This is a genomic window from Streptomyces sp. PA03-5A, from assembly GCF_033792725.1.
In the GTDB taxonomy this organism is placed as follows: Bacteria; Actinomycetota; Actinomycetes; order Streptomycetales; family Streptomycetaceae; genus Actinacidiphila.
In genome coordinates this window covers 396,775-512,117 of sequence record NZ_JARAVL010000001.1, presented here as the reverse complement: position 1 = coordinate 512,117, position 115,343 = coordinate 396,775, and the positions used below count along the sequence as shown (strand labels likewise).

The window sequence follows — 115,343 nt, the reverse complement described above, 5'->3', positions numbered from 1 at the left end:
GGCCTGGGCGGCGTTGTCGCTGGAGCGGATGATCGAGATGACCTCGTCGATGTCGACCAGGGCGACCAGCAGGCCCTCCACCAGGTGGAGGCGGTCCCGGCGCTTGCCGCGGCGGAACTCGCTGCGCCGCCGGACGACCTCGAAGCGGTGGTCGAGGTAGACCTCCAGCAGTTCCTTCAGGCCCAGCGTGAGCGGCTGGCCGTCGACCAGCGCCACGTTGTTGATGCCGAAGGACTCCTCCATGGGGGTCAGCTTGTACAGCTGCTCCAGGACGGCCTCGGGGTGGAAGCCGTTCTTCACCTCGATGACCAGCCGCAGTCCGTGCTCGCGGTCGGTGAGGTCCTTGACGTCCGCGACGCCCTGCAGCTTCTTCGAGCCGACCAGGTCCTTGATCTTGGAGATGACCTTCTCCGGGCCGACCGCGAACGGCAGCTCGGTCACCACCAGGCCCTTGCGGCGGGCCGTCACGTCCTCGACGGCCACCGTGGCGCGGATCTTGAACGTGCCGCGGCCGGTCTCGTACGCGTCCCGGACGCCGTCCAGGCCCACGATCCGGCCGCCGGTCGGCAGGTCCGGGCCGGGGACGTACCGCATCAGCGTCTCGAGGTCCGCGTTCGGGTAGCGGATCAGGTGGCGGGCGGCCGCGATGACCTCGCCCAGGTTGTGCGGCGGCATGTTGGTCGCCATGCCGACCGCGATGCCCGAGGCGCCGTTGACCAGCAGGTTCGGGTAGGCGGCGGGCAGGGCCACCGGCTCCTGCTCCTGGCCGTCGTAGTTCGGCGTGAAGTCGACGGTGTCCTCGTCGATCGACTCGACCATCAGCATCGCGGCGGGCGTCGTGCGGCACTCCGTGTACCGCATCGCGGCCGGCGGGTCGTCGTTGCCGAGCGAGCCGAAGTTGCCGTGGCCGTCGACCAGCGGCACGCGCATCGAGAACGGCTGGGCCATGCGCACCAGCGCGTCGTAGATCGAGGAGTCGCCGTGCGGGTGGAGCTTGCCCATCACCTCGCCGACGACGCGGGCGCACTTCACGAAGCCGCGCTCGGGGCGCAGCCCCATCTCGTTCATCTGGTAGACGATCCGCCGGTGCACCGGCTTGAGCCCGTCGCGGGCGTCCGGGAGGGCGCGCGAGTAGATGACCGAGTAGGCGTACTCGAGGAAGGACCCCTGCATCTCGTCGACGACGTCGATGTCGAGGATGCGCTCCTCGAAATCGTCCGGCGGCGGGGTCTTCGTGGTGCGGCGGGCCATCAGGGCGCTGCTCCTTCGGCTGGACCTCATCGGATAAGGACACGGGACTGTCGCGGACCATTGTGGACCGCCCCACCGACAGCCCGGACCACCCCCCCGCCTCATACGTGGCGGTGACGGGAACTTCGCGGGCCGTTTGTCCGCTGCCTAGAGTGGCAGGTCTCAGCACAAAACAACGAGTACGCGACCGGAAGGACAGCTTGCCCATGGGTCACACGGCCACGCCGGAGGCAGAATCCGGCGGCCTCACCGCGACCGAGCACCGCCTGGCCAACGGCCTGCGCGTCGTGCTCTCCGAGGACCACCTCACCCCGGTCGCCGCGGTCTGCCTCTGGTACGACGTCGGTTCCCGCCACGAGGTGAAGGGCCGTACCGGACTCGCCCACCTCTTCGAGCACTTGATGTTCCAGGGTTCGGCGAACGTCAAGGGCAACGGCCACTTCGAACTGGTCCAGTCCGCCGGCGGCTCCCTCAACGGCACCACCAGCTTCGAGCGCACCAACTACTTCGAGACCATGCCGGCCCACCAGTTGGAGCTCGCGCTCTGGCTCGAGGCCGACCGCATGGGCAGCCTGCTGTCCGCACTGGACCTGCAGAGCCTGGACAACCAGCGTGACGTGGTCAAGAACGAGCGCCGCCAGCGGTACGACAACGTCCCCTACGGCACCGCCTTCGAGCGGCTGACCGCGATGGCGTACCCGGACGGCCACCCGTACCACCACACCCCCATCGGCTCGATGGCGGACCTGGACGCCGCCTCCCTGGAGGACGCGCGCGCCTTCTTCCGGACCTACTACGCTCCGAACAACGCCGTCCTCGCGGTCGTCGGGGACATCGACCCGGAGCAGACGCTGGCCTGGATCGAGAAGTACTTCGGCACCATCCCGTCCCACGACGGCAAGCCGGCGCCCCGTGACGGTTCACTCCCCGGGGTGATCGGCGGGGAGCTCCGCGAGGTCGTCGAGGAGGACGTCCCCTCGCGCGCCCTGATGGCCGCCTACCGGCTGCCGCACGACGGCACCCGCGAGTCCGACGCCGCGGACCTGGCGCTGACCGTCCTCGGCGGCGGTGAGTCCTCCCGGCTGCACAACCGCCTGGTGCGCCGGGACCGCAGCGCCGTCGCGGCCGGGTTCGGCCTGCTGAGGCTGGCCGGGGCGCCGTCGCTCGGCTGGCTCGACGTGAAGACGTCCAGCGGCGTCGAGGTGCCCACCATCGAGGCCGCCGTCGACGAGGAACTGGCCCGCTTCGCCGAGGAGGGCCCGACCCCGGAGGAGATGGAGCGGGCGCAGGCCCAGCTCGAGCGCGAGTGGCTGGACCGGCTCGCCACGGTCGGCGGCCGTGCCGACGAACTGTGCCGGTACGCCGTGCTGTTCGGCGACCCGCAGCTCGCGCTGACCGCCGTCAAGCGCATCCTGGACATCACCGCGGACGAGGTGCGCGCCGTCGCCGCGGCCACCCTGCGGCCCGACAACCGCGCCGTGCTGGTCTACGAGCCCACGGGTTCGCCGGACGCGTCCGGCGAGGACTCCGACGAGGACGAGGAGGGCGCGGACCAGTGACCGACGTCCACACCACCATGACGTTCCACCCGCAGCCACGGCCGGGACAGCCCAAGCCCTGGGACTTCCCGGCCCCCGAGCGGTCCACGCTGCCCAACGGGCTGACGGTGCTGCGCAGCCGGCGCCCCGGCCAGAAGGTCGTCGCCGTCGAGGTGCTGCTCACGGCGCCGCTCGACGCCGAGCCCGAGGGCCTGGACGGCGTCGCCACGATCATGGCCCGGGCCCTGTCCGAGGGCACCGACAAGCACACCGCCGAGGAGTTCGCCGCCGAGCTGGAGCGCTGCGGGGCCACCCTCGACGCGCACGCCGATCACCCCGGCGTGCGGGTCTCCCTGGAGGTCCCCGCCTCCCGTCTCGACAAGGCCCTCGGCCTGCTCGCCGACGCGCTGCGCGCCCCGGCGTTCCCGGACGGCGAGGTCGAGCGGCTGGTGCGCAACCGCCTCGACGAGATCCCGCACGAGCTGGCCAACCCCGCGCGGCGCGCCGCCATGGCGCTGTCCAAGGAGCTGTTCGCCGCCGACCTGCGCTGCTCCCGGCCGCGCCAGGGCACCGAGGAGACGGTCGCGCGCATCGACGCCTCCGCCGTCCGTGCCTTCTACGACACGCACGTACGGCCGTCCACCTCGACGGCCGTCGTGGTCGGCGACTTCACCGGGATCGACCTGGAGGCGCTGCTCGAGAGCACGCTGGGGGAGTGGAGCGGCAAGCCCGCCGAGCGCCGCCCGCTGCCCGCGATCACCGCGGACGACACCGCGCGCGTCGTGATCGTCGACCGGCCCGGGTCCGTCCAGACCCAGGTGCTCATCGGCCGCGCCGGCGCGGACCGCCACGATCCCGTGTGGGCCGCCCAGGTGCTCGGCACGTACTGCCTCGGCGGCACGCTGACCTCGCGCCTGGACCGCGTCCTGCGCGAGGAGAAGGGTTACACCTACGGCGTGCGGGCCTTCGGCCAGGTGCTGCTGTCCACGCCCGAGGGCACCGGCGTCTCCCTGCTCGGCATCAGCGGGTCCGTGGCGACCGACGTCACCGCGCCCGCGCTGGCCGACACCTGGCAGGTGCTGCGCACCCTGGCGGCGGAGGGGCTCACCGACGAGGAGCGCGACGCCGCCGTGCAGAACCTGGTGGGCGTCGCGCCGCTGCGCTACGAGACCGCCTCGGCGGTGGCCGGGACCTTCGCCGACCAGGTCGAGCAGTCCCTGCCGGACGACTTCCAGGCCCGGCTCTACGAGCGGCTGGCCGTCACCGGCACGGTGGAGGCGACGGCCGCGGCCGTCAACGCCTTCCCCCTGGACCGGCTCGTGGTCGTCCTCGTCGGCGACGCCTCCGTCATCGCGGACCCGATCCGCGAGCTGGGCATCGGCCCGGTCGAGGTCGTCACGGGCGGCTGACCGGTAGCTCCGCACCGCGGCCCCGGATGCCCTTGCGGCACCCGGGGCCGCGGTGCGCGGGGCTACCCGTTCAGCGGTCCAGCCGGGCCGCCGCCACGTTGATCCGCATGCCGCACGGAACGCGTCCGCCGGCTCCGCTCAGGCCTGCGGCCCGGTCCAGGAACACGGCGCGCAGCTCCTCGGTCGGCTCCTCGTCCAGGACCTCCATGTCGTAGAACGTCCCGGTGAGGGCGGACCAGACCTCGTGGGGCGTCCCGTCCATGCCGATGACGACCGTCTCCCAGGACAGCGGTGCGAAGCCGAGGGGTGCGAGGAGCCCGTCGAGCCCCTCCCGGCTCCGTGTCCTGCGGTCGCCCAGCCGCGGAAGACGCCGCTGCGCCGCCTTGAAGTACGGCACGGCCAGCGTCAGGAAGAGCTCCACGGCCTCGCCGGGGACGGGCCCGCCGCCGACGGCGACGGCGAACGTGCCGCCCGGTGCGAGCACCCGGGCGGCCTCGGCCACGACCCGGTCGGCGTCCGACATCAGCATGAGCGCCATGTGGGAGACCACGGCGTCGAAGGAGCCGTCGGCGAAGGGCAGCTCCTGCGCACGCCCCTGCCGCAGGTCGGCGCCGGCCAGCGCGGGCCGCCGGCGGGCGAGGGCCAGCTCGCCCTCCGACAGGTCGACGCCGGCGGGAACCTCGGCCCCGCGCCCGGCGAGCAGTTCCAGCAGGGCGCCGTCCGCGCAGCCGAGGTCCAGGACCCGCCGGGCGCCGGCGACACGCTCGGCGAGCACCTCGTAACTCGTCCGCCCGTCGCGGGTGGGGGCGGCCTCGGTCCCCTCCGACTGACGGCCGGGCATCCGGTCGTGGAAGGCGCGCAGGAAGTCCTCGGCGGCGCGGGCGGCGTCGGTGGCCGCCCCTGGTGTCGTGGTCACCCCGTGACCCTACGTACGCGGTGCCGCCACCGGGTCCCGTTCGGCCGGGCCGGACGGTGACGCCGGTCACCGCGGCCCGCGCCACGGCCGTGCGGGGGCTTCCGGGAGGGGTGCGCACCGCCGGGGAGCTGCGGCATCGCGGTATTGCGGACGGTTGCGACCGGTTGGCGGCCGGTGTGGCATCCCGCACATATTGCCGGATTTTTTTGGAACCGGGAGCAACGCCTGGTTAACGTCCTCGGGTTGCCCGGCGGAAGCAGCCGCCTCCCGCGGCACCGGAGCAACGATCGCCGAGTCCCCGTCAGGCGTGAGCCTGGGGAGCCGGGGACCCACCTGAGATGTCCCTGGGGTGAATCGGGCGGCCTGCCGCCGCCCGTAGGAGACCTTCCTGCTCCGAACCCGTCAGCTAACCCGGTAGGCGAGAAGGAAGGAAAGGATCCCCGCCTGCCCATGGCGTCGTTCTCCATACGTTCCACCCTGGCCGGCGCCGCCGCGCTGACCACCGTCACCACCGGCGCGTTCGTCGTGCCCGCCGCGGCTGCCGACGCCAGGGCCGAGGGTTCCGCCTTCGCCCGCTGCGCCGCGGTCGCCGGGGACCTCGCCGCGCACCTCGCCGACCAGGCCTCGGCCCAGCACCGGGCCGCCGTCGTCGCGCAGAAGCGCCACGACGCCCTTGTCGCGCGCGCCAAGCGTGCCGCCAAGGAGGCCGCCGCCAAGGAGGCCGCCGCCAAGGCGGCCAAGGCCAAGGCGGCCCGGGAGAGCGGCACCGCGCACGCCTCCCGGAGCGCCGCCAAGGGCCGCGGCACGCTCGGCGGCTGGATGCTGCCGGTCGCCGGCTCCATCGGCACGCCCTACCACGCGACCAGCAGCCTGTGGTCCTCCGGCTACCACACCGGCGTGGACTTCCAGGCCTCCGTCGGCACCCCGGTGCACGCCGCCGGCGCGGGCACCGTCGTCGAGGCGGGCTGGGGCGGCTCCTACGGCAACAACGTCGTGATCCGCCACGCGGACGGCATGTACACCCAGTACGCCCACCTGTCCTCGCTGGGCGTGTCCGTGGGCCAGACCGTCTCCGCGGGGCAGCAGATCGGCCTGTCGGGCGCCACCGGCAACGTGACGGGGCCGCACCTGCACTTCGAGGCCCGTACGGCACCGTCCTACGGCGCCGACGTGGACCCGCTGGCGTACCTGCGTTCCAAGGGCGTCCGCATCTGAGCCATTCCCCTCCCCCCACACGAAGGCCCCGGTTCCCCCGCCGGGGCCTTCGGCATGCCGGCGCTTCCCGGCCGCGGGGTGTCCAAAAATGCTCCATGAATTCAGGGCAGCCGTCGGAATCGGCGGCGTGCTGGAATAGAGTCGCGGCAGAAACGCCGGCTCCTCCGTTACACGGGGATTAAAGGACGGCCGTCGGCGCGCACCGAAAGGAACCTGCGATGTGGGGTCGTACGTGAAGGGGGCCGGCGGCGCGGGCCGCCCGATTTCGGCCCGGGCGGTGTGCACCGCGATCCGTGACGACATCATCAGCGGGTTCTTCGCGCCGGGGAGCCGGCTGACCGAAGAGCAGTTGGCCAAGCGCTACGGGGTGTCCCGGGTCCCGGTGCGCGAGGCGCTGCGCACCCTGGAGTCCGAGGGCTTCGTGCGGACCCGCCGGCACGCCGGGGCGTCCGTGGCCGAGCCGACCGAGCAGGAGGCCGCCGACCTGCTGGACATCCGTGCCCTGCTGGAGCCGCTGGGCGCCGCGCGGGCGGCGCAGCGGCGCACCGAGGCCCATGTGAAGGTGCTGCGCGGGCTCGTCCGGCTGGGCCAGGAACGTTCCCTCCGGCGCCAGTTGTCCGACCTGCCCGCGCTGGACGGCTGGTTCCACGAGACGCTGGCCCAGGCTTCCGGCAGCCCGACCCTGGTGGCGCTGCTGACCCAGCTGCGGCACAAGATCGCCTGGGTGTACGCGGTGGACACCCCTGGGCGGGCCGTGGAGTCCTGGGAGGAGCACGGGGCGGTCGTGGACGCGGTGGCACGCGGTGACGCGGAGCGGGCCCGGCGGCTGATGGCGGCCCATGTGGAGCGGGCGACGGCGGTGCACCGGCTGCGCCGTCCGGAGAGCACGGGGCGCGGCGCCGCGGCGCGGTGAGGAATCGGAAACACGCCGTACACACTTCGCGCGGCCGGGTTTAACAGAAGTGCCGTATACAACTTGGGGAATTGTGCGCGGGGTATTTCCGTGCCCTATTGTGCTGCGCGCTGCCCGAAAATGACCTCGCAATGGCGAAGGGGCGGGTCCGCGAAATCCGGCCGGATTTCACGCGCAGGCCCGCCCCTTTTGCCGCACCGCGGCTCCGCGCGCTGTCAGACGGTCTCGGGGAGTTCGTCCAGGCCTTCGGAGACGAGCTTGGCGAGGCTGTCCAGAGCGGCGTCCACCCCCTCCGCGTCGGAGGCCAGCACGACCTCCTCGCCGCCGGCCACGCCCAGGCTCAGCACGGCGAGCATCGAGGCGGCGTTGACCGGGGCCCCGTCCGCCTTCGCGATGGTGACGGGGGCGCCCACGGCGGTGGCGGCGCGGACGAAGATCGAAGCGGGACGTGCGTGCAGGCCCTCGGCCCAGCCGATGGTGACGCGGCGCTCAGCCATGGTGTTGCCCTTCGGGTCGTTCCTGGGAGGTCTAGACCAGTCTGCCATGCCTCGGACACCGGTCCGTCCCCACATCGTCGCACCGGTCCCGCGACCGGCAGGTGCCCGTACGCTTGGGCCATGACGACGCCGTCCGCCGCAGAGCGCGACTACCCGGTCCACTGGGAGGCGGACGTGGTCCTGCGCGACGGCGGGATCGCCCACGTCCGGCCCATCGCGCCGGACGACGCGGGACGGCTGGTCAGCTTCTACGAGAAGGTCTCCGACGAGTCCAAGTACTACCGCTTCTTCGCGCCCTACCCCCGGCTCTCCGACCGGGACGTGCACCGCTTCACCCACCACGACTACCGTGACCGCGTCGGCCTGGCGGCCCTGGTCGGCGGCGAGTTCATCGCGACCGTCCGCTACGACCGCACCGACGACGGCGAGGCCGAGGTCGCCTTCCTGGTCCAGGACGCGCACCAGGGCCGCGGGGTGGCCTCCGCCCTGATGGAGCACATCGCGGCGGTGGCCCGCGAGCGCGGCATCCGTCGCTTCATCGCCGAGGTGCTGCCCTCCAACCGCAAGATGATCAAGGTCTTCACCGACGCGGGCTACACCCAGCAGCGCAGCTTCACCGACGGCGTCGTCCGGCTCGAATGCGACCTGGAGCCCACCGAGCAGTCCCTCGCCGTCATGCGCGCCCGCGAGCAGCGCGCCGAGGCCCGCTCCGTCCAGCGACTGCTCGCCCCCGCCTCCGTGGCCGTCATCGGCACCGGCCGCCGGCCGGGCGGCGTCGGCCGCGGAGTGCTCCGGAACATCGTCGCGGGCGGCTACACCGGCCGCGTACACGCCGTGAACCGCTCCTTCCCCGAGGACCTGCGCACCCTCGACCCGGAGGGCGTCCCCGCCCACCGCTCCGTCGCCGAGATCCCCGACACCGTGGACCTCGCCGTGATCGCCGTGCCCGCCGACGACGTCGCCGAGGCCGTCGACGCATGCGGCCGGCACGGCGTCCTGGGCCTGCTGGTGATCTCCTCCGGCTACGCCGAGTCCGGCGCCGAGGGCCGCCGCAGGCAGCGCGCACTGGTGCGGCAGGCCCACTCGTACGGGATGCGCGTCATCGGCCCCAACGCGTTCGGCATCCTCAACTCCGCCGAGGACGTCCGGCTCAACGCCTCGCTGTCGCCGCAGACCCCGGACGCCGGACGGCTCGGCCTGTTCACCCAGTCCGGCGCCATCGGCATCGCCCTGCTGTCCGGGCTGCGCCGGCGCGGCGCCGGACTGTCGTCCTTCGTCTCCGCCGGCAACCGGGCGGACGTCTCGGGCAACGACATCCTGCAGTTCTGGTACGACGACCCGGCCACCGACGTCGCCCTGCTCTACCTCGAAACCCTCGGCAACCCGCGCAAGTTCTACCGCCTCGCCCGGCGCACCGCCGCCGTCAAGCCGGTCGTCGTCGTCAAGGGCGCCCGGCACTCGGCGGCCGCCCCGCCCGGACACGCGGTGCCCCCCGCCCGCATCGCGGACAGCACGGTCTCGGCCCTGCTGCGGCAGGCCGGCGTCATCCGCACCGACACCGTCACCGAGCTCCTCGACACCGGACTGCTGCTGTCCTGCCGCCCGCTGCCCGCGGGCCCCCGCGTCGCGGTCCTCGGCAACTCGGAGTCGCTCGGCCTGCTCACCTACGACGCCTGCCTCACCGCCGGGCTGGAACCGGGCCTCCCGCTCGACCTCACCACGGCCGCCGGCCCCGAGGACTTCCGGGCCGCCCTCTCCGCCGCCCTCGCCGACCCCGCCCACGACGCCGTCGTGGTCACCGCCATCCCGCGCGTGGGCTCCGACCTCGGCGAGGCCCCCGCGAGCAGCGACGACCCCGCGCTGGCCGAAGCCCTCCACGCCGCCGCGGACGAGGCCGGCACCGGCAAGCCCGTCGTGATCGTCCACACCGCCCTGGAGGCCATGGCCACCCGCCTCGCCGCCGTCCGCATCCCCGCGTACGGCGCCGCCGAGCGCGCCGTGAAGGCACTGGCCAGGGCCGCCGCGTACGCCCAGTGGCGCAGGGACGCCCAGGTTCCCGGCAGGGTGCCGGAGTTCGAGGACGTCGACGAGGCGGGCGCCTGCCAGGACGTCACCCGGCTGCTCGACGAGGCGGCGGAGCCCGTCGGGGACACCCACGGCGTCCCCCTCGACGACTCCGCGGCCGCCGCCCTGCTGGCCCGCTACGGCATCACGGTCCGGCCCACGCTGCCCGCCCCCGGGATCGACGCGGCCCTGGAGGCGGCCCGGCGGCTCGGCTACCCGGTCGCCCTCAAGACCACCGCGCCCCACCTGCGGCACCGCGCCGACCTCGGCGGCGTACGCCTGGACATCGCCGGCCCCGACGACCTCAGCCGCGCCTTCGAGGAGCTGACCGCCCGGCTGGGCAAGCCGGAGGAGCTGCACCTGGTCGTGCAAGCCATGGCACCGCGCGGCGTCGACACGGTCGTACGCGCCACCGTCGACCCGGCCGCGGGCGCCGTGCTCTCCTTCGGCATCGCCGGCGCCCCCTCCGAACTCCTCGACGACATGGCGCACCGGCTGGTCCCGGCCACCGACCGGGACGTCGCCGAGCTGGTCCGCTCCATCAAGGCCGCCCCGCTGCTGTTCGGCTGGCGCGGCGCGGAGCCGGTGGACACCGGCGCCCTGGAGGAGCTGCTGCTGCGGGTGTCGCGGCTGGTCGACGACCTGCCCGAGGTGGTCTCCGTCGACCTCGAACCGGTCGTGGTGGCCCCCGCCGGCCTCACCGTGCTCGGCGCCTCCGTGCGCCTCGCGCGGCCGCCGGCCCGCACGGACCTCGGGCCTCGTGCACTGTCGTCCTTCTGAACACGTGCTCCGCACTAGGATGGTCGCCATGGCGAAGACCGGTACGACGACCCAGGGGCTGCGCGCGGCGATCGAGCGCAGCGGCTACTACCCCGCCCTCGTGGCCGAGGCCGTGGAGGCCTCCGTCGGTGGGGAGGCGGTCGCCTCGTACCTGGTCCACCAGGAGACCACCTTCGACGCGAACGAGGTCCGCCGGCACGTCACCGTCCTGGTCCTGACCAGCACCCGCTTCATCGTCAGCCACACCGACGAGCAGAGCGCCGACGACACCTCCCCGAGCCCCTACGCCACCACCTCCACCGAGTCGGTCAAGCTGGAGCGGATCTCGTCGGTCGTGCTGAGCCGGGTCGTCGCCAACCCCGAGTCGTACACCCCGGGCACCTTGCCCCGCGAGGTCGTGCTGACCATCGGCTGGGGCGCGGTCAGCCGCATCGACCTGGAGCCCGCCGCCTGCGGCGACCCCAACTGCGAGGCCGACCACGGCTACACCGGCTCCTCCAGCGCCGACGACCTGAGCCTGCGGGTCAGCGAGGCGGGCGACGGCCCCGAGACCGTCCGCCAGGCCCTCGCCTTCGCACAGGCGCTCTCCGAGGCGACCGCGGGCGCGGCCTCCTGATGGTCCATCCCGCCCCGTCCTACGAACCGCTCGATCCGTACGCCGCACCCGCCCCGCGCTACGGCAGCGCTTCCCTGAGCGACCTGCTGCCCGCGGTCGCCGCCGGGCTCGGCATCACCGGCGCCCCGCGGACGGCGCTCGACCTGGTGCCCGCCGACCGGGTCTGCGTGTTCCTCGTCGACGGCATGGGCTGGGAGCTGATCCGCCGGCATCCCGACGAGGCGCCGTTCCTCACCTCCCTGATCGCCGGCTCGGCCACCGGCAGCGGCCGGCCGATCACCGCGGGCTTCCCCTCCACCACCGCGACCTCGCTCGCCTCCGTCGGCACCGGGCTGCCGCCCGGCGCGCACGGCCTGGCCGGGTACACCGTGCTGAACCCGGACACCGGCGAGCTGATGAACCAGCTGCGATGGCAGCCGTGGACCGACCCGTACGTCTGGCAGCCGTACCCCACGGTCTTCCAGCTCGCCCAGGCCGCCGGCATCGAGACCTGCCAGGTCACCTCGCCGACCTTCCAGCACACCCCGCTGACGAAGATCGCCCTCAGCGGCGGCACCTTCCACGGGCGGCTCAGCGGCGAGGAGCGCATGGACCTCACCGCCGAGCGGCTCGCGGCGACCGACCGGGCGCTGGTCTACACGTACTACAGCGAGCTGGACTCCATGGGCCACCGGCACGGGGTCGACTCCGACGCCTGGCGCGGCCAGCTGATGATGGCCGACCGGCTCGCCCAGCGGCTCGCCGAGCAGCTCCCGCCGCGCAGCGCGCTCTACATCACCGCCGACCACGGCATGATCGACATCCCCTTCGACCCGGAGTCCCGGATCGACTTCGACGAGGACTGGGAGCTGCGCGCCGGCGTCGCCGTCCTCGCCGGCGAGGCCCGGGCCCGTCATGTCTACGCCGTGCCAAGTGCCGCAGCCGACGTGCACGCGGTGTGGAGCGAGGTGCTCGGCGAGCAGATGTGGGTGGCCTCCCGTGAAGAGGCGGTCGCCGCGGGCTGGTTCGGGCCCGTCGTGGAGGACCGGGTGCTCGGCCGCATCGGAGACGTCGTCGCCGTCGCCCGGGACGACGTCGCGATCGTCGCCACCCGCTCCGAGCCGGGGGAGTCCACCATGGTCGGCCTGCACGGCTCGATGACCCCCGTGGAGCAGTTGGTGCCGCTGCTGGAAGTCCGCACCTGACGCACCGCCCTCCCTGCCCACCGCCCACCACCGCCCCGAAAGGCCGCCGCCTCCTCATGCCTGAGCTCGTGTTCTTCTCCGGAACGATGGACTGCGGGAAGAGCACCCTCGCCCTGCAGATCGAGCACAACCGCTCGGCACGCGGCCTGGAGGGCCTGATCTTCACCCGCAACGACCGGGCCGGCGAGGGCGTCCTCTCCTCCCGGCTCGGCCTGGAGACCAAGGCCGTCGAGGCCGCCGACGACTTCGACTTCTACGGCTACCTCGTCACGCACCTGTCCGGCGGCGCCCGCGCCGACTACGTCATCGTCGACGAGGCCCAGTTCTTCACCCCGGACCAGATCGACCAGCTCGCGCGCATCGTCGACGACCTGCGGCTGGACGTCTTCGCCTTCGGGATCACCACCGACTTCCGCACCAAGCTCTTCCCGGGGTCCCGGCGCCTGGTGGAGATGGCCGACCGGATCGAGGTGCTCCAGGTCGAGGCCCTGTGCTGGTGCGGCGCCCGTGCCACCCACAACGCCCGCACGGTGGGCGGGGAGATGGTCGTCGAGGGCGAGCAGGTCGTCGTCGGCGACGTCAACCGCCCCGGCGCGGACATCGGCTACGAGGTGCTCTGCCGCCGCCACCACATCCGGCGGATGACCGCGGCCGCAGCGCGCGCGGCGGCGATCTCGCCGGACGTCCTGCCGGTCGACTAGCTGCCGCCGGCCCCCGGCTGCGGCCGGGACCGGATCACGGTGAAGACGGCGCCCTCGGGGTCCGCCACGGTGGCCAGCCGGCCGTACTCGGAGTCGCGCGGCGTGCGGATGACCGTCCCGCCCAGGTCCGTCACCTGGCGGGCGGCGGCGTCGGTGTCGGCGACCTCGAAGTACGTCATCCAGTGCGCTCCGCGGTCGCGCGGCAGGGCCCGGCCGACGCCGTGGATCCCGCCGACCGGACGGCCGGCGAGGTGGAGCGTGAGGTAGTCGAAGTCGGTGGAGACGACCGCGTCGGTCTCCAGCCCGAAGACCACCGAGTAGAACTTGCCGACCAGCGAGGTCTCCCGGGTGACCAGCTCGTTCCAGACCGGCGCGCCCGGTACCCCGAAGACCTCGGTCCCGCGGTGGTGCCGGGCCTGCCACACCCCGAACACCGCGCCCATCGGGTCCGAGGCGACGGCCAGCCGTCCCGCGTCGTCCGCGTCCAGCGGGCCGACGCCCACCGTGCCGCCGCAGATCCGGATCAGCTCGGCGGTCTTGTCGGCGTCGTCCGTGGCGAAGTAGGTCGTCCAGGCGATCGGCAGGTGCCGGTCCCTGGGCAGCTCGCCGATGCCTGCCACGCTCTTCCCGTCCAGCGTGGCGCGCACGTACAGGCCCAGGGAATGCGGACCGGGGTGGAACTCCCAGCCGAACAGATGGCTGTAGAACTCCTGCGTGGCCTCGACGCTGTGAGCCAGCAGGCTGACCCAGCACGGGGTGCCGTGCGGGTGGCGGTTCCCTACCTCGGTCATCAATTCTCTCCTGGGGAGCAACGCTCGGGCTTGCAGGGGACGTGCCACAGCGATGCTCGCACCACCGGGTGTGCCGCGGACCGGGGCCGCGCCGCAGGTTTCCCGCGCCGGGTGACCACAATGGGCTTATGCATCCTGTCATTACCGTAACCGAATTGGCCGCGCTGCCGAAGGGCGTCCCGGGAGGCGCCGCCCTTCTGGACGTCCGCTGGCAACTGGGCGGGCCGCCCGGCCGTCCCGCGTACGAGGCCGGTCACCTGCCCGGCGCGCACTACGTCGACCTCGACACCGAACTCGCCGGACCGCCCGGGGCGGCGGGCCGCCATCCCCTCCCGGACCTCGCGGTGTTCACCGCCGCCATGCGCCGCGCGGGCGTCGGCCCGGACCGCGACGTCGTGGTCTACGACGGCGGTCCCGGCTGGGGCGCCGCCCGCGCGTGGTGGCTGCTGCGGTGGGCCGGGCACGAGCGGGTCCGCGTCCTGGACGGCGGCCTCGCGGCGTGGACCGCGGCGGGACTGCCCCTCGAGGCGGACGTCCCCGCCGACGAGGAGGGCGAGTTCACCGCGGCGCCGGGCGCGCTCCCCGTGCTCACCGCCGACGACGCGGCGGCACTGGCCCGCCGCGGCGTCCTCCTGGACGCCCGCGCGCCGGAGCGCTACCGGGGCGACACCGAGCCCATCGACCCAGTCGCCGGTCACATCCCCGGCGCGGTCAACGCCCCGACCACGGAGAACGTCGCCGCGGACACCGGAGTCTTCCTCGCCGCCGACGAACTGGCGGCGCGCTTCGGCAAGGCCGGCGCCATGCCCGGCGCCGAGGTCGGCGTCTACTGCGGCTCGGGCGTCTCCGGCGCCCACGAGGTGCTGGCCCTGGCGGTCGCCGGCATCCCCGCGGCGCTCTACGTCGGCTCCTGGAGCGAGTGGTCCACGGCGGGCCGGGACGTCGCGACCGGGCCGCAACCGGGCTGACAGGGCGCCGGCGGCTGGAGGCCGGCCCATACGGAGGACCGCACCGGGGCACCCCCTGAGGGGCGGCGTGCCCCGGTCAGTCCTGCTTCTTGCGCCGGCTCCCGAAGACGATCTCGTCCCAGCTCGGCACCGTCGCCCGCCGCCCCGGACGGACCCCGTCCGCCTCGGCCTGGCGGTCGGTGGAGCCGACCAGCCGGTCGCGGTGGGCGCCGACCGAACGCGGCATCAGGACGTCGGCGTACGCGGAGCCCGCGCCCGCACTCGCGGCGGGGGCCGGCGGCGCCTCCTCCTCCGCCCCGGGCGTGTCGGGACCGTCCTCCGCGACCGTGGCCGCGGCCGGCGTGTCGGGCGTGACGGAGGGCGGCCCCGCCTGGGCCGGCACCACCATGTCGCCGCGGAAGCTGGGGACCGCCTCCAGGAGGCTGGTCAGGGAGTCGCGCTCCTCCTCCGCCCGTTCCTCGGCGGTGCGTTCCGCCCGCTCGGCGCGGTCGGGCCGCTCCAGCGCACGGTCGCGCGGGAGCCGCGCGATCCGCGGCACGAAGGGGTAGCTCGGCTCCTGTGCGGCCTCCTGGGTCGTCTCCCCGATGAGCGCGCGCGCCTCGTCGTCCACGGCCTGGACGAGCCGGCGCGGCGGGTCGTACGTCCAGCTCGCGGAGTGCGGCTCACCGGCCACCCGGTAGACGAGGAGCACCTCCCAGGTGCCGTCGTCACGCCGCCAGGAGTCCCACAGGACGCTGTCCTTCTCGGCGCCGCGCAGCAGCAGCCGCTCCGCGACGGCCTCACCGAGCTGCGGACCGGTGCTCTCGCCCTGACGCCGCACCGCGGTCTTGCGGGCCCGCTCGGCCATGAAGGCGCGCTCCGCCAGCACGGGGCCCTCGAAGCGCCGGACGCGCTCCACCGGGATCCCGGCGAGCTGCGCGACCTCCTCGGCGGTGGCACCGGCTCGTATCCGCGCCTGGATGTCGCGCGGGCGCAGATGGCTCTCGACCTCGATCTCGATCTGGCCCAGCCGCGCCCGGTCGTTGCGGATGGCGGCACGCAGACGTTCGTCGATCGGAAGCGTGTACTCCGTGCTGTCGGCAGCCTTGAGCACCAGCCGTGTGCCGTCGTTGCTGACGGCCACGACACGCAGTTCGGGCACGGTTACCTCCCGGGTGGTGCCTGCCGACGTCACGTGCGTCGCTGCTCCCGATGGACGAGTGTGACCTGCCCGGGTGCAGCCTGCCACAACCTTGCTGAGTTTCCCGGCGTGTCGGGCATGTGCCGTGACTCGCCGTTATGGCACGGTTACCTATTTGCAACGCTGAGTGACCAAACGAACCACCCGGCGTCAAGTGTCTCCGGTTCGATCGACGGCACCCCGGGACGAGTGCGCCGTCTCCCCCCGGAGCCAGGATTTGTCACAGTACTCCATTTGGGCCACGTCGGTGGGGCGCCGCGCCGTCGAACTTCGCGCGCGCCAAGGGAGTTGGGTCGGGATCTTCACAAAAACCACACAAGTGGAACTATTCGCCGAGCACCCGCCGCAGGTAGTCGTTGCGGAACAGCCGGTCCGGGTCCAGCCGGTCGCGCAGGGCGGTGAACTCGGCGAAGCGCGGGTAGGCCTTGGCGAAGTAGTCCGCGTCCCGGGTGTGGATCTTGCCCCAGTGGGGGCGCCCCTGATGGGCGGTCATGATCTGCTCGACCGCCGTGAAGTACTCCTGGTACCGGCTGCCGCGGTACATGTGCACCGCGACGTACGCGGTGTCCCGGCCGGAGGCCGTCGACAGCGCGATGTCGTCCGCCGGGGCGACCCGCACCTCCACGGGGAAGCTGATCCTGAACCGCGAGGACTCGACCATGGACTTCAGTTCGCGCAGCACCTCCACCGCGGCCTCGCGCGGCACCGCGTACTCCATCTCCACGAAACGCACACGACGTGGATGGGTGAACACCTTGTACGGGATGTCGGTGTAGGCGCGGGCCGACAGGGCCCGGCTGGAGACCTGGGCGATGCCCGGGATGAGCGCGGGCGCCGCCCGGCCCACGGCGCAGGCCGCCTGGAAGACCCCGTTGGACAGGAACTCGTCGTCGATCCAGCCGCGCACGCCCGGGACCGGGGCGGCGGGCCCCTGGCTGCGGTTGTTCCGCTTGGTGTTGCAGCCGTCGGTGTGCGGGAACCAGTAGAACTCGAAGTGCTCGTTCTCCTCGACCAGTTGGTCGAACTCGGAGACCACCCGGTCGAAGCGCATGGGCTCCTCGCGCGCGGCGAGCAGGAAGAGCGGTTCGACCGCGAAGGTGAGCGCGCTGACCACGCCGAGCGCGCCCAGTCCGATCCGGGCGGCGGCGAAGACCTCGGCGTTCTCCTCCGCCGAGCAGGTGAGCACCGAACCGTCGGCGAGCACCAGTTCCAGCGCCTTGACCTGGGCGGCTATGGAGCCCGAGTCGCGGCCCGTGCCGTGGGTTCCGGTGCTGGTCGCGCCGGCCACGGTCTGTTCCATGATGTCGCCCATGTTCGTGAGGGACAGGCCCTCGGCGGCGAGCAGCGCGTTGAGGTGCTTGAGCTGGACGCCCGCCTCCACCGTGACCGTGCCGGCCTCGCGGTCGACGCCCCGCACCGCGGTCATCCGCTCGGGCCGGATCAGGACGCCCGAGGTCGCCGCCGTCGAGGTGAAGGAGTGCCCGGTGCCGACCGCCTTGGCCGGGAGCCCGTCCGCCGCCGCCTTGCGGAGCACGGCCGCCAGTTCGTCCACCGAGGCGGGTGACGCGGTCCGCGCGGGCAGGGCCCGCACGTTCCCCGCCCAGTTACGCCATGTGGCCTTCCCGGCGGTCCTGTTCGTCGTAGCCATGCGCACGCGTCCCCTCCAGCTCAGGCGCCGGCTCCAGCCGGCGGTACCCCAGGAAGGCCGCCACCACGGCGAGCGCCGCGGCGGAGGCGGGCACCGCGAACGCGGCCCGGGCCCCCGCCGCGTCGATCACCCACCCGGCCAGAGAGGCGCCGAGCGCCACACCGACCGCGAGCCCCGTGCTCGTCCACGTCATGCCCTCGGTCAGCTTCGCGCGCGGTACCAACTGCTCGACGAGCGCCATGGTGGTGACCATCGTCGGTGCGATGGACAGGCCCGCGACGAACAGCGCCACGGCCAGGAACGTCAAGTTCCCGACCAGTAGTGGCGGGATCATACTCACGGCCATGGCCGCCACGCCCAGGAGGAAGCGGCGGGAAGCCGTTCCCGCCGGCTTCATCAGGCCGAAAAGCACCCCCGCGAGGCAGGAACCCGCCGCGTACACCGCGAGCACCACGCTGGCCGCGGCCTTGTGGCCCTGCTCCTCGGCGAAGGCCACGGTGTTGACGTCCACGGCACCGAAGAGCGCCCCGGTCGCGACGAAGGTCAGCACGAGCACCTGCAGCCCGCGGGAGCGCAGCGCGGAGCCGGGGGTGTGCTGTTCGCGAGGGTGGGGCGGCGGTTCGGTGGCGCGCTGCGCGCTCAGCAGCCACACCCCGGCGGCCAGGAAGAGCACGGCCAGCAGCGGCCCCGCCTCCGGGAACCAGATCGTGCACAGCCCGATCGACAGGATCGGGCCCACGATGAAGCAGACCTCGTCGACGACGGACTCGAAGGAGTAGGCGGTGTGCAGCAGCGCGGGCGACCCCCGGTGGATCATGGCCCACCGTGCCCGCACCATGGCGCCCAGGCTCGGGGTCGTCCCCGCCGGCGCGACGCAGACGAAGAGCGCCCAGTCCGGAGCCCCGGTCCGAACGCACACCAGCAGGCCCGCCACCGCCAGCACCGTCACCCCGGCCGCCGGGCGCAGCACCCTGCGCTGGCCATACCGGTCGACCAGGCGGGAGACCTGCGGACCCAGCGCCGCCCCGGCCAGTGCCAGGGTGGCCGCCAGGGCGCCCGCGATCCCGTAGCGGCCGGTGACCTGGGACATCATTGTCACGATGCCGATGCCGAGCATGGACAGCGGCATCCGGCCGATGAAGCCCGCCGCCGAGAAACCCCTGGTCCCCGGAGTGGAGAAGATCGCGCGATAGGGACTGGGCACAGGGCGCTCCAACGGCTTCGTCGCCGATGTTCGGGGGCTGAGGTAGAGGCCGGAGTAAGGAATGTGACTGCCTCACACAGCTTACAAAGGGAGCGCAAGCGAATTTTCCCGGTTCTTCGGCCGTCACCGCCGGGTGGCAGGATCGGAACATGTCCGATCACACCGAGGCCGGCACCGCCACTCCGTACGACGCACTGCTCCTGCTGTCCTTCGGGGGGCCCGAGGGGCCCGACGACGTCGTCCCCTTCCTGGAGAACGTCACGCGCGGCCGTGGCATCCCCCGCGAGCGCCTGAAGGAGGTGGGGCAGCACTACTTCCTCTTCGGCGGGGTCAGCCCCATCAACGCGCAGAACCGCGAGCTGCTGGAGGCGCTGCGCAAGGACTTCGCCGAGCACGGCCTCGACCTGCCCGTGTACTGGGGCAACCGCAACTGGTCGCCCTACCTCACCGACACGCTGCGCGAGCTGGCCGGGGACGGCCACCGCAGGGTCCTGGTCCTGGCCACCAGCGCGTACGCCTCCTACTCCGGCTGCCGGCAGTACCGCGAGAACCTCGCCGACTCCCTGGCCGCCCTCGAGGCCGAAGGACACCCCGTCCCCCGCGTGGACAAGCTGCGGCACTACTTCAACCACCCCGGCTTCGTCCGGCCCATGACCGACGCGGTGCTGACCGCCCTCGCCACGCTGCCCGAGGACGTCCGGGACGGGGCGCACCTGGCGTTCACCACCCACTCGATCCCCACCGCGGCCGCCGACACCTCGGGCCGGCCCGAGGCGCACACCGAGGACGGAGCCGGCGGCGCCTACGTCGCCCAGCACCTGGACACCGCCCGGGTGATCGCCGACGCCGTCCGCGAGGCCACCGGCACCGACCGCCCGTGGAAGCTGGTCTACCAGTCCCGCAGCGGCGCCCCCCACATCCCGTGGCTGGAGCCCGACATCTGCGACCACCTGGAGGAGCTGCACGCCTCCGGCGCACCCGCCGCCGTCATGGTGCCGATCGGCTTCGTCTCCGACCACATGGAGGTCAAGTACGACCTCGACACCGAGGCGACCGCCAAGGCCGCGGAACTGGGCCTGCCCGTCGCCCGCGCCGCCACCGTGGGCGCGGACCCGCGCTTCGCGGCCGCCGTGCGCGAGCTGGTGCTGGAGCGCGCCGCCACCGAGCGGGGCCTGACCCCCGAGCGGTGCGCGCTGGGCGCGCTCGGGCCCAGCCACGACGTGTGCCCCGTGGGCTGCTGCCCGGCGCGCAGCCCGCGGCCCGCTGCCGCGGGCGCCGAGTGACCGACGTACCCGAACGCACGAGGAGTACCGTGAACGACCACCTCAAGGACGAACTCCTGGCCGTGGCCCTCGAGGCCGCCCGCAGGGCGGGCGAGCTGCTGCGCGACGGCCGCCCGGCCGACCTCGGTGTGGCCGCCACCAAGAGCAGCCCGATCGACGTCGTCACCGAGATGGACATCGCCGCGGAGAAGCTGATCGCCTCCTTCGTCATCGAGCGCCGTCCGGACGACGGGCTCCTGGGCGAGGAGGGCGCCAGCACCCCGGGCACCAGCGGGGTCCGGTGGGTGATCGACCCGCTGGACGGGACCGTGAACTACCTGTACGGCCTGCCGTCGTGGGCCGTGAGCATCGCGGCCGAGCGGGACGGCGAGACGCTCGTCGGGGTCGTCGAGGCCCCGATGCGCGGCGAGAGCTACCGCGCGGTGCTGGGCCGGGGCGCGTGGGTGGGTGACCGGCCGGCGGCCGTGCGCCCGGCGCCGCCGATGGACCAGGCGCTGATCGGCACCGGCTTCGGCTACCTGCAGGAGCGGCGCGAGGGCCAGGCGAGGGTGCTGCGCGAGCTGGTGCCGCAGGTGCGGGACATACGCCGCGGCGGATCCGCCGCCATCGACCTGTGCGACGTGGGCTGCGGCCGCCTCAACGGCTACTACGAGCGCGGGCTGAACCCGTGGGACTACACGGCGGGTGCGCTGTTCGCCCGCGAGGCCGGTGCCCTGACCGGCGGCCGCCCCGGGGTGCCGGAGTCCACGGAGCTGACCGTAGCGGCCCCGCCGGGACTGTTCGAGCCCCTGCAGCGCCGGCTCGACGAACTCGGCGCCTGGCACGACTGAGGGCCGCTGACGCCCCCCGTGACGGCCGGCCGCGCCGTGCGGAACCGGCGGCGGGCACGCGAACGCCCCGGCACCTGTCCAGGTGTCCGGGGCGCGGCGTTCGGCTGTGCCGCCCTGGGCGATCTCAGGCGATCTTGGGCAGCACCTGGACGCCGTGCTCAGCGGCGAGGCGGCGCAGGTCGGCCAGTTCGGCCTCCTCGACCTCGGCCAGGAACTCGTCCCCGTCCTCGCGGGCGCGCAGAAGGTCCGATTCGGTGCTGTGTATGCGCTGCAGGATTCCAGTGGTGAATGCGTCCATCAGGTGGCGCCCCCTCGTCGTCGTGGGTTGACACAGGGATATTCGGGGTCGTGCGATGTGCGGGGTCGTTCGTTCACAGGTCTTGTCCGGGGACCCCTCGGATCACACAGCGGCTACTGCCACGGGAGTTGCGGACGCCCTGGGGGCGTGATCGGGGGTGTGCAGTCGTCCTCCCCAGGCCCGCCGGAGGGGAAACCTCCGGGACGCGAAGAATTGGGCGCCAACTGCTCTTACCCCTGTTTTACGGCCTCCCGGTGCAGGATGGAGGGGCGTTCAGCCTGCGCACGCGGGCTGTGCACGGCTCTTTGAGAAGTGCCTAGGGAAGGAACAGCGCCTTGCGCGTACTGGTCGTCGAGGACGAGCAACTGCTCGCCGATGCGGTAGCCACCGGACTACGCCGTGAGGCCATGGCCGTCGACGTCGTCTACGACGGCGGCGCCGCCCTGGAGCGGATCGGGGTCAACGACTACGACGTCGTCGTCCTCGACCGCGACCTGCCGGTCGTCCACGGGGACGACGTGTGCCGCAAGCTCGTGGAGCTGGGCCTGCCGACCCGCGTCCTGATGCTGACCGCCGCGGGCGACGTCAGCGACCGCGTGGAGGGGCTGGAGCTGGGCGCGGACGACTACCTCCCCAAGCCCTTCGCCTTCACCGAGCTGACCGCCCGCGTGCGGGCCCTCGGGCGCCGTACGACGGCGCCGCTGCCGCCGGTGCTGGAGCGTTCCGGGATCAAGCTCGACCCCAACCGCCGCGAGGTGACCCGGGAGGGCCGGCAGGTCCACCTGGCCCCCAAGGAGTTCGCGGTGCTGGAGGTGCTGCTGCGCAGCGAGGGGGCCGTGGTCTCCGCGGAGCAGTTGCTGGAGAAGGCCTGGGACGAGAACACCGACCCCTTCACCAACGTCGTGCGCGTCACCGTCATGACGCTGCGCCGCAAGCTCGGGGAGCCCGCGGTGATCGTCACCGTGCCCGGCTCCGGTTACCGGATCTGATCCGCCGTGCCCGCGCCCTCGTCCTCGCCGACGACCCCGCCCGCGTCGCAGGCCATCCCGCCCAAGCCCACCTGGGACCCGAAGCCGGCCGCCCGCCCCATGCCGCTGCTGCGCCCCACGATCCGGATAAGGCTCACCCTGCTCTACGGCGGCATGTTCCTGATCGCCGGGGTGATACTGCTGTGGATCATCTACCTGCTGGCGGCCCAGGCCATCCGCCAGGGCACCGAGGCGCAGTTCCACGTCGAGGCCGGCCGGCTGTCGCTCACCGGGCTGTGTCCCGAGCTGCCCACCGGCCCGACCAACCCCGACGCCTTCAACAAGGCCTACGTCCACTGCCTGGCGGTGCAGCGCGAGACCGCCCTGAACGTCCTGCTCAAGCGCTCGCTGTTCGCGCTCGTCGGTCTCGCCGTGCTCGCCTTCGCCTTCGGCTACCTGCTGGCCGGCCGTGTGCTGGCGCCGCTCGGCCGGATCACCCGCACCGCGCGCGGCGTGGTGAGCTCCGACCTGACCCAGCGGATCCACCTGACCGGCCCGGACGACGAGCTCAAGGAGCTGGCGGACACCTTCGACGACATGCTGGAGCGCCTGGAGCGGTCCTTCGACGCCCAGCGGCGCTTCGTCGCCAACGCCTCCCACGAGCTGAGAACGCCGCTGGCGATCACCCGCACGCTGCTGGAGGTCCAGCTCGCCGACCCCAACGCTTCCCCGGACATGGCACAGCTGGGGAAGAACCTGCTCGTCACCAACACGCGCAGCGAGCAGCTGGTGGAGGGCCTGCTGCTGCTCGCCCGCAGCGACAACGAGATCGTCGACCGCAAACCGGTGGACCTCGCCGAGGCGGCCACCCAGGCGCTGGAGCAGACCCGCAGCGAGGCCGACGCCAAGGGCGTGGAGCTGCGTGCCGCGCTGGGCGAGGCGGTCGTCCAGGGCAACGGGGTCCTGCTGGAGCGCATCGCGCTGAACCTGGTGCAGAACGCCGTCCGGTACAACGTCGCGGACGAGGGCTGGGTGGAGGTCACCACGGGCGTCGAGGCGGGCTCCGCGGTCCTGGCGGTCGTCAACACCGGGCCCGTCGTCCCCGCGTACGAGATCGACAACCTGTTCGAACCCTTCCGCCGGCTGGGCAACGAGCGCACGGGCAGTGACAAGGGCGTCGGTCTCGGGCTCTCCATCGCCAAGTCCGTCGCCCGGGCCCACGGCGGCACGATCAGCGCGGTCCCGCGCGAGGGAGGCGGCCTGGTCATGCGGGTTGTCATCCCCGTGTGACCCGTCACACGACACCCCCGGAGACGTGTTCGCTTTGCGCTGAATTTTGCGGTCTGCGCGCCTCGGGGGCATGCTGTGAGCGATCACACATACGATTCCGGTCGCGGGTACTCTCCGTGATGGCGACCTCCGGGAAAAGACCGGAAAAATCCATGTTTCCGCAGGTCATGATCACGGGAAGTACACGTGGAGGCGCGAGCAAGGTGCGACAAGCGGGCCGTTTCCGGTCATGACCGGCAGCGGATGCGATCACCTCTTCGGGGGTGCGTTTGGGTGTCGATTGAGTAACGGCACTTGATGTAAGGCAAAATCTCCGCTTCGGGCCGGGCACAAGACCGGCCTCCCGTGCGTTACGTGCGCTGGAGACACCGCAGACACCCAGAGGGGGAGAGCGATACATGGCTACTGATTACGACACCCCACGCAAGACCGACGATGACGTCAACGAGGACAGCATCGAGGAACTCAAGGCCAGGCGGAACGACAAGTCGACCTCGACGGTCGACGTCGACGAGTTCGACCAGGCCGAGTCCCTCGAGCTGCCCGGAGCCGACCTCTCCAATGAGGAGCTGTCGGTCCGGGTGCTGCCCCGGCAGGCGGACGAGTTCACCTGCATGAGCTGCTTCCTCGTGCACCACCGCAGCCAGCTGGCGACGGAGAAGAACGGCAACCCGATCTGCCGCGACTGCGCGGCCTGACGGAGAGCCGGACCGTGGCGAGCGACGACGAGCGGGGCCATGAGGCCTCGCTCGCGGGCGCAACGGAGGGGCCGGCGGGCGATCTCGTCCCGTTCCGTCCCCCCGGCCGTGCTGCACGGGCACGGGCACGCGCCAAGGCGGCGCTGAACACCTTCGTCGACGGGCTCGTCGAGACGGCCCCGAGGGTCCCCGTCAGGGACCTGGAGACGCTTCGCCGCCAGTTCCCCGGGCTCGGGCCCGAGGAACTGGCCGACAAGCTGGTGAACGCCGCCACGATGGGCACCGCGACGGTCGGCGCCGGCATCGGCGCCGCCGCCATGCTGCCCACCCCGCCGGCCATGCCGGCGGAGCTGGCCTCGGAGACCCTCGGCGTCGCCCTGGTCGAGTACAAGCTCATCGCCGAGCTGCACGAGGTCTACGGGCTGCGCGCCCCGGGCACGCTGCGTCAGCGGTCGACGATGTACCTCGCCGAGTGGACCGAGCGGCGCGGGATCGACTTCTCCAAGCCGTCCACGCTGAACATCGCCCTCGGCGGCAGGATGAAGCGCGAGCTGCGCCAGCAGCTGATGAAGCGCACCATGCGCAACCTGCCGACACTGACCCCGTTCATGGTCGGCGCGGCCGTCGGTGCCGTGATGAACCGGCGCGACACCAAGAAGCTCGCGGAGCAGATCCGCAAGGACCTGCGCGTCCGCCAGGTGCCCTGGGGCCTGCTGTCCGCCGAGGAGGAGCCCCCGCCCGCGCTCGGGCCCGGTGGCTGAGCCACCCGGCACCGGGCACCCCGTGCCGGGGCGCCCGTCCGCTCAGACGCGCACGTCCCGCAGGGCCGCGGCCAGGCGCTCGGGCGAGCGGGTCGACAGGTACAGGTAGGGCGTCGGGTCGTCCGGGTCGGTGACCTCGACCTTGAGCGCGGTCGGCACGTACGCGCGCAGCAGCATGAAGGCGCGCGGATCGGCCTTGTACGACCGCCAGGCCACGGCCTCGTCCCGGTCCAGCACCGTGGCCTCGCCGAGCGCCGTCACGGGGATCTTCGCGTCCCCGGCCACCAGCGAACCGGCGACCACCCGCAGCCGCGGCGAGCCGTACGCGCTGACCAGGGCCGCTCCGGCGGCCGTACCGCCCACCAGCCCGCCGAGCAGCGCCAGGGGGCCGAAGGGCAGCAGGATCAGCGCCAGTGAGACGCCCGCGCCGACGGCGAGGCCCCACCAGGAACGCGGCGCGGTCAGCCGCTCCTCATAGCTCATGACGGTCATGACACCAAGCTTGTCATGCCGTGTCCTCAGCGCCCGCCCCGGGACCGCAGCCTCGTCAGCGCGTGCGCCGCGCGCGGGGGACGCCGCAGTCCCGTGGCGACCTGCTTGGCCCAGTCGGTCGCGGCGGTCGGCAGGGCGGCGTCCAGGACGGCGGAGGACCGGGCGTCGGTGCCCACCAGGTAGCGGGGGAGCGGCCGCGGTGCCGTGAGCGCCCTCAGCACCGTGCGCGCCACCGGGCGCGGCGAGGGCAGCTCCCGCTTGATCATCTCCTCCGCGGCCTCGTACTGGTGCCGGTAGGCGGAGTTGCGGCGCTGCGGGAGCCGGCTCGCGCCGCGCTGCCAGATGTCCGTGCCGTACGAGCCGGGCTCCACCAGTACGACCTTGACCCCGAACGGGGCGGCCTCCATCCGCAGCGCGTCCGTCACCGCCTCCAGGCCCTGCTTGCTGGCGCAGTACCAGCCGAGCAGCGGCATCGAGACCCGCCCGGAGATCGACGAGATGTTGACGATCCGCCCCGCGCGCCGGGCCCGCATCGTGGGCAGCACCAGGCGGGCGATGCGCGCCGGGGCCACCAGGTTCGTCTCCAGTTGCTGCCGGACCTGCTCGTCGTCGACGTCCTCGATCGCGCCGGGCTGGGCGATCCCGGCGTTGTTCACCACCGCCCACGGGCCGCCGTCCGTCATCGTGGCGATCTCGGTGAACGCCCGGACGGAGGACGTGGCGTCCGTGACGTCCAGCAGCACGGTGCGCACCGACGCGCCGGTGCGCTCCACCGCCTCCCGCAGCGCCTCCGCCTTCTCCTCGCTCCGTACCGTCCCGATGACGTCGAAACCGGCGTGGGCGAGTTCCAGGGTGGTGGCGAGGCCGATCCCGCACCCGGCTCCTGTGACGACGACGGACCTGGGGGTCATGTGGTGCTCCAAGGGAGGGTGCTCCGGTGATGGGCGGGCCGCGGGGCCGCAAGGACAACGGCCGGGCGGCGGGAATGGATCCCGCAGGAGGGTAGGGTCTCCCGCGTGAGTGGAGCTACGACCGACGCCGGCCCGGACCGCCCGGGCCTGACACCGCCGAGCGACGCCGTCGCGCCCGAGCGGCACCCCGACGCCCCCGCTCCCGGCGAACCGCTGGGCGCGCACTACGACCACTGCTTCGGCTGTGGCGGGGCGCAGCCGCACGGCCTGCACCTGGAGGCCACGGCCGGTGAGGGCGTCAGCGTGACCGCGGAGTTCAGGGTCCAGCCCGCCCACCAGGGCGCCCCGGGCCTGGCGCACGGCGGTGTGCTGGCCACGGCGCTCGACGAGACGCTCGGCTCGCTGGCCTGGCTGCTGCGGACCATCGCCGTGACAGGCCGCCTGGAGACCGACTTCGTGCAGCCCGTGCCGGTCGGCGCCACCCTCCACCTGGAGGCCCGCTGCACCGCCGTGGCCGGGCGCAAGATCTACTCCACCGCGGTCGGCCGCATCGGCGGCCCCGACGGCCCGGTCGCCGTCCGTGCGGACGCGCTGTTCATCGAGGTCAAGCTGGAGCACTTCACGGACAACGGCCGCCCCGAGGAGATCCGGGCCGCGATGTCCGACCCCGACCAGGTCAAGGTCGCGCGCGCCTTCGAGGTGAACCCGTGACCGGCGGCGGTCGCCCCCCGGTCGACGTCCTCATCCACCGTTTGCACGAGGACGTCCCGATTCCTTCGTACGGGCACCCGGGCGACGCCGGGGCCGACCTCGTCACCACCGAGGCGGCCGAACTGGCCCCCGGTGAGCGTGCCGTGCTGCCCACGGGCGTGTCGATCGCGCTGCCGTACGGCTACGCCGCCTTCGTGCACCCGCGCTCGGGCCTGGCCGCGAGGTGCGGAGTGGCGCTCGTGAATGCCCCGGGAACGGTTGATGCCGGGTACCGTGGGGAGATCAAGGTGATCGTGGTCAACCTGGACCCGCGCGAGAGCGTACGGTTCGCAGCAGGGGACCGGATCGCCCAACTGGTCGTCCAGCAGGTCGAGCGGGTCCGCTTCCACGAGGTGGCGGAGCTGCCCGGCTCGGAACGGGCGGCAGGGGGCTTCGGCTCCACGGGGGGTCATGCTGCGGTGGATGGCTCGCCGGTCGGTCCGTCCGGCAATGGATACGCATCGGTCATCGCTGACCGGGAAGGACAGTGACGTGTTCCGTCGTCGTCGCAAGGAGCGCGGAGACGCCCTCGACGAGCTCGAGGCCGAGGGCCCTGACGAGCTGGCCGAAGACGCCGAGGAGTCGGACGACTCCATGGAGTCCCGTCGGTACAACCTTCCGCCCGCCCCCAGGCCGGACGGCCCGTGGGACGTGAGCGAGGTCAGGGACCCGGCCGAGGGCCGGGTCGACCTGGGCGGGCTGTTCGTGCCCGGTGTGCAGGGCATGGAGCTGCGCGTCGAGGTGGCCGGGGAGTCCATCGTCGCCGCGACCGTGGTGCTCCGGGAGAGCGCCGTCCAGCTGCAGGGCTTCGCCGCCCCCAAGTCGGAGGGCATCTGGGGCGAGGTCCGCGACGAGATCGCGTCCGGCATCACCAAGCAGGGCGGCATCGTCGACGAGGTCGAGGGTCCGCTGGGCTGGGAGCTGCGCGCCCAGGTCCCGGTGCAGCTGCCCAACGGCGCCAACGGCGTCCAGGTCGTGCGCTTCGTCGGCTGTGACGGCCCGCGCTGGTTCCTGCGGGGCGTCATCTCCGGGCAGGGCGCCGTCCAGCCCGAGACCGCCGGCCTGCTGGAGCAGATCTTCCGCGACACGGTCGTCGTCCGCGGCGAGTCGCCGATGGCGCCGCGCGACCCGATCGTGCTGAAGCTGCCCAACGACGCCCAGATGGTGCCCGAGGGCATCGCCCAGGAGGAGGCCGGTCGCTTCTCCGACGGCATCGACCCGATGCGTCGCGGACCGGAGATCACCGAGGTGCACTGAACCCCGGGGCCCAGTGCCCCGGCCACGCCGAACGCCCGTGGGCCGACCTGTGAGAACAGGTCGGCCCACGGGCGTTTTCGCAGGTCACCGGGGTGAACGTCAAAGGTCCGTCAAGGCGCCGTGAGGGCCCGTATGGAAGCCGTCAACGAGGCCCGCGTACGGCGGGGACGGAGGTTTCCTGGCCTGGTAAACGTTCGATCCGAAGCTAGGAGCACACGATGGCCGACCTGGCCTTCGTGGTCACCACGATCGCGGTCTTCGCGCTGGTGGCCCTCATCGCCAAGGGGGTGGCGAAGCTGTGAGCGCCGAGAACGTCGTCGGACTCGTCGTCGCCGTCGCCCTGCTGGGCTACCTGATCCTGGCGCTCGTCCGACCCGAGAGGTTCTGAGTTCCGGACATGGGCCCCATCACCGCTGACGTGCTCCAGGTCACCGCCCTCATCGTGGCGCTGGCCCTGGTGTACCGCCCCTTCGGCGACTACATGGCCGCCGTCTACACCTCCGACCGTCACCTGCGGGTCGAGCGGCTGATCTACCGCTGCTTCGGCGCCGACCCGGACGCCGAGATGCGCTGGCCCGCCTACCTCAGGGCGGTGCTGGCCTTCTCCTTCGTGGGCGTGCTGTTCCTGTACCTGTTCCTGCGGCTCCAAGACCACCTCCCGCTGTCGCTCGGCTTCGCCGCCATCACGCCCGACCAGGCGTTCAACACCGCGGCCTCGTTCGTGACCAACACGAACTGGCAGTCGTACATGGGTGAGAACGCCATGGGCCACGCCGCCCAGACCGCGGGGCTGGCCGTGCAGAACTTCGTCTCGGCGGCGGTCGGCATGGCCGTGGCCGTGGCGCTGGTCCGCGGCTTCGTGCGCTCGCGCACCGGTGAGCTCGGCAACTTCTGGGCCGACATGGTCCGCGGCACCGTCCGCATCCTGCTGCCCGTGGCGTTCGTCGCCGCGATCGTGCTGGTGGGCTTCGGGGCGATCCAGAACTTCGCCGGCTGGCACGAGATCACCACCCTCGCCGGCGGCCACCAGACGCTGACCGGAGGCGCGGTGGCCTCCCAGGAGGCCATCAAGGAGCTCGGCACCAACGGCGGCGGCTTCTACAACGTCAACTCCGCCCACCCCTTCGAGAACCCGGACGCGTTCACCAACCTCTTCGAGATCTTCCTGATGCTGGTGATCCCGCTCTCGCTGACCCGCACCTTCGGGAAGCTGGTCGGCAACATCAGGCAGGGCTACGCGATCCTCGCGGCGATGGGCCTGATCTGGATCGGCTTCGTCACGCTGATGACCTGGGTCGAGTTCGCGCACCCCGGCTCGGCGAACCAGATCGCGGGCGCCGCCATGGAGGGCAAGGAACAGCGCTTCGGCGTCGGCGCCTCGTCGCTGTTCGCGGTGAGCACCACCTTGACGTCGACCGGCGCGGTGGACTCCTTCCACTCCTCCTTCACCGGCCTCGGCGGAGGCATCACCCTGCTCGGGATGATGCTGGGCGAGATCGCCCCGGGCGGTGTCGGCTCCGGCCTCTACGGCATCCTGATCATGGCGATCATCGCGGTGTTCATCGCCGGCCTGATGGTCGGCCGCACCCCGGAGTACCTGGGCAAGAAGATCGGCACCCGCGAGATCAAGCTCGCCGCCCTCTACATCCTGGTCACCCCGACCGTCGTGCTGGTCTTCACCGCCCTGGCGATGGCCCTGCCGACCCCGCCGCACTCCATGCTCAACAGCGGGCCGCACGGCTTCTCCGAGGTCCTGTACGCCTACACCTCCGCCGGCAACAACAACGGCTCCGCCTTCGCCGGCCTGAGCGCCAACACGCAGTGGTACAACACCACGCTCGGCCTCGCGATGCTCCTCGGGCGCTTCGTGCCGATGGTCTTCGTCCTGGCCCTGGCCGGTTCGCTCGCCCGGCAGAAGCCGGTGCCTGCCACCGCGGGCACCCTGCGCACCGAGAAGCCGCTCTTCGCGAGCCTGCTCGTCGGCGCGATCCTGATCATCACCGCACTGACCTACTTCCCGGCGCTCGCCCTCGGCCCGCTCGCGGAAGGCCTGTCATGAGCCGTGCGACCACCCCCACCCCCGTAGAGGAAACCATGTCCACCGACACGCCCGTACGCGCGCCCGAGGGAGGACTGGCACCGCACGCCCCGGACGCGGGCCACGGCGCCCGTGTCTCGGGCGGGCTCTTCGACCCGGCCCAGCTGCTGCGGTCCCTCCCGGACGCCCTGCGCAAGCTCGACCCCCGGGTGATGGTCAAGTCGCCCGTCATGTTCGTGGTCCTGATCGGCTCGGTGCTCACCACGGTGCTGGCGCTGCTCTCCCCGGCCGACTGGTTCGGCTGGGCGATCACCGCATGGCTCTGGCTCACCGTGATCTTCGCCAACCTCGCGGAGGCCGTCGCCGAGGGCCGCGGCAAGGCCCAGGCCGACACGCTGCGCCGGGCCAAGACCGACACCGTCGCCCGCCGTCTCATGGACGGCGCCGAGGAGCGCGTGCCGGGGACGGAACTGCGCGTCGGCGACCTGGTGGTCTGCGAGGCGGGCGACGTGATCCCGGGTGACGGTGACGTCGTGGAGGGCGTCGCGTCGGTCGACGAGTCGGCGATCACCGGTGAGTCGGCGCCGGTCATCCGGGAGTCCGGTGGTGACCGCAGCGCGGTCACGGGCGGCACGAAGGTGCTGTCGGACCGGATCGTCGTCCGCATCACGACCAAGCCCGGTGAGACCTTCATCGACCGGATGATCGCCCTCGTGGAGGGCGCGGCCCGGCAGAAGACGCCCAACGAGATCGCGCTGAACATTCTGCTGGCCTCGCTGACCATCGTCTTCCTGCTCGCGGTCGTCACCCTGCAGCCGTTCGCGATCTACGCGGGCGCCGAGCAGTCGATGATCGTCCTGGTCGCGCTGCTGGTCTGCCTCATCCCGACGACGATCGGCGCCCTGCTGTCGGCGATCGGCATCGCCGGCATGGACCGCCTGGTGCAGCGCAATGTGCTCGCCATGTCCGGCCGGGCCGTCGAGGCCGCCGGCGACGTGTCCACCCTGCTGCTCGACAAGACCGGGACCATCACCCTCGGCAACCGCCAGGCCGCGGAGTTCGTGCCCGTGGCGGGCGCGGACGAGGCCGGGCTCGCCGACGCCGCGCAGTTGTCTTCGCTGGCCGACGAGACGCCCGAGGGCCGTTCCGTCGTCGTCCTGGCGAAGGAGAAGTACGGCCTCCGCGAGCGAAACGAGGGCGAGCTCGGGCACGCCGCGTTCGTGCCCTTCACCGCGCAGACCCGTATGTCCGGCGTCGACGTCGACGGCCGCCAGATCCGCAAGGGCGCGGCCGGCGCGATCGCCGCCTGGGTCAGCGGGAACGGCGGCACCGTCGCCCCCGACGCGCAGCGCACCGTCGACACCATCTCCGCCGCCGGCGGCACCCCGTTGCTGGTCGCGGTCAAGGAGGACGGCGCGGCCCGCGTGCTGGGTGTCATCCACCTGAAGGACGTGGTCAAGGAGGGCATGCGGGAGCGATTCGACGAGCTGCGGCGGATGGGCATCCGCACGGTGATGATCACCGGTGACAACCCGCTGACGGCCAAGGCGATCGCGGACGAGGCGGGGGTCGACGACTTCCTGGCCGAGGCGACGCCCGAGGACAAGATGGCGCTGATCAAGCGGGAGCAGGCGGGCGGCAAGCTCGTCGCGATGACCGGTGACGGCACCAACGACGCCCCGGCGCTGGCCCAGGCGGACGTGGGCGTGGCCATGAACACCGGCACCTCGGCCGCCAAGGAGGCCGGGAACATGGTGGACCTGGACTCCAACCCCACCAAGCTGATCGAGATCGTGGAGATCGGCAAGCAGCTGCTCATCACCCGCGGCGCGCTGACCACCTTCTCCATCGCCAACGACGTGGCGAAGTACTTCGCGATCATCCCCGCGATGTTCGCGATCGTCTACCCGGGCCTGGACAAGCTCAACATCATGCAGCTGTCCTCGCCGCAGTCCGCGATCCTGTCCGCGGTCATCTTCAACGCGCTGATCATCATCGCCCTGGTGCCGCTCGCCCTGCGCGGCGTGCGCTACCGGCCCACCAGCGCCGACCGGATGCTCCGCCGGAACCTCGGGATCTACGGACTCGGCGGCCTGGTCGCCCCGTTCATCGGCATCAAGCTGATCGACATGCTCATCTCCCTGATCCCCGGAATCCACTGACGCGAGGCGTGCAGAGAACCATGAACACTTCCGTACGCAACTCCGCCCGGCTGCTCTGGAGCGCCCTGCGCGCGCTGCTGGTGCTGACCGTCGTCCTCGGCGTCGTCTACCCCGTCGCGGTGTGGGGGGTGGGCCAGGCGGCCTTCCACGACCAGGCCAACGGCTCCGAGGCGAAGGCGGGCGGCAAGGTCGTCGGCTCCACGCTGATCGGCCAGAACTTCACCACGGGCAAGGACTTCGCCCCGGACCCCAAGTGGTTCCAGCCGCGCCCCTCGGCGGCCGACGCGGGCGCCGGCGCCGGGCCGTACGACCCGACCTACACCAGCGCGTCCAACCTCGCGGTCACCAGCAAGACCCTCACCGACCTGGTGAAGGAGCGCAAGCAGGAGGTCGCCGCCTTCAACGGCGTCCCGCAGTCCAAGGTCCCCGCGGACGCGGTCCAGGCGTCCGGCTCCGGCCTCGACCCGGACATCTCCCCGGCGTACGCGGACATCCAGACCGCGCGCGTGGCCAAGGCCAACGGGCTGAGCACCACCGAGGTCGCCCGGCTGGTCAAGGAGCACACGGACGGACGGCAGTTCGGCATCCTCGGCCAGCCGACCGTCAACGTCCTGGAGCTCAACATCGCGCTGGAGAAGCTGGCCGGCTGACCCACCGCCGCCCCCACCCACCCGGCATCACGCCCGCCGGGTGGGCTTCGGCGCGCGCGGAGGACGCCCCGCGGCGCCGCCTGGTCGCCCGGCCCGTGGTGGCGGTTCCCGGCCGCCACGGCCGGCTTCCTGGCGCCGACCGTCACGACGGTCGCCGTCCTCGGCCCCCCGCGTGAAGCACCGCCGCGCCCGGCCGTGCGCGCCCGCCGTCGTGGGGCCGGGGGGCGGGTCGCGTCAGGAAGGCGTCAAGCGCCGGGGGTCCGCCGTCAGGGGGCCGACAACGCAGGGTCCGGGACGGGGCCGGCGGGGAGACAGTGGAAGCACGGAGGGGAGGCCGGCGGAGGCCGCTCGGCGGTGCGGAGGGGGCTGCGGAATGGCGCACACCGTTACCGCTGAGGAGCGGCGGCAGGTGCCACCTGGTCCGGATCCGGACGGCGGTGGGGATTCCGGGTCAGGGAGACGGCACCGTGTTCCGCGCAGGCCTCCCCTCGGTGGGGGGTCGCCGGGCCGGCCGCGTCGCACGTTGACGGCGTCGCTGCGCGGCCGCCCCGGCACCGTACCCGCGCGGTTACGGCTGTTGCGGACGACGGCCCTCGCCGTGTGCGCCGCCCTGGCGGCGGTGCTCCTGGCGGGCGGTGCGTCGGCGGACGACTCCTGGTCGGCGATCCGCACGCACTCCGCGCCCCAGGTCACCAGCGCCGCGGGCCTGTACTTCGCGCTCAGCGACATGGACGCCCAGGTCGCCAACCAGCTCCTGACCCCCGGCGGCGGCGACGCCGCGAGGATCTACGGGCAGCGCCGCTCCGAAGCCGCCGGATACCTCCGCGACCTCGCGGAGGCCGCAGCGGGCGACCCCGCCGCCGAGCGGGAGGTCGCCGCCGCCATCCGCGACGTCGGCCGCTACGAGGAACGGGCCGCCAGGGCGCTGCTGCTCGGCGAGCGCTCCGACCGGGCCGCCGTCGATGCCTACCGCTCCGCGTCCGCCCTGATGCGCACCCGGCTGCTCCCCGAGGCCGACGCCCTGGTGACGGTCAACGACGCCTCCTTCGAGCGCGCCTACGGCCATGCGTACGACAGGGCCGGCGCCGTGCGCACGGCTGTCGTGTGCACCGGCCTCCTCCTGCTCGCGGTCCTCGTGGTGCTGCAGCTCTTCCTCGCTCGCCGCTTTCGGCGCGTGGTCAGCCCCGCGCTCGCCGCCGCCACGCTGATCGCGCTCGCCGCGACCGCCGCCGGCACGGTGGGCCTGGGCGCCCAGCGGGACGACCTGACGGTGGCCCGCAGGGACGCCTTCGACTCCGTCCTCGCGCTCACCCGCGCCCGCTCGGTCGCCTACGACGCGAACGCCGACGAGTCGCGCTACCTCCTGGACCGGGCGCACGCCGCCGGGCACGAGGCGGACTTCCTCGACAAGAGCCAGAGGCTGGCGCGGCTGCCGGGCGTCGCCTCCGTCGACGACTACGACCCCGCCCTCGCCCGGGCCCTCGACGCCTACCGCGCGGATCCGGCGGACCTGCGCTTCACCGGCTTCCTCGGTGACGAGTTCCGCAACATCACCTTCCCCGGTGAGCGCCCCGCCGCCGAGCGGGCCCTGCTCCGCTACCAGGCGTACGAGCGGGACGACCGCACGATCCGGGCCCTGGCCGGGACCGGCCGGCTTCCCGCTGCCGTCGCGTACGGCACCGGCTACGGACCCGGGGAGTCGAACCACGACTTCGCGGCGTTCGACCGGGCGCTCGGCGAGGTCATCGCCATCAACTCCGCCGCCTACGAGCGGGCCGCCGCGGACGGCGCGGACCGGGCGCTGTCCGTCCCCCTGGGCCTCGCCGGGGCGCTGGTGGCCGCCGCGGCCCTGGTCGTCCTCGGCCTGAGGCCGCGGCTCGCGGAGTTCCGCTGACCGGGGGCGGCGGCACGAGGAGGGCGTCAAGGACGCGTCAACGTGCTCCCCGCAGGAACATCACGCCCGATTTGTCCGCTGCTGGGACCATAGGATTCCTAACGTCGGACGCGCCCGGAAGGGGCACGCCACGAGGCGGAACGTGGAGCCATGGCACGCGGGACTTTGCGGATATACCTGGGGGCGGCCCCGGGAGTGGGCAAGACCTACGCCATGCTCTCCGAGGCCCACCGGCGCCTGGAGCGCGGCACCGACGTCGTCGTCGCCTTCGTCGAGCACCACGACCGTGCCCGCACGGAGGTCATGCTGCACGGCCTGGAGGTCGTGCGGCGCAAGGAGATCGAGTACCGGGACACCGTCTTCACCGAGATGGACGTCGACGCGGTGCTCGCGCGCCGGCCCGAGGTCGCCCTCGTCGACGAGATGGCGCACACCAACATCCCGGGCAGCCGCAACGAGAAGCGCTGGCAGGACATCGAGGAACTGCTCCAGGCCGGCATCAACGTCATATCGACGGTGAACATCCAGCACCTGGAGTCGCTCGGCGACGTCGTCGAGTCGATCACCGGGGTACGTCAGCGCGAGACCGTGCCCGACGAGGTGGTCCGCCGCGCCGACCAGATCGAGCTGGTCGACATGTCGCCACAGGCGCTGCGCCGCCGCATGGCGCACGGCAACATCTACGCCTCCGACAAGGTCGACGCCGCCCTGTCCAACTACTTCCGGCCCGGCAACCTCACCGCGCTGCGCGAGCTGGCCCTGCTGTGGGTGGCCGACCGGGTCGACGAATACCTGCGGCAGTACCGCACCGACCACCGGATCTCCGCCACCTGGCAGGCCCGTGAGCGCATCGTGGTCGGCCTCACCGGCGGCCCCGAGGGGCGGACGCTGATCCGGCGCGCCGCCCGGATGGCCGCCAAGGGCTCCGGCGGGGAGATCCTCGCCGTCCACATCGCGCGCAGCGACGGCCTGACGGCCGGCTCGCCCAAGGAGCTCGCCGTCCAGCGCACCCTCGTCGAGGACCTCGGCGGTTCCTTCCACCACGTCGTCGGCGACGACGTCCCCGGCGCCCTGCTGGACTTCGCCCGCGGGGTCAACGCCACCCAGGTCGTGCTCGGCACCAGCCGCCGGCCCGCGTGGCAGTACGTCTTCGGGCCGGGCGTCGGCGCGACCGTGGCCCGCGAGTCCGGGCCGGACCTCGACGTCCACATCGTCACCCACGAGCACGCCGCCAAGGGCCGGGGCCTGCCCGTGGCCCGCGGCGCCCAGCTCGGCCGCTCCCGGGTGATCGCCGGCTGGCTGACCGGTGTGCTCGGCCCCGCGCTGCTCTGCCTGGTGCTCACCCAGCTGCACCCCGCCCTGGGCATCGCCACCGACATGCTGCTGTTCATGACCCTGACGGTCGCGGCGGCCCTCGTCGGCGGCCTCTACCCGGCGCTGGTCTCGGCGGTCGGCGGCTCACTGCTGCTGAACTACTTCTTCGCCCCGCCCCTGCACACCTTCACCATCGCCCAGCCCGAGAACCTGATCGCCATCGTGATCTTCGTGCTGGTCGGTATCGCGGTGGCCTCCGTGGTGGACCTGGCGGCGCGCCGCACCCACCAGGCCGCCAGACTCCAGTCCGAGGCCGAGATCCTGTCGTACCTGGCCGGCAGCGTGCTGCGCGGCGAGCACTCCCTGGACGCCCTGCTGGAACGGGTCCGGGAGACCTTCGGCATGGAGGCCGTGTCGCTGCTGGAGCGGGCCAGCGAGCACGACGTGTGGACCTGCGCCGCCGGCGTCGGCAGCCGGCAGTGCCTGCGCCCCGAGGACGCGGACGTGGAGGTGCCGGTCAGCGACAACCTCTCGCTGGCCCTGGTCGGCCGGGTGCTGCCCGCCTCCGACCGCCGGGTGCTCTCCGCCTTCGCGGCCCAGGCCGCCGGCGTCCTGGACCGGCAGCGGCTGGAGGACGAGGCCGCCAGGGCCCACAAGCTCGCCGAGGGCAACCGCATCCGCACCGCCCTGCTCGCCGCCGTCTCGCACGACCTGCGCACCCCGCTCGCCGCCATCAAGGCGGCCGTCAGCTCGCTGCGCTCCGACGACGTCGCCTGGTCCGAGGAGGACGAGGCCGAGCTCCTGGAGGCCATCGAGGAGGGCGCGGACCGGCTCGACAACCTGGTCGGCAACCTCCTCGACATGTCGCGCCTGCAGACCGGCACGGTCACCCCGCTGATCCGCGAGGTGGACCTCGACGAGGTCGTTCCCAAGGCCCTGCGCGGAGTCCCCGACGGCAGCGTCACCCTGGACGTCCCCGAGACCCTCCCGATGGTCTCCGTAGACCCGGGGCTCCTCGAGCGCAGCGTCGCCAACATCGTCGAGAACGCCGTCAAGTACAGCCCCGCCGGCACCCGGGTGCTGGTCGCCGCCAGCGCCCTGGGCGGCCACGTCGACCTGCGCGTCGTCGACCGCGGGCCCGGTGTCCCCGACGTCGCCAAGGAACGGATCTTCGAGCCGTTCCAGCGGTACGGCGACGCCCCCCGCGGCAACGGAGTGGGCCTCGGCCTCGCGGTGGCCCGCGGCTTCGCCGACGCCATGGGCGCCACCCTCCAGCCCGAGGACACCCCGGGAGGCGGCCTGACGATGGTGCTCACCCTCCCGGCCGCGCCCGGCAGCGCCCCCGCCGCCCCGGACCTCCCGGCCGAGGCGACGACCTGACCGTGCCCGCACCGCACCCCCGCTCCACCCCCCTCACCGAGAAGGAAAGGCAGGCTCCATGAACCGGGTGCTCGTGGTCGACGACGAGCCGCAGATCGTGCGCGCTCTCGTGATCAACCTGCGGGCCCGCAAGTACGAGGTCGACGCCGCCCACGACGGCGCGACCGCGCTGCAGCTCGCCGCCGCCCGCCACCCCGACGTCATCGTGCTCGACCTCGGCCTGCCCGACATGGACGGCGTCGAGGTGATCCGCGGACTGCGCGGCTGGACCCGCGTGCCGATCATCGTGCTCTCCGCCCGCCAGGCCTCCGACGAGAAGGTCGAGGCCCTCGATGCGGGCGCCGACGACTACGTCACCAAGCCCTTCGGCATGGACGAGCTGCTGGCCCGGCTGCGCGCCGCCGTCCGCCGCGCCACGCCCGGTGGCCCCGAGGACGGCGCCGCGACCGTGGAGACCGAGTCCTTCACCGTCGACCTCGCCGCCAAGAAGGTCACCCGCGACGGCGCCGACGTCCGGCTCACGCCCACCGAGTGGCATCTGCTGGAGGTCCTGGTCCGCAACACCGGCCGTCTGGTCAGCCAGAAGCAGCTGCTCCAGGAGGTCTGGGGCCCGTCCTACGGCACTGAGAGCAACTACCTGCGGGTCTACATGGCGCAGTTGCGGCGCAAGCTGGAGGCCGACCCCGCGCACCCGCGGCACTTCATCACCGAGCCGGGCATGGGCTACCGCTTCGAGAAGTGATCGGTGATCCGTTCACCCGGGCCCGGTACCCTTCCAGGTATGAGTGGTACCACCCGTTCGGACCGGCCTGCCGGCCGCTTCCGCAGGATGCTCGACCGACTGTCCAGCTCCCAGGAGGAGCTGCACTCCGACGAGCTGCGGCAGGACACCGCGGACGTCGGGTGCACCCGGATCTGCGACTGCTCCGATCGCGACATAGTGACCGTGACCGGTACACTACGCGCTGTCACTCTGCGGCCGCGGGCCGGCGTGCCCGCCCTGGAGGCCGAGCTGTTCGACGGTTCCGCACCGCTGGACGTGGTGTGGCTGGGCCGGCGCAGCATCGTCGGCATCGAGCCGGGCCGCAGGATCATCGCGTCGGGGCGGATCGCCATGAACCGCGGCCGTCCGGTGCTGTTCAATCCCAAGTACGAGTTGCGTCCGGTCGGACAGGAGTAGCCGGTGGCGTCGATCGACAAGCGGACCGGGGCACAGCCCACGACCGGGACCGAGCACGGGCCGGAGCAGGACGCGGCCGCCTCGAAGGCGGCCGCCGACCATGCGCTCCTGGAGGCCTTCGGCGGCGTCTGGGGCATGATCGACACGACGGTGCCCGGCCTCGTCTTCGTCCTGATCTACACGATCAACCGGGACATCCACATCGCGGCCATCGCCGCCCTGGGCCTGTCGCTGGTGCTGGCACTGGCCCGCCTGGTGCGCCGGCAGACCCTCAAGCACGCCTTCAGCGGCGTCTTCGGCGTCGCCTTCGGCGCGGTGTTCGCGATGATGTCCGGCGACGCGAAGAACTTCTACCTGCCCGGCATGCTCTACACCCTCGGGCTCGCGGTCGCCTACGTGGTCTCCGCGCTGGTGAAGTACCCGCTGATCGGACTGCTGCTCGGCCCGATCCTCAAGGAGAACCTGTCCTGGCGGACGCGGAACCCGGGCCGGCTCGTCGCGTACACCAAGGCCACCTGGGCCTGGGGCGTCATCCTGCTGGTCAAGTCGGCGATCCTCTTCCCGCTCTACTTCTGGGGGAACGCCACCCAGCTCGGCTGGGTCAAGGTCGCCCTCGGCATCCCGCCGTTCCTGCTCTGCGTCTACCTGACCTGGATCTTCCTGGCCAAGGCGCCGCCGCCGATCGACGTGATCGCGGAGATGGAGGAGGCCGAGCGGGCCGAGAAGGCCGAGCGCGCCGCCGAGGAGGCCGCCAACCGCTGACCTGGCGCCCCGCGCCGACGGCAACGCACGAGGGGCGGCCGGAACCCACGGGTTCCGGCCGCCCCTCGTCGTACGGCCTGGACGTCCTACGCCCTACGCACCGGCCTCGGCGCTGCGCACCGAGAGCAGGTCCTCCAGTTGCTCCTCGCGGTGCGGGGCCGCGACGAACAGCAGCTCGTCGCCCGCCTCGAGCGCGTCGTCCTTGGAGGGGGTGAGCACGCGGTGGCCGCGGATGATCGTGACCAGCGAGGTGTCCTCCGGCCAGGCGACCTCCCCGACCCGGGTGCCCACCAGCGCGGCCTCCTCGGGGAGCGTCAGCTCGACCAGGTTCGCGTCGCCCTGGCTGAAGCGCATCAGCCGGACGAGGTCGCCGACGCTCACCGCCTCCTCCACCAGCGCCGACATCAGGCGCGGGGTGGAGACGGCCACGTCCACGCCCCAGGCCTCGTTGAACAGCCACTCGTTCTTGGGGTTGTTCACCCGTGCGACGACGCGCGGGACGCCGTACTCGGTCTTGGCGAGCAGCGAGACGACCAGATTGACCTTGTCGTCGCCCGTGGCGGCGATCACCACGTTGCATCGCTGCAGCGCGGCCTCGTCCAGCGACGTGATCTCGCAGGCGTCGGCCAGCAGCCACTCGGCCTGGGGCACCCGCTCCACCGAGATCGAGGTCGGGTTCTTGTCGATCAGCAGGACCTCGTGGCCGTTCTCCAGCAGCTCACCCGCGATCGAGCGGCCCACGGCCCCGGCCCCGGCAATGGCGACCCTCATCGGTGCGCCTCCTCAGGGCCCTTTGCGAACGCCGCTTCGACCTGTTCGACCTCGCCCGTGCGCATCATCACATGCACCAGGTCGCCTTCCTGCAGGACCGTCTCCGACGTGGGGAGCATCGCCTCGCCCAGCCGGGTGAGGAACGCCACGCGCACTCCGGTCTCCTCCTGGAGCCTGCTGATCTTGTGGCCGACCCAGGCGGTGTCCGTGTGCACCTCGGCGAGCTGCACACCCCCGCTCGGGTCGCGCCACAGCGGCTCCGCGCCGGACGGCAACAGGCGGCGCAGCATCTGGTCGGCCGTCCAGCGGACGGTGGCGACGGTGGGGATGCCCAGGCGCTGGTACACCTCCGCCCGCCGGGGGTCGTAGATCCGGGCGGCGACGTTCTCGATCCCGAACATCTCCCGGGCCACCCGGGCTGCGATGATGTTGGAATTGTCACCGCTGCTGACGGCCGCGAAGGCGCCCGCCTCCTCGATGCCGGCCTCGCGCAGCGTGTCCTGGTCGAATCCGACCCCGGTCACGCGGCGCCCGCTGAACCCGGAGCCCAGGCGGCGGAACGCCGTCGGGTCCTGGTCGATCACGGCCACTGTATGACCTTGCTGCTCAAGGGAGTGCGCGAGAGTGGAACCCACTCGCCCACACCCCATAATCACGACGTGCACGACCGTCCTTCCGGCTGTCAACAATTCCGGCCGATCCCCCTCAGGGTCTCAGACCGCGCCCAAAGCTACACACGCACGTAAGCCCTTGATAGGTGGGCGGGGGATCGGAAATCTTGACGATCCTCTAACATCGCGGGGTGTCCAAACTGACCGACCTTCCGAAACGGATCCTGATCGGGCGGGCGCTCCGCAGCGACAGGCTCGGAGAGACGCTCCTCCCGAAGAGGCTGGCGCTCCCCGTCTTCGCCTCCGACCCGCTGTCCTCCGTGGCGTACGCGCCCGGAGAGGTGCTCCTGGTCCTGTCGATCGCGGGAGTGTCGGCCTACCACTTCAGCCCCTGGATCGCGGTCGCGGTCGTCGTGCTGATGTTCACCGTCGTCGCCTCGTACCGGCAGAACGTGCACGCCTACCCCTCCGGCGGTGGCGACTACGAGGTCGCGACGACCAACCTCGGCCCGCGCGCCGGGCTCACCGTGGCCAGCGCGCTGCTGGTCGACTACGTCCTCACCGTGGCCGTGTCGGTCGCCTCCGGCGTGGAGAACCTCGGCTCCGCCGTGCCGTTCTTCGTCGAGCACAAGGTGCTGGGCGCCATCGGCATGATCGTCCTGCTCATGCTGATGAACCTGCGCGGCGTGCGTGAATCGGGCACGATCTTCGCCATCCCCACCTACGCCTTCGTCTTCGGCGTCTTCTGCATGCTGGCCTGGGGGATCTTCCGGATCGCGATCGGCGAGGAGATGCACGCGCCGACCGCCGGCTACACGATCAAGGCCGAGCACACCGGACTCGCGAGCTTCGCGCTCGTCTTCCTCCTGCTGCGGGCCTTCTCCTCCGGCTGTGCCGCGCTCACCGGCGTCGAGGCGATCAGCAACGGCGTGCCCGCCTTCCGCAAGCCGAAGTCCAAGAACGCCGCGACGACCTTGGCGCTGATGGGCGTCCTCGCCGTGACCATGTTCTGCGGCATCATCGCGCTCGCCCTCAACACCAACGTCCGCATGGCCGAGAACCCGGCCGCCGACCTGCTGGTGAACGGCAAGCCGGTCGGCCCCGGCTACACCCAGGACCCGGTGATCGCCCAGGTCGCCTCCGCCGTCTTCGGCGACGGGTCGATCCCCTTCATCTTCCTGGCCGGGGCCACGGCGCTGGTGCTCTTCCTGGCCGCCAACACCGCGTACAACGGCTTCCCCGTGCTCGGCTCGATCCTCGCCCAGGACCGCTACCTGCCGCGCCAGCTGCACACCCGCGGCGACCGGCTCGCCTTCAGCAACGGCATCGTGCTGCTCGCCGCCTTCGCGTGCGTACTGGTCTACATCTACGGGGCCGACTCGACGCGGCTGATCCAGCTGTACATCGTCGGCGTCTTCGTCTCCTTCACGCTCAGCCAGATCGGCATGGTCCGGCACTGGAACCGGCACCTGGCGACCGAGACCGACCCCGCCGTGCGCCGCCACATGGTCCGCTCCCGGGCGATCAACACCTTCGGCGCCTTCTTCACCGGGCTCGTCCTCGTCGTCGTGCTGCTGACCAAGTTCACGCACGGCGCCTGGGTCGCCGTCCTGGGCATGGTCCTCTTCTACGGCATGATGACGGCCATCCGGCGCCACTACGACCGGGTCTCCAGCGAACTCGCGGCCGCCGAGGAGCGCAGCGAGGAGGAGGTCAAGCCCTCCCGCGTGCACTCCATCGTCCTGGTCTCCAAGGTGCACAAGCCCACCCTGCGGGCCCTGTCGTACGCCAAGCTCTTCCGGTCGGACACGCTGGAGGCGCTCAGCATCAACGTGGACCCGGCGGACACCAAGGCGCTGCAGGCCGAGTGGCACCGCCGCGGCATCGAGGTGCCGCTGAAGGTGCTGGACTCGCCGTACCGCGAGATCACCCGGCCGATCATCGACTACGTCAAGAGCCTGCGCCGCAGCAGCCCGCGCGACGTCGTGTCGATCTTCATCCCGGAGTACGTGGTCGGCCACTGGTACGAGCACCTGCTGCACAACCAGAGCGCGCTGCGGCTCAAGGGCCGGCTGCTGTTCACCCCCGGCGTCATGGTCACCTCCGTGCCCTGGCAGCTGGAGTCCTCCGAGCGCGCCAAGCAGCGGGCCCGCAAGGGCGCCGAGTGGAACGCGCCTGGCTCCGTGCGCCGCGGCGAGGCAGGGCCGTCCAAGCGGCACCGGGAGCCCAGCGGGCGGGCGTGAACCCGGGGCGGCGGCGGGCCGTAGACTGGTGAGCTGCCGTCCTTCCCCGCCCCCTGCCCCCAGGAGCCTGTTCCGTCATGCAGCACCGTACGAAGGCCCCTGAGGCCGACGCCCTCGTCGGCGAGCGCTACGAGGTCGAGGTCGGCCCGGTGGCGCACGGCGGCCACTGCATCGCGAGGACGGTCCTGCCGGGCCACGACCGGCCGCAGGTGATCTTCGTCCGGCACACGCTCCCCGGCGAGCGGGTCATCGCCGAGATCACCGAGGGCGGCCCGGACTCGCGCTTCCTGCGCGCCGACGCCGTGGAGGTCCTGCAGGCCTCCCCGGACCGCGTGGAGGCGCCCTGCCCGTTCTCCGGCCCCGGCAAGTGCGGCGGCTGCGACTGGCAGCACGCCGCACCCGGCGCGCAGCGGCGGCTCAAGGTGCAGGTGATCACCGAGCAGCTCCAGCGGCTCGCCCACCTCACCCCCGAGGAGGCCGGCTGGGACGGCACCGTCGAACCCGCCCCCGGCGACAAGGTCGCCAAGGGCGAGGTCCCGGCCTGGCGCACCCGCGTCCAGTACGCCGTGGACGCCGACGGCCACGCGGGCCTGCGCCGCCACCGCTCGCACGAGGTCGAGCGCGTCGACCGCTGCCTGATCGCCGCCCCCGGCGTCCGCGAGCTGGGCGTGGAGTCCCGCGACTGGTCGGGCATCGCCTCGGTCGAGGCCATCGCCGCCACCGGCTCCTCCGACCGCCAGGTGATCCTCACCCCCCGCCCCGGCGGCCGCCTCCCCCTGGTCGAGCTGGACCGTCCCGTCTCCGTCCTGCGCGTCGACGAGCAGGACGGCGTCCACCGCGTGCACGGCCGCGGCTTCGTGCGCGAGCGCGCGATCGACCGCACCTGGCGCGTCGGCTCCGGCGGCTTCTGGCAGGTCCACCCCCAGGCCCCCGGGCTCCTGGTCGAGGCCGTCATGCAGGGCCTCATGCCGCGCAAGGGCGAGACCGCCCTGGACCTCTACTGCGGCGTGGGCCTGTTCGCGGGCGCCCTCGCCGAGCGGGTCGGCGAGACCGGCGCGGTGCTCGGCATCGAGTCCGGCAAGCGCGCCGTGGAGGACGCCCGGCACAACCTGGCCGACTTCGACCGCGTCCGCATCGAGCAGGGCAAGGTCGAGTCCGTACTGCCGCGCACCGGGATCACCGAGGCCGACCTCGTCGTCCTCGACCCGCCCCGCACCGGCGCCGGCCGCGCCACCGTGGAGCACGTCGCCTCCCTCGGCCCCCGCCGCATCGCCTACGTCGCCTGCGACCCCGCCGCCCTCGCCCGCGACCTCGGCTACTTCGCGGCGGCCGGGTACGCCCCGCGGCGGATGCGTGCGTTCGACCTCTTCCCGATGACGCACCACGTGGAGTGCGTGGCGATCCTGGAGCCGGTGCGAGAGGCCGTCTGAGCGGACGACGTTGGCCCCGGCCCACGTCGGGGCCGGCAGGAGGGTGACGCCACCCCCCGGAGTTCGCCAAATGTTGACGCGCGGACGCTCCGACGGCGGTGTGCCGCGACCGCGTTGTTGGTTAGGGTGGGCCGCACGGGCCGGTGGCTCCCGCGAGGGCCACGCCGGATACGACGGGGGGTCGTTGGTGGGGAGTTGGCGCCGGCAGGAGCCGAAGGCCGCAGCGGGCCCGGACGTCGGCCCGGCTCCGTTCACGCTCGACGTGCTGGTCATCGTGCCCGGTCGAGCCGTGCGCAGCCCGTGCGACTGACGATCCCGGCCATGCCGGCGGGCGGTGGCGAGGTGCGTGGCATCCGCCGGATGGTCTGCGACGGTGTGCGGGGTGTCCGGTTCGACCGCCGCCACGGAGGGGCCCGCGGCGCGGGTCCGGACCACCCGGTGGGCGGGTGAACCGCCGGCCGGGGCCCGCGGCGCTGCCTCCGTCGCTGCGTGGGTGGCTCGGGCCGATCGCGGCCCTCGCGGCGCTGATGGTCCTCGTGCTCGGGGTCCGGTACGCGGGCGACAGCGAGCCCAGCGCGGTGGACACGCGGATCATGGCGGCAGTGGACGGTGCGCGGGCGCCGTGGCACAACGTCGCTCTGGCCACGGACTTCCTGGGGGAGCCCGGGGGAGCGGTGATGCTGCTCGTGGCCACCGTGACGGGCTGCCTGCTGCTTCGGCGTCCTCGCGCGGCGGTGCTCGTCGTCGCCGGCGCGGGCCTGACCGTGGGGACGACGACGCTGCTCAAGTCCGTGGTGGGACGCACCATCCACGGCGCGAACCTGTCCTACCCGAGCGGGCACACCGCCTTCGCCACCGCGCTCGCCCTGGTGGTGGCGCTGCTCGCCGCCGACCGGCTCGGCCTCCGCAGGACAGCCGGCACGTCACTCGTGCTCGCCGCGGCGCTGGTCGCCGGTGCCGCCATGGGCTGGGCGCAGGTCGCCCTGGGCGCGCACTACCCGACCGACGCCCTCGGCGGTGGGTGCACCGCGCTGGCCGTGGTACCGGCGACCGCCTGGCTGGTCGACCGGATGGCCGACCGGCTGGCCGACGGGACGGCCGGCGCCGGTCGGCTGGAGCGTCGCTGACGCCCTGTCAGGCCCGGCGGCGGAACACGGGTTTCACCGGTCGTCCGGTCAGCCAGGGGGTGGGGTCGGCGGCGTCCAGTGCCTTCCTGTACACCGCGCATGCCCCGGCCACCACGTCGACGGTGTGATCGATGTCGGCGTCGCTGAGCGCGCTGCTCACCACGAACGACGGGGCCAGCACCCCGCCGGCGAGGAGCCGGTGCAGGAACAGGGTGCGGTACTCCTGCGAGGGCCGCAGGTTCTCGTCGAGGGTGGCGAAGACCAGGTTGCTGGGCCGGCCCCGGACGACGATGTGGTCGCCGACGCCCATGGCGGCCGCGGCGTCGCGGACACCGGCGGCCAACCGCTCGCCCAGGGTGTGCAGCCGCGCGGTGACGCCCTCTTCGACGTAGGTGGTGAGCACGGCCATCGCGGCCGCCAGGGAGTGCGTCTCCGCACCGTGCGTGGTGGACAGCAGGAACACCCGGTCGCCGGGGTGCCGCAGCCCGCCCCGCTCCATCAGGTCGCGGCGCCCGGCCAGCGCGGAGACGGCGAATCCGTTGCCCAGCGCCTTGCCGAACGTGGAGAGGTCGGGGACGACGCCGTACAGGCCCTGGGCGCCCGCCTCGGACCAGCGGAAGCCGGTGATCATCTCATCGAAGATCAGTACGCAGCCGTGCCGGTCGGCCAGCTCGCGCAGGCCGGCGAGGTACCCCGGCGGCGGCTCGGTGTGGGTGGCGGGTTCGAGGATCAGGCAGGCGACCTCGCCCTGGTACCGGGTGAGCAGCTCCTCCGTGGCGGCCAGGTCCCCGTAGGGGAACGCCACGGTGAGCTCGTTGGTCGCCGCCGGAATGCCGGCGGACATCGGCGTGGTGCCGATGAACCAGTCGTCGACGGAGAAGAACGGATGGTCGGCGCAGAGGGCCACCCGCGGGCGCCCGGTGGCGGCGCGGGCGAGGCGCACCGCGGCGGTGGTGGCGTCCGAGCCGTTCTTGGCGAACTTCACCATCTCGGCGGTCGGCACCGTGGCCAGGAAGCGTTCCGCGGCTTCGACCTCCACGATGGACGGCCGGACGAAGTTGCTGCCGCGGTCGAGTTCCCGCCGCACCGCCTCGATCACGCGTGGGTGGGCGTGGCCGAGGCTGACCGACCGCAGGCCGGAGCCGTACTCGACGTAGCGGTTGCCGTCGACGTCCCACACGTGGGCACCGTGGCCGTGGCTGATGACCGGAGCCAGGTTCTCGGGGTACTGGTCGTCGCCCTTGGCGTAGGTGTGCGCGCCCCCGGGGATCATGGCGTGCAGCCGCTCGTTCGCCATCCGCGACCGGGGCAGGAGGAACTCTCCGGTGTCTTCGGTGTACACGCCGACCTCAACTTTCCAGGTGCTTGAGGACCTCGGCGAGGCTCGGCGCCTCCCGGTCCCGCTGGGACATCGATGTGACCGGCAGCGGCCAGGCAATGGCGAGCTCCGGGTCGTCGAAGGCGATCGTCACGTCCTCGGCCGGATCGTGCGGGCGGTCGATCCGGTACGAGGTGTCGGCGGTGTCGGTCAGCGCCTGGAAGCCGTGTGCGCACCCCGCCGGGATGTACAGGGACACCTGCGTCTCGCCGGACAGCTCGAAGGTGGCCCGGTTGCGGTACGTCGGCGAGTCCGGCCGCAGGTCCACGACGACGTCGAAGATCCTCCCGTACGAGCACCGCACCAACTTGGCCTCGCCGGCGCCGGAGCGCAGGTGCAGGCCGCGCAGCACGCCCCGGACCGAGCGGGACAGGCTGTCCTGGACGAAGGCGTCCGGGTCGAGGCCCACCGAGCGGACCACGTCGGTGTCGAAGGTGCGGCAGAAGAAGCCGCGTTCGTCGGCGTACGGCGTCGGTTCGAAGAGGTACGCGCCGGTGATCTCCGGGACTTGGGTCGCCTTCATGGGGCCTTCCGCGAGGTGTGGGGGTGGCCGGCCGCAGGGAACAGGGCCGCGGTCAAGGAGTGGAACTGGTGCTGGAGCCGCAGGGCGGCGGCCAGGTTCCGCTCGGTCAGGGTCCGCCGCAGCTCGGCCGAACGCTTCTCCAGGGCACGGAACTGTTCGAGCAGCCGGTCGGCGTCGACCTCGCGCGCCGGGTGGCAGTACGCGCCGAGGCCCATCTCCGCCATGAGCGCGTCGCTCTTCGCCGCGTAGCTGAGGGCGAGCACCGGCGTACCGGTCTTCAGCGCGCAGATCAGGTTGTGGTAGCGGGCCGCCACCACGGTGTCGGCAGCCGCCATCTCCTTCATCAGGTCGGCCAGTGAGGACGGCTCGGCGGCGGTGACCAGCGGCGAGTCCACCGCGTCGAGGATCGCGGCGACCACCGACGTGTCGCACTGGTCACCGGTGAGCAGCCGGACGGCCCGGTCCTCCTCGACGAGCGTGCGGACGAACCGGATCGTCCCGTCGAGGTAGCGCCGGTGTATCTCGTCGGCCCGGGCACGATCGTCGTTGCCGCCGTGGAAGTCCATGACGCCGACGCAGACCGGGCCCTGAGGCGCCGACGGGTCCGAGAGCTTGCCGGGTCCGCCCGACCCTGGCGTCGGCAGGGCGAAGGCGAGGTCCGGGTAGACCTCGTCGCGCGCGGTGTCCACGCCCATCGCCCGCATCGCCTCGCGGGACTGCGCGTCCCGGTACGACCGGTAGGCGGCCAGCCGCGCCGACCAGCGCACCAGGGCCCGGGTCGGCCGGTCGCCGATCGTCGCGGCGCCGACGCTGACCAGCGCCACCCGGGTGCGCAGCAGCCGGCCACTGGCGCAGAGCAGGAACAGCGAGTACGGGAAGCCCCACGGCCGCAGCGGCAGCGTGGCCTCCAGGACGCCCATGCCCGGGACGATCACCACGTCGTGCCGGCGCACCCAGGCGGCGGTGCGGAAGACGTCGACGAGTTTGCCCAGGCCCTTCCCCGCGACCGCGCCCGCACGCGAGGCGGTCCGGTACTCCCCGCGGTACCAGTGCAGCCGCGTCGCGGGGATCCCGAACCGGGTCGTCACGGTCTCGGGTCCGCCGCACAGCGCGTCCACGACCGCGTCCGGGTGTTCGGCGCGGAGGTACCCGAGGACGGCTTCGAGCGAACCGTCGTTGCCGAGGTTGCCCGAGCCGAGCAGGCCGAACACCCCGACGCGCACCGGGGCCCCGGCCGTGGCCGTCACGTGCGCCTCCCCTCACGGCCGGCGACGAGGGCGTCGACGGAGACGGTGAGCAGACCCGGGTCGACCGGGGCGCGGTCCTCGACCCGTTCGCCGGCGCCCGGCCGGACCCGGCTGGTCATCCAGGCGGCCAGGTGGCGGTAGCACGCACGCCGGTCGGCCGGGGACAACGGCGCGCGCCGGATCGCCGAGGCGAAGCCCCAGACGTACTCTGCGAGCAGCCGGGGCGTCGGGTGCAGCAGGCCTGCCCGGCGCGGGTCCAGGTTGACGCACCGGGAGCGCTTGGAAGGGTTCGCCCGCTCGGCGCGGGTGGGGTGGTCGCGGCGGAAGTACAGCAGCTCCGGCACCTGGTGGAAGGGCCCGTGCAGGCCGATCTCGCTGACGAACGTGCGGTCCGCGTGGTGGTAGCTGTCGTGCGGCTTCACCCGGCGCAGCACGTCGGCACGCATCACCCCGTAGAAGTCGTCGCCGCCGGGCTCGAACAGCATGCTGCGGAATCGCTCCGGCGCGTGCGGCGAGCCGGTGGCGAGCGTGTACTCGTACGGGACCTTCACCTTGCCCTCGGCGTCGATGACCGCCTGGTCGGCGTGCGCCAGGATCACGTCCGGCCGTTCGTCGAGCGCCTCCACGCAGCGCCGCAGCAGGTCCCGGGCGTACAGGTCGTCGTGCGAGGCCCACTTGAACAGCTCGCCGCGGCATTCGGTGAACACGTGGTTGTGGTTCGGCGCGGCGCCGATGTTCCGGGTCAGGCGGAGGTACCGGATGCGCGAGTCCCGCGCGGCGTACTTGCGGCAGATCTCCTGGGTTCCGTCGGTGGAGGCGTTGTCGGAGATGACCAGCTCGAAGTCCTCGTAGGTCTGGCCGAGCAGGGCGTCGAGCGACTCGGCCAGGTACTCCTCGCCGTTGTACACGGGCAGGCCGATGCTCAGCCTGGGTTGGGCGGTCATGAGGTCCTCACTTCGGGGATGGGATCGCGGTGGTGCTCGCGCAGGGCGGACCGCAGTTGCAGCCACCACACGGCCGAGCTGCCGACGGTCGCGGCGGCGACGCCCCAGGCCGAGCCGACCGTGCCGGCGGCGGCGGCCCCGCCGAGCCCGCCGCTGACGTAGCAGGCGGAGGCGAACAGCTGGCAGCGCAGGCTGCGCCGGGCCGCGCCGAGCGCGCGCAGCCCGGCCGCCGCGCCGGTGCCCAGGCCCGCGCCCGCGACGCCGAGGGTGACCGGCACGATGAGTTGCGAGGCGGAGTGCCAGACTCCGCCGAGCAACAGCTCGCCGAGACGGCCGGGGACCAGCAGCAGCGCCGAGCCCCAGAGCAGAGCGGCGGCGGCCTGCCCCCCGCCCAGCAGGAGGCAGAACGTGCCGAGCCGGTGCGGGGCCCGCCGTAGCACCCGGGCCGCCTCCGGGACGGTGACGAGCGAGAGCCCCATGAGCACCGCCAGGAACGGGCCGAGCAGGAGCTCTGCGCCCCGCACCGCACCCACCGCGCTCACCCCGACGATCGCGCCGAGCCCGTACGCCCGCAGCTGGCTCGCACCGCTGAGGCTGACGTTCTCGACCAGGTACCGGTAGCCGAGGTCGCGCTGCTCGCGGAGCCACCCGCGCGCCTCGGTCAGCCGCGGCCGGATGCCGGACTGGAGGTAGCCGTACCCGGCCGCCACCGTGGCGGACGCGCCCCAGGCGAGCACGAAGGCCGCCACGCTGCCCGCACGGGCCGCCACCACCATGGCCGGGACGAGGGCGACTCCCCACACGACGTCGTTGACGAACGCCTTCCGCCCGGTGCCGGCGGCGAAGAACGAGAACCGCCAGGCGTCCTGGAGCAGCAGCCCCGGCAACACGACACCAAGGGCGGCGAACGCGGGCCCCACCCGGCCGCCGAGGCCGAGCCCGGCCACCAGGCACGCCGCGCCGATGGCCGCACCGACGCCGAGTGCGGTACCCGTCGACCGGGCCACCGCCCCGCGCCAGGACGCGTCCGGCACCCCGCTGAAGCGCACCACGAGCGGATCGGTGGCCAGCCCGCGGGAGACGTTGAGCACCACGCCGTACGTCACCCAGGCGAGGCTGAACACGCCGAACGCGGTCACCCCCAGCGAGCGGGCCACGTAGACGCCCACCACGAAGTTGCTCACGCTGGAGGCCGCCTGGTCGGCCAGTCCCCAGGACAGCCGGCCGACCAGGGCCCGCCTGGCGGACCGGGCCGCTGGCGCCGTCGTCCGCGGATTCTCCCCCTCGGTGGTCATCGGTGTCATGCCTTGATCAGCCCGGCGTCGTGCAGGGCGCCGGCCGCGGCGGCGACGGTGTCGAACGGCAGCCCGGACCGTTCGGCGACGTCCAGCAGACTGCGCTCGCCGTCGGAGAGGCTGAGCACCCAGAGCATGGCCATCTGGGCCTGCTGCGCGTCGCTGCGGCCGCCGAGCGAGTCGTACAACCCGCGCCGGCCCAGCTGTGGCTCGCCGTAGGGGCTGAGGTTGACGTACCGCCGGTTGCGGTCGAGCACGGCGAACGCCTCGCGGCAGACCGCGAGGGTGTCCGCCATCGCCTGCGGGGAGACGAAGTCCGGGTTGTCCGCCGAGGTGTGGTATTCGGGGTAGCCGGCGTACGGGGTCCGGCTGAGCGATCCCACGCCGAGGTCGAACCCGGGCGAGCAGTACTGCCGCTCGTCGTAGCCGTACGGGGTGAACTCCTTGACGTGGTGCGGCCGTTCGGAGGTGGTCAGGACATGTCGCATCACCCGGTCGATCTCCGCGTCACCGCGTCTGCTCTGCTTGTACGTCAGCCGGCCCGGGTCCCCGGCGCAGGCCAGTACGAGCCCGTGCTTGACCCGGTCCACCCGCTCCGCGTTGCGGGCCAGCCAGGTGATCGCCCCGATGGTGCCGGGCGCGTAGATGAACCGGTAGGTGTAGTACGGCGTCTCCTGTGCCAGCGCGCGGGCCAGGAACGTCGCCACCGCGATGCCGGCCAGGTTGTCGTTGGCCAGCGACGGGTGGCAGACGTGGCAGGAGACGATCACCTCGTCGGGGACCTGCCCGGGGACCACGTGCTCGGCGTAGGTGAGGTGACCGTCCGCGAGCGTGGAGTCGATACGGACCTCGTACTCGCCGTCTGGCAGCGCGTCCAGGGTCTCCTGCGCCAGGCAGAATCCCCATTCCGGCTTGTAGTAGCTGGTGCGGTACGGCACCCAGGCCGGGTGCTCCGGCAGGGTGTGCAGATGCGACCGCAGCTCGGCCAGCGGCATGGTCGCCGACACCGGCACGCTGTAGCCGAGCACGTGCAGGCTCGACGCGGCGAAGTCGACGACCCGGTTGCCGCCGGCGTCGGCGACGTACGCGTCACGGATGTTCCACTCCTGCGGCACCGTCCAGTCGAGCACCTGCGTGCCGGTCGGCACCTCGTGCACCTGCAGCGGGACGTACTCGCCGACGATCTCCAGGGTGGCGCGCACACCGTCGCCGGTGATGCTCCGGCACAGCGGGTACAGCCGCTCCACCAGCGCGTGCATCTCCTCGCCGACTGCGGTCATCGGCGCCACCGCAGGGTGTCGTCGACCTCGCCGGCGTCGGACGCCGCGCGCAGCACGGCGAGCCGGGTGAAGCGCTGCTCGAAGTCCTCCCGGGTCAGGTCGAACTTCCGGTAGGCGTCGGCGAGTTCGAGCGCGCCCTGCTTGACCGTCCACTCGCAGTCGAATCCGGGGATCGCGGCGCGGAACCGGGAGAAGTCCACCCGGTACGACCGCGGATCGGCACCGGTCTCGCCCGTGATCACCACCTTCGCGCCGGACACCGCCTCGGCGACCTGCCCGGCGATCTCGGCGACCGTGACGTTGTTGACCTCGCTGCCGATGTTGAACGCGCGGTCGTGCACCGCCTCGCGCGACGCGGTCAGCGCGGCCGTGAAGGCCCGTGCGATGTCGGCGGCGTGCACCAGCGGGCGCCAGGGGGTGCCGTCGGAGAGCACGAGGACCTCGCCGGACAGGAGCGCGTGGCCCACCAGGTTGTTCAGCACGATGTCGGCGCGCAGCCGGGGCGAGTAGCCGAAGGCGGTGGCGTTGCGCATGAACACCGGGGTGAAGTCGCCGTCGGCCAGCTCGTGCAGGTCGTCCTCCACGCGCACCTTGGACTCCGCGTACGGCGTCACCGGGCGCAGCGGGGCGTCCTCGGTCACCAGGTCGCCGCCGCCGGCGGCGCCGTAGACGGAGCAGGTCGACGCGTACAGGAAGCGCCGCACCCCGGCGTCGCGGGCCAGCCGGGCCAGGTGCACGGAGGCCTGGTGGTTGATGTCGTAGGTGAGTTCCGGCGCCAGCGACCCCAGCGGGTCGTTGGAGAGCGCGGCCAGGTGGATCACGGCGTCCACCCCGGCCACGTGATCGGCCGTGACGTCGCGCAGGTCCACCCGGTGCCCCGGCGGGTCCGCGGGCGCCGGGCCCAGCACGCAGTCGGCGAACAGGCCGGCGTCCAGACCGACGACCTCGTGCCCGGCGGCCGCCAGGACCGGGGCCATCACGGTGCCCAGGTAGCCCTGGTGTCCGGTCAGCAGTACGCGCAAGGTTCATTCCCCCAGGTCGAGAGTGAGTTTGGTGACGGCGAACGCCTCGGCGTAGCGCGCGTGGCATTCGATGCCGCGGATCCGCGCAAGGCCGAGGAAGGCCTCCCGGTCGTACCAGGGCCGGTGCCGCTGCGAGGGGTAGTGCTCCTGCAGCAGCCGCACCTTCTGCTCGGCGGTCTCCGGCGACAGCGGCTGGTACGCCGACGGTCGGCCGAGGTCGCCGTCCCACTTGACGATCTCGTAGCCGAGCACGAGGTGGTCGCGGAACGCGGTGGGCAGCAACTGTGCCAGGCCGCGGTGGTCCTGGTGCGCGTCATCGGTACGCGGCGCGAGGATCAGGTCCGGCTCGGTCCGCTCGCGCAGCTCCTCGACCGCGGCCTTGGCCTCCTCCCAGTGCGCGGGCAGCCGGCCGTCCGGCAGCTTGAGCACGGTCAGCCGCACGTCGGCACCGGGGCAGAAGGCGGCGAGCGCGGCCTGCTCCTCCTGCTCCCGCTCGCTGCCGCCGCCGGAGAGCACCAGCGCGTCGACGCGGACGCCCGGCCGCGCGCGGCACAGGGTCAGCAGCGTGCCGCCGGCGCCGATGGCGATGTCGTCGCAGTGCGCACCCACCGCGACGATCCGGTCCGGGCGCCCCGCGCTGAGCCGGATCATGCGGTCCTCGTTCCGGCGCCCTGTTCCCACACGGCCCAGGGACGGTCGCCCCTGGCGTAGGCGTCGTCGAGCGCGGCCCGCTCCTTCACGGTGTCCGTCGGCTTCCAGAAGCCGCGGTGCCGGTGTGCCACCAGCCGGCCGCGCTTGGCCAGTTGGGCGCATCCGTCGGCGACCAGGTCCCCGTTCTCCGGTATGTGGTCGAAGACCTCCTGGCGGAGCACGAAGTAGCCGCCGTTCTCCCACATCGGCAGGTCGCTCACCGCGGTGATGCCCCCCACCAGACCGTCCTCGCCCAACTCCACGCAGTGGAACGAGGACTGGGGTGGCACCACCATCATCGACGCCCCTGCGTCACGCCCGGCGAACCGGTCGATCATCTCCGGCAGAGGGGCGTCGGTGAGCACGTCGGCGTAGTTGGCCAGGAACATCTCGTCACCGTCCAGGTGGTGCCGCACCCGGCGCAGCCGCTCACCGATCGGGGACTCGATGCCGGTCTGCGCGAACGTGATCGTCCAGTCGGCGATGTCGGTGGACAGCAGCTCGGTCTTGCCGCCCCGCAGCACGAAGTCGTTGGACGTCGTCTCCTCGTAATTGAGGAAGAAGTTCTTGATGTGGTGCGCCCCGTACCCGAGGCACAGGATGAACTCCTTGTGCCCGAAGTGCGCGTAGTAGCGCATGACGTGCCAGATCAGCGGACGCGGGCCGACCATCGCCATCGGCTTGGGCACGTCGTCGGAGACGCCGTTGCGCATCCGCATCCCGTAACCGCCGCAGAACAGGACGACCTTCATGACTCGACCTCGACAATGCTCAGTTCCGGGATGGGAAAGACAAGGCGGCCGCCCCAGTCGTGCACGAAGGACAGCTGTTCGACCAGCTCGGCCCGCAGGTTCCACGGGAGGACGAGGACGTAGTCGGGTTCGTCGGCGGCTATCTGCTCGGGCGGCAGGATCGGGATGCGGGTGCCCGGGGTGAACCTGCCGTGCTTGTAGGGGTTGCGGTCGACCGTGTACGCGAGCAGGTCGGGCCGGATGCCGCAGTGGTTGAGCAGGGTGTTGCCCTTGCCCGGGGCGCCGTAGCCGACGACCGTCTCGCCGCGTTCGGCCGCCTCGATGAGGAACCGCAGGAGGTCCCGGCGCACCTTGGCCACCCGAGCGGAGAACTCGGTGTACCCCGACAGCTCCTGCAGCCCGGCGGCCTTCTCCCGGGCCAGTACGTCGGCCACCTGCTGCGCCGGCTCGCCGGCCACCTCGGACGGCCGGGCCCACAGCCGGATCGAGCCGCCGTGCGTGGGCAGCAGCTCGACGTCCACGAGCGTGAGCCCGCCGCTGGCCAGCGCCCGGATCGCGGACGCGACCGTGTAGTACTGGAAGTGCTCGTGGTAGATCGTGTCGTACTGGTTCTCCTCGATCAGGGTCAGCAGGTGCTGCACCTCGATGGAGACCCAGCCGTCGTCGGCGACCAGGGCGCGCAGCCCCTGGGTGAACCCGACGACGTCGGGGATGTGGGCGTACACGTTGTTGGCCACGACCAGGTCCGCCGGGCCGTGCTCCGCGCGGACGGCCGCGCCGGTCTCCGGGCTCAGGAACTCCGTGAGCGTGGGCACACCCGCGTCCCGCGCCGCGCCGCCGACGTTCACCGACGGCTCGATGCCGAGGCAGCGGATCCCCCGGTCCACCACGTGCTTCAGCAGGTACCCGTCGTTGCTCGCGACCTCGACCACGAAGGCTTCGGGGCCGAGACCCAGCCGCTGCACGGCACCGGCGACGAACGTGCGCGCGTGCTCCACCCAGGAGGTGGAGTAGGAGGAGAAGTACGCGTACTCCTTGAACGTCTCCTCCGGCGTGATCAGCGGCGGGATCTGCGCGAGCCAGCAGTCGGTGCAGACCCGCAGGTGCAGCGGGTACGCCGGTTCCGGTCCGTCGAGTTGGTCCGCGGCGAGGAAGCTCTCGCACGGCGGGGTCGCCCCCAGGTCGACGACGCTCGCCAGCGCCGTCGAGCCGCAGAGTCGGCATCGTGTCATCTACTGCCCCCATCCCTGCCCGCGCGGGTGTCCCCTCCGCGAGCCAGCGTTTCCGTTCCTACCGGCGGCACGTCGTCCCCGCCGCCGGACCGACCCGCGATCGCGGCTCGGTACCCCTCCACCAGACGCTCCAGCCCGACGGCCGGACTGAAACCCTGCTCGTAACGGCGCCGGGCCGCCCGGCCCATCTCCCGGTTGCCGGCCGGATCGGCCGTGATCCGGCGCAGGCACGACGCGAGCGCGGCGGCCTCGCCCGGCTGGTGCAGCAGACCGGTCACCCCGTCCTCGACGAGTTCGACGAAGGCGCCGTGACGGGCCGCGACGGTCGGGACCCCCGCCGCCATGGCTTCCGCGACCACCAGGCCGAACGTCTCCAGGGCCATCGAGGGAGCCACCACGGCGACCGACCGCGCGACGGCCTGCCGGCACTCTGCCGGGTCGAGCAGGCCGACGTACCGCACGTCGTCCCGGCCCGCCGCCCAGGCGGTCACGTCTCGCTCCAGCGGCCCCGCGCCGGCGATCATGAGCGGTACGCCCACACCGCCGCTCGCTGCGATCTCGTCCCACGCGGCCATGAGCAGGGGCACGCCCTTGCTCTCCGCAAGCCGGCCGAGGAAGAGCAGTTGCTCGCCGACGCCGGCTCGGCAGGCGCCCGGGTCGGGCACGAAGTTGTGCTTCACCGCCAGCCGCTCGGGCGGCATGCCGGACCGCACCAGGACGTCGCGCTGGGCCGCGGAGATGCAGAAGAACCGGTCCACGCCGGACCACCACCGCCGCCGGTTGACCGACAGGCTGACCGCGAGCGGCACCGTCGCCAGCCGGGAGTTCCGGTAGCAGCCGTGCCGGACGGCGGGCAGCGGCGCCGCCGACCCGACGCACTCGGTGCACAGCCGGCCGTCCCGCTGCAGCGTGCCGGGCGGGCAGACCTGGGTGTAGTTGTGCAACGTGGCGACGGTGGGCACGCCGGCGTCGGCGCAGGCGGCCAGCACCGCGGGCGACAGGAGCGGGAAGACGTTGTGGACGTGCACCACGTCCGGCCGCTCGGTGCGGAGCCGGCCGGCGAGCTCCGCGCGGGCCGCCGGATTCCACGGCACCAGCAGCGGCACCGCGGCCTTGCGCAGCAGGGACCAGGCGGCGATGTCGTCGCTGCGGCGCTCGAACACTTCGACCCGGTGGCCGGCTTCGCGCAGCAGCCCCACCTCCTCATCGACGACCCTGTTCTCCCCGCTCGGCTGCGCCGAGGAGTAGCGGTTGTGCACCACGAGGACGTGCATGGTCAGGTCACCTCCCGATCCCGCGCCCAGCGCGGGATACGTCGCCGGGGGACAGCGGGCGTCGTCAGGGGCGTGGCCGCGGCAGGTGCCGCCAGCAGCGAGGCGGCCAGGGCCAGATGCAGCAGGTACGGCGAGGCGTCGCCCAGCCCGGCCTCGGTGTACGACGAGATCGCGACGTAGCTGATCAGGAAGATCGCGCAGGCCCTCGGCAGCGACGGTGGCCGCAGCAACGCGACACCGCCCAGCACGAGGATGAAGGCCGCCACGAGGGTGACGCCGATCAGACCCTGCTCGTTGTAAACGGCCAGCCAGCTGTTGTCGATCGGCAGCCCGCCGAACGACTTGTCGCCCAGACCCGTGCCGAACAACTTCTCCGCGGTCGTCCGGGGCGCTGCCAGCAGGGCGTCCCAGACCTTGGCCCGACCGGTGAGACTGGTGAAGTTCTCCTGGCTCTGTCCACGCAGGAACCACGCCCGTAGCGCGGAGGCGAACCCCACCGCGGCCACCGTGACGCACAGCACCGCCCAGGCGAAGAACCGGCGGGCGGCGGCGCTGGTCAGGACGAGCGAGCCGATCGCCAACGCCAACCCGAGGAGCAGGCCGGCCGTGGCCGTCCGCGTATGGGTCAACGCGAGCAGGACGAGTGACGGCACGATGATCACCGCCGCGCCTGCCCTGTCGGTCCGGCGGCCGATCAGGAGCAGCACGGTGAGCCCGATGATCACCGCGGCGTACTGCCCGATCTGCGGCGGCGTGAGCGGCCACAACGCGCCGACCAGTCGCCCGCCGTAGAGCTCGGGCATGGCCGCACCCGGGGAGATGACCAGGCCGGCCATCACCAACGCGAGCACCGCGAAGTACATCCGGATGTGGTACCGGACGAACGTCAGGCTGCCGTCCCACCAGCGGCTGAGCAGCCACAGTGTGCCGACGAAGAGAGCGAGCCGGGCGCAGCGGAACAGCGCGCCGAACCCTGACTCCAGGTCCGCGCTGGAGATCACGCTCGGCACCAGCAGCAGGGTGAGCAGGAGCACGAAGGCGCTGGGCCGGATGCGCAGCCGGAGATTGAGCGTGAGCGCCAGCGCGAACGCGGCGACCAGCGCACCCATGGTGGCCATCTGGATGAGGGAGCGGGGCAGCGGGACGATGGTCTTCGCCCCGGCGGAGCCGAGCGTGTTGAGGACCAGCAGCCCCCAGACCACCCCGACGGTCTTCGGCGTGCCGGAAGGGTGCGGTTCGGCGCCGGGCCGCGTGCCCGCCGCGGCCGGTCCGCCCGGCGGCCGACCGGGCGTCATGTCCCCGCCCATCTCAACCACCGGCCCGTGGGCGGAAGGTACTGCCCGTGTCCTGCCGGTACGGCGTGCCCTGCCACTGCAGGACGTCGAGCGTCCGGCTCGGGTCGTGGACGACGAAGCTCCACGGCCCGACGTAGACGTTGTCGTGCCAGCGGTTGTGCTGCTTGTTGGTGATCGCCTCGGCCACCCGATCGCCGTGGTACGGCGACCAGTCCGGATAGGTGCCGTAGTTGGACAGCACCGCCATGCGGCCGCACTGCACCGTGCACCCGACGACGGACGCGTCCAGCATGAAGCGGTTGTCGTGGATGTCCACCCGCTGGGTCTTCCACCGGCAGTCGTCGTAGAGCGGTGCGGTGGCGATCGCCGGACGCGCGCAGCGGTCGATGTCCGGCACCAGCAAGGTGCATTCACCGGCCGAGGTGTTGGCCGGGCTGTTGCAGAACCGGTCGGCGTTCTCCCACAGGGTGATCCCGGACCAGTTGTCCGTCAGGACGTTCCGATAGATTTCGATCTTGTCCGTGCGGGCCCGGATCCGTGGCTCGCCGCCGGACTCGGACAGGTAGATGGTCGCGAACGGGAAGCTGTCGCCGGCCTCAGCGGACGTGCGGCCCTCGACCCAGTTGTTCCGCCGGATCGTATTGTTCCGGATGACCGCGTTGTAGCTGGTCTCGTAGATCAGCGCGGCACCGTCGTTGGCCTCGAGCAGGTTGTTCTCGATGCGGAAGTCGTTGTTGTTGTTGTCCGCCCACAACCCGGCGCCGCGGTTGTCGTGCACCCAGTTGCCGCGGACTTCGGCGCCGTTGACGGCCCAGAACTTGATGCCACCGGTGCAGCCGCAGCCGGGCCGCTGCTTCTCCCAGTCGTCGGTGTTGTTGCCCACGATCTCGTTGCCCTCGACCACCAGGTCGCGGATGGTGTCCCCGGTCTTGTACGCGTTCATTCCGTATTGCCCGTTGTCGCGCAGGCAATTGGCCCGGACCTGTTGGCGGGCACCGGCCATCAGCCCGGCGCCGGAGTTGTTCTGGATCGTCGCGTGCTCGATCACCCAACCGTCGGCCATGTCGTGGTTGACCACGCCTTCGTCGTGCGGCGCGACGAAACGCTGCACGGTCAGATGGCTGATGGTGACGTCGGGGGCAGTGCCGCTGAACGCGTAGTTGTTGGTCTTCCGGCCGTCGAGCACCGCGCCCGGCGCGCCGAGGTAGCGGTTCCCCTTCTTGGCGATGACCTGGGCGTAGCGGCCCTTGTCGAGCGTGTGTGTGCCCGGTCGAAGCCAGAATGTGGTGCCCGGAGGGCTGTTCTCGGTCTTCTCGGCCAGGTCGCCGACCACCCCGGGGTCGACCGTCACCGCGCCCGCCGGCGCTTTCGCCGGCCCGGCCGCGGGCTTGGCGCACACCCGGGCCACGGACGTGGAGGGCGCTCCGGACGTGGAGGGCGCACGCGTCGGCTCCGCCCGGGCGTCGTCCGGCGTGCTCGTACAGGCGGTCGCCGCCAGCAGGGCCAGTGCCAGCGGTGCCGCCGGCCACGCCCTGTGCCTCCACTTGAATCCCACGCGTCCCCCTAGCCGCGGAACGTGAGTACGGTGGTGAACTCCCCGGACAGCTCCGTGCCGTCCGCGGAGCCGGTGCTGTCCGCGGAGCCGGTGCCGACCAGCGTCGTGGCGGGTTCCTTGCGCCCGAAGCCGGCGGAGTACCAGCCCAGGGGCGGGTCGCTCTCCCCGCGATGTGCCCGCCAGCGCAGTTGCCCGGGCAGGTCGAGCACCGCGGAGCGGTCCTCGCCGTCCCGGGTCCAGGTGAGCACCGCCCGGTTCCCCACCAGGTCCGCGGCGATCGCCGGGCCGAGGTGGAACGCCAACTGCACGACCCGGCGCGGGCCGCGCACCTCGTCGACCACCCGCAGCTCCCGGCTCGCGGCGGTCAGCTCCACCCGGCGGCGGTGCACGGAGCGCTGGTAACCGTCGTGCTCCGCGCACCAGCGGACCGTCCCCCCTTCCGAGGCGCCCGACGTGTCCGCGACCAGGACGCGGCTGCGGGCGTGCCGGGTCCACAGGAACGGGCCCCCGGAGACGGACTGGTCGCCGCCGTCCAGCTGCAGGGTGTTGTGGCCGAGGGTCGAGCGGAAGTACCGCCGCCACTCGGGCTGCCCGTGGTAGCAGAACGTCCCGGGGTCGGCGAGCACGTCGACCCCGTCGTGCCGGACCTCGACGGACAGCGCGTCCGCGTGGGCGTGCGCGGCGATGGACAGGAAGCCGTGCGGACCACCGTCGCAGCGGCACCAGATCTCCCCCGGACCGCGCAGGATCGTGAGCCCCGCGTCGGCGAGGTGGTCCGGTCGGCTTGCCGGGCGGGTCGCGGCCGGTGCGCCGGGCCGGATGAGCGCGGCCAGCAGCGGGGTGCGTACGTCGGCGCCGGTCACCGCAGGCCACCAGGCCAGCCGGCCGAACACGGCCTCCCCGGTCGCCAGCAGCGAGGCCCAGCGGTCGGTGCCCGCGCCGTCCACGACCAGACCGTGGCCGTCGTCCGCGTCCCCCTGACGCGGCGGCCGCAGCCGGCTGTCCACGACGGCCGCGAGCGCGTCGGTCATCCGCAGCAATACCAGCCGGATCGACGCGGGGACCGGCACGCCGGCGGCGTCCGCCTCGGCCACCGCGGCCAGGCCGAGCTCCAGCACGAGTCCGTGGTACTCGGTGGCCAGCTCGCGGTTGAGGCCGGACTCGAAGGTGTTGTTCCGCAGGTGCCGTTCCAGCGACCGCACCGCGCCGGCCCGCCAGCGCGCCGAGGCGGGGAACCACCCGAACGCGCAGGCCGCGGCGAGCTGCCCGGCGGCCTCGGCGATGACGTGGTTGTTCGCAGAGGACCCCCGGCTGGGGAAGGCGGCCAGCCAGCGCTGGTGGTGCCAGATCTGCCGGAGCGCCACAGGGTTGTCCTCGAACAGCCCGGCCGCGCCCGGCCAGCCGTCGAGCAGCCGGCGGATCCACACCCAGGACAGCAGCCGGATGCCCAGCTCGATGCCGCTGATCCAGTGCACCGAGCGCAGCGGCGGGTTGGCCGCCCACCACGACCGCAGGTGCTCGGCCACCCGCTCGGCGTACCGGTCGTTCCCGGTGATCGCGTAGGCGACGGCGAGCACGGTCAGGTACTGGTGCCGGGAAGGCTCCCAGATCTGCTTGATGTCCCCGACCGCGTCCTCGTTCCGGTACGGCACGTCGAAGGCGTAACCCGCCGGGGCCCGGAGCCCGGTCTTCGGGTCGTACCACCAGTCCGGGTCGGCGAGGTCGTCGCGTTCCACCCCGAAGAACTCGGCGTGCCCGTCCATCAGCCGGTCCGCCTGGGCGATGAGCCGCTTCGCCGCGTCCGGTGGCACCGCGGCGATCGTCCCGGCGGGCAGGACCGCGGTGAACCGGGCGCCGGTCACGCCCGGGCCGTCGGGCAGCGCCGACCGCCACCGCCGTCTGCGCACCGCGTCGCCCACCCGGCCGCCGACCTCACGCGGTCCCATCCGGGACAGCCGCCGCAGGTACCAGCCCGCGGTCATGGTCATCGCGCCCTCGCCAACGTCACCGGCGCGCCGCCGGCCAGGCCGGCCTGCACGGCGAGGGTGGCCGCCGTGGTGGCGACCAGCGACTCCAGCGGCACCGGCATCGGTCCGCCGGTCCGCACGGCCTTGACGAACGCGGCAAGCTCGGCGGACTGGCCCTTGTCCCGGGCCTTGGGCAGCCGCGAACTGACCCACCGCTTGCGGCCGTAGACCGAGGCACGGACGAAGTCGTCGAGCCGCAGCACCCTGCCGTCCGCGACGAGGTCCAGCGTCTCCTTGGGGAAGCCGGGCGCACCGGTGGTGACGTAGCTGATGGTGGCGGTGGACCCGTCCGGGTAGTGCAGCATGACCTGCAGGTCCTCGTTGCCGGAGGTGGCGACCGCGTACACCGACACCGGGTCGGCGTCGAGCAGCCAGCTCGCCGTGTCGATGAAGTGCCCGCCCTCGCCGGCGAAGCGCGAGCCCTCGGTGCCCTGCTGGAGGTACCAGCTCCCGTGCTGCAGCCGGCCCGCGTTGACCAGGTAGCGCAGGCTCGCCGGACCGGTCCGGGCGCCGAACCGCTTCTTGGCGTCCTGCAGCAGCGGCGCGAACCGGCGGTTGAAGCCCACCTGCAGCCGGTCGTTGCCGGATTCCTCGACCGCCGCGAGCACGCCCGCCAGCTCGTCCTCGGTGAGTGCCAACGGCTTCTCCACGAACACCGTCTTGCCGGCCAGCAGCGCCCTCCGGGTCAGTTCGGCGTGCGAGCTGTGCCGGGTGACGACGAACACCGCGTCGATGGACGTGTCGCCGAGGACGGCGTCGAGATCGGTGGTGGCCTGCGCGAAGCCGAACTTCCGCTGCGCGTTGGCCGCGGACAGCGCCGTCGTGGTGACGACCGTGGACAGCTCGACGCCGTCGCGCTGTGCCAGGTGCGGCAGCAGCATCGACGTCGCGTAGTTCCCCGCACCGACGAACGCGAGCCGCACCGGCGTCGTGGCGGACCGGGCCGGGGTGGGGACTCCTGCCTCGCGTCGCACCGCGGGCACGGCCACCTCCGGGGCCTGCGCCTCTCCCGCGTGTTCTGGGTAGCGGAACAGCACGGCCACGGCCTTCAGGTCGCCGTCCTTCAGGCTCCGGTACGTCTCGACGGCGTCATCGAAGTCGGCGACGTGGGAGACCAGGGGCTCCACGTCGACGGCGCCGCGGGCGAGGAGATCGAGGAAGCAGGCCAGGTTGCGGCGCTCGGTCCAGCGCACGTAGCCGATCGGGTAGTCCCGCCCCTCGAGCTCGTACTCCGGGTCGTAGCGCCCGGGACCGTAGGAGCGGGAGAACCGGACGTCGAGCTCCTTCTCGTAGTACGCGTTCCACGGCAGGTCCAGACGGCACTTGCCGATGTCGACGACCCGGCCGCGGTCCCGGCTCAGCCGCGCGGCCAGCTCGACGGGCTGGTTGCTGCCGCCGCCGGCGGCCAGGTACACCTGGTCCACCCCGTGACCGCCGGTGAGTTCGGCGACGGCGGCTTCCACGGCCGCGGACGAGGGATCGCCGCAGGCCGCGGCGCCCAGGCGCTCGGCGAGATCGCAGCGCACCGGGTCGGGGTCGACCCCGACGACGCGCACCCCCGAGGCGGTCAGGAGCTGCACCACCAGCTGCCCGATCAGCCCGAGGCCGATGACCAGCGCCACCTCGCCGAGCTGCGGCTCGCCTTGGCGGACGCCCTGCATCGCGATCGACCCGACGGTGCCGAAGGCCGCGTGCCGCGGCGCGAGGCCGTCCGGCACCGGGCTGTAGAGGTTCCTGGGAACCCAGTTCAGCTCGGCGTGCAGCGCGTGCTCGTTACCGGCGCAGGCCACGAGGTCGCCGACCTTCACGTCGTCGATCCCGCTGCCGACCTGCTCGACCACCCCGCACAGCGAGTAGCCCAGCGGGGTGTAGGAGTCCAGCTTGCCCATCACCTTGCGGTAGGTGGCGGGCACCCCGTTGGTGGCCACGCTCTGCATGACCTTGGCCACCTGGTCCGGTCGCGAGCGGGCCTTGCCCAGCATCGACATGCCCGCCTCGGACACCTTCATGAGCTCGGTCCCGGTGGAGATCAGCGAGTAGGCGGTCCTGACCAGCACACCGCCCGGCTTGCACCCCGGCTCCGGCACGTCGAGCACCGCCAGCTCGCCGCTCTTGTAGTTCTGCACAACCTGCTTCACCCGAAGTCCCCTTGTTTCTACGCCGTCTTCTACGCCGCCGAGCGAGCGTCCTGGCCGGACCCGGAGGTCGCGTCGCGGTACCAGTACTCGAGGGTCAGTACATGCCACAGATGCTTGGAGAAGTCCCGCTGTCCGGCGGCGTCCTCGGCGACCATGCGGGCCAGCGCGTCGCGGCGCAGGAACCCGGAACTGACGAGCACGCCGTCGTTCACCACCTCGCGCACCAGCGGTGCCAGGTCCCGGCTCATCCACGCGCGCAGCGGGGCGCTGAACAGGCCCTTGGGCCGGTACACGATCTCCCGGGGCAGGATCGAGGTGGCCGCCTCCTTGAGGACGGCCTTGCCCTGCCGTCCGACGATCTTGCGGTCGCCGGGCACGGCGAACGCCGCCCTGACCACCTCGACGTCCACGTACGGCACCCGCACCTCGGTCGAGGCGGCCATGCTCGACCGGTCCGTGTAGGTGAGGTTCAGGCCCGGCAGGAACATCCGGGCGTCGCCCAGGCACATGCGGTTGACGAAGTCGTCCAGGTCGTTGTCCTGGTAGACGTCCGCGTGCTCGGTCAGCACGTCCTCGACCGCCCCGGCCAGGTCCGGATCGACCAGGGCGAGCAGCTCTTCCTGGTCGTACATGGTGTAGCTGCGCCGGAACGCGGTCTCCTCCGGCAGATCGGCGAAGGACAGGAACCGCTTCGCGAAGCGCACCGACCGGTACCCCCGGCGGGCCGTTGCGACCGGCAGCCGGTCCACGGCCCTGGACAGACCGCGCCGCACGGACCGCGGGACGCGCTGGTAGCGCAGCGCGATCACGTTGGCCAGGTGCTTGCGGTAACCGGCGAACAGCTCGTCGGCGCCCATCCCCGAGAGCATCACCTTGACCCCGGCCTCCCGGGCGGCCGAGCAGATCAGGAACGTGTTGATCGCGGCGGGGTCGCCGATCGGCTCGTCCAGGTGGTGGGTCATCCGCGGCAGCAGGTCGAGCACGTTCGGAGCGATCTCGATCTCGTGCAGGTCGACGCCGAACCGCTCGGCCACCTGCCGGGCGTAGCGCAGGTCGTCCGGCATCGCCTCGAACCTGGCGTCCTCGGCGCGGAACCCGATCGTGTAAGCGGAGATCCCGGGGCGGTCGCGGGCGGCCAGCGCGGTCAGGTAGCTCGAGTCCAGCCCGCCGGACAGGAAGGTCGCCACGGGTACGTCGGAGAGCAGGTGGCGCCGGGTCGACTCCTCGACGACGGCGGCGATGTCCGGCTGCTCGCCGCTCAGGGCCCGCTCCCGTCCCTCGGCGGCGACGTCCTTCAGGTTCCAGAACCGGCCGCGCTCCACGCGGCCGTCGGGCCGGCACCGCAGCCAGGTCCCCGGCGGCAGCTTCTCCGCTTCGCGGAACGCGCACCGCGAGTCCGGCACCCAGTAGTACAGCAGCGAGGCCACCAGCGCCGCAGGGTCCACCTGCAGCGACCCGCCGGTCACGGCGGCGAGCGCCTTGAGCTCGGAGGCGAACACCAGACCCTCGCCGCGCCGGAGCAGGAACAGCGGCTTGACGCCGAGCTGGTCGCGGGCGAGCACCAGTTCGCCGGTTCGCTCGTCGAAGATCCCGAACGCGAACATGCCGCGCAGCCGGGGCAGGCAGTCCGTGCCCCAGCGCCGCCAGGCCTCCAGCAGGACCTCGGTGTCGGAGGTACCGCGGAAGCGCACCCCGGCGGCCGCCAGCTCGGCACGCAGCTCGGGCGCGTTGTACAGCTCGCCGTTGTACGTCAGGACCAGGCCGTCCGAGACCATCGGCTGGGCGCCGGTCTCGGACAGGTCGATGATGGCCAGCCGGCGGTGCCCGAGGTGCACTTCGCCGTCACCGACGGGATGGCCGTACCGGCCCGCCCCGTCCGGACCGCGGTGGGCGAGGGTGTCGGTGAGCCGGTCGGCCACGGCCTTCCCGTCCGGCCATCGGTAGGTGCCTGCGATGCCACACATGTCTAGCGCGCCTCCTGGTCGCTGTCCGGGACCCGTGCGGCCCACGACGGCTGCTTCGGCCGCGGCTGGCCCGTCCCGCTCTGCCGGGCCAGCCGCTCGTTGTGGCCGCGCAGCGCGGTGTGCAGCCCGTCCCACAGCGTGCCGTCGGTCCGGTCACGCGGATCGGGGTCGATCAGCACCACACCGATCACCGGGATGCGCAGGTCCGCGAGCTGCCGCGCCACGGTGTGCAGCCATGCGGCGCTGCCGTGCCCGGCACGCACGACGAGCACCGTCTGGGTGCCGAGGTACTGGAGGTCGGTCCACGCCGTGCCGGGCGCGACCGAGCCGACGCCGAGCCGGCGCACCTCGTGCGAGACGGTCGCGGCACGCTCGCCGCCGACCACGGGCGGGTCTCCCGGCTTCCGGCGGCGGTCGGCGAGGTGCCGGCCGGGCAGACCGTCGATGATCACTACGGGCTCCTCCGCCGCCAGTGCGCCGGCGAGGTCCAGGGCGATCACGCTCGCGCCGCGTGCGCAGCCCAGTTCCAGCAGCGACACCGGTTCCGCGGCGCCGCGTACGGTGCGGGCCAGGGTCGCGGTGAGCCGTTCGCGTGCCGCCCGGGTCCGTCGGCGCTGCCACCGCCCGGCCGACCGGCGGCGGGGCGTGCGGCGCAGTTCCGCTATGACCGAGGCGCCCAGGTTCGCCGCGATCTCCCGGCGCAGCACGGGGCGGTCCGCCACCACCGCGCCGACCGCGGCCAGCGCGAGCCCGAGCACGAGCCCGAGGCCGAGTCCGATCGCGGAGTTGGTGGCAGCGGCCTTGGGCAGGGAGTGCTGCACCGTGCGCGGGGCGTCCACGATCTGCGTGCCGGCGATGAGCTGGGGCGTGCCGATGCCCGCTTCCGCGGCGCGCTGGTCGAAATCGGCGATGCGCGAGGTGAGTTCGGCCCGGCGGGCGAAGAGCGACTCGAGGTTCGCCGACGCGTTCGGGTCGCTCTCCGGCGGCCCTTCGCCGATCGACTTGTTGACCCGGGCGAGTTCGTCCCGCATGCGGTCACGCTGGTCGAGCAGGGTCTTGGCCTCGGCGTTCGCGGCCTTCTGTATCCGCTTGACATGGTCGGCGACGAAGGCGTCGGCCAGTGCCTTGGCACGGGCCACGGCCTCCGCGTCGCTGTCACCCGTCACGTTGATCTGCAGCAGGTTGTTGGTCAAACCGATGCCCCGGTAGTCCCGCATGAAGTGTTCCGGGTCTTCCGAGGAGTTCAGCGACCGCAGCGCCTCACCGGCGATCTGCGTGGTCTCCAGCAGCGCGGCGTCGGTGCGGATCAGCGTTCCGGGGTCGTTCGGCTGGTCCGCCTGGTGGGCGACCAGCACCGTGGTCACCGCGGTCGGCTGCGGCGGCAGCAGGACCGCGGCCCCCGCGCCGGCCAGCAACCCCAGCAGCGCCACGGAACACCACAGGCGGCGGCGCCTGCGTACCGCCACCACCAGCGCCTGCAGGTCCAGCAGCGGAGCGGCTGCCGACGACTGCGAAGTCGTGCTCGTCGTCACACCGAACCTCCCATCGCGTCGACGCCCACCGCGATCGCCGGCGTGGCGCCATCCGGAGGAGGGGCGGCAGACCGTGTCCGACGGTCCCGGACCCCGCCGGCGACGACGATGCCGACGACCGGATGGCGGGCGTCCGCGCATGCCTCGCCGATGCCGGCGAGCTCCCCTGCCGTCCAACTGCCCGCGCTGAGCACGACCAGGACACCGGACTCGGTGTCGCGGTCCGGCACCAACGGCCGGGACACCGAAACCCCCACCACCCGCAGCAGCGGATCGCTCCCGGCCTCGGCGACGAGTTGTTCGGCGGCTCGGCGGGCGGTCCCGTCACCGTCCGGGACGACCACCAGCAGCCGCCGGGGGGCCGGCAGTTGGTCCCGGAGACGAGCGCACACCCGGCCGTAGCGGATCTTCCTGCTGGCCTCGTCACCGGACGCGTGCAGGGCCGGCACGTCCCACCGGGTGTCGACACCCAGCAGCCGGCGGATCAGGGTCCGCGCGCCACGGCCTTCCGGCCGGTGCGCGCGCCGTCCATCAGGTACGTCGACGGTACCCAGCAGCGCCGAGCCCAGCGCCGCGGCGATCTCGGGCTCGGTGCGCGGTCGGCGACTCATCCGTGCGGCGACGAGATGACCGATGACCGCGAACAGGAGGAACAGCAGCGCCCCGGTGACGATGAACTGCGTCCTGGTCGGTGGTGCCTCGCCGATCGGCCGGGCCGCCGCCCCCATGACGACCATGTTGGCCTTGTTGGTCGCCGGATCGGTCTGGTCCAGCTTGTCCATGGCCTGCTCCAGCGTCGTGCGCAACTTCTCGAGCTCGGTGCGGGCCTGCACGCTCTCCACGGTCCGGCCCGGATCGGCCGCCTTGGCCAGGTCGGTGATGCGGCGGCTGGTCTGCTCCATCAGCTCCCGCAGCGCCTCGGGATTCGCCGACCCCTCGGGATCGGTGGTGTCGCCCACGACCCGTGCGGCGAAGGTGACGTACTGCTGGGCCACCTCGTCGGAGAGCCGCTGAGCGCGCTCCGGGGTCTCGGCCGTGCCCGAGATCTTGATGATGTTCCCGTCGGTGGCCTTGGCGCTCACCCGGTCTCGCAGTTCGGCGCCGCCGACCCCGGCCCAGTCGAGCGTGGCGGCCGACCGGTCGAGCACCACCGAACTGGTCGCGATCTCCGACTGGGTCAGCAGCTCGCGCTCCTCCCACGCCCCCGGCAGCAGTACCGATGCCGACGTCGTGTACCGCGGTGGGAACAGCGAGGAGGCGCCGTAGCCGACGAGCCCGCCCACCACGGCGAGGGCGGCGAGCAGCCGCCAGCGCCGACGGATCATCCGCCCGATCATGGCCAGGCGTATCGTGTCATCGCTCAACGGGGCGGCCTTTTCTCTGTCGGAACCGGTTCGCCCGCCGACGCCGGAGCCCGGTCACGACAGGCGGCGGCGTAGGCGGCGAGGAGCGACCGCTGCGAGGTGCGCCAGGAGAGCTGCCCGGTGATCCGCTCCTGGCCGATCTTGCCCATCCGGGCCCGCTCCTCCGGATCGTCCAGCAGCTGTGCGATGAGCCCCGCGAATGCGGCCTCGTCGTTGGCGGGCGCGTAGACGGCCGCGTCACCGGCCGAGACCCGTGCCTCCCGGAGGTCGAACGAGACGATCGGCCGCCCCATCACCATGTACTCCAGGACCTTGTTCATGGTCGACACGTCGTTGAGCGGATTGCGCGGGTCGGGGGAGAGGCACACGTCCGCGGTCGACAGGTAGCGCACCAGGTCGGCGTCCGGAATGCGCCCGGTGAACTGCACCTGGTCCGAGAGCCCGAGCCGCCGGGACAGCTCCACCATCGCGTCGAAGGCGTCCCCGGCGCCGACGAACACCGCGTGCCAGTCGCTCCGCCCGAGCTCGTCGCGCAGCTTCGCCAGGGCCCGCAAGGCGTAGTCGACGCCGTCCTGCGGGCCCATGACACCGAGGTAGCACAGCAGATGAGGCTTGCCGCGCTTCAGCTCCGGCTCCGGCGGTACCGGGTGGAAACGGTCGACGTCGGGCGCGCTGCGCACCACGAAGACGTCCTCCGGCCGCTTGCCGCCACGGCGCAGCGCGACGTCCCGGTAGCTCTCGTTCGTGGCGAGCACGACGTCCGCGGCCCGGTAGGTCCGCCGTTCCAGCGCGCACACCGCGCGGTAGAGGAGGTCCTTCCCGCGGTCGAACCGGGACAGGTACAGCTCGGGTACCAGGTCGTGCTGGTCGAAGACGAACCGCGCGCCGCGCCGCTTCAGCCACAGTGCCGGCAGGAACAGCAGGTCGGGCGGGTTGCAGGCGTGGACCACGTCGACCGGGCCGACCTTGCGGGCCAGGCGGAACGTATGCCACAACGCCGATCCGTACTCGCTGAGGTAGCCGGCCGGCCCTCCGGTGGCCGCGCGCAACGGGTAGCGGTGGATCCGCACCCCGTCGATCTCCGCCTCCGGCTCCGTGTCCCGCTTGCTCCCGCGGGGACAGATGACGTGCACCTCCCAGCCCGCGTCGCGCAGCGTCGTGCACTCCTGCCACACCCGCCGGTCGAACGGCACCGACAGGTTCTCCACCAGGATCAGCGCGCGCCGGTCCGGCCGGTCGCCGCTGGTCGTGTCACCAAGCAAGGCCTATGTACCCCGGTTCGGCCCGGCGCGCCTCGGCGTCGGGGAGGCGGATGAGGTCGACGATCACCGGGCCGTCGCCATGGGGCAGCGCCGACAGCACGGCAGGGTCCTTGGTCCCGACCAGGACCACCTCGGCGTGCTCGAGCACCTCGCCGACGGAGTCCCCGAGCAGCTGCGCCAGGTGCGGCAGCCGGGTCTCGATGTACTCGCGGTTCGCGCCCATCAGCCGGGAGAGGCTCACGTTGGCGTCGTGGATGCGCAGGTCGTACCCCTTGCCGAAGAGCCTCTCCGCCAGCTCGACGAGCGGGCTCTCGCGGAGGTCGTCGGTGCCGGGTTTGAAGGACAACCCGAACAGGCCCACCCGGCGCTTGCCGGTGCGCTCGACCAGCTCCACCGCGCGCTGCAGATGTTCGGAGTTGGAGGTCAGCACGTTGGCGAGGATCGGTACCGAGACGTCGGCCCGCTGCGCGGCGTGGACCAGGCTGCGCAGGTCCTTGGGCAGGCAGGAGCCGCCGAAGGCGAAGCCGGGCCGCAGGTAGGCGGGGCTGATGTTCAGCTTGCGGTCGGCCAGGAACACGTCCATCACCTGGTGCGAGTCCACCCCGAGCGCCTGGCACACCGCACCCAGCTCGTTCGCGAAGCCGATCTTGAGGCCGTGGAACGCGTTGTCCGCGTATTTGATCGCCTCGGCCGTCGGGACCGGCACCCGGAACACCTCGCCCGGCAAGCCGTCGTACAGTGCCGCCACCACGTCGCCGCTCGCCGGGTCGAGCTCGCCGATGACGGTCTTGGGCGGGTCGAAGAAGTCCCGCACGCTCGTGCCCTCGCGCAGGAACTCCGGGTTGACCGCGACCCCGATGTCCACCCCGGCGGTGCCGCCGACGTACTTCTCCAGGATCGGCACCAGCAGGTTCAGGCAGGTGCCCGGGAGCATGGTGCTGCGGAACACGACGGTGTGCCGTCCGCCCCGCTCGGCCAGCGCGGCGCCGATCTGCTCGGTGACCCGCTCCAAGTACGTGGTGCACAGGCTGCCGTTGGGTTCCGACGGTGTGCCCACGCAGATCAGTGACACCTCGCTGTCCATGATCGCCTCGCGGACGTCGCCGGTGGCGCGCAGCGCTCCGGTCCGCACGACCTCGGCGGTGAGCTCGCCGATCCGCTCCTCGACCACCGGGGCCTTGCCGTCGTTGACCAGGTCGACCTTCACCGGGTTCACGTCCACCCCGATGACCTCGTGACCCATGCTGGCCAGGCACGCGGCCGACACGCAGCCCACGTAGCCGAGCCCGAAAACGCTGACCCTCATGACCCGTTCCTCCCCCCAGGCAGGCTCTCCCGGCCTGCGATCCTCGCGCCGGCCGGACGGCGACCTCCGCGCATCAGTAGGCCCCCTGCCCGTGGAGCACCGCACGGAGCGTCTTCCACAAGATCACCGTGTCCAGGGCGAGCGACCAGTCCTCCACGTACCGCAGGTCCAGCCGGACCGCCTCGTCCCACGGCAGGTCGCTGCGTCCGCTGATCTGCCACAGGCCGGTGAGCCCGGGCTTGACCAGCAGCCGCCGCCGGATGTCCGGGCCGTACGCGGCGGACTCCTCCGGCAACGGAGGCCGCGGACCGACGAGCGACATCGAGCCGGTGAGCACGTTGAAGAGCTGTGGGAGCTCGTCGATCGAGTACCGGCGCAGCACCGCTCCCACCCGGGTCACCCGCGGATCCCGGCGGAGCTTGAACAGCAGGCCGGCGCCCTCGTTGCGGTCGGCCAGCTCGGCACGTGCCCTGTCGGCCCCGGAGACCATGGTGCGGAACTTGAAGATGGTGAACTCGCGTCCGTCCTTGCCGACCCTGCGCTGGCGGTAGAACGCCCCACCCGGACTGTCCGCCAGCACGAGCAGCCCGACGAACACCATCAGCGGCGCGAACAGCACCAGCAGGACCGCCGCCCCCAGCCGGTCGACGACCTCCTTGACCGCGCGGCGGCCCCCGGTGAAGGTCGGCATGCTGAGCCGCAGCAGCGGTATCCCCAGCACCGCGTCGACGTGCAGCCGCGGGCCGGCCACCTCCATCAGCACGGGGGCCACGACCATCTCGGCGTCGCTGCCCTCGAGGTTCCAGGCAAGCCGCTGCAGCCGGTCCGGTGACCAGTGCGGGTCCGGTGTGACCGCGACGACACGGTAGCCGTTGCGGCGGACGTGGCCCGCGACGTCGGTCAGCCGGCCGACGACCGGCACCCCGTCCACGTGGTCACCGTCGAGCCCGGGAGCGTCCGTCGTGCACACGGCCTCCACCTGCCAGCCGAGGTGCGGGAACTTGCGGATCCGGGTGATCAGGTCGCGCACGGTGGCCGGGCTCCCGGCAGCGAGCACCGGCCGCAGGCACCGCCCTTCCTTCCGCTGCTTGTGCAGCCACAGGCGCAGCAGGTACCGCTCGGTCATGGTGACGAGTGCGATCGCCGGGATCGCGACGAAGATCCAGAGCTTGATGTTGCGCGAGGTGACGGCGACCCCGCCGAGCGCCAGCACGACGGCCGCCGTGCACAGTGAGCGTCCGAGCCGGCGGAACTCCTCGGCGCCCTGGCCGAGCACGGCCGGAGCCCACGAGCGGCTCACCGCAAGCGTCCCCAGCACCAGCAACTCGGTGCCGAAGGCGAGGATCCCCCACTTCTCGTGCCAGTTGGCCGCGTCCCGGACCCCGAAGAAACTGCCGATCGCGGCCACCACGAAGGCGGTGGCCACCGTGTCGCTGGTGATCACGGCACGGCGGTACCGCTGCTCCCATTCGATTGCGGGCCGGCTGATCGCGCCGTTCCCCAGATGCTCGCGTGCCGACGGAAACGGGCTGACTAGTCCCCCATGCCGCACAGAACCCCCCAGGTCCCCAGTGGTTCGACGTGTTCGCCCAACACGGTCCCTCCCCCCGGGAGGCCCCCGCCTCCCGCACCGTTCCTCCCCCTCGGGAGGCCCCCGCCTCCCGTGCATGAACTCCCGGTTATTTCGGAGTCACTTGAACAACCCGCCCTGCCGGAAGCGGACTTACCGGTTCCGCCGGACTGTCGAGGTGTGCCGGACCCGTCGAAACCTCAGGGCTCCCCGCACCCAAGGCCCCTTCTCGGGCTCCAAGAACCGATCACCCCCACGTCTGGCGCCGGGTATGCGACTGCCGGCTATCCGTTGCGCCGAACCTGTAGATCATTAATGGTCGCCTCGTGCCCGAACGGCTGAAGCAAGGTCAATCTAGACCATCGGCGCCGGTATGAAGAGTGAATGTGTGTAATTTGTGCTCAAGCTTTGAGGCCGGATCCATCGAGCGATGACCGCCTATGGATGCCTTCGCGCCATCGTGCGCGCAGGCGGCAACTCCCCGCTGTGGTGCGCTACTTGATCTTGCCGAAGTGTGAGGGTGTGTCCAATGCCGGGTGCGACCGCCTCAAGGCGCCGGTGCGCGCCGCGGCGCCGGCCCGGGCGCTGATGGAGGAAGTGTGGCCGAGAACAACCGGTGCTTGAAGTGCGGGGCGAGCATGATCGGAATTCGTGACGCCCATGGGGCGCCCATCGACTCGCAAATCCTGGCCGGAAAGCCCGAAAACATGGCCTGATCTTTGGGTTTACTTCGCAGGGATCCATCGCGCGTCTTCCCGGCGGCACACCACGTGGCGAGCGGAGCGGCCCCGGAGCGGGCGGAACGGGCGGATCGAACAGCAACCCGCCGATGTGCGGCCGCAGTTGCGGGCCCCGTCGCGGGGCTGCCCTGAGCTGCGGCGCGAGCCGCCGGCTCCGCGGGCGGCGCTGCCGGCCGAGGGGTGGCTCGAAGCTCTGAACGGTGCTTCACTTGTTGCCATGGCCTACCGGAAGACCCCCGCGGTGCAGGACCGCCTGACCGCCGCCAGGGAGCACCTGGTGGCGCGGGCCACGGCCGTCGTCGCCGACGTGGGCTGGGCGAACGCCTCCGTCACCGCGGTGGCGGCCGCGGCCGGCATGTCGGTGGGCACGGTGTACCAGCACTTCGCGTCCAAGGGCGCGCTCGCGGTCGAGGTCTTCCGCCGGGCCTCGGGCCGCGAGGTCGAGGTGCTCGGCGGGGTGCTCCGCGACGGCGCCGGCGACCCGGTGCAGCGGCTGACCCTGGGGGTCACCGTCTTCGCCCGCCGCGCCATGGAGAACCGGGGACTGGCCCACGCCCTGCTCGCGGCCCCCGCGGAACCGGCCGTGGGCGCGGAGCGGCTGGACTTCCGGCGCCGCTACCGCGCCGTCTTCGCCGAGGTGATCCGCGAGGGGATGGCCGCCGGGCTCCTCCCCGCCCAGGACCCCGAGGTCACCGCGGCGGCGCTGACCGGGGCCATCGGCGAGGTCCTGGTGGACCCGCTGTCGGCCCCCGCCGAGGGCGCCGCCGCCGACCACCTCGTCACCGAACTGGTGGCGATGTCCCTGCGCTGCGCGGGCGCCGCGCCCGCCGTCTGACTCCCCACGACCACGAAGGGCCGACTGCCATGACCGCGATCGCAGATGCCGCGCCGCGCAGCAACCCCACCGCGCGCACGCACGAGGTGACCAACCAGGCCCCGCCGCTGGTCGGCCACGACGTCGCCGACGACGTCGTGCTGCTGGAGGGCGTGCGCCGCGAGGGAGCCGGGTGGCACCTCGACGACCTGCACCGGCTGGGCCGGCTCGCCGGATCGGAGCAGGTGCAGCGCTGGGCCGAGGAGGCCAACCGGTACGAGCCGGTGCTGCGCACCCACGACCGGTACGGCAACCGTGTCGACGAGGTGGACTTCCACCCCTCCTACCACGCGCTCATGGAGGTCGCCCTCGCCGAGGGCCTGGCCGGCGCGCCCTGGGCCGACGACCGGCCCGGCGCGCACGTGGCCCGCGCGGCCGGCTTCATGGTGTGGAGCACCGCCGAGGCCGGCCACGGCTGCCCGGTGTCCATGACCTACGCCGTCGTCCCCGCGCTGCGTGCCGCGCCGGCCCTGGCGGCGGCGTACGAGCCGCTGCTCACCAGCCGCGTCTACGACCCCGGACTGCGCGCCCCCGCCGGCAAGCGCGGGCTCCTGGCGGGCATGGGGATGACCGAGAAGCAGGGCGGCACCGACGTGCGGGCCAACACCACCACCGCCGTCGAGCAGCCGGACGGCACCTGGCGGCTGCGCGGGCACAAGTGGTTCACCAGCGCGCCCATGAACGACCTGTTCCTCGTGCTGGCCCAGGCCCCCGCGGGCCTGTCCTGCTTCCTGGTGCCCAGGGTGCTGCCGGACGGCAGCCGCAACACCTTCCGCATCCAGCGGCTGAAGGACAAGCTCGGCAACCGCAGCAACGCCAGCAGCGAGCCCGAGTTCGACGACACCGTGGCCTGGCTGGTCGGTCCCGAGGGCCAGGGCGTACGGACCATCATCGAGATGGTCACCATGACGCGGCTGGACTGCATCCTCGGCTCCGCCTCCGGCACCCGTGCCGCGCTCGCCCAGGCCGCCCACCACGTCCGCCACCGCTCGGTGTTCGGAGCCCGGCTGGTCGACCAGCCCCTGATGCGCAACGTCATCGCCGACCTGGGCCTGGAGTCCGAGGCCGCCACCACCCTCGCGCTGCGCGTCGCCGGAGCGGTCGACCGGGCCCGCCGTGGGGACGCGCAGGAGCGGGCCTTCCTGCGGCTGGCCACCGCGGTCGGCAAGTACTGGGTGTGCAAGCGGCAGCCCGCGGCGGTCGCGGAGGCCCTGGAGTGCCTGGGCGGCAACGGCTACGACGAGGCGTCCGGCATGCCCCGGCTCTACCGCGAGGCCCCGCTGAACGGCATCTGGGAGGGCTCGGGCAACGTCAACGCCCTCGACGTGCTGCGGGCCCTGACCCGTGAGCCGGACTCCCTCGAGGCCTTCCGCGCCGAGGTCGAGGCCGCCTCGGGCGGCGACGCCCGTCTCGACGAGGCGTGGCGCCAGGTGCGCGGCGAGCTGGTGCCCACCGAGGACGCGCCGCTGCGGGCCCGCCGTCTGGTCGAGCGCCTGGCGCTGGTGCTGCAGGGTTCGCTGCTCGTCCGGTACGCGCCGGCACCGGTCGCGGACGCCTTCTGCGCCTCCCGCCTGGCCGGCGACCGGGGCCTGGCCTTCGGCACCCTCCCGGCCGGGACGGACCTGGCCGCGGTCATCGAGCGCGTGCCCGGCGCCACGGGCTGAACGGGCCGGGGTCCGCGGCCGCCTGCCGCGGTCGCGGACCCGCGCGGTCACGCCGTGCCGCTGATGCTCTCGGCCTCGATCACGAAGATCACGCGCACCTGGTCACGGCCGCCGTACCAGGGGTAGGGGCCGCCGGTGTACCGGTGCGAGAGCTTCTCGATGTGGTCGGCCGCGCCCTCCGTGGTCACCTCGCGCACGCGCCCGCGGACCTGGAAGTAGCGGGACGGGTCGTCCGGATCGGAGACGGCGACGGCCACCCGCGGGTCCCGCGCGATGTTCCGCGTCTTCACATGGCTCTGGACGCTGTTGACGAGCACGTGCTCGCCGTCCGTGTCGACCCACGTCTGGGTCAGCTGCGGCGAGCCGTCCGGCATGGTGGTCGCCAGGAAGCACAGGCTCGGGCGGTGCAGGAGGTCGAGCAGGTCGGCGGGTGGTTTCACGGTGATCCCTCGGTCGGCTGGGCGCAGCCTACGCTCCCCGCCTGGCGGCCCGGCGACCGGTGCTCGGCGCGAGAAATCACGCCCCCGGGGTCACGATGGGTGGGAAGGGCGCCACGCGCCGCAACCCCTCACACACCGGACGGCCATGAACTCCATGCGGGTGGCCCAGGTCGCAGAACCGGGCGGACCATTCGAAATCGTCGAGCGCGCGCTGCCGGAGCCCGGCCCCGGCCACGTCCGGATCGCCGTCGAGGCGTCGGGCGTCTGCCACAGTGACGCCGGCTTCGTGCACAACGCCTTCCCCCACATCACCTTCCCCCTGGTCGCCGGCCACGAGGTCGCCGGGCGCATCGACGCCCTCGGTGAGGGCGTGCGGCACTGGACGGTCGGCGACCGCGTGGAGGTCGGCTGGTTCGGCGGGCACTGCGGGCACTGCCCGCCCTGCCGCGAGGGCGACTTCATCGACTGCCGGAACCTGCAGGTGCCCGGCTGGGCGTACGAGGGCGGCTACGCCACGCACATGGTCGCGCCGGTCAACGCGCTGGCCCGGATCCCCGACGGGCTGACCGCGGTCGACGCCGCCCCCCTCGGCTGCGCCGGCGTCACCACCTACAACGCCTTCAAGAAGAGCTCCGCCCGGCCCGGCGACCTCGTCGCGGTGATCGGCATCGGCGGCCTCGGCCACCTCGCGGTGCAGTACGCCGCCAGGTTCGGCTTCGAGACGGTCGCCGTGGCGCGAGGCGAGGGCAAGCGGGCCCTGGCCATGGAACTGGGGGCCCACCACTACATCGACAGTTCCGCCGGCGACCCGGCCAAGGAACTCCAGGCCCTCGGCGGGGCCACCGCGGTGCTCGCCACGGCCTCCAACTCCCAGGCCATGGCGGCCGGTGTCGAGGGTCTCCAGCCGCGCGGCGAGCTGATCGTCATCGGGATCGACTCCGAGCCGCTGCCGATCACCCCGGCCCAGCTGATCCTGTCGTCCCGTTCGGTCGTCGGCCACCCGTCCGGCACCTCGCGCGACGTCGAGCACACGATGAACTTCAGCGCGCTCGCCGGGATCCGCCCGATGACCGAGACGGTGCCGCTGGAGGAGGTCAACGAGGCGTTCGCCCGCATGATGTCCGGCGCCGCGCGCTTCCGCATGGTCCTCGTCCCCTGAGCCGCCCGGGCGCCGCCGGCCGGCCGGCGGCAGGGGGTAATCCGGTTGCCCCCGGCCGGCGGCCTCTGCTGCACTGCCAGGACCACAGGCCATCCACCGGGGAGTCGTGATCATGCGGGGACTGCACATGTCCACCCAGCCCGAATTCATCGCCCATTCGGAGGACATGGCATTCCATGCACGTGCTCAACCTCGGGATCCTGGCGCATGTTGACGCCGGGAAGACCAGCCTGACCGAGCGGCTGCTGCACACCGCCGGCGTCATCGACACGCTCGGCAGCGTCGACGACGGCAGCACCCAGACCGACACCCTGGCCCTGGAACGGGCACGGGGCATCACCATCAGGTCCGCCGTCGCCTCGTTCGCGATCGGCGACGACGTCACCGTCAACCTCATCGACACCCCCGGCCACCCGGACTTCATCGCGGAGGTGGAACGGGCGCTCGGCGTCCTCGACGGCGCCGTGCTCGTGGTGTCGGCGGTGGAGGGCGTACAGGCGCAGACCCGCGTGCTGATGCGGACGCTGCGCCGGCTGCGCATCCCCACCCTGCTCTTCGTCAACAAGACGGACCGTTCCGGCGCCCGGGACGCCGAAGTGCTGCGCGCCCTCGCGGAGCGGCTCAGCCCGGCCTGCGTGGCCATGGGCCGCGTCGAGGGCCTCGGCACCCGGGACGCGCGCTCCACGCCGTACGGTCCGGACGACACCGGGTTCACCACCCGGCTGCTGGACGTCCTGTCCGTGCGGGACGAGGAGCTCCTGGCCGCCTACGTCGCGGACGGGACGGCGCCGTCCTACCCGAGGCTGCGGGCGGCCCTCGCCGCCCAGACGCGCGGGGCGCTGGTCCATCCGGTGTACTTCGGTTCCGCCGTCACCGGCGCCGGGGTGGACGCCCTGGTCCGGGGGATCGCGGAACTGCTCCCCGTCGCCGCGGGAAGCGCGGACGGCCCGGTCTCCGGCACCGTCTTCAAGATCGAACGAGGCCCCTCGGGGGAGAAGATCGCCCAGGTACGGATGTTCTCGGGGACCGTCCGCGTACGGGACCGCCTGCCGCACGGCGCCGGGAAGGAGGGCAAGGTCACCGCGGTCAGCGTGTTCGAGCGCGGCGTGGACACACCCGGGGATGCGGTCTGCGCGGGGCAGATCGGCAGGCTCTGGGGGCTCGACGGGATCCGCGTCGGCGACGCGATCGGCGAGCCGCACCGTACGGCCCCCGCCGCGGACCGGCACTTCGCGCCGCCCACGCTGGAGACGGTCGTCGTGCCCCGGCGGCCGGCGGACGCGGGCGCGCTGCACGTGGCGCTCACCCGGCTCGCCGAACAGGACCCGCTGATCGACCTGCGGATGGACGACGTGCGGCAGGAGATCGCCGTCTCCCTCTACGGGGAGGTGCAGAAGGAGGTCGTGCAGGCGACGCTGGCCGACGACTTCGGCGTCGAGGTGACCTTCGAGGAGACCACGACGATCCACATCGAGCGGCCGGTGGGCACGGGTGCGGCCGCCGAGGTCATCCACACCGGCTCCAACCCCTTCCTGGCGACCGTGGGACTGCGCGTCGACCCGGCACCGAGGGGCAGCGGGGTGGCGTTCGGTCTGGAGGTCGAACTCGGCTCCATGCCCTACGCCTTCATCCGGGCCGTCGAGGAGACCGTCACCGAGACGCTGCGGCACGGCCTGTACGGCTGGCGGGTCGTCGACTGCAAGGTCACCATGACGCACTCGGGTTACGCCCCGCGGCAGAGCCACGCGCACGCGGTGTTCGACAAGAGCATGTCGAGCACCGCGGGCGACTTCCGGGGCCTCACCCCGGTGGTGCTGATGCGCGCGCTGGAACAGGCGGGCACGGTCGTCTGCGAGCCGGTCCACCGCTTCACCCTCGACCTCCCCGAGCAGGCCTACGCCCGGGTGCTGCCCGTCCTCGCCCGGCTGGGCGCGGTGCCGCGCACCTCGGCGCCGCAGGGTGCGTCCTACGTCGTCGAGGGCGACGTCCCCGCGGCGCAGGTGCCCGCCCTGGAACGCCGACTACCCGCCCTGACCAGCGGTGAGGGCGTCCTGGAGTACGTCTTCGACCACTGGCGGGAGGTCCGCGGCGAGCCCCCGGCGCTGCCCGGGCACCGGAGGGACTGAGCGGTCCGGGGCACCACGCGCGGCGCCCGCGATGTGGTGCCCCGGGCCATGTCGCGGGCGTCGCACCGCTCTTACCGTCCGGCGCATGACCTTATTCAGAGCCGCACTCCACCGGGGCCGCCCGCGTGCCGCCCTGCTCGCCGTCCTCGTGGCGCTCCTTGCCGCGCTCGTCCCCGTCCGTCCCGCCCACGCCGCCGGCGCGATCGAGGAGGTGACGGGCTTCGGCAGCAACCCGGGCGCGCTGCGGATGTACCGCTACGTCCCCGCCGGGCTGCCGCAGGGCCGGCCGGTCGTCGTCGCCCTCCACGGCTGCACCCAGAACGCCCAGGGGTACGGCGCCCAGAGCGGCTGGACCGCTCTGGCGGACCGCTGGGGCTTCTCCGTGGTGCTGCCCGGGCAGACCTCGGCCAACAACCTCAGCCAGTGCTTCAACTGGTTCCAGACCGGGGACATCGCGCGCGGCCAGGGTGAGGCCGCCTCCATCCGGCAGATGACCGACCGTCAGATCGCGGACACCGGCGCGGATCCCTCCCGGGTGTACGTCACCGGGCTCTCCGCGGGCGGCGCGATGACCGCGGTGATGATGGCGGCCTACCCCGACGTGTACGCCGCGGGCGGCGTGGTCGCCGGGCTGCCGTACGGCTGCGCGCAGGCGGCGGGTTCGCCGTACGTGTGCATGTACGTCGGCGCGACGCAGACCCCCGCGCAGTGGGGCGCCCGGGTCCGCGCCGCCTTCCCCGGGCACGTGGGCCCGTGGCCGCGGCTGACCGTCTTCCAGGGCACCGCCGACTACACGGTCAAGCCCGTCAACATGGACGACCTCGTACGGCAGTGGACGGACGTCCACGGCGCCGACCAGACCGCCGACGTCTCCGACACCGTGGCGGGCTTCCCGCACCGCACGTACAAGGACGCCTCCGGCGCCGCCGTCGTCGAGACGTACAGCATCACGGGCATGGGCCACGGCCAGCCCGTCGACCCGGGCAGCGGGGCCGCCCAGTGCGGCACGGCGGCCGCCTACATGCTCGACGTCAACCTCTGCGCGGCATACCGGCTCGGGACGGGCTGGGGCCTGGGCTGAGCGGGAGGGGGTGACGGGGCGCGCGCCGGCTGTGCCCCGTCACTCCGCGGCCATCGCCGCCAGGCGGGTCACGGTGTTCCAGTTGCGGGCCGTGGCTGTCAGGCCCAGACGCTTCTCCCACAGCGCGTGGGAGAGCCGGGTCTTCTGCACCCCGCCCGGGCAGTGCACGTAGATCTCGCGCTCGCCGGGGCGGAAGTCGTCGGGCGCGAAGTCGGCCGGGTCGAGACCGGCGATCCGGTCCGGATCGACCGGCCCGGACAGGAAGGTGACCAGGAAGCGCGCGGGATCGACGCCCGTCATGTCGAACGGGTTGCGCTCGACGACCCCGGCGAGCGCGGTCGCCTCACGGACGATGCACGGCACCTTCCGCCCGTCGAACGCGGCGGCGATGGCCGCCTCCAGTGTGTCCGCCAGCTTCGCCGGGTCGGCGCGTTCGTGCTCGAACAGGGCGTTGCCGCTCTGCAGATGGGTGCGCACGCAGGTGCCGCCGATCTCCTCCAGCAGCTGTCGCAGGTCCTGCATCGGGAGCCTGGTCGTCGCCCCGACGTTGATCCCGCGCAGGAGCGCCACGTATCCGGTCACCCCGCCACATTAGCCGTCGCCTCGCCGGGCTTACCCACTTTCGGAGGACCACCGGCCCGGCGGAACGGTTCGGCACCGGGCACCGCCGCTACGTTCGCGTCCATGAGCACGAAGCGTGACCGCCCGGTCGTCACCGAACTGCGGCTCTCCGCGTTCAAGTCGCATCGCGGCGCGAGCTTCCCGCTCGGACCGCTCACCCTGCTGGGCGGGGCGAGCGGGACCGGCAAGTCCAGCGTCCTGGAGGGGCTCGGCCTGCTCGGCCGGCTCGCCGCGGGCGAGGAACTGGCGACGGCGTTCGACGGCGTGCGCGGGGGAGTGGCGGCCTGCGTGCCCCATGCGGCCCGGCCGGACGCGGAGGGGCGGCGCGGATTCCGCATCGGGTGCACGGTGGACGGCGCGGTCGGCCCCGTCGCGCTCGACGTCGCCGTGCAGACCGAACCCGAACTGCGCATCGTCGGCGAGCGGTTGACCGGCGCCGGGGAGACCCTGCTCGCCACCGCGCTGCGCGACCCGGGACGGCGCACGGTCCAGGCGGCCTGGCACACGGCGGGGCTGGTCCCGGTGACCCGGGCCCCGCTGCCCGACGACCGGCTGGCCACCTCCCTGCTGCCGCTGCGCGTCGCGGGGACGACCGAGGGGCAGCGGCTGGTGCTCGCCGCCGCCGAGCAGACGGTGCTCGCGCTGCGCGGGGCGTTCCCCGTCGACCCCCGGCCGGACACGATGCGGGAACCCGCGCGCGTGGCGGACGGCCTGCTCCGCGGCGGCTGCGACAACCTCTCGGCGGTGCTGCGCCGCACCCAGGGCGAGTGCCGTACGCGGCACGCGGCGCTGGTCGGCGCCCTGCGGGCGGTGTGCAGCCCGCCCGTTGAAGGACTGACGGTGATCCCCGCGGGGGAGCCGGGGACGGGGGCGTACGCGGAGTCCGTACTGGCGGCCGTCGACCGGGGACCGCTGGGGCTGGTGCCGGTGGACCGGCTCGGCGACGGGGAGCTGCGCTTCCTCGCGCTGGCGCTGGTGCTGCTCACCGGGCCGGGCGTGCTGGAGGTGGACACCAGCGGCGAGGTGCCGGACGCGGTGCAGGTGCTCACGGTCCTGGCGGACGGACTGGACGCCGGTCTCGACCGGGCGCAGACGCGGCAGTTGCTGGCGCTGGCCGCCCTGGTCGCCGAGCGCGGCCACATCAGGCTGCTCGGCACGGTGCACGACCCCTCGGTGGCCGAGGGGGCGGACGGGGTCACCCTGCTGCGCCTCGGGAGCGCCGCGGCCGGCCCGGAACGGGTGCCGGCCCAGGGGACGGGTCCGGACGCGCCGGACGCCGGGGCCCCGCCGGCCGGGCAGGCCGCGGCGCAGCACGCGGCGGCGATGGGGTAGACCTTGCGGGTGTGACCGAGGATCTGCACGCGCTGCAGCGCAGGCTGGCCGCCTTCGCGGCCGCCCGGCGCTGGGAGCCGTACCACACGCCCAAGAACCTGGCCGTGGCCTTGAGCGTCGAGGCGTCCGAGCTCCTGGAGATCTTCCAGTGGCTCACGCCCGAGCAGGCGGCACGGGTCATGGAGGACCCCGACAGCGCCCACCGGGTACGGGACGAGGTGGCGGACGTGCTCGCGTACCTGCTGCAGTTCTGCGAGGTGCTCGGCGTCGACGTGCTCCAGGCGCTGTCCGCCAAGATCGACCGCAACGAGCTGCGCTTCCCGCTGCCGGGGGCCGGGGACTGAGGCGCGGCGGCCGGTGCGCCGCGGGTGCGGGCGTTCCGGTCAACCGCGCGTTCGCCCGTTGGCCCGGGCGGGTGAGCGGGTTGTCCACAGGCGGGAACCGGCCACTTCCACCTCGCGTCATGAGCCATCACTCTGAGTGAGGAACGGGATTGACGGGGCGGAGACGGGGCGGAGGTGCGTCGTGATGGACGCGGTACGGCTGATCCGGGCCACGCGGGAGGCGCTGCGAAGCGGCGGGACCGAGCGTGAGCTGATGGCGGAGGCCTGGCAGGTGCAGGCGCTGACGGAGGCGGTCGGCAGCCACCTCGCCCTCCACGGGGCGCCCGAGCTGCGCACCCCCGGCTTCTCCGTCTGCGAGGCGGGCGGCAGGGCGTGCGGCGCCACGGGACCGCCGGGGGTGGCCTCCGGGCCGTTGCGGGCGTCCCTGCTCACCGACGTGCGCGAGCCGGCCGGGACCTTGCGCGAACTGCGCGAGCTGCTGTCGGAGCTGGGCATGGCCCTGGTCTCGGTGGCCTGCACCGCCGAGAGCGAGACGGAGTACTGGCAGTGCATCGAGGCGGTGGACGCCGCCGACGAGTCCAAGGACCGGGTGGGAGTGCTCCTGCGCGCGGTCGAGGCGCGGCAGCGGGAGGGCGCATGAACGGTAAGCCGCCCGAGCGCGAACGGAGTTGGCGGATTGCCGTCGTCTCCGGTCCGGGAAGGTGCCACACGCGACAGGTTGCCGATCGATTCGGACCGGAGAGGTGCAGGATGGAGGCATGGATCTTCGAATCTTCACCGAGCCCCAGCAAGGGGCCTCGTACGACACCCTGCTCTCCGTCGCCAAGGCGACCGAGGAACTCGGCTTTGATGCCTTCTTCCGGTCGGACCACTACCTCAAGATGGGCGACGCGGACGGTCTGCCGGGGCCGACCGACGCGTGGATCACCCTGGCCGGCCTCGCCCGCGAAACGAAGCGGATCCGGCTCGGCACCCTGATGACGGCCGCCACGTTCCGGCTGCCCGGTGTGCTCGCCATCCAGGTCGCGCAGGTGGACCAGATGTCGGGCGGCCGCGTCGAGCTGGGCCTGGGCGCCGGGTGGTACGCGGACGAGCACACCGCGTACGGCATCCCCTTCCCGAAGGAGAAGTTCGCCCGGCTGGAGGAGCAGCTCGCCATCGTCACCGGGCTGTGGGGCACCCCGATGGGCGAGACCTTCGACTTCAAGGGCGCGCACTACTCGGTGGAGAACTCGCCGGCCCTGCCCAAGCCGGCCCAGGCGAAGCTCCCCGTCCTCATCGGCGGGCACGGTGCCAGGCGCACCCCGCGGCTCGCGGCCCGCTACGCCGACGAGTTCAACCTGCCGTTCGGTTCGCTGGAGGACACCGCCCAGCAGTTCGCCCGGGTGCGGGAGGCCGCCGAGGAGCACGGCCGGGGCAAGGACGAGATCGTCTACTCCAACGCCCTCGTCGTGTGCGTCGGCAAGGACGACGCCGAGGTCGCCCGCCGGGCCGCCACCATCGGCCGCGAGGTCGAGGAGCTCAAGGCCAACGGCCTCGCCGGGTCCCCTGCCGAGGTCGTCGACAAGATCGGCCGCTACGCCGAACTCGGTGCCACCCGCTTCTACCTGCAGATCCTGGACCTGAGCGACCTCGGGCACCTGGAACTGATCGCCTCCGAGGTCCAGTCGCAGCTCGGCTGACCCCGGCACACCACGCAAGGAGCACCCGCGATGCCCGCACCCCACCGGCCCTTGGCGCAGGCCCTCGCCGAGTCCACCGTCGTCCTCGACGGCGGGCTGTCCAACCAGCTCGCCGACCAGGGCTGCGACCTGGCCGACGCGCTCTGGTCGGCCCGGCTGCTCGCCGACGCGCCGGAGCAGATCGAGGCGGCGCACACCGCCTACGTGCGGGCGGGCGCGCGGGTGCTCATCACCTCCAGCTACCAGGCGACCTACGAGGGCTTCGCCGCGCGCGGCATCGGACGGCAGGAGGCGACCACCCTGCTGCGCCGCAGCGTCGCCCTCGCCCGTGCCGCCGCCCGCGACCGCGACGACGTGTGGGTGGCGGCCTCCGTGGGACCGTACGGCGCCATGCTCGCGGACGGCAGCGAGTACCGGGGCCGCTACCGGCTGAGCGTCGCGGAACTGGAGCGCTTCCACCGGCCCAGGATCGAGACGCTGGCGGAGGCCGGTCCGGACGTCCTGGCGCTGGAGACCGTGCCCGACACCGACGAGGCGGAGGCGCTGCTGAGGATCGTCGCAGACCTCGGGGTCCCGGTCTGGCTGAGCTACACCGTCGCCGGCGGGACGACCCGGGCGGGCCAGCCGCTGGAGGAGGCGTTCCGGATCGCGGCGGATGCGGACGCGGTGATCGCCGTCGGCGTCAACTGCTGCGACCCGGCGGACGCCGCCCTGGCGGTGGAGACGGCGGCGGCGACCGTGGACCGGCCCGTGGTCGTCTACCCCAACAGCGGCGAGAGCTGGGACGAACGGGCCCGCGGCTGGCGCGGCGGCTCGGTCTTCGACCCGGCACTGGCGTCCGCCTGGCAGCGGGCCGGTGCCCGGCTCATCGGGGGATGCTGCCGGGTCGGGCCCGCGCAGATATCCGCCCTCGCCTCCACGCTCACCCAACAGCCGGGGAAAACCGCTGTTCGGAGCGGGGACGAGCAGGCGATACTCAGGCGGTGTTCCTGACGATAACGACCACCGGCAGCGGCGGCATGCCCGCCACGGACCTCGGCTTCCTGCTGCACAAGCATCCGGAGAAGGCCCAGGTCTTCTCGACCTCCTACGGCGACGCCCACGTCTTCTACCCCATGGCGTCCGAGCAACGGTGCACGGCCGCGCTGCTGCTGGAGGTCGATCCGGTGGCGCTCGTGCGGCGCGGCAAGGGCAAGGGCCGGGGCGGGGCCCCGGACTCCGCTCTCGGCCACTACGTCAACGACCGGCCGTACGCCGCCTCGTCGCTGCTCGCGGTCGCCCTCCGCACGGTGTTCGCCAGCGCCCTGAGGGGCGTCTGCGACGCCCGTCCCGAGCGGGCCGCGCAGCCGCTGCCGCTGCGGATCGAGATCCCCGCCGTGCCCGCGCGCGGCGGCGCCGCCCTCGTCCGCCGGCTGTTCGAGCCGCTGGGCTGGAGCGTGGAGGCCGAACCGGTCGCGCTGGACGAGCGGTTCCCCGAGTGGGGCGAGTCGCGCTACGTGCGGCTGGCCCTGGAGGGCGAGCTGCGGCTGTCCGAGGCCCTGCGGCACCTGTACGTGCTGCTCCCGGTCCTGGACGACGCCAAGCACTACTGGGTGTCGCCCGACGAGGTCGACAAGCTGCTGCGCATGGGCGACGGATGGCTCGCCGTCCACCCGGAGCAGCGGCTGATCACCAGCCGCTACCTCGCCCGCCGCTGGTCGCTGACCCGGCAGGCCATGGAGCGGCTGGAACTGGCCCGGCTCGCCGAGGCCGACGACAGCGAGGCCGAGGAGCTGGACAACGCCGTCGACGAGGAGGTGGACACCGAGGAGAAGCCGCTGCCCCTGGCGGTGCAGCGCCGCGAGGCGATCCTGGCGGAGCTCCGCGACGCCGGGGCGAGCCGGGTCCTCGACCTCGGCTGCGGTCAGGGCCAGCTGGTCGGCGCGCTGCTGAAGGACGTCCGCTTCACCGAGATCCTCGGCGTCGACGTGTCGGCCCGGGCCCTGGGCGAGGCGGCGCGGCGACTGCGGCTGGACCGCATGGGCGAGCGGCAGTCCTCCCGCGTCCGGCTCGTGCAGGGGTCCCTGACGTACACCGACGCCCGCCTCAAGGGTTACGACGCCGCGGTGCTCAGCGAGGTCGTCGAGCACCTCGACCTGCCCCGGCTCCCCGCCCTGGAGTACGCCGTCTTCGGTGCGGCACGACCCGCGACCGTGCTCGTGACCACGCCGAACGTCGAGTACAACGTGCGCTGGGAGACGCTGCCCGCCGGGCACGCCCGGCACGCGGACCACCGCTTCGAGTGGACCCGGGCGGAGTTCCGCTCGTGGGCGGAGCAGGTCGCCGGACGCCACGGCTACGGCGTGCGGTTCGTCCCCGTCGGCCCCGACGACCCCGAGGTCGGCCCGCCCACCCAGATGGCCGTTTTCACGATGACCGCGAAGGAGGTCACGTCCGCATGACCGGCAAGCACACCCTCCCGGTGACCGACCTCTCCCTCGTGGTCCTGATCGGCACCACCGGCTCCGGCAAGTCGACGTTCGCGCGGCGCCACTTCAAGCCCACCGAGGTGATCTCCTCGGACTTCTGCCGCGGCCTGGTCAGCGACGACGAGAACGACCAGGGCGCCAGCGGTGACGCCTTCGACGTGCTGCACTACATCGCGGGCAAGCGGCTGGCCGCCGGCCGGCTCACCGTCGTCGACGCCACCAGCGTGCAGCAGGAGAGCCGCCGCCAGCTCGTCCGGCTCGCCCGCGAGTACGACGTGCTGCCCATCGCGATCGTCCTCGACGTCCCCGAGCAGGTCTGCATCGAGCGGAACGCGTCCCGTCCCGACCGCGCCCACCTGCCCCGGCACGTCGTGCAGCGCCAGCAGCGCGAGCTGCGCCGCTCCCTGCGGCAGCTGGAGCGCGAGGGCTTCCGCAAGGTGCACGTCCTGCGCGGCACCGAGGAGGTCGAGGCGGCCGAGGTCGTGCTGGAGCGCCGCTACAACGACAAGCGCGAGCTCACCGGCCCGTTCGACATCATCGGCGACGTCCACGGCTGCAGCTCCGAACTGGAGACCCTGCTCGGCAAGCTGGGCTACGTCGACGGCGTGCACCCCGAGGGCCGCACGGCCGTCTTCGTGGGGGACCTCGTCGACCGCGGCCCCGACAGCCCCGGCGTGCTGCGCCGCGTCATGGGCATGGTCGCCGCAGGCGACGCCCTGTGCGTGCCCGGCAACCACGAGAACAAGCTGGGCCGCTGGCTGAAGGGCAAGAAGGTCCAGCACACCCACGGCCTCGCCGAGACCATCGAGCAGCTGGAGCAGGAGGACGAGAAGGACCCCGCCTTCCGCGAGCAGGTGCGGGAGTTCATCGAAGGGCTCGTCAGCCACTACGTCCTCGACGGCGGCAAGCTGGTCGTCTGCCACGCCGGCCTGCCCGAGAAGTACCACGGCCGCACCTCCGGCCGGGTCCGCTCGCACGCCCTGTACGGCGACACCACCGGCGAGACCGACGAGTTCGGCCTGCCCGTGCGCTACCCGTGGGCCGAGGACTACCGCGGCCGCGCCGCCGTCGTGTACGGCCACACACCCGTGCCGAGCACCTCGTGGATCAACAACACGATCTGCCTCGACACCGGCGCCGTCTTCGGCGGGCGGATGACGGCCCTGCGCTGGCCCGAGCGCGAGATCGTCGACGTCCCCGCCGAGCGGGTCTGGTACGAGCCGGCCAAGCCGCTCGCCAGCGAGGCCCCGGGTGGGCAGGACGGGCGGCCGCTCGACCTCGCCGACGTCGCCGGCCGCCGTGTCGTGGAGACCGTGCACCACGGCCGGGTCGCCGTCCGTGAGGAGAACGCTGCCGCCGCGCTGGAGGTCATGAGCCGCTTCGCGGTCGACCCCCGGCTGCTGATGTACCTGCCGCCGACGATGTCGCCGTGCGCGACCTCGCAACGGGAGGGTTACCTGGAGCACCCGCACGAGGCGTTCGCCGCCTACCGCGCGGACGGCGTCGGCCAGGTGCTCTGCGAGGAGAAGCACATGGGCTCCCGCGCCGTGGCGCTGGTGTGCCGCGACGCGGAGACGGCCGGCGAGCGCTTCGGGGTGACCGGCGGCGTGACGGGCGCCCTGCACACCCGCACGGGCCGTCCGTTCTTCGACGACCCGGCCGTCACCGAGCAGGTCCTGGACCGGCTGAGGGCCTCGGTCACCGCCGCCGGGCTCTGGGAGGAGCTGGGCACGGACTGGCTGCTGCTCGACGCCGAGCTGCTGCCCTGGTCGCTGAAGGCCACCGGCCTGCTGCGCAGGCAGTACGCCGCCGTGGGCGCCGCCTCCGGCGCGGTCTTCCCGGGTGCGATCGCCGCCCTGGAGTCCGCCGCCGCGCGCGGCACCGACGTGGCGGGCCTGCTGGAGCGGCAGCGCGGGCGGTCCGCCGACGCCGCCGCCTTCACCGAGGCGTACCGGCGCTACTGCTGGACGACCGAGGGCCTGGACGGGGTGCGTCTCGCGCCGTTCCAGATCCTGGCCGCCCAGGGCCGCAGTCTCGCCGGGCTCGCGCACGACGAGCAGCTGGCGCTCATCGACCGCATGGTCGCCAACGACCCGACGGGGCTGCTCCAGGAGACCCGCCGGGTGCTGGTCGACACCCGCGACGAGGAGTCGGTGGCGGCCGGTACGCAGTGGTGGCTGGAGCTGACCTCCGCCGGCGGCGAGGGCATGGTCGTCAAGCCGCTCCAGGCCCTGGTGCGCACCGAGGACGGCAACCGGCTGGTCCAGCCCGGCATCAAGTGCCGCGGCCGGGAGTACCTGCGGATCATCTACGGTCCCGAGTACACCCGGCCCGACCAGCTGGCCAGGCTCCGCTCCCGCGCCCTGGGCCACAAGCGCTCCCTCGCGCTGCGCGAGTACGGGCTGGGCCTGGAGGCGCTGGACCGGCTGGCCGCGGGCGAGCCGCTGTGGCGCGTGCACGAGGCGGTCTTCGCCGTCCTGGCGCTGGAGTCCGAGCCGGTGGACCCCCGGCTGTGACGGGCGAGGGGCGGGCACCCGGGTGCCCGCCCCTCCCTGGCGGTAAACCCTTGCCAAGTGGGAATGTCTAGCTCCATGGCATTCCATGTGGACTCCGAGGCAGGGCGGCTGCACCGCGTCATCCTCCACCGCCCCGACCTGGAGCTGAAAAGGCTCACGCCGTCGAACAAGGACGCCCTGCTCTTCGACGACGTCCTGTGGGTGCGCCGGGCCCGTGCCGAGCACGACGGCTTCGCCGACGTGCTGCGCGACCGTGGCGTGGCCGTGCACCTCTTCGGTGACCTGCTGCGGGAGACGCTGACCCTGCCCGAGGCCCGGCGCATGGTGCTGGACCGGGTCTTCGACGAGAAGGAGTACGGCCCGGTGGTCACCGACCACCTGCGCGCCGCCTTCGACGAGCTGTCCGCGGCCGAGCTGACCGAGGCCCTGGTCGGCGGCATGACCAAGCGGGAGTTCCTGGCCCGTTTCGCGGAGCCGGCCTCGGTCCGCTTCCATGTGACGGACCTGGACGACTTCCTGGTCAACCCGCTACCGAACCACATCTTCACCCGGGACACCTCGGCCTGGGTCTACGACGGGGTCAGCATCAACGCGATGCGCTGGCCGGCCCGCTGGCACGAGACGATCCACTACGAGGCGATCTACCGCCACCACCCGCTCTTCGCGGGCGGCTCCTTCCACGTGTGGTCCGAGGGCCAGGCGGCCTACCCGTCCACCATCGAGGGCGGCGACGTCCTGGTGATCGGCAACGGCGCCGTCCTCATCGGCATGAGCGAGCGCACCACCCCGCAGGCCGTGGAGATGCTGGCCCAGCGCCTGTTCAACGCCGGGTCGGCCACCACGATCGTGGCCCTCGACATGCCCAAGCGCCGTGCCTTCATGCACCTGGACACCGTGATGACGATGGTCGACGGCGACACCTTCACCAAGTACGCGGGCCTGGGCATGCTGCGCTCCTACACCATCGAGCCCGGCGCGGGGGAGCGCGACCTGAAGGTCACCGACCACCCGCCGGAGCACATGCACCGGGCCATCGCGGCGGCCCTGGGCCTGGACGACATCCGCGTGCTCACCGCGACCCAGGACGTCCATTCCGCCGAGCGCGAGCAGTGGGACGACGGGTGCAACGTGCTCGCGCTGGAGCCGGGCGTCGTGCTGGCGTACGAGCGCAACGTCACCACCAACACCTTCCTGCGCAAGCGCGGCATCGAGGTCATAGAGATCCCCGGGAGCGAACTGGGGCGCGGCCGCGGCGGTCCGCGCTGCATGAGCTGCCCCATCGAGCGGGACCCGGTCTGACGGGGCGATCCGTGGCCGGGCCCGGCTGTATAAGGATGCGCCTGTTCGTATAGACTTCCATGGTCTCGGCGCACTCATGTTCGGCACCCGGCCGACCCCGACCTAGGAGCCCCCATGGCCATCGACCTCACGGGCCGCCACTTCCTCAAGGAGCTGGACTTCGCCCCCGAGGAGTTCCGCGGGCTGGTGGACCTGGCCGCCGAGCTGAAGGCGGCCAAGAAGGCGGGCACCGAGGTCCGGCGGCTCGCCGGCCGGAACATCGCCCTGATCTTCGCCAAGACCTCCACCCGCACCCGCTGTGCCTTCGAGGTCGCCGCGGCCGACCAGGGCGCGTCCACGACCTACCTGGACCCGGCCGGCTCCCAGCTCGGCCACAAGGAGTCGGTGAAGGACACCGCCCGCGTGCTCGGCCGGATGTACGACGGCATCGAGTACCGCGGGACGGGCCAGGAGGTCGTCGAGGAACTGGCCGCCCACGCCGGGGTGCCGGTGTGGAACGGCCTCACCGACCAGTGGCACCCCACCCAGATGCTCGCCGACGTGCTCACCATGGCCGAGCACTCCCGTTCCCCGCTGGGGGAGACCGCCTACGCCTACCTCGGCGACGCCCGCTCCAACATGGGCAACTCGCTGCTGGTCACGGGCGCCCTCCTCGGCATGGACGTCCGCATCGCCGCCCCGGAGCAGCTGTGGCCGGACGACGGCGTCGTCGCCGAGGCGCGGCGGCTCGCGCAGGCCACCGGCGCCCGCGTCACCCTGACCGAGGACGTCGCCGAGGGGGTCGCCGGCGCGGAGTTCGTCCACACCGACGTCTGGGTGTCCATGGGTGAGCCCGCCGAGGTGTGGGACGAGCGCATCGCGCTGCTGAAGCCGTACGCCGTGACCACGGACGTGCTGCGGGCCACCGGCCGCCCCGACGCGAAGTTCATGCACTGCCTGCCCGCCTTCCACGACCTGGGCACCACCTTGGCCCGGGAGATCCACGAACGGCACGGGCTGACCTCGCTGGAGGTCACCGACGAGGTCTTCGAGTCGGCGTGCTCCATCGTCTTCGACCAGGCCGAGAACCGGATGCACACCATCAAGGCCGTGCTCGTCGCCACGCTGGCAGGCATGTGAGGCGCCGCGCATATCGCGCACTCGTGACGGCGGTCACGAAGGAGTGATAACTTCGCGGTGTTGGCAAGCCTGCCTCCCCCGCGAAGGAGGACGTGCCCATGAGCCCCTACCGAGGCTCCGCAGGCCGGACCGAGGAATGGCGGCATCTGCGCGTCGAGCGCGCCGACGGCGTCGTCACCGTCACCCTCGACCGGCCCGACAAGCTCAACGCGCTCACCTTCGGCGCCTACGCCGACCTGCGCGACCTGCTCACCGAGCTGCCCCACCACGGCGACACCCGCGTGCTGGTGCTCGCCGGGGCCGGTCGCGGCTTCTGCTCCGGCGGGGACGTCGACGAGATCATCGGTGCCACCCTCGCCATGGGCGCGGGCCAGCTCCTGGACTTCACCCGCATGACCGGGCAGGTCGTCCGCGCCCTCCGCGAGGCCCCCTTCCCCGTCGTCGCCGCCGTCCACGGCGTCGCGGCCGGAGCCGGTTCCGTCATCGCCCTCGCCTCCGACTTCCGGATCGTCGAGCGCTCGGCCCGCTTCGCCTTCCTCTTCACCAAGGTCGGCCTCGCGGGCGCCGACATGGGTGCCGCCTACCTGCTGCCCCGCATCGTCGGCCTCGGCCATGCCACCCGGCTGCTGATGCTCGGCGACACCGTCGGCGCCGCGGAGGCCGACCGCGTCGGCCTGGTCAGCGAGCTCGTCGACGACGGGCAGGCGGACGCGAGCGCCGCCGCCCTCGCCAAGCGTCTGGCGGCCGGCCCTGCGCTGGCGTACGCGCAGACCAAGGCCCTGCTCACCGCGGAGCTCGACATGCCGCTCGGCGCGGCCGTGGAGATGGACGCCGCGACCCAGGCGCTCCTGATGACCAGCGAGGACTACGCCGAGTTCCACGCCGCGTTCACCGACAAGCGCAGCCCCAACTGGAAGGGCCGTTAGCCGTGCGGGTGGCCATCATCGGCGGCGGCCCCGGCGGGCTCTACGCGGCCGCACTGCTCAAGCGCCTCGACCCGGAACGCGAGATCACCGTCTGGGAGCGCGGCTCGCCGCAGGACACCTTCGGCTTCGGCGTCGTGCTGTCCGACGAGACGCTCGGCGGCATCGAGCACGCCGACCCGGTCGTCTTCCGTGCCCTGGAACGGGAGTTCACCCGCTGGGACGACATCGACGTGCGCCACCGCGGCCGTGCCGTCACCTCCGGCGGCCACGGCTTCGCGGCGGTGGACCGGCGCACGCTGCTGGCGGTCCTCCACGACCGCTGCCGCGAGCTCGGTGTGACCGTTCGCAGCCGCGAACTCGCCCCGGCCGCCGAACGGCTGGCCCGCGACCACGACCTGGTCATCGCCGCCGACGGCGCGGGCAGCGCCACTCGTGGCGCCCACGCCGCCGTCTTCCGCCCCACCCTCACCGGCCACCGCTGCCGCTACATCTGGCTCTCCACCGACCTCGTCCTGGACGCCTTCCGCTTCGAGATCGCCGAGACCGAGCACGGCGTGATGCAGGCCCACGGCTATCCGTACCGGCCGGACGCGAGCACCTTCATCGTCGAGATGCGCGAGGACGTCTGGCAGCGCGCCGGGCTGGACCGGCTGGACGAGGCCGAGTCGATCGCCCGCTGCGAGAAGATCTTCGCCGACGCCCTGCACGGCCACGGCCTGCGCGGCAACCGCTCCCGCTGGATCGCCTTCACCACCGTCGTCAACGAGCGCTGGCGGCACGGGAACATCGTGCTCCTCGGCGACGCCGCGCACACCGCGCACTTCTCCATCGGCTCCGGCACCAAGCTCGCCATGGAGGACGCCCTCGCCCTCGCCGCTTGCCTGCACGAGCAGCCCGGCGTCCCCGAGGCGCTGGCCGCCTACGAGGCCGAGCGCAAGCCGGTCGTCGCCAGCACGCAGCGCGCCGCGCGGGCCAGCCTGGAGTGGTTCGAGCACCTGGAGCAGTACACCGCCCAGCCGCCCCGGCAGTTCGCCTTCAACCTGCTCACCCGCAGCCGCCGGGTCACCCACGACAACCTGCGGCTGCGCGACGCGGAGTTCACCGCCTCCGTGGAGCGGGAGTTCGGCACCGGTCCGGACACCCCGCCGATGTTCACCCCCTTCACCCTGCGCGGGCTGACCCTGCGCAACCGGGTCGTCGTCTCGCCGATGGACATGTACTCCGCCACCGACGGCACCCCCGGCGACTTCCACCTCGTCCACCTCGGCGCCCGCGCCCTCGGCGGCGCCGGCCTGGTCATGACGGAGATGGTCTGCGTCAGCCCCGAGGGCCGCATCACCCCCGGCTGCGCGGGCCTGTGGAACGACGGGCACGAGGACGCCTGGCGCCGCGTCACCGACTTCGTGCACGCCCGGCCCGGGGCCGCGATCGGCCTCCAGCTCGGCCACAGCGGCCGCAAGGGCTCCACCCGGCTGATGTGGGAGGGCATCGACCAGCCGCTCCCGGAGGGCAACTGGCCGCTCGCGGCCCCCTCCCCGCTGCCGTACCACCCCCACGTGAGCCAGGTCCCGCACGCCCTGGACGCCGGCGGGCTCGCCGCGATCCGCGACCAGTTCGCCGCCTCCGCCGCGCGCGGCGCCCGCGCCGGGTTCGACCTGCTGGAACTGCACTGCGCCCACGGCTACCTGCTCTCGTCCTTCCTCTCCCCGCTCACCAACCGGCGCACCGACGCCTACGGCCGCGACCTGACCGGTCGGCTGCGCTTCCCCCTGGAGGTCTTCGACGCCGTCCGCGAGGTCTGGCCCGCCGACCGCCCGATGACCGTCCGCATCTCCGCCACCGACTGGGCCGAGGGGGGCACGACCGCCGACGAGGCGGTCGAGATCGCCCGGGCCTTCGCCGCCCACGGTGCCGACGCCATCGACGTCTCGACCGGCCAGGTCGTCGCCGACGAGGCGCCCGACTTCGGCCGCTCCTACCAGACCCCCTACGCCGACCGGATCCGCAACGAACTCGGGGTGCCCGTCATCACGGTCGGCGCCATCTCCTCCTGGGACGACGTCAACTCCCTGATCCTCGCGGGCCGCGCCGACCTGTGCGCGCTCGCCCGCCCCCACCTCTACGACCCCAACTGGACGCTGCACGCAGCCGCCGAACAGGACTACTCCGGCCCCGGCGCCCCCTGGCCCCTCCCGTACCAGGCGGGCAGCCGCCGTCCGCCCACGGGCCGCACGGACGCCCCCCGCCCCCGGCTCACGCTGGACGTGTGAGAGGCGGCAGCCTCAGCCGAAGGCGGAGGTGTCGAGGGCGAACGCGAACGGCTCGGGGAGGTCGAGCTCCTTGCCGAACAGCACCCGGACGTCCTGGCGGTAGTCCTCGGCGTCCGGCTCGCTGTACAGGGTGACCGTGCCCTCGGTGCGGTCCACCAGCAGGTAGAACGGGATGCCGGCGGCGGCGTAGCCGCGTCGCTTCGGGCCGCGGTCCTTGTCCGGGCGGGAGGACTTCACCTCGACGGTCATCACGACGCCGTCCGCATCTGCCCACGAGTCGAGACCGCGGAAGAAGCGCCGGGGGGCGACGGATGCGTCGGGGACGAAGCGGCCGAGCGGGGTGATCAGCCCCTTCGTACCCACGCCGTACAGTTCTGCGGCGGACTTCCTGGCGATCTGCCAGAGCAGTTCGCCGACGGCGTCCTCGTGGTCTCCGTCGGGCGGCGGGGTCACGACGATCTCCCCCTCGATCAGCTCGGCGCGGTACCCCTCGGGCACCGTGAGGTCGAGGAAGGCGGCGAGCACGGCGTCGCCGCCGGGGCCCGAGCGTTCGGTCGCGGGCAGTGCCATCTCGCGTACCTCCTCGATCGTCGTGGTTCCGCTCCGATGTGGTCAGGTTATGCCCCGCCGGGTGGCGCGGGCGTACATCCTGCCGACGATCACCGGAGGAGGGCGGTCACGCCGTGGGGCCGGCGGACCGCGCGAACTCCGTCCCCGCGTCGTGCAGCCGCGCGTGCAGGCCCTCGAAGACGGCGGCGGCGCGGCCGCCGGGCCAGTCGGGCGGGAGGAGGGCGGGCGCCAGGCCCGGGTCGGCGTAGGGGAGGCGGCGCCAGGAGTCGAGGGCGCGCAGGTAGTCCGCGAAGGCCTCCTGCGGCGGGGTCGCCTCCCGGGCGGCCCAGGCGCGCAGCACGGGCTCGTGGGCGTCGAGGAAGGCGTGGTGGCGCTTGGCGACGGCGTCGAGGTCCCACCAGCGGCGCACGGCCGCGGCCGTCGGTTCGAAGCCGAGGTGGGTGCCGGTGAAGAGGTCGACGTAGGTGTCCAGGCCGAGCCGGCGCAGGGTGTGCAGGGCCTCCTCGTGGAGGCGGGCGGGCGCGATCCACACGCCCGGGGCGGCGGTGCCGAAGCCCAGCCGGGCCAGGCGCGAGCGGAGCAGGTGCCGCTTGTGGCGCTCGCTCTCCGGCACGGAGAAGACCGCGAGCACCCACTCCTGGTCGCCGGCTCCGCCGGCCGGGTGACCGTAGATGCGGCGATCGCCGTCGGCGAGCAGCTGCCGGGCGTCCTCGGACAGGGCGTAGCCCGCGGCGCCGGCGACGCGGTCCGGCTCCAGCAGCCCGCGGCGCTTGAGCCGGGAGACCGCCGAGCGTACCGACTGCGGGTCCACGTCCACGGCGCCCATCAGCCGGATCAGCCCGGCGACGGGTATCCGCCCGTCCCAGGCCTCGGCCCGGCCGTAGGCGCCGAAGAAGGTCACGATCAGCGAACTGGGGGTGTGCTCGGTCACGCGATCACTGTAGGTCGCGCAGCCGGAAGCGCTGCAGTTTCCCGGTGGGAGTGCGGGGCAGGGCGTCGAGGAAGGCGATCTCGCGCGGGCACTTGTAGCTCGCGATCTCCTCCCGGGTGAAGGCGCGCAGCGCCTCGACCGTGTGCTCGTCGCGCGGAGGGCCGTCCCGCAACACGACGAAGGCCCGGACGATCTGGCCGCGCTGGTCGTCCGGCACGCCGATGACCGCGGCCTCCCGTACGTCGGGGTGGCGCAGCAGCGCCTCCTCGACCTCGGGGCCCGCGATGTTGTACCCCGACGAGATGATCATGTCGTCGGCGCGGGCCACGTAGCGGAAGTAGCCGTCCGGCTCGCGCACGTAGGTGTCGCCGGTGAGGTTCCAGCCGTCGCGCACGTACTCCCGCTGCCGTTCGTCCGCCAGGTAGCGGCAGCCCGTGGGACCGCGCACCGCGAGCAGCCCCGGTTCGCCGTCCGGCACGGGGGACAGCGTCGAGGGGTCGACGACCCGGGCCTGGTAGCCCGGCACCGGCAGGCCCGTGGTGCCCGGCCGGATCACGTCGTCGGCGGCGGAGATGAAGATGTGCAGCAGCTCCGTGGCCCCTATGCCGTTGATGATCCGCAGCCCCGTCGACTCGTACCAGGCGTGCCAGGTCGCCTCGGGCAGGTTCTCGCCCGCCGACACGCAGCGCCGCAGCGAGGACAGGTCGCGGGTGCCGTGCGAGGCGAGTATGGCCCGGTAGGCGGTGGGCGCGGTGAACAGCACGGTCACCGCGTGCTCCGCGACGGCCCGGGCGAGCTGTTCGGGGCCGGCCTGCTCCAGCAGCAGCGCCGACGCCCCCACGCGCAGCGGGAAGACGACCAGGCCGCCCAGCCCGAAGGTGAAGCCCAGCGGCGGGCTGCCGGCGAACACGTCGGCGGAGGTCGGTCGCAGTATGTGCGCGGAGAAGGTGTCGGCGATCGCCAGCACGTCCCGGTGGAAGTGCATGCACCCCTTGGGCCGTCCGGTCGTCCCGGAGGTGAAGGCGATCAGCGCGACGTCGTCGGCCGAGGTCTCCACCGCGGGGAAGGGGTCCGGCCGGTCGGCTGCGAGCCGCAGCAGATCGTCCGGCGCCTCCCCGCCGTACGTGGCGATGCGCAGCCCGGGCGCCTCGCACTTGGCGAGGTCGTCGACCGCGCGGATGTCGCACAGTGCGTGCCGGACGGCGGCGATCTCGCAGATCGTCGCCAGCTCGTGCGGGCGGTGCGCCGCGAGCACGGTCACCGCGACCGCGCCCGCCTTCATGACGGCGAACCAGCACGCCACCAGCCACGGCGTGGTGGGGCCGCGCAGCAGCACGCGGTTGCCGGGCACCACCCCTAGCTCGTCGGTCAGCACGTGCGCGATGCGGTCGGAGGCGGCGCGCAGGTCCGCGTACGACCAGACCTCACCGTCCGGCATCCGCAGGCAGGGCGCCTCGGGCAGGCCGGCGGCGAGGAGTTCGGTGCCGCAGTTGAGCCGGCCGGGATAGGCCAGTTCGGGGAGGTCTTGGGTCAGGACGGGCCACTGGTCACGCGGCGGGAGATGATCCCGCGGGAAAGTGTCCACGTGTGCTGATGGCAGCAGGTCCATGGCGGGTTCGCCCCTCGTTGGCCCCTGGTTGCGGACGGATTCAGCGTAACGTGTTTGTGACGGCAGTCAACGGTACGCGATACGGGAGGTGCCGCGTGGCATCGTTCGCGCTGGACCCGGAACAGCTCAAGTGGTGTGCACAGGTCCGTGATTGGGCCGCCGAACGGCTCCGGCCGCTGGCGGGGTCCGGCGAACCCGGGCGGGTCAACCGGCCGCTGCTCGCGGCCCTCGGCGAACTCGGCCTGCTGGGGCGCCTCTTCCCCGGTACCGCCCTCGAGCTGTGCCTGCTCCGGGAGTCCCTGGCCCGGGAGTGCACCGAGGCGGAGACCGCACTCGCCCTGCAGGGCCTGGGCGCCCACCCCCTGCTGGAATCCCCCGAACTGGCCGCCCGCTGGATCCCGCGGGTCGTCTCCGGCGAGGCCGTCGCGGCCTTCGCGCTCACCGAGCCGGGCGCAGGTTCCGACGCGGCCGCCCTCGAACTGGCCGCGGAGCCCGCCCCGGACGGCGGCTGGCGGCTCACCGGCGAGAAGTGCTGGATCTCCAACGCCCCCGAGGCCGACCTCTACACGGTCTTCGCCCGGACCACCCCCGGCGCGGGGTCCCGCGGCGTCACCGCCTTCGCCGTCCCCGCCGACCGCCCCGGCCTCGGCGGCGAACACCTCGACATGCTCTCCCCGCACCCCATCGGCCGGCTGCGCTTCGACGCCGTACCGGTCGGGCGGCACGACGTGATCGGCGAGGTCGACCGCGGCTTCCGGGTCGCCATGACCACCCTCAACCGCTTCCGGCCCAGCGTCGGTGCCTTCGCGGTCGGCATGGCGCAGGCCGCCCTCGACGCCGCCACCGCCCACGCCGCCTCCCGCACCGCCTTCGGCGCGCCCCTGAAGGAGCTCCAGGCCGTCTCCCACGCCCTCGCCGAGATGGCCACCCGCACCGAGGCCGCCCGCCTGCTGGTCTACGCCGCCGCCGAGGCCTACGACTCCGGTGCCCCCGGCACCGCCCGCAGCTCCGCCATGGCCAAGCTCTTCGCCACCGAGACCGCCCAGTACGCCGTCGACGCCGCCGTCCAGATCCACGGGGCCCGCGCCCTGGAGCGCGGCCACGTCCTGGAACACCTCTACCGCGAGGTCCGCGCACCGCGTATCTACGAAGGTGCCACCGAAGTCCAGAGGTCGATCATCGCCAAGGAGCTCTTCGCATGACCCTGAACCGGATCAACCCGCCCGAGCTCTCCCCGCCCACCGGCTTCAGCCACGCCGTCACCGCCACCGGCCGCACCCTCGTCCTCCTCGCGGGCCAGACCGCGCTGGACTCCGGGGGCAAGGTCGTCGGGGACACCCTCCCCGCCCAGTTCGAGCACGCGCTGATCAACCTGCTCACCGCCCTCCAGGCCGCCGGCGGCACCCCCGCCGACCTCGCCCGCCTCACCGTCCACACCACCGACGTCGCCGCCTACCGCGACCACGCGCCCGAACTCGGCCGGATCTGGCGCGCCCTGGCCGGCCGGGACTACCCGGCGATGGCGGTCATCGGCATCACCCGCCTGTGGGACGAGGAGGCCATGGTCGAACTCGACGGCCTCGCCGTGCTCTCCTGACCCGAGGTCAGGAGGAACCCGGGATACGGGGGTGGCCCGGCACGTCGGTGGTGGCCGCTCGCCGTTGCCTGCGTCTGACGGCCGGGACTCGCCGAGGTGGCGGCCGCCGCGTGCCGGGGGCGGTGGCCGGCCGTCACGGTGTCCGCGACGCTTCGCGACGGTGGCTGTGGCGCGGCTCCGCGCGCCGCCGGGCGTACGTCAGGATGGCGCGGCCGCTGCCGGTACGCGACGAGCCCGGGTGGGTGCGTGAGGCCCGGGCCGGGACGCGAGGCGGTGTCACCACCGGTGATGCGGCCGCGGCGTCGTGCGGGGCCCGCGCAGTCGTTGCGGAGGTGGCACCGCTCCGCGCGCGTCCGCCCGGTTCCAAAGGCCCCGCACGGCGGTCAGGGCGGGCCGCCGAGCGCCTCACGCCTGCGCAGCAGGAAGTCCCGTTCGGCATCGTTCTCGGTGCGGGCGGCGGCTGCTCCGTACGCCTGCGCGGCCTCGGGCGTACGGCCCAGGCGGCGCAGGAGGTCGGCGCGGACGGCGTGGAAGGCGGGGTAGCCCTCCAGGGGGAGGCCGTCGACGGCGGCGAGCGCGGCGGCCGGACCCTCGACCTCGGCGAGGGCGACGGCGCGGTTGAGGGCGACCACGGGGCCCGGGGCGAGCGTCGTCAGCTGGTCGTAGAGCGCCAGGATCTGCCGCCAGTCCGTGGCGGCCGCGACCGGGGCGTCGCTGTGCACGGCGCTGATCGCCGCCTGGATCTGGTACGGCCCCGGCCGGCCGCGCCTCAGGCAGCGGCGGACCAGGGCCCGGCCCTCCGCGACCAGCGCCCGGTCCCACAGGGCGCGGTCCTGCTCGGCCAGCGGCACCGCTTCGCCGTCCGCGGCGGTGCGGGCCGGGCGGCGTGCCTGGACCAGCAGCATCAGGGCGAGCAGCCCCAGCACCTCGGGCTCGTCGGGCATGAGCCCGGCCAGCAGCCGGCCCAGGCGGATCGCCTCGGCGCACAGGTCCTCGCGGACCAGGCGGTCCCCGGAGCCGGGCAGGTACCCCTCGTTGAAGACCAGGTACACCACCGCGAGGACGGCGCCGAGCCGTTCGGGCAGGTCGGCCTCGTCCGGGACGCGGTACGGGATCCGGGCGTCGCGGATCTTGCGCTTCGCCCTGACCAGGCGCTGGGCCATGGTGCTCTCGGGGACGAGGAAGGCCCGGGCGATCTCGGCGGTGGTGAGCCCGCCCAGCAGCCGGAGCGTCAGCGCCACCCGTGAGGCCGGGGCGAGCGCGGGGTGGCAGCAGGTGAAGAGCAGACGGAGCCGTTCGTCCCGCACGGGGCCCTCCTCGCCGGGTTCCCGGACGTCCCGGGCGTCCTGCAGCAGGGCGGCCCGGGCGTGCCGGTCCTCGCGGGCCGCCTCCCGGCGCAGCCGGTCGATCGCGCGGTTGCGGGCGGTGGTGATGATCCACCCCGCGGGGCTCGGCGGCAGCCCGGTCCGCGGCCACCGCTGGACGGCCGTGGTGAAGGCGTCCTGGACCGCCTCCTCGGCGACGTCGATGTCGCCGAACCGGCGGACCAGGACGGCCACCGCGCGCCCGTACTCCTCGCGGAAGACCCGCTCGACCTCCGGTGCGCCCGGCTCCGGCACGCTGGCCGTCAGTCCTCGACCTCGTGCGCGAAGGGCCGGACCTCGATGGGCAGCGTGGTCACCCGGGCCAGCCGGCGGCCCCAGGCGAGCGCGGCGTCGAGGTCGGCCGCCTTGATGATCGTGAAGCCGCCGAGGTACTCCTTGCTCTCCGCGAACGGCCCGTCCGTGACGAGCACCTCCTCGCCCCGCGGCCGCAGCACGGTGGCTGTGTCCGGGGCGTTCAGTCCCGCGCCGAAGACCCAGGCCCCGGCCTCCTTCATCTCCCGGTTGAGGACGTCCAGGTCGGCCAGGACCCGGGCGAGGAACTCGGGCGGCGGCGGGGTCCCCTCGGGCTGGTACACGCTGAGCAGGTAGTGCTTCATGTCGGGCGTCCTCGCGGTCCGGGCCGGCCCTTCGCCGGCGTTCCACCCCCTACACGAACGGCGACCGCCCGGATCGACACCCCGCGCCCCCGGATGTCCGGGGGACGGGCGGCGCCGAGGGCGGTCGCCTCGTTCGTACCACGGGTGTCAGCTCCGGCGGCGCGACGACACCTCGTCCCGCACCCGGGAAAGGACCACGGCCGCGTGGTCGAGCCCCGCCGCCCGGCACCGGGTGATCGCGGCACCGAGACGGGACAGGGCCGCGTCCGGCCGGTCCAGGCCGTTCGCCTCGACGAGGGCGGCGACCCGGACGGCCTCGGCGCGCGGCGCCTCGCCCCGCGGCCCGCCCTCCTCGTAGGCGGCGATCGCCCGCTCCAGTTCGGCGAGCGCCTCGGGGAAGCGCTCGGCGCCGGCATAGGCCCGGCCGCGCTGGTAGTGCGTGGCGCCGCTCTCGTACCAGAGGGCGAAGTCCTCGTCGTCCGCGGGCACGGCCGCCAGCACCTCGTCGGCCTCGCGCAGGTGGTCCAGGGCGGTCTCCAGGCCCTCGGCGCCGTGTGCCGAGACGGCGGAGCCTGCGAAGTCCCGCATCATCTCCGCGACCGCGTGCGGGTTCGGCCCCTTCGCGTGCGAGGCGACGGCGCGGTCGTACGCGGAGCGCGCCGCGTCCTCGCGGCCGGCCTGCAGCAGGGCGACGGCGGCCTCGCAGGCGGCGAGCGTGTGCGTGAACTGCTCCTCCCACCCCTGGACGGCGTCGGCCAGCAGCAGGAACTGCTCGGCGCTCGCGCGGTGCTCCTCCAGTTCCCGCAGGCCCCGCGCCAGCAGCAGCCGGGCCTGGGCCAGGGCGCGTTCGTCCATGCCGGCCGCGGCCTCGTCGCAGACCAGCGACTCCAGCACGGCGACGGCGTCCGCCTGGCGGTCGGCGCGGGCGAGCACGTCCGCCAGCTCCACCCGCAGCTCGGCGGCGCCCGTGGCGTCGTCCTCGCGGTCCAGCCGCGCCGCGGCGTCGGACAGGTGGCGTACGGCGGCGTTCAGGTCGCCCGCGTGGTCGGCGGCGTGGCCGAGCAGCGCGTGGGTGCGCGCCACCGGGAACGCGGTGTCGTTATGGGCGGTGGCCGTGGCGAGCGCGCCGTGGAACTGCTCCATGGCCTCCTCGGGGCGGCGCTGCTGCAGCAGCACCTGGCCGAGCAGGCCCCGCGGGCGGGTGGCGCGCCAGGGCGTCCCGGCCGCCTCCACGACCCGCAGCGCGCTCCGCAGTTCCCGTTCGGCCCCGTCCAGGTCCCCGGAGCGCGCCGCGAGATCGGCGGCGGACATCCGGGTGTTGACCGTGCGCTCCGGGATGCCGAGCCGCTCCGACTCCGCCAGGGCCTCGGCCACGGCCGCCTCGAAGCGCTCGCGCAGTTCCGCCGGGACGTCCGGCAGCGTGGCCGCCGCCTCGGTGTGGGCGAGGTAGGCACGGCACTGCAGCACGACGCAGTAGGCGCGCCGGACCTCGGCGGAGCCCTCGCCGTCCACCAGTGCGCGGGCCTCGGTCCGCACCGCGTCCAGCTCCGCCCGGCCCGCGACGGCCTCCGGGCCGGGCTCCACGCCCACCGACGCCAGCCGCGCGCGGGAGGTCAGGACGCGCTCGGGCATGCCGGCCAGGGCGAACAGCTCCCGTGCCTCGGTGAGCGCGGCCCTGGCCGCCGTCCGGTCCTCGTCCTCCATGGCCGCGAAGGCGCGGTGCTCGGCCAGTTCGGCCCGCAGGCGCTCCTCCGGGCCCAGCCGGGGGTCGTGCACATGGCCTTCGGTGCCGGCGCGCTCGGCGATCCGGCGCCACAGCTCCTCGTCGCCGGGACGGCCGGCGTCCCCCATCTCGCGGGCCCTCTCCACCAGTTCGACGAAGTCCTCGGGCACCTCCCGCCCGGCCACGGCGACGGGCGGGGCCGTCGCCGCCGGCCCGGCCGCGGGTGACGGCACGGCCGCGGTGCGCAGACCGAGTGCCAGCGGCTCGGCGAGCGGCGGGCGCCGGGTCAGGCGTGCCCGGCGGCGCTCGCCGACGGCGGCGGTGCCGTTGCGCCGGTCGAACGCCGCGGCCAGGGTGTCGCCCTGCTCGCTCACGTGGTCCTGCAGTTCCCGCGCGGTCCAGGTGCGCCCCAGCGGTCCGGCGACGGGGGCCGCGTCGTACCCCTCGTCGACCAGGCGCCGGGTGAGGACCTCGACGCCGGTGAGGAAACCGAGCAGCGACAGCGGCGCGCCGGTGGTGCCGAACAGGGCGCGGTTCTCGGCGAGGATCTCCAGCGCCCGGCCCTCGTTGCCGGACAGCGCGCAGAACTCCACGTGCAGTCCGGTCTCCTCGGCCATGCCGATCCGGCCCCGGGCGTGCCGGTAGCCCGTCAGATGGTGGGAGCGGGCCTCGTCGGTGCGGCCGAGGCGCAGCAACGGCAGCAGGGCGTGGGCCTGGGTGACCCAGGGCTCCTCCTCGCAGGTCTGGACGCCGTCGAGGACCGGTTCCCAGGTCCGCAGGGCCCGCTCGTCGTCGCCCGCCGCGAGGTGGTGCAGTCCCTGGTGCCGGGTCTCGCAGGCCGGGCAGTCGCTGAGCCGCTCCTGGCGCCGGGTGACCCACAGGTCCCAGGCCGTCTCGCGGTCCGCGCCGGTGTGGGCGGCGATCCGGTGCCGCATGGCCGCCACCGGCTGCAGGCCCTCACCGGCCGCCCGGTAGCGCTCGCCCATCTGGCCGACCCACCCGTGGACCGTCGCCAGCGGGACGTCCGGCACCTGGAGCAGCGAGGTCGTCACCCACTTGTGGCGCCACAGCACCTGGTGGCCCTCCCACTCGCTGAAGGAGCCGGGCACCTCCTCCCACAGCTTGAGGATCCGGGCGAAGACGACCGGCGACTTGCGGTGCTCGGCGGCGTACTCGTACGCCGACATGAGTTCGAGCAGCGCCGTCACGAGGACGTCCTTCTCCTCGAACTGCTCGGCCGCCTCGACCAGTTCCTCGGCGGTCACGGTGCGGGGCGTTCCGTAGGGGCGCTCGTTGTTCTCGCGGAGCGCCTCGAACACGGCCTCGGGGGTGTCCAGCATCAGTGCTCCTTGGCGTCCGGCCCGGACGCGGGGGTGTCCTGGTCGTGCATGGCGTGGGTGAGCAGACCGATGAAGGCCCGGTTGAGCAGCGCGCTCTCCGAGGACTTCAGCGGCCGCCGGGTGAGCAGCAGCGCCTGCCCGTACAGGGCCTCGGCCGTGGTGAGGGCCAGTCCGCGCTCGGTGACGGTGGCGGCCCGGCGCACCAGCGGGTTGAGGTGGTTGAGGACGAGCTGCGCCCGCGGGGCCTGCGTGCGCAGCGAGCCGAGGATGTCCGCCCACAACCCGTCGCTGCTCTCCGCGAGGCCGGACCGGGTGCGCTCGTGGCGTGCCTCGCGGTCGTCCAGGAGCAGCGCGGGCGCCGTGACCGGCTGGAAGGCCCGCAGCACGACGTCGCAGTCGTACTGGCCGACGACCTCGCGGGCGACCGCGAGGAAGGAGGCGGCGGCGAGTTCGGCGGCCGAGTCGACCGGGTCGAGGTGCGCGGTCATGGTGGCCGGGTCCAGGTCGGTGACCGTGGTGCCGGGACGGATCTCCGGCAGCCGGTGCACCAGGTCCCGGTCGTAGGTATAGCCGCCGTTGACGACGCCGAGGCCGGCCGCCGCCGCGATCGGGGCGACCTGCCGGAACTCGTCGACGCTGCGGGTGACCAGCACCGTGGGGTGGGCGCGGGCGAACTCCTCCAGGGTGACGTTGCCGTCCGTGGTCTCGAAGGGCAGCCACGGCAGCAGCATCCGCAGCAGCGCGTCGTCGTAGCGGGCCAGCGCCTTGACGGCGAGGTGGTGGCTGTCGATGAAGCGCCGCAGGAGCGCCGGGTCGCTGGCGGCGAGCCCGGTCAGCCAGTCGCGGATGCGGGCGCCCAGCGCGTCGCGGACGGCGGCCAGGGTCTCGTCCTCGTACAGCGCCTCGCGGGAGGCCGTCGGGCGCAGGCTGGTGACGTCCACGACGCAGCGGACGAAGAACGCCCACTCCGGCAGGAGCTCGGCGGCCCGGTCCGAGAGCAGCATGCCCTTCAGGTGCACCCGGTGCCCGGCCCGCTCCGACGGGTTGACGGGGGTCGGCAGCACGTAGGCCACGCCGCGCAGCCCGGCGACGGGCAGGTCGAGGTCGATGGTGTCGAGCGGGGTGAAGCCGAACGACGCGCGGCAGTGCTCGGCCAGCGCCTCGGCGCGGGCCAGCGGGGAGCCGTGGCGGCGCTCCCACGGAGGGGTCTCGTTGATCAGGGTCGTCTCGCCGCGCGGGTCGACGACGGTGACCTCGTGCCGCAGCAGGCTGCCGTAGTGCCGGGCCAGCGACGCCACCCGGCCGGGCTCCGTCCACTCGCCGGCGTCCGCGCGCGGGGTCAGCGTCACGCGCGTGCCCGGCTCGGGCAGCGCGTCGGCGGGGAGCGTGCGCAGGGTGTAGCTGCCGTCGGAGCGGCCGCGCCATTCGACGGCCGGGGCGCCGGGGGCGGTCGCCGGGCGGCTGACGACCGTGATCTCGTCGGCCACCACGAAGCAGGCCAGCAGCCCGATGCCGAACTGGCCGATGAAGTCGCCGCGGGCGGCCTCGATCTCGCCGTCGGCGGCGCGCTTGGAGCTGCGCCCGATGGTGGCGAGGAAGGTGTGCACGTCGGCCTCGCTCAGCCCGACACCGGTGTCGGTGACGCTGAGCGTGTCACCGGTCCGCACGGTGATCCTGGCCGGTGCGCCCGGCTGGACCGCCTGCCGGGCGGTGATCGCGTCGACGGCGTTCTGCAGCAGCTCCCGCAGGTAGACGCGGGGGCTGGAGTAGAGGTGGTGGGAGAGCAGGTCGACCAGGCCGCGCAGGTCGACCTGGAACGTGTGCGCTGACGGGGACTGGGACACCGAAGGGGCCTTCCGGGCGGTGCGCGGACGGGGAACGGGGCGCGGGGCGGTCAGGGACGTCCGGCGCGGGACCGCAGGGTGCGGTAGGCCGCCACCGGGTCGTTGCCGTTGAGGTACTGCCACGGGAACTCGGTGACGACTCCGCCGGTGGCGGCGAAGGCCTCGGCCGCCGCCTTCTTCTCGCCGGCCAGCGCGAAGGCCATGGCGAAGGTGTTGAGCGTCCCGACCGGGTCGAAGGAGCCCTGGTACGCCGGGTTGCGGTAGGAGCGGTCCGCGGCCTCGTGCAGCTCCTTCTCGACCTGCAGGCGGAGCATGTACGCCGTGTCGTCGCCGCGGTCCAGGTCGCCCCAGTGCTCGAGGTGCGCGACCGCGACGAGCACGCCCATGTCGCTGCCCTCGGGGGCGGCCAGCATGGACTCCCGGGCGAAGGCGTGCATCTCCTCGTGCGAACCGCCCCACTTGCGGCACACCTGCTGCAACTGCTGCTGGTGCGCCCCCAGGTGCAGCGGGGAGCGCCGTACGGTGGCCTCGAAGCGCAGCCGCGCGAGGTCCGGGCCGACCTGCAGCCCCCGGCCGCTCATCTGCAGGAAGTACCAGGGGGACGCCCATGCTGGTTCGAGCTCCGCGGCCCGGTACAGCAGGTCCTCGGCCACCTCGAGGCGCTCGTGGAACACCTGGAACTGCTCACGCGAGACGTGCTGCGCGCGCAGTCCGGTCCGGGCCTCCCAGGCCCAGGTCACCTGGCGGGCGCCCGCCACCAGCCGGGCGAGCCCGGAGTCGGGCTCGGCCGCCACGACGGCCGGCATCCAGCGCTCCCAGCCGTCGACGTCCACGACGTTCGCCACGAGCCAGCTGCGCTCACGGTCGTCGGTCACCGCCGACAGCCGCTCCCGGATCGCGGGCCAGTCCGCCGCGGCGGCGGCCGCGCGCAGGCCCGCGAGCGCGGGGTTGCCGCGCGCCGGGTCGAGCCGGGGCGACGGGCGCGGCGCCCACCGCCTCAGTGAGAACGCGGAACTGCGCCGCGCGTTGCCGTCCACCGTTCCGCCCGCGGTACCACCTCGGACCGCCACCATGAAGACCCCCTCCTGGCCTGGCCGTTCCTCCCCCATGGGCCATGATCCGCGGCCCGGAGCATGACTATCACGGCCACCTTGCGGGGGAGTAGCCGGTTCGCCGGCCAGGAGGGGCGGGACGGGTCAGATGTCGCGGAACGTCTCGATCTGCGCCCCGATGGAGTTGAGCCGCTCGGCCAGCTCCTCGTAGCCGCGGTTGATGACGTACACGTTCCGCAGCACCGAGGTGCCCTCGGCGGCGAGCATCGCCAGCAGCGTCACCACGGCGGGCCGCAGGGCCGGCGGGCACATCATCTCGGCGGTGCGCCAGCGGGTCGGGCCCTCGACCAGCACCCGGTGCGGGTCCAGCAGCTTGACGTTGGCGCCGAGCCGGGTCAGCTCGGTGAGGTAGATGGCGCGGTTGTCGTAGACCCAGTCGTGGATGAGGGTCGAACCCTGGGCCGTGGCGGCGATGGCCGCGAAGAAGGGCACGTTGTCGATGTTGAGGCCCGGGAAGGGCATGGGGTGGATCTTGTCGATGGGGGAGCGCAGCTTGGAGGGGCGCACGGTGAGGTCGATCAGCCGGGTGCGGCGGTTGTCGGCGGGGTACTCGGCGGAGCGCTCGTGGTCCAGGCCCATCTCCTCCAGGACCGCCAGCTCGATCTCCAGGAACTCCACCGGCACCCGCCGGATGGTCAGCTCGGACTCGGTGACCACGGCCGCGGCCAGCAGGCTCATGGCCTCCACCGGGTCCTCGGAGGGCGCGTAGTCCACGTCCCGGTCGATCTCGGTGACACCGTGCACGGTCAGCGTGGTGGTGCCGATGCCGTCCACCCGGACGCCCAGCTCCTCCAGGAAGAAGCACAGGTCCTGGACCATGTAGTTCGAGCTGGCGTTGCGGATGACGGTCACCCCGTCGTGCCGGGCGGCCGCCAGGAGCGCGTTCTCGGTCACGGTGTCGCCGCGCTCGGTCAGCACGATCGGCCGCCGCGGGGCCACCGAGGGGGCGACCCGGGCGTGGTACATCCCGCTGGTGGCGGTCACCTCCAGCCCGAAGTGCCGCAGGGCGGTCATGTGCGGCTGGACGGTACGGGTGCCGAGGTCGCAGCCGCCCGCGTACGGGATGCGGAAGCGGTCGGTGCGGTGCATCAGGGGGCCGAGGAACATGATCACGCTGCGGGTGCGGCGGGCGGCGTCGGTGTCCATGGCGTCCAGCTCCAGCCGCGCCGGCGGGACGACCTCCAGGTCGTTGCCGTCGTTGATCCAGCGGGTCCGCACGCCGATGCTGTTCAGCACCTCCAGGATGCGGTAGACCTCCTCGATCCGCGCGACGCGGCGCAGGGTGGTCCGCCCGGAGTTCAGCAGCGTGGCGCACAGCAGCGCCACGCACGCGTTCTTGCTGGTCTTGACGTCGATGGAGCCGGAGAGCCGGCGCCCGCCCACGACACGCAGGTGCATGGGACCCGCGTAGCCGAGGGAGACGATCTCGCTGTCGAGCGCTTCACCGATTCGGGCGATCATCTCAAGGCTGATGTTCTGGTTCCCGCGTTCAATACGGTTCACCGCGCTCTGGCTGGTCCCGAGCGCCTCCGCCAGTTGGGACTGGGTCCAGCCCCGGTGCTGGCGGGCGTCACGGATGAGCTTGCCGATGCGTGCGAGGTAGTCGTCTCCCATGCGGAGAGACTATCTCACATATGAGATGGCAACCCGAGCTCCAGGTCCAGCAGGTACCGCTTGCGCTCCAGTCCGCCCCCGTATCCGGTGAGGCGGCCGGAGGCCCCGACCACACGGTGGCAGGGCACGATGATGCCGACCGGGTTGCGTCCGCCTGCGAGTCCGACGGCGCGCGACGCGCCGGGGCTGCCGAGCTCCTCCGCCAGCTGACCGTACGTCATCACGGTGCCGTACGGGATGGCCCGCAGACCCGCCCAGACTCGCTGCTGGAAGGCGGTGCCGCGCAGGTCCAGCGGCAGGTCGAAGGCGGTCAACTCGCCCGCGAAGTACGCCCGCAGCTGCTCGGCGGCCCGCGCGAACGGCGACGTCACCGGGTCGCGGCGCGCGCCGAAGGACTCCTCCGGCGGACGGTGACGCTGCGCGGGCATGTAGAGACCTGACAGGACGCCGTCGGTCGCGACCAGGGTCAGCGGCCCGACGGGGCTGTCGATCACGGCGTGCGTGCGAAGGGACATGATCGTTCCTCAGGCCGGCTCGGCGGGCAGGACGTTGACGGGGTGGTCGCCGGTCGCCCACAGGTGCTGCACGGCGTACGCGCGCCACGGCCGCCAGGCCGCGGCCCGCCGGACGAGGGCCGCGGGGGTCGTGGGGAGGCCCAGTTTTTCCGCGGCCGCCCGTACGCCCAAATCGGTGGCGGGGAAGGCGTCCGGGTCGCCGAGCGCCCGCATCGCGACCACCTCGACCGACCACGGGCCGAAGCCCGGCAGCGCGGCGAGCTGCCGCCGGGCCTTCCCCCAGTCGCTGCCGACGTCCAGGTCCAGGCCCCCCTCGGTGAGCGCGGCGACCAGGGAGGTCAGCGTGGCCCGCCGGGTGCCCGGCATCGCCAGGGACCCCGGGTCCAGGGCCGTCAGCGCCCACGGCGAGGGGAACAGGTGGGTCAGCCCGCCCCCGGGGTCGGCGACGGGCTCGCCGTGCGCCGCCGCCAGCCTGCCGGCCAGCGTGCGCGCCGCGGCGGTCGACACCTGCTGGCCGAGCACCACGCGCACCGCGAACTCGGGCCCGTCCACGGTGCGCGGCACCCGGCGCCCGGGGTCCTTGTCCACGTAAGGGGCGAGCAGCGGGTCCTGCCGGAGCAGCCCGTCGACGGCGACCGGGTCGGCGTCCAGGTCGAGCAGCCACCGGCAGCGGCTGGTCGCATGCGACAGGTCCCGCCAGTCGGTGAGGGAGAGTCGGCAGGCGACGTGGTCGGGCTCGGGCCGCAGGGCCACGATCCCGTGGCCGTGGGGCAGCCGCAGTGTGCGGCGGTACGCACCCTCCCGCCACTCCTCCACGCCCGGCACGGCGGTCGCGGCCAGGTGCCCGAAGAGGTTGCCGGGGCACAACGGTGCCCTGAAGGGCAGCCGCAGCGCCAGCGAGCCCGCCACGTCGGCGGCGGGGGCGCGGTGCCGCCCCCGTGCCGCCCGCGTCCGCAGCTCGCTCGGGGTGAGCGCGAAGACCTCGCGCACGGTGTCGTTGAAGGTGCGGATGCTGCTGAAGCCGGCGGCGAAGGCGACGTCGGCCATGGGCAGCGCCGAGGTCTCGACCAGCAGGCGGGCCGTCTGCGCCCGCTGCGCACGGGCGAGGGCAAGCGGCCCGGCCCCGAGCTCGGCCCGCAGCTGCCGCTCCACCTGCCGGGTGCTGTAGCCGAGACGTGCCGCGAGCCCGGGTACGCCGTCCCGGTCGACGACCCCGTCCGCGATCAGGCGCATGGCGCGGGCCACCAGGTCCGCCCGCTCGTTCCACCGCGGGGAACCGGGGGCGGCGTCGGGGCGGCAGCGCTTGCAGGCGCGGAACCCGGCCTGCTGGGCGGCGGCCGCGCTCGGGTAGAAGGTCATGTTCCGCGGCTTCGGCGGCACCGCGGGGCAGCCGGGCCGGCAGTAGATGCGGGTGGTCAGCACCGCGGTGAAGAACCACCCGTCGAAACGGGAGTCCTTCGACTGCACGGCGCGCACACAGCGCTCGAAGTCCTCATGCACATCCCCCAGCATCCGTGGCCCGCGCGGGCCGGGGCTAGCGAGAATCCGACGTGGACGTACGGGGAGGCGGCGCGGGACGTACGTGTCGGAAATCCGCCGGACCCGGGCCCCGGCCGGTGATGGACTGCGGTCCGTGATCAGCGAACTCAAGGCCAAGGCCGAACTCTTCCGCTCCCTCCACGTCCCCGGGCGCCCGTTGCTCCTGGCCAACGCCTGGGACGCCGCCAGTGCCCGCGTCGCCGAGCGCGCCGGGGCCGCCGCCGTCGCCACCACCAGTTCCGGGGTCTCCTGGACCCTGGGCACCGCGGACGGCGACCACGTCGACCGCGGCCTCGCGCTGGAACTGACCGCGCGGGTCGCCGCGGCCGTCTCTGTCCCGGTCAGCGCCGACGTCGAGGGCGGCTACGCGGCCGACCCCGAGGGCGTCGCGGAGACGGTGCGGGCGGTGCTGGCCGCGGGCGCGGTCGGGATCAACATCGAAGACTCCCACGACGGCGGCCCCGCGCCGCTGCGCACGGCCGACGGACAGGCCGCCCGCATCGCCGCCGCCCGCCGCGCCGCCGACGAGGCCGGGGTGCCGTTGTTCGTCCACGCCCGCACCGACACCTTCCTGCGGGGCGCGGGCGACCTGGGGGAGACCCTGGAGCGTGCCGCCGGCTACCTCGCGGCGGGCGCCGACGGCATCTTCGTGCCCGGCGTGACCGACCCGGCCGTCGTCGCCGCCCTGGCCGAGGGCATCGACGCCCCCGTCGGCATCCTCGCGGGGCCCGGCGCGCCGCCGGTGTCCGTGCTGGCCTCCGCCGGCGCCGCGCGCGTCAGCCTCGGCAGCGCGGTCGCCGAGGCCGCCTACGCCCTCGTCGACCGCGCCGCCCGCGAGCTCCTCGCCACCGGCACGTACGCCGCCGCCGCGGGCGGCATCCCCTGGGGCGAGCTCAACGCACTGATGCTCCCGCAGGCCTGAGCGCGGGGCCTCACGGCGGCACCCAGGCGGGGCGGGACGGACCCCCGGGGGCATGGGAAAGGGCGTGATGCCGCATACGGGCGGCCCAGCGCATGACCCGGCAGCGGTGATGTATTAGAGTTATCTCGACATCGAGATATCTGCCAAGGCGCACCGCTGCCGCCAGAGGTAAGGCTCACCTTACTTAGCCTTACCTTAGCGGATCGGCCAGGGGTCGAAGCGGCAGCATTGCGGTGGTACGCGCAAAGTTACGAAGGAGACTGTCGTGTCGGCGAACAGCTTCGACGCCCGCAGCACCCTGCAGGTGGGCGACGAGTCGTACGAGATCTTCCGGCTGGACAAGGTCGAGGGCTCCGCGCGCCTCCCTTACAGCCTGAAGGTGCTGCTGGAGAACCTGCTCCGCACCGAGGACGGCGCCAACATCACGGCCGACCACATCCGTGCGCTCGGCGGCTGGGACTCCCAGGCCCAGCCGAGCCAGGAGATCCAGTTCACGCCGGCCCGCGTGATCATGCAGGACTTCACCGGCGTGCCCTGCGTGGTGGACCTCGCCACCATGCGCGAGGCCGTCAAGGAGCTGGGCGGCGACCCGTCCCGCATCAACCCGCTGGCCCCGGCCGAGCTGGTCATCGACCACTCGGTCATCGCCGACAAGTTCGGCACCCCGGACTCCTTCGCGCAGAACGTGGAGCTGGAGTACGGCCGCAACAAGGAGCGCTACCAGTTCCTGCGCTGGGGCCAGACCGCGTTCGACGAGTTCAAGGTCGTCCCGCCGGGCACCGGCATCGTCCACCAGGTGAACATCGAGCACCTGGCCCGCACCGTCATGGTCCGGAACGGCCAGGCCTACCCCGACACCCTCGTCGGCACCGACTCGCACACCACCATGGTCAACGGCCTCGGCGTGCTGGGCTGGGGCGTCGGCGGCATCGAGGCCGAGGCCGCCATGCTCGGCCAGCCGGTCTCCATGCTGATCCCGCGCGTCGTCGGCTTCAAGCTGACCGGCGAGCTCCCCACCGGCACCACCGCGACCGACCTCGTGCTGACCATCACCGAGATGCTGCGCAAGCACGGTGTCGTCGGCAAGTTCGTCGAGTTCTACGGCGAGGGCGTCTCCGCCACCTCGCTCGCCAACCGCGCCACCATCGGCAACATGTCGCCGGAGTTCGGCTCCACCGCGGCGATCTTCCCGATCGATGCGGAGACCATTAACTACCTGAAGCTGACCGGCCGTTCGGAGCAGCAGCTCGCGCTCGTCGAGGCGTACGCCAAGGAGCAGGGCCTGTGGCTGGACCCGGCCGCCGAGCCGGACTTCTCCGAGAAGCTGGAGCTGGACCTCTCCACGGTCGTACCCTCCATCGCCGGCCCCAAGCGCCCGCAGGACCGCATCGTCCTCGCAAACGCCGCCGAGCAGTTCAAGAGCGACGTGCGCAACTACGTCGACACCGCGGACGAGTCCGGGAAGGAGTCCTTCCCGGCCTCCGACTCCCCGGCCGCCACCAACGGCGTCCCGACCCGCCCGACCCTGGTGACGGCTCCCGACGGGTCCACGTACGAGATCGACCACGGCGCCGTCACCGTCGCCGCGATCACCTCCTGCACCAACACCTCGAACCCGTACGTCATGGTCGCCGCCGCCCTGGTGGCCAAGAAGGCGGTCGAGAAGGGCCTGACCCGCAAGCCGTGGGTGAAGACCACGCTCGCCCCGGGTTCCAAGGTCGTCATGGACTACTACGACCGCGCCGGCCTCACCCCGTACC

The 115,343-nt window shown here is 73.0% G+C and carries 96 protein-coding genes and 1 riboswitch (2 of these 97 only partly in view); of the genes, 50 read left to right on the top strand and 46 right to left on the bottom strand.

What is annotated here, in order from left to right; all coding sequences use genetic code 11:
* Positions 1-1,251: the 5' portion of a DNA gyrase/topoisomerase IV subunit A gene (locus tag PV410_RS02295; RefSeq protein WP_500321997.1), read on the bottom strand. The gene continues 1,200 nt to the left of window position 1, outside the view; only the first 1,251 of its 2,451 coding nucleotides appear in the window; the start codon lies at positions 1,249-1,251; its stop codon lies beyond the left edge, outside the window.
* 206 nt (positions 1,252-1,457) lie between these two features.
* Between PV410_RS02295 and PV410_RS02290 the strand changes: the two genes are divergently transcribed.
* Both PV410_RS02290 and PV410_RS02285 read left to right on the top strand, forming a co-directional pair.
* Positions 1,458-2,810: a M16 family metallopeptidase gene (locus tag PV410_RS02290; RefSeq protein WP_500321934.1), complete on the top strand. Its 1,353-nt coding sequence runs from the start codon at positions 1,458-1,460 to the stop codon at positions 2,808-2,810.
* 17 nt (positions 2,811-2,827) lie between these two features.
* The gene (locus tag PV410_RS02285; RefSeq protein ID WP_500321996.1) at positions 2,828-4,198 is read left to right on the top strand and encodes a M16 family metallopeptidase; all 1,371 of its coding nucleotides are present in this window, start codon (positions 2,828-2,830) and stop codon (positions 4,196-4,198) included.
* A gap of 70 nt (positions 4,199-4,268) precedes the next feature.
* Here PV410_RS02285 and PV410_RS02280 read toward each other — a convergent pair whose 3' ends face one another.
* Positions 4,269-5,114 (bottom strand): class I SAM-dependent methyltransferase, encoded by an 846-nt coding sequence (locus PV410_RS02280; protein WP_500321933.1) that lies wholly within the window; start codon positions 5,112-5,114, stop codon positions 4,269-4,271.
* 278 nt (positions 5,115-5,392) lie between these two features.
* Positions 5,393-5,549, top strand: a riboswitch (cyclic di-AMP (ydaO/yuaA leader).
* Between the two features lie 15 nt (positions 5,550-5,564).
* Here PV410_RS02280 and PV410_RS02275 point away from each other — a divergent pair.
* Together PV410_RS02275 and PV410_RS02270 are read left to right on the top strand one after the other, a co-directional pair.
* Positions 5,565-6,329 (top strand): M23 family metallopeptidase, encoded by a 765-nt coding sequence (locus tag PV410_RS02275; protein ID WP_500321932.1) that lies wholly within the window; start codon positions 5,565-5,567, stop codon positions 6,327-6,329.
* Positions 6,330-6,549: 220 nt separating this feature from the next.
* A complete protein-coding gene (locus PV410_RS02270) occupies positions 6,550-7,242 on the top strand; it encodes a GntR family transcriptional regulator (RefSeq protein ID WP_499514489.1) in 693 nt (230 codons plus the stop codon).
* A 215-nt stretch (positions 7,243-7,457) separates the two neighbouring features.
* Here PV410_RS02270 and PV410_RS02265 read toward each other — a convergent pair whose 3' ends face one another.
* Entirely contained in the window at positions 7,458-7,739 is a 282-nt protein-coding gene (locus tag PV410_RS02265; protein ID WP_499514490.1) for an HPr family phosphocarrier protein, read from the bottom strand.
* Between the two features lie 120 nt (positions 7,740-7,859).
* On the opposite strand from PV410_RS02265, the gene PV410_RS02260 reads away from it, so the two are divergent.
* From PV410_RS02260 to PV410_RS02245, 4 genes are read left to right on the top strand one after another with little or no spacing between them, the layout of a single operon-like run.
* Positions 7,860-10,583, top strand: a complete 2,724-nt coding sequence (locus PV410_RS02260) for a bifunctional acetate--CoA ligase family protein/GNAT family N-acetyltransferase (protein WP_500321931.1) — start codon at positions 7,860-7,862, stop codon at positions 10,581-10,583.
* 28 nt (positions 10,584-10,611) lie between these two features.
* Complete coding sequence (locus PV410_RS02255; protein WP_499514492.1) at positions 10,612-11,199, top strand: DUF5998 family protein; 588 nt, start codon at positions 10,612-10,614, stop codon at positions 11,197-11,199.
* Positions 11,199-12,383, top strand: a complete 1,185-nt coding sequence (locus tag PV410_RS02250) for an alkaline phosphatase family protein (protein ID WP_500321930.1) — start codon at positions 11,199-11,201, stop codon at positions 12,381-12,383. Before PV410_RS02255 ends, PV410_RS02250 begins: the two co-directional genes overlap by 1 nt.
* 56 nt (positions 12,384-12,439) lie before the next feature.
* On the top strand, positions 12,440-13,084 hold the full coding sequence (locus PV410_RS02245) for a thymidine kinase (RefSeq protein WP_499514494.1): 645 nt from the start codon (positions 12,440-12,442) through the stop codon (positions 13,082-13,084).
* Here PV410_RS02245 and PV410_RS02240 read toward each other — a convergent pair.
* Complete coding sequence (locus tag PV410_RS02240) at positions 13,081-13,875, bottom strand: VOC family protein (protein WP_500321929.1); 795 nt, start codon at positions 13,873-13,875, stop codon at positions 13,081-13,083. The genes PV410_RS02245 and PV410_RS02240 overlap by 4 nt on opposite strands.
* 128 nt (positions 13,876-14,003) lie before the next feature.
* Here PV410_RS02240 and PV410_RS02235 point away from each other — a divergent pair, with 128 nt between their 5' ends.
* The gene (locus PV410_RS02235; protein ID WP_500321928.1) at positions 14,004-14,843 is read left to right on the top strand and encodes a sulfurtransferase; all 840 of its coding nucleotides are present in this window, start codon (positions 14,004-14,006) and stop codon (positions 14,841-14,843) included.
* A 76-nt stretch (positions 14,844-14,919) separates the two neighbouring features.
* Here the strand turns inward: PV410_RS02235 and sepH are convergent, their stop codons facing one another.
* From sepH to PV410_RS02220, 3 genes are all read right to left on the bottom strand, one after another.
* Positions 14,920-16,017, bottom strand: coding sequence for a septation protein SepH (sepH, locus tag PV410_RS02230; protein ID WP_500321927.1), 1,098 nt, complete (start codon positions 16,015-16,017; stop codon positions 14,920-14,922).
* Positions 16,018-16,348: 331 nt separating this feature from the next.
* Positions 16,349-17,671, bottom strand: coding sequence for a D-arabinono-1,4-lactone oxidase (locus PV410_RS02225; RefSeq protein ID WP_500321926.1), 1,323 nt, complete (start codon positions 17,669-17,671; stop codon positions 16,349-16,351).
* Complete coding sequence (locus tag PV410_RS02220; RefSeq protein ID WP_500321925.1) at positions 17,628-18,875, bottom strand: MFS transporter; 1,248 nt, start codon at positions 18,873-18,875, stop codon at positions 17,628-17,630. The genes PV410_RS02225 and PV410_RS02220 overlap by 44 nt, the downstream gene beginning before the upstream one ends.
* Before the next feature lie 149 nt (positions 18,876-19,024).
* On the opposite strand from PV410_RS02220, the gene PV410_RS02215 reads away from it, so the two are divergent.
* Positions 19,025-20,158, top strand: coding sequence for a ferrochelatase (locus tag PV410_RS02215; protein WP_500321924.1), 1,134 nt, complete (start codon positions 19,025-19,027; stop codon positions 20,156-20,158).
* 29 nt (positions 20,159-20,187) lie between these two features.
* Positions 20,188-20,988: an inositol monophosphatase family protein gene (locus PV410_RS02210; protein ID WP_500321923.1), complete on the top strand. Its 801-nt coding sequence runs from the start codon at positions 20,188-20,190 to the stop codon at positions 20,986-20,988.
* Positions 20,989-21,112: 124 nt separating this feature from the next.
* On the opposite strand, the gene PV410_RS02205 is transcribed toward PV410_RS02210, so the two are convergent.
* Entirely contained in the window at positions 21,113-21,286 is a 174-nt protein-coding gene (locus PV410_RS02205; RefSeq protein WP_018561851.1) for a hypothetical protein, read from the bottom strand.
* Between the two features lie 335 nt (positions 21,287-21,621).
* Here PV410_RS02205 and PV410_RS02200 point away from each other — a divergent pair, with 335 nt between their 5' ends.
* From PV410_RS02200 to PV410_RS02185, 4 genes are all read left to right on the top strand, one after another.
* On the top strand, positions 21,622-22,275 hold the full coding sequence (locus tag PV410_RS02200) for a response regulator transcription factor (RefSeq protein WP_499514502.1): 654 nt from the start codon (positions 21,622-21,624) through the stop codon (positions 22,273-22,275).
* Between the two features lie 6 nt (positions 22,276-22,281).
* A complete protein-coding gene (locus PV410_RS02195) occupies positions 22,282-23,544 on the top strand; it encodes a sensor histidine kinase (RefSeq protein WP_500321922.1) in 1,263 nt (420 codons plus the stop codon).
* A gap of 398 nt (positions 23,545-23,942) precedes the next feature.
* Positions 23,943-24,242, top strand: coding sequence for a DUF4193 domain-containing protein (locus PV410_RS02190; protein WP_018561848.1), 300 nt, complete (start codon positions 23,943-23,945; stop codon positions 24,240-24,242).
* Positions 24,243-24,256: 14 nt separating this feature from the next.
* The gene (locus PV410_RS02185) at positions 24,257-25,003 is read left to right on the top strand and encodes a hypothetical protein (RefSeq protein ID WP_500321921.1); all 747 of its coding nucleotides are present in this window, start codon (positions 24,257-24,259) and stop codon (positions 25,001-25,003) included.
* A 42-nt stretch (positions 25,004-25,045) separates the two neighbouring features.
* On the opposite strand, the gene PV410_RS02180 is transcribed toward PV410_RS02185, so the two are convergent.
* Positions 25,046-25,495, bottom strand: coding sequence for a DUF3093 domain-containing protein (locus PV410_RS02180; RefSeq protein ID WP_500321920.1), 450 nt, complete (start codon positions 25,493-25,495; stop codon positions 25,046-25,048).
* A 26-nt stretch (positions 25,496-25,521) separates the two neighbouring features.
* Entirely contained in the window at positions 25,522-26,406 is an 885-nt protein-coding gene (locus PV410_RS02175) for an SDR family oxidoreductase (RefSeq protein WP_500321918.1), read from the bottom strand.
* Positions 26,407-26,511: 105 nt separating this feature from the next.
* Here PV410_RS02175 and PV410_RS02170 point away from each other — a divergent pair, with 105 nt between their 5' ends.
* From PV410_RS02170 to PV410_RS02115, 12 genes are all read left to right on the top strand, one after another.
* Positions 26,512-27,117 (top strand): PaaI family thioesterase, encoded by a 606-nt coding sequence (locus PV410_RS02170; RefSeq protein WP_500321917.1) that lies wholly within the window; start codon positions 26,512-26,514, stop codon positions 27,115-27,117.
* Positions 27,114-27,647: a dUTP diphosphatase gene (dut, locus tag PV410_RS02165; protein ID WP_499514508.1), complete on the top strand. Its 534-nt coding sequence runs from the start codon at positions 27,114-27,116 to the stop codon at positions 27,645-27,647. The genes PV410_RS02170 and dut overlap by 4 nt, the downstream gene beginning before the upstream one ends.
* A gap of 1 nt (position 27,648) precedes the next feature.
* Positions 27,649-28,413: a DUF3710 domain-containing protein gene (locus PV410_RS02160; RefSeq protein ID WP_499514509.1), complete on the top strand. Its 765-nt coding sequence runs from the start codon at positions 27,649-27,651 to the stop codon at positions 28,411-28,413.
* A 298-nt stretch (positions 28,414-28,711) separates the two neighbouring features.
* Positions 28,712-28,801: a K(+)-transporting ATPase subunit F gene (kdpF, locus tag PV410_RS02155; RefSeq protein ID WP_499514510.1), complete on the top strand. Its 90-nt coding sequence runs from the start codon at positions 28,712-28,714 to the stop codon at positions 28,799-28,801.
* A 9-nt stretch (positions 28,802-28,810) separates the two neighbouring features.
* Positions 28,811-30,472, top strand: a complete 1,662-nt coding sequence (gene kdpA, locus PV410_RS02150; protein WP_500321916.1) for a potassium-transporting ATPase subunit KdpA — start codon at positions 28,811-28,813, stop codon at positions 30,470-30,472.
* Positions 30,473-30,507: 35 nt separating this feature from the next.
* Entirely contained in the window at positions 30,508-32,613 is a 2,106-nt protein-coding gene (gene kdpB, locus PV410_RS02145) for a potassium-transporting ATPase subunit KdpB (RefSeq protein WP_500321915.1), read from the top strand.
* A 20-nt stretch (positions 32,614-32,633) separates the two neighbouring features.
* Positions 32,634-33,263 (top strand): potassium-transporting ATPase subunit KdpC, encoded by a 630-nt coding sequence (gene kdpC, locus PV410_RS02140; RefSeq protein ID WP_500321913.1) that lies wholly within the window; start codon positions 32,634-32,636, stop codon positions 33,261-33,263.
* A gap of 373 nt (positions 33,264-33,636) precedes the next feature.
* Positions 33,637-35,157 carry a GlnX family signal transduction membrane protein gene (locus PV410_RS02135; RefSeq protein WP_500321911.1) on the top strand — a complete coding sequence of 507 codons (1,521 nt, stop codon included), beginning with the start codon at positions 33,637-33,639 and terminating at the stop codon, positions 35,155-35,157.
* 150 nt (positions 35,158-35,307) lie between these two features.
* Positions 35,308-37,851, top strand: coding sequence for a DUF4118 domain-containing protein (locus PV410_RS02130; protein WP_500321909.1), 2,544 nt, complete (start codon positions 35,308-35,310; stop codon positions 37,849-37,851).
* A 58-nt stretch (positions 37,852-37,909) separates the two neighbouring features.
* Complete coding sequence (locus PV410_RS02125; RefSeq protein WP_500321908.1) at positions 37,910-38,593, top strand: response regulator; 684 nt, start codon at positions 37,910-37,912, stop codon at positions 38,591-38,593.
* A 39-nt stretch (positions 38,594-38,632) separates the two neighbouring features.
* On the top strand, positions 38,633-39,031 hold the full coding sequence (locus PV410_RS02120; RefSeq protein WP_500321907.1) for an OB-fold nucleic acid binding domain-containing protein: 399 nt from the start codon (positions 38,633-38,635) through the stop codon (positions 39,029-39,031).
* A gap of 3 nt (positions 39,032-39,034) precedes the next feature.
* Positions 39,035-39,793 carry a DUF3159 domain-containing protein gene (locus PV410_RS02115; RefSeq protein ID WP_500321906.1) on the top strand — a complete coding sequence of 253 codons (759 nt, stop codon included), beginning with the start codon at positions 39,035-39,037 and terminating at the stop codon, positions 39,791-39,793.
* 93 nt (positions 39,794-39,886) lie between these two features.
* On the opposite strand, the gene PV410_RS02110 is transcribed toward PV410_RS02115, so the two are convergent.
* Both PV410_RS02110 and PV410_RS02105 read right to left on the bottom strand, forming a co-directional pair.
* A complete protein-coding gene (locus PV410_RS02110; protein ID WP_499514519.1) occupies positions 39,887-40,564 on the bottom strand; it encodes a potassium channel family protein in 678 nt (225 codons plus the stop codon).
* On the bottom strand, positions 40,561-41,229 hold the full coding sequence (locus tag PV410_RS02105; protein WP_026251763.1) for a potassium channel family protein: 669 nt from the start codon (positions 41,227-41,229) through the stop codon (positions 40,561-40,563). Before PV410_RS02105 ends, PV410_RS02110 begins: the two co-directional genes overlap by 4 nt.
* Before the next feature lie 137 nt (positions 41,230-41,366).
* On the opposite strand from PV410_RS02105, the gene PV410_RS02100 reads away from it, so the two are divergent.
* From PV410_RS02100 to PV410_RS02090, 3 genes are all read left to right on the top strand, one after another.
* Positions 41,367-43,418: an APC family permease gene (locus PV410_RS02100; RefSeq protein WP_500321904.1), complete on the top strand. Its 2,052-nt coding sequence runs from the start codon at positions 41,367-41,369 to the stop codon at positions 43,416-43,418.
* Between the two features lie 77 nt (positions 43,419-43,495).
* Positions 43,496-44,848: a class I SAM-dependent RNA methyltransferase gene (locus tag PV410_RS02095; protein ID WP_500321903.1), complete on the top strand. Its 1,353-nt coding sequence runs from the start codon at positions 43,496-43,498 to the stop codon at positions 44,846-44,848.
* A gap of 446 nt (positions 44,849-45,294) precedes the next feature.
* Positions 45,295-45,975, top strand: coding sequence for a phosphatase PAP2 family protein (locus PV410_RS02090; RefSeq protein WP_500321901.1), 681 nt, complete (start codon positions 45,295-45,297; stop codon positions 45,973-45,975).
* A gap of 7 nt (positions 45,976-45,982) precedes the next feature.
* Here the strand turns inward: PV410_RS02090 and PV410_RS02085 are convergent, their stop codons facing one another.
* From PV410_RS02085 to PV410_RS01985, 21 genes are all read right to left on the bottom strand, one after another.
* Positions 45,983-47,317, bottom strand: a complete 1,335-nt coding sequence (locus tag PV410_RS02085; RefSeq protein WP_500321900.1) for a glutamate-1-semialdehyde 2,1-aminomutase — start codon at positions 47,315-47,317, stop codon at positions 45,983-45,985.
* A gap of 7 nt (positions 47,318-47,324) precedes the next feature.
* Positions 47,325-47,876: a dTDP-4-dehydrorhamnose 3,5-epimerase gene (rfbC, locus tag PV410_RS02080; protein ID WP_500321898.1), complete on the bottom strand. Its 552-nt coding sequence runs from the start codon at positions 47,874-47,876 to the stop codon at positions 47,325-47,327.
* Positions 47,873-49,123 carry a polysaccharide pyruvyl transferase family protein gene (locus PV410_RS02075; protein WP_500321897.1) on the bottom strand — a complete coding sequence of 417 codons (1,251 nt, stop codon included), beginning with the start codon at positions 49,121-49,123 and terminating at the stop codon, positions 47,873-47,875. The genes rfbC and PV410_RS02075 overlap by 4 nt, the downstream gene beginning before the upstream one ends.
* Positions 49,120-50,067, bottom strand: coding sequence for a glycosyltransferase family 2 protein (locus tag PV410_RS02070; protein WP_500321895.1), 948 nt, complete (start codon positions 50,065-50,067; stop codon positions 49,120-49,122). The genes PV410_RS02075 and PV410_RS02070 overlap by 4 nt, the downstream gene beginning before the upstream one ends.
* Positions 50,064-51,362 carry a hypothetical protein gene (locus PV410_RS02065; protein WP_500321893.1) on the bottom strand — a complete coding sequence of 433 codons (1,299 nt, stop codon included), beginning with the start codon at positions 51,360-51,362 and terminating at the stop codon, positions 50,064-50,066. Before PV410_RS02065 ends, PV410_RS02070 begins: the two co-directional genes overlap by 4 nt.
* A 5-nt stretch (positions 51,363-51,367) precedes the next feature.
* Positions 51,368-52,651 carry a DUF4910 domain-containing protein gene (locus PV410_RS02060; protein ID WP_500321892.1) on the bottom strand — a complete coding sequence of 428 codons (1,284 nt, stop codon included), beginning with the start codon at positions 52,649-52,651 and terminating at the stop codon, positions 51,368-51,370.
* Positions 52,639-53,664 (bottom strand): NAD-dependent epimerase/dehydratase family protein, encoded by a 1,026-nt coding sequence (locus tag PV410_RS02055; RefSeq protein ID WP_500321890.1) that lies wholly within the window; start codon positions 53,662-53,664, stop codon positions 52,639-52,641. The genes PV410_RS02060 and PV410_RS02055 overlap by 13 nt, the downstream gene beginning before the upstream one ends.
* A 3-nt stretch (positions 53,665-53,667) precedes the next feature.
* Complete coding sequence (locus tag PV410_RS02050) at positions 53,668-54,315, bottom strand: PIG-L deacetylase family protein (protein WP_500321888.1); 648 nt, start codon at positions 54,313-54,315, stop codon at positions 53,668-53,670.
* Positions 54,312-55,106, bottom strand: coding sequence for a sugar phosphate nucleotidyltransferase (locus PV410_RS02045; protein ID WP_500321887.1), 795 nt, complete (start codon positions 55,104-55,106; stop codon positions 54,312-54,314). The genes PV410_RS02050 and PV410_RS02045 overlap by 4 nt, the downstream gene beginning before the upstream one ends.
* Complete coding sequence (locus PV410_RS02040) at positions 55,103-56,338, bottom strand: class I SAM-dependent methyltransferase (RefSeq protein WP_500321885.1); 1,236 nt, start codon at positions 56,336-56,338, stop codon at positions 55,103-55,105. Before PV410_RS02040 ends, PV410_RS02045 begins: the two co-directional genes overlap by 4 nt.
* Positions 56,335-57,612 (bottom strand): glycosyltransferase family 4 protein, encoded by a 1,278-nt coding sequence (locus PV410_RS02035; RefSeq protein ID WP_500321884.1) that lies wholly within the window; start codon positions 57,610-57,612, stop codon positions 56,335-56,337. Before PV410_RS02035 ends, PV410_RS02040 begins: the two co-directional genes overlap by 4 nt.
* A gap of 2 nt (positions 57,613-57,614) precedes the next feature.
* Entirely contained in the window at positions 57,615-58,919 is a 1,305-nt protein-coding gene (locus PV410_RS02030; protein ID WP_500321882.1) for an O-antigen ligase domain-containing protein, read from the bottom strand.
* Between the two features lies 1 nt (position 58,920).
* The gene (locus tag PV410_RS02025; RefSeq protein ID WP_500321880.1) at positions 58,921-60,462 is read right to left on the bottom strand and encodes a right-handed parallel beta-helix repeat-containing protein; all 1,542 of its coding nucleotides are present in this window, start codon (positions 60,460-60,462) and stop codon (positions 58,921-58,923) included.
* A gap of 8 nt (positions 60,463-60,470) precedes the next feature.
* Positions 60,471-62,450 (bottom strand): alginate lyase family protein, encoded by a 1,980-nt coding sequence (locus PV410_RS02020; protein ID WP_500321878.1) that lies wholly within the window; start codon positions 62,448-62,450, stop codon positions 60,471-60,473.
* Positions 62,447-64,627 (bottom strand): bi-domain-containing oxidoreductase, encoded by a 2,181-nt coding sequence (locus PV410_RS02015; protein ID WP_500321877.1) that lies wholly within the window; start codon positions 64,625-64,627, stop codon positions 62,447-62,449. The genes PV410_RS02020 and PV410_RS02015 overlap by 4 nt, the downstream gene beginning before the upstream one ends.
* A gap of 29 nt (positions 64,628-64,656) precedes the next feature.
* Positions 64,657-66,591, bottom strand: a complete 1,935-nt coding sequence (gene asnB, locus PV410_RS02010; protein ID WP_500321876.1) for an asparagine synthase (glutamine-hydrolyzing) — start codon at positions 66,589-66,591, stop codon at positions 64,657-64,659.
* Between the two features lie 2 nt (positions 66,592-66,593).
* Positions 66,594-68,123 (bottom strand): Wzz/FepE/Etk N-terminal domain-containing protein, encoded by a 1,530-nt coding sequence (locus PV410_RS02005; protein ID WP_500321875.1) that lies wholly within the window; start codon positions 68,121-68,123, stop codon positions 66,594-66,596.
* Positions 68,120-69,487, bottom strand: coding sequence for a YveK family protein (locus PV410_RS02000; RefSeq protein ID WP_500321874.1), 1,368 nt, complete (start codon positions 69,485-69,487; stop codon positions 68,120-68,122). The genes PV410_RS02005 and PV410_RS02000 overlap by 4 nt, the downstream gene beginning before the upstream one ends.
* On the bottom strand, positions 69,484-70,749 hold the full coding sequence (locus tag PV410_RS01995) for a glycosyltransferase family 4 protein (RefSeq protein WP_500321873.1): 1,266 nt from the start codon (positions 70,747-70,749) through the stop codon (positions 69,484-69,486). Before PV410_RS01995 ends, PV410_RS02000 begins: the two co-directional genes overlap by 4 nt.
* Positions 70,739-72,055 carry a nucleotide sugar dehydrogenase gene (locus PV410_RS01990; protein WP_500321871.1) on the bottom strand — a complete coding sequence of 439 codons (1,317 nt, stop codon included), beginning with the start codon at positions 72,053-72,055 and terminating at the stop codon, positions 70,739-70,741. The genes PV410_RS01995 and PV410_RS01990 overlap by 11 nt, the downstream gene beginning before the upstream one ends.
* A gap of 73 nt (positions 72,056-72,128) precedes the next feature.
* Positions 72,129-73,607, bottom strand: coding sequence for a sugar transferase (locus tag PV410_RS01985; protein ID WP_500321869.1), 1,479 nt, complete (start codon positions 73,605-73,607; stop codon positions 72,129-72,131).
* 975 nt (positions 73,608-74,582) lie between these two features.
* On the opposite strand from PV410_RS01985, the gene PV410_RS01980 reads away from it, so the two are divergent.
* Both PV410_RS01980 and PV410_RS01975 read left to right on the top strand, forming a co-directional pair.
* The gene (locus PV410_RS01980; protein WP_500321867.1) at positions 74,583-75,200 is read left to right on the top strand and encodes a TetR family transcriptional regulator; all 618 of its coding nucleotides are present in this window, start codon (positions 74,583-74,585) and stop codon (positions 75,198-75,200) included.
* Positions 75,201-75,229: 29 nt separating this feature from the next.
* Positions 75,230-76,903, top strand: coding sequence for an acyl-CoA dehydrogenase family protein (locus tag PV410_RS01975; protein ID WP_500321866.1), 1,674 nt, complete (start codon positions 75,230-75,232; stop codon positions 76,901-76,903).
* 47 nt (positions 76,904-76,950) lie between these two features.
* On the opposite strand, the gene PV410_RS01970 is transcribed toward PV410_RS01975, so the two are convergent.
* On the bottom strand, positions 76,951-77,343 hold the full coding sequence (locus PV410_RS01970) for a PPOX class F420-dependent oxidoreductase (protein ID WP_500321865.1): 393 nt from the start codon (positions 77,341-77,343) through the stop codon (positions 76,951-76,953).
* Between the two features lie 145 nt (positions 77,344-77,488).
* Between PV410_RS01970 and PV410_RS01965 the strand changes: the two genes are divergently transcribed.
* The 3 genes from PV410_RS01965 to PV410_RS01955 all read left to right on the top strand — a co-directional run bounded on the left by PV410_RS01965 (position 77,489) and on the right by PV410_RS01955 (position 81,709).
* Positions 77,489-78,502 (top strand): alcohol dehydrogenase, encoded by a 1,014-nt coding sequence (locus PV410_RS01965; RefSeq protein ID WP_500321864.1) that lies wholly within the window; start codon positions 77,489-77,491, stop codon positions 78,500-78,502.
* Positions 78,503-78,678: 176 nt separating this feature from the next.
* The gene (locus PV410_RS01960; protein ID WP_500321863.1) at positions 78,679-80,628 is read left to right on the top strand and encodes a GTP-binding protein; all 1,950 of its coding nucleotides are present in this window, start codon (positions 78,679-78,681) and stop codon (positions 80,626-80,628) included.
* An 85-nt stretch (positions 80,629-80,713) separates the two neighbouring features.
* Positions 80,714-81,709: an extracellular catalytic domain type 1 short-chain-length polyhydroxyalkanoate depolymerase gene (locus tag PV410_RS01955; protein WP_500321862.1), complete on the top strand. Its 996-nt coding sequence runs from the start codon at positions 80,714-80,716 to the stop codon at positions 81,707-81,709.
* A 39-nt stretch (positions 81,710-81,748) separates the two neighbouring features.
* Here PV410_RS01955 and PV410_RS01950 read toward each other — a convergent pair whose 3' ends face one another.
* Positions 81,749-82,291 (bottom strand): DUF1697 domain-containing protein, encoded by a 543-nt coding sequence (locus PV410_RS01950; RefSeq protein WP_500321861.1) that lies wholly within the window; start codon positions 82,289-82,291, stop codon positions 81,749-81,751.
* Positions 82,292-82,393: 102 nt separating this feature from the next.
* Between PV410_RS01950 and PV410_RS01945 the strand changes: the two genes are divergently transcribed.
* The 11 genes from PV410_RS01945 (at position 82,394) to PV410_RS01895 (ending at position 96,286) form a co-directional block, all read left to right on the top strand.
* Complete coding sequence (locus tag PV410_RS01945; RefSeq protein ID WP_500321860.1) at positions 82,394-83,662, top strand: AAA family ATPase; 1,269 nt, start codon at positions 82,394-82,396, stop codon at positions 83,660-83,662.
* Between the two features lie 11 nt (positions 83,663-83,673).
* Positions 83,674-84,006 (top strand): nucleotide pyrophosphohydrolase, encoded by a 333-nt coding sequence (locus PV410_RS01940; protein ID WP_500321859.1) that lies wholly within the window; start codon positions 83,674-83,676, stop codon positions 84,004-84,006.
* Between the two features lie 184 nt (positions 84,007-84,190).
* Positions 84,191-84,646 (top strand): DUF6099 family protein, encoded by a 456-nt coding sequence (locus PV410_RS01935; protein ID WP_499514554.1) that lies wholly within the window; start codon positions 84,191-84,193, stop codon positions 84,644-84,646.
* A gap of 118 nt (positions 84,647-84,764) precedes the next feature.
* A complete protein-coding gene (locus tag PV410_RS01930; RefSeq protein ID WP_500321857.1) occupies positions 84,765-85,688 on the top strand; it encodes an LLM class F420-dependent oxidoreductase in 924 nt (307 codons plus the stop codon).
* 30 nt (positions 85,689-85,718) lie between these two features.
* Entirely contained in the window at positions 85,719-86,681 is a 963-nt protein-coding gene (gene mmuM, locus PV410_RS01925; protein WP_500321856.1) for a homocysteine S-methyltransferase, read from the top strand.
* Entirely contained in the window at positions 86,672-88,129 is a 1,458-nt protein-coding gene (locus PV410_RS01920; protein WP_500321855.1) for a 3' terminal RNA ribose 2'-O-methyltransferase Hen1, read from the top strand. Before mmuM ends, PV410_RS01920 begins: the two co-directional genes overlap by 10 nt.
* Positions 88,126-90,672: a polynucleotide kinase-phosphatase gene (locus PV410_RS01915; protein WP_500321853.1), complete on the top strand. Its 2,547-nt coding sequence runs from the start codon at positions 88,126-88,128 to the stop codon at positions 90,670-90,672. The genes PV410_RS01920 and PV410_RS01915 overlap by 4 nt, the downstream gene beginning before the upstream one ends.
* Positions 90,673-90,747: 75 nt before the next feature.
* On the top strand, positions 90,748-91,971 hold the full coding sequence (locus PV410_RS01910) for an arginine deiminase (RefSeq protein ID WP_500321852.1): 1,224 nt from the start codon (positions 90,748-90,750) through the stop codon (positions 91,969-91,971).
* A 114-nt stretch (positions 91,972-92,085) separates the two neighbouring features.
* A complete protein-coding gene (gene argF / locus PV410_RS01905) occupies positions 92,086-93,090 on the top strand; it encodes an ornithine carbamoyltransferase (RefSeq protein ID WP_500321851.1) in 1,005 nt (334 codons plus the stop codon).
* Between the two features lie 98 nt (positions 93,091-93,188).
* Complete coding sequence (locus PV410_RS01900) at positions 93,189-94,016, top strand: enoyl-CoA hydratase family protein (protein WP_500321850.1); 828 nt, start codon at positions 93,189-93,191, stop codon at positions 94,014-94,016.
* Between the two features lie 2 nt (positions 94,017-94,018).
* Positions 94,019-96,286 carry a bifunctional salicylyl-CoA 5-hydroxylase/oxidoreductase gene (locus tag PV410_RS01895; protein WP_500321849.1) on the top strand — a complete coding sequence of 756 codons (2,268 nt, stop codon included), beginning with the start codon at positions 94,019-94,021 and terminating at the stop codon, positions 96,284-96,286.
* Positions 96,287-96,298: 12 nt separating this feature from the next.
* Here PV410_RS01895 and PV410_RS01890 read toward each other — a convergent pair whose 3' ends face one another.
* The 3 genes from PV410_RS01890 to PV410_RS01880 form a co-directional block, all read right to left on the bottom strand.
* Positions 96,299-96,856, bottom strand: coding sequence for a Uma2 family endonuclease (locus PV410_RS01890; RefSeq protein WP_500321848.1), 558 nt, complete (start codon positions 96,854-96,856; stop codon positions 96,299-96,301).
* Between the two features lie 106 nt (positions 96,857-96,962).
* Complete coding sequence (locus PV410_RS01885) at positions 96,963-97,787, bottom strand: PaaX family transcriptional regulator (protein ID WP_500321847.1); 825 nt, start codon at positions 97,785-97,787, stop codon at positions 96,963-96,965.
* Positions 97,788-97,791: 4 nt separating this feature from the next.
* The gene (locus PV410_RS01880) at positions 97,792-99,396 is read right to left on the bottom strand and encodes an AMP-binding protein (protein WP_500321846.1); all 1,605 of its coding nucleotides are present in this window, start codon (positions 99,394-99,396) and stop codon (positions 97,792-97,794) included.
* A 95-nt stretch (positions 99,397-99,491) separates the two neighbouring features.
* Here PV410_RS01880 and PV410_RS01875 point away from each other — a divergent pair, with 95 nt between their 5' ends.
* Positions 99,492-100,598, top strand: coding sequence for an acyl-CoA dehydrogenase family protein (locus tag PV410_RS01875; RefSeq protein ID WP_500321845.1), 1,107 nt, complete (start codon positions 99,492-99,494; stop codon positions 100,596-100,598).
* Positions 100,595-100,993 (top strand): RidA family protein, encoded by a 399-nt coding sequence (locus PV410_RS01870; protein ID WP_500321844.1) that lies wholly within the window; start codon positions 100,595-100,597, stop codon positions 100,991-100,993. Before PV410_RS01875 ends, PV410_RS01870 begins: the two co-directional genes overlap by 4 nt.
* Before the next feature lie 383 nt (positions 100,994-101,376).
* Here PV410_RS01870 and PV410_RS01865 read toward each other — a convergent pair whose 3' ends face one another.
* The 8 genes from PV410_RS01865 to PV410_RS01830 form a co-directional block, all read right to left on the bottom strand.
* Entirely contained in the window at positions 101,377-102,612 is a 1,236-nt protein-coding gene (locus tag PV410_RS01865) for an RNA polymerase sigma factor (protein WP_500321843.1), read from the bottom strand.
* A gap of 8 nt (positions 102,613-102,620) precedes the next feature.
* Positions 102,621-102,974: a YciI family protein gene (locus PV410_RS01860; protein WP_499514568.1), complete on the bottom strand. Its 354-nt coding sequence runs from the start codon at positions 102,972-102,974 to the stop codon at positions 102,621-102,623.
* A 147-nt stretch (positions 102,975-103,121) separates the two neighbouring features.
* Entirely contained in the window at positions 103,122-106,037 is a 2,916-nt protein-coding gene (locus PV410_RS01855; protein WP_500321841.1) for a hypothetical protein, read from the bottom strand.
* Complete coding sequence (locus PV410_RS01850) at positions 106,037-107,881, bottom strand: HSP90 family protein (RefSeq protein WP_500321839.1); 1,845 nt, start codon at positions 107,879-107,881, stop codon at positions 106,037-106,039. Before PV410_RS01850 ends, PV410_RS01855 begins: the two co-directional genes overlap by 1 nt.
* Before the next feature lie 50 nt (positions 107,882-107,931).
* Positions 107,932-108,954: a hypothetical protein gene (locus PV410_RS01845; protein ID WP_500321838.1), complete on the bottom strand. Its 1,023-nt coding sequence runs from the start codon at positions 108,952-108,954 to the stop codon at positions 107,932-107,934.
* A gap of 123 nt (positions 108,955-109,077) precedes the next feature.
* Positions 109,078-110,607 (bottom strand): helix-turn-helix domain-containing protein, encoded by a 1,530-nt coding sequence (locus tag PV410_RS01840; protein ID WP_500321837.1) that lies wholly within the window; start codon positions 110,605-110,607, stop codon positions 109,078-109,080.
* 14 nt (positions 110,608-110,621) lie between these two features.
* On the bottom strand, positions 110,622-111,122 hold the full coding sequence (locus tag PV410_RS01835) for a methylated-DNA--[protein]-cysteine S-methyltransferase (protein ID WP_500321836.1): 501 nt from the start codon (positions 111,120-111,122) through the stop codon (positions 110,622-110,624).
* Between the two features lie 9 nt (positions 111,123-111,131).
* Positions 111,132-112,622 carry an AlkA N-terminal domain-containing protein gene (locus PV410_RS01830; protein ID WP_500321835.1) on the bottom strand — a complete coding sequence of 497 codons (1,491 nt, stop codon included), beginning with the start codon at positions 112,620-112,622 and terminating at the stop codon, positions 111,132-111,134.
* Positions 112,623-112,755: 133 nt separating this feature from the next.
* Between PV410_RS01830 and PV410_RS01825 the strand changes: the two genes are divergently transcribed.
* Together PV410_RS01825 and acnA are read left to right on the top strand one after the other, a co-directional pair.
* A complete protein-coding gene (locus PV410_RS01825; RefSeq protein ID WP_500321834.1) occupies positions 112,756-113,583 on the top strand; it encodes an isocitrate lyase/PEP mutase family protein in 828 nt (275 codons plus the stop codon).
* 265 nt (positions 113,584-113,848) lie between these two features.
* A protein-coding gene (acnA, locus tag PV410_RS01820; RefSeq protein ID WP_500321833.1) for an aconitate hydratase AcnA crosses the window boundary here: on the top strand, positions 113,849-115,343 show its 5' portion. Its footprint extends 1,220 nt past the window's final position; the window shows 1,495 of its 2,715 coding nt (coding positions 1-1,495); it begins with the start codon at positions 113,849-113,851; the stop codon falls past the right edge of the window.

Excerpts from the sequence above, each read along its gene's own strand:
- PV410_RS02130 (WP_500321909.1), top strand. The coding sequence starts at position 35,308 with ATGGCACGCGGGACTTTGCGGATATACCTGGGGGCGGCCCCGGGAGTG.
- PV410_RS01965 (WP_500321864.1), top strand. The coding sequence starts at position 77,489 with ATGAACTCCATGCGGGTGGCCCAGGTCGCAGAACCGGGCGGACCATTC.
- PV410_RS01900 (WP_500321850.1), top strand. The coding sequence starts at position 93,189 with ATGAGCCCCTACCGAGGCTCCGCAGGCCGGACCGAGGAATGGCGGCAT.
- PV410_RS01945 (WP_500321860.1), top strand. The coding sequence starts at position 82,394 with ATGAGCACGAAGCGTGACCGCCCGGTCGTCACCGAACTGCGGCTCTCC.
- PV410_RS01990 (WP_500321871.1), bottom strand. The coding sequence starts at position 72,055 with ATGAGGGTCAGCGTTTTCGGGCTCGGCTACGTGGGCTGCGTGTCGGCC.
- kdpB (WP_500321915.1), top strand. The coding sequence starts at position 30,508 with ATGTCCACCGACACGCCCGTACGCGCGCCCGAGGGAGGACTGGCACCG.
- PV410_RS02225 (WP_500321926.1), bottom strand. The coding sequence starts at position 17,671 with ATGGCTACGACGAACAGGACCGCCGGGAAGGCCACATGGCGTAACTGG.
- PV410_RS02045 (WP_500321887.1), bottom strand. The coding sequence starts at position 55,106 with ATGAAGGTCGTCCTGTTCTGCGGCGGTTACGGGATGCGGATGCGCAAC.
- mmuM (WP_500321856.1), top strand. The coding sequence starts at position 85,719 with ATGCCCGCACCCCACCGGCCCTTGGCGCAGGCCCTCGCCGAGTCCACC.
- PV410_RS01890 (WP_500321848.1), bottom strand. The coding sequence starts at position 96,856 with ATGGCACTGCCCGCGACCGAACGCTCGGGCCCCGGCGGCGACGCCGTG.
- PV410_RS01845 (WP_500321838.1), bottom strand. The coding sequence starts at position 108,954 with ATGGTGGCGGTCCGAGGTGGTACCGCGGGCGGAACGGTGGACGGCAAC.
- kdpC (WP_500321913.1), top strand. The coding sequence starts at position 32,634 with ATGAACACTTCCGTACGCAACTCCGCCCGGCTGCTCTGGAGCGCCCTG.
- PV410_RS01855 (WP_500321841.1), bottom strand. The coding sequence starts at position 106,037 with ATGCTGGACACCCCCGAGGCCGTGTTCGAGGCGCTCCGCGAGAACAAC.
- PV410_RS02240 (WP_500321929.1), bottom strand. The coding sequence starts at position 13,875 with ATGACCGAGGTAGGGAACCGCCACCCGCACGGCACCCCGTGCTGGGTC.
- PV410_RS02190 (WP_018561848.1), top strand. The coding sequence starts at position 23,943 with ATGGCTACTGATTACGACACCCCACGCAAGACCGACGATGACGTCAAC.
- PV410_RS02260 (WP_500321931.1), top strand. The coding sequence starts at position 7,860 with ATGACGACGCCGTCCGCCGCAGAGCGCGACTACCCGGTCCACTGGGAG.
- PV410_RS02265 (WP_499514490.1), bottom strand. The coding sequence starts at position 7,739 with ATGGCTGAGCGCCGCGTCACCATCGGCTGGGCCGAGGGCCTGCACGCA.
- PV410_RS01870 (WP_500321844.1), top strand. The coding sequence starts at position 100,595 with ATGACCCTGAACCGGATCAACCCGCCCGAGCTCTCCCCGCCCACCGGC.
- rfbC (WP_500321898.1), bottom strand. The coding sequence starts at position 47,876 with ATGAAGGCGACCCAAGTCCCGGAGATCACCGGCGCGTACCTCTTCGAA.
- PV410_RS02110 (WP_499514519.1), bottom strand. The coding sequence starts at position 40,564 with ATGAGGGTCGCCATTGCCGGGGCCGGGGCCGTGGGCCGCTCGATCGCG.
- argF (WP_500321851.1), top strand. The coding sequence starts at position 92,086 with ATGGCCATCGACCTCACGGGCCGCCACTTCCTCAAGGAGCTGGACTTC.
- PV410_RS01960 (WP_500321863.1), top strand. The coding sequence starts at position 78,679 with ATGCACGTGCTCAACCTCGGGATCCTGGCGCATGTTGACGCCGGGAAG.
- PV410_RS02125 (WP_500321908.1), top strand. The coding sequence starts at position 37,910 with ATGAACCGGGTGCTCGTGGTCGACGACGAGCCGCAGATCGTGCGCGCT.
- PV410_RS01930 (WP_500321857.1), top strand. The coding sequence starts at position 84,765 with ATGGATCTTCGAATCTTCACCGAGCCCCAGCAAGGGGCCTCGTACGAC.
- PV410_RS02205 (WP_018561851.1), bottom strand. The coding sequence starts at position 21,286 with ATGGACGCATTCACCACTGGAATCCTGCAGCGCATACACAGCACCGAA.
- PV410_RS02175 (WP_500321918.1), bottom strand. The coding sequence starts at position 26,406 with ATGACCCCCAGGTCCGTCGTCGTCACAGGAGCCGGGTGCGGGATCGGC.
- PV410_RS02275 (WP_500321932.1), top strand. The coding sequence starts at position 5,565 with ATGGCGTCGTTCTCCATACGTTCCACCCTGGCCGGCGCCGCCGCGCTG.
- PV410_RS02040 (WP_500321885.1), bottom strand. The coding sequence starts at position 56,338 with ATGACACGATGCCGACTCTGCGGCTCGACGGCGCTGGCGAGCGTCGTC.
- PV410_RS02050 (WP_500321888.1), bottom strand. The coding sequence starts at position 54,315 with ATGATCCGGCTCAGCGCGGGGCGCCCGGACCGGATCGTCGCGGTGGGT.
- PV410_RS02070 (WP_500321895.1), bottom strand. The coding sequence starts at position 50,067 with ATGACCGCCCAACCCAGGCTGAGCATCGGCCTGCCCGTGTACAACGGC.
- PV410_RS02135 (WP_500321911.1), top strand. The coding sequence starts at position 33,637 with ATGGCGCACACCGTTACCGCTGAGGAGCGGCGGCAGGTGCCACCTGGT.
- PV410_RS02020 (WP_500321878.1), bottom strand. The coding sequence starts at position 62,450 with ATGACCATGACCGCGGGCTGGTACCTGCGGCGGCTGTCCCGGATGGGA.
- PV410_RS01935 (WP_499514554.1), top strand. The coding sequence starts at position 84,191 with ATGGACGCGGTACGGCTGATCCGGGCCACGCGGGAGGCGCTGCGAAGC.
- PV410_RS02065 (WP_500321893.1), bottom strand. The coding sequence starts at position 51,362 with ATGACCACCGAGGGGGAGAATCCGCGGACGACGGCGCCAGCGGCCCGG.
- asnB (WP_500321876.1), bottom strand. The coding sequence starts at position 66,591 with ATGTGTGGCATCGCAGGCACCTACCGATGGCCGGACGGGAAGGCCGTG.
- PV410_RS01835 (WP_500321836.1), bottom strand. The coding sequence starts at position 111,122 with ATGTCCCTTCGCACGCACGCCGTGATCGACAGCCCCGTCGGGCCGCTG.
- PV410_RS02120 (WP_500321907.1), top strand. The coding sequence starts at position 38,633 with ATGAGTGGTACCACCCGTTCGGACCGGCCTGCCGGCCGCTTCCGCAGG.
- PV410_RS02245 (WP_499514494.1), top strand. The coding sequence starts at position 12,440 with ATGCCTGAGCTCGTGTTCTTCTCCGGAACGATGGACTGCGGGAAGAGC.
- PV410_RS01980 (WP_500321867.1), top strand. The coding sequence starts at position 74,583 with ATGGCCTACCGGAAGACCCCCGCGGTGCAGGACCGCCTGACCGCCGCC.
- PV410_RS02180 (WP_500321920.1), bottom strand. The coding sequence starts at position 25,495 with ATGACCGTCATGAGCTATGAGGAGCGGCTGACCGCGCCGCGTTCCTGG.
- kdpA (WP_500321916.1), top strand. The coding sequence starts at position 28,811 with ATGGGCCCCATCACCGCTGACGTGCTCCAGGTCACCGCCCTCATCGTG.
- PV410_RS02030 (WP_500321882.1), bottom strand. The coding sequence starts at position 58,919 with ATGGGCGGGGACATGACGCCCGGTCGGCCGCCGGGCGGACCGGCCGCG.
- PV410_RS01880 (WP_500321846.1), bottom strand. The coding sequence starts at position 99,396 with ATGGACCTGCTGCCATCAGCACACGTGGACACTTTCCCGCGGGATCAT.
- PV410_RS02285 (WP_500321996.1), top strand. The coding sequence starts at position 2,828 with ATGACGTTCCACCCGCAGCCACGGCCGGGACAGCCCAAGCCCTGGGAC.
- PV410_RS02250 (WP_500321930.1), top strand. The coding sequence starts at position 11,199 with ATGGTCCATCCCGCCCCGTCCTACGAACCGCTCGATCCGTACGCCGCA.
- PV410_RS01860 (WP_499514568.1), bottom strand. The coding sequence starts at position 102,974 with ATGAAGCACTACCTGCTCAGCGTGTACCAGCCCGAGGGGACCCCGCCG.
- PV410_RS01910 (WP_500321852.1), top strand. The coding sequence starts at position 90,748 with ATGGCATTCCATGTGGACTCCGAGGCAGGGCGGCTGCACCGCGTCATC.
- PV410_RS02255 (WP_499514492.1), top strand. The coding sequence starts at position 10,612 with ATGGCGAAGACCGGTACGACGACCCAGGGGCTGCGCGCGGCGATCGAG.
- PV410_RS02290 (WP_500321934.1), top strand. The coding sequence starts at position 1,458 with ATGGGTCACACGGCCACGCCGGAGGCAGAATCCGGCGGCCTCACCGCG.
- PV410_RS02215 (WP_500321924.1), top strand. The coding sequence starts at position 19,025 with ATGTCCGATCACACCGAGGCCGGCACCGCCACTCCGTACGACGCACTG.
- PV410_RS02095 (WP_500321903.1), top strand. The coding sequence starts at position 43,496 with ATGCAGCACCGTACGAAGGCCCCTGAGGCCGACGCCCTCGTCGGCGAG.
- PV410_RS01840 (WP_500321837.1), bottom strand. The coding sequence starts at position 110,607 with ATGGGAGACGACTACCTCGCACGCATCGGCAAGCTCATCCGTGACGCC.
- PV410_RS02035 (WP_500321884.1), bottom strand. The coding sequence starts at position 57,612 with ATGCACGTCCTCGTGGTGCACAACCGCTACTCCTCGGCGCAGCCGAGC.
- PV410_RS01915 (WP_500321853.1), top strand. The coding sequence starts at position 88,126 with ATGACCGGCAAGCACACCCTCCCGGTGACCGACCTCTCCCTCGTGGTC.
- PV410_RS02235 (WP_500321928.1), top strand. The coding sequence starts at position 14,004 with ATGCATCCTGTCATTACCGTAACCGAATTGGCCGCGCTGCCGAAGGGC.
- PV410_RS01955 (WP_500321862.1), top strand. The coding sequence starts at position 80,714 with ATGACCTTATTCAGAGCCGCACTCCACCGGGGCCGCCCGCGTGCCGCC.
- PV410_RS01975 (WP_500321866.1), top strand. The coding sequence starts at position 75,230 with ATGACCGCGATCGCAGATGCCGCGCCGCGCAGCAACCCCACCGCGCGC.